This is a genomic window from Nocardioides salsibiostraticola (genome assembly GCF_054783655.1).
Genome location: NZ_BAAGQD010000026.1, coordinates 228,670 through 341,536, shown reverse-complemented (window position 1 = coordinate 341,536; position 112,867 = coordinate 228,670). Strand labels below are relative to the sequence as shown.

108 protein-coding genes and 1 tRNA gene (2 of these 109 running past the window's edge) are annotated in these 112,867 nt (G+C 68.7%); 51 read left to right on the top strand and 58 right to left on the bottom strand.

The features are described from left to right. Together ACYVLV_RS16160 and serS are read right to left on the bottom strand one after the other, a co-directional pair. Positions 1–95, bottom strand: partial view of an HAD family hydrolase gene (locus ACYVLV_RS16160; protein ID WP_460811435.1) — the beginning only. 748 nt of this gene lie to the left of the window's left edge; the window shows 95 of its 843 coding nt (coding positions 1–95); it begins with the start codon at positions 93–95; its stop codon lies off the left edge, out of view. Further along, the gene (gene serS / locus ACYVLV_RS16155) at positions 88–1,371 is read right to left on the bottom strand and encodes a serine--tRNA ligase (RefSeq protein ID WP_460811434.1); all 1,284 of its coding nucleotides are present in this window, start codon (positions 1,369–1,371) and stop codon (positions 88–90) included. Before serS ends, ACYVLV_RS16160 begins: the two co-directional genes overlap by 8 nt. Before the next feature lie 245 nt (positions 1,372–1,616). On the opposite strand from serS, the gene ACYVLV_RS16150 reads away from it, so the two are divergent. After that, positions 1,617–3,191: a bifunctional phosphatase PAP2/diacylglycerol kinase family protein gene (locus ACYVLV_RS16150; RefSeq protein WP_460811433.1), complete on the top strand. Its 1,575-nt coding sequence runs from the start codon at positions 1,617–1,619 to the stop codon at positions 3,189–3,191. A 191-nt stretch (positions 3,192–3,382) separates the two neighbouring features. Further along, positions 3,383–3,904: a hypothetical protein gene (locus tag ACYVLV_RS16145; RefSeq protein ID WP_460811432.1), complete on the top strand. Its 522-nt coding sequence runs from the start codon at positions 3,383–3,385 to the stop codon at positions 3,902–3,904. Between the two features lie 18 nt (positions 3,905–3,922). On the opposite strand, the gene ACYVLV_RS16140 is transcribed toward ACYVLV_RS16145, so the two are convergent. Continuing rightward, positions 3,923–4,321, bottom strand: a complete 399-nt coding sequence (locus tag ACYVLV_RS16140) for a DUF4446 family protein (protein ID WP_460811431.1) — start codon at positions 4,319–4,321, stop codon at positions 3,923–3,925. A gap of 182 nt (positions 4,322–4,503) precedes the next feature. Here ACYVLV_RS16140 and ACYVLV_RS16135 point away from each other — a divergent pair, with 182 nt between their 5' ends. The 5 genes from ACYVLV_RS16135 to ACYVLV_RS16115 all read left to right on the top strand — a co-directional run bounded on the left by ACYVLV_RS16135 (position 4,504) and on the right by ACYVLV_RS16115 (position 8,766). Next, positions 4,504–5,355, top strand: a complete 852-nt coding sequence (locus tag ACYVLV_RS16135) for a prephenate dehydratase (RefSeq protein WP_460811430.1) — start codon at positions 4,504–4,506, stop codon at positions 5,353–5,355. After that, positions 5,355–5,945, top strand: a complete 591-nt coding sequence (locus tag ACYVLV_RS16130; protein ID WP_460811429.1) for a TMEM165/GDT1 family protein — start codon at positions 5,355–5,357, stop codon at positions 5,943–5,945. The genes ACYVLV_RS16135 and ACYVLV_RS16130 overlap by 1 nt, the downstream gene beginning before the upstream one ends. A 34-nt stretch (positions 5,946–5,979) precedes the next feature. Next, a complete protein-coding gene (locus ACYVLV_RS16125; protein WP_460811428.1) occupies positions 5,980–7,221 on the top strand; it encodes an arginine deiminase in 1,242 nt (413 codons plus the stop codon). Positions 7,222–7,366: 145 nt separating this feature from the next. Continuing rightward, a complete protein-coding gene (locus tag ACYVLV_RS16120) occupies positions 7,367–7,732 on the top strand; it encodes a Crp/Fnr family transcriptional regulator (protein ID WP_460811427.1) in 366 nt (121 codons plus the stop codon). Then, complete coding sequence (locus ACYVLV_RS16115) at positions 7,729–8,766, top strand: adenylate/guanylate cyclase domain-containing protein (protein ID WP_460811426.1); 1,038 nt, start codon at positions 7,729–7,731, stop codon at positions 8,764–8,766. Before ACYVLV_RS16120 ends, ACYVLV_RS16115 begins: the two co-directional genes overlap by 4 nt. 160 nt (positions 8,767–8,926) lie before the next feature. On the opposite strand, the gene ACYVLV_RS16110 is transcribed toward ACYVLV_RS16115, so the two are convergent. After that, positions 8,927–9,892 (bottom strand): DUF5926 family protein, encoded by a 966-nt coding sequence (locus ACYVLV_RS16110; protein ID WP_460811425.1) that lies wholly within the window; start codon positions 9,890–9,892, stop codon positions 8,927–8,929. A 38-nt stretch (positions 9,893–9,930) separates the two neighbouring features. Then, entirely contained in the window at positions 9,931–10,710 is a 780-nt protein-coding gene (locus tag ACYVLV_RS16105; protein ID WP_460811424.1) for a glycerophosphodiester phosphodiesterase, read from the bottom strand. Positions 10,711–10,955: 245 nt separating this feature from the next. Between ACYVLV_RS16105 and ACYVLV_RS16100 the strand changes: the two genes are divergently transcribed. Then, entirely contained in the window at positions 10,956–11,930 is a 975-nt protein-coding gene (locus ACYVLV_RS16100; RefSeq protein ID WP_460811423.1) for a superoxide dismutase, read from the top strand. A gap of 75 nt (positions 11,931–12,005) precedes the next feature. Here the strand turns inward: ACYVLV_RS16100 and ACYVLV_RS16095 are convergent, their stop codons facing one another. Together ACYVLV_RS16095 and ACYVLV_RS16090 are read right to left on the bottom strand one after the other, a co-directional pair. Further along, the gene (locus ACYVLV_RS16095; protein WP_460811422.1) at positions 12,006–12,251 is read right to left on the bottom strand and encodes a hypothetical protein; all 246 of its coding nucleotides are present in this window, start codon (positions 12,249–12,251) and stop codon (positions 12,006–12,008) included. 52 nt (positions 12,252–12,303) lie between these two features. Further along, complete coding sequence (locus ACYVLV_RS16090; RefSeq protein WP_460811421.1) at positions 12,304–13,491, bottom strand: ATP-binding protein; 1,188 nt, start codon at positions 13,489–13,491, stop codon at positions 12,304–12,306. A gap of 140 nt (positions 13,492–13,631) precedes the next feature. Here ACYVLV_RS16090 and ACYVLV_RS16085 point away from each other — a divergent pair, with 140 nt between their 5' ends. Both ACYVLV_RS16085 and ACYVLV_RS16080 read left to right on the top strand, forming a co-directional pair. Next, complete coding sequence (locus ACYVLV_RS16085; RefSeq protein WP_460811420.1) at positions 13,632–14,498, top strand: Fpg/Nei family DNA glycosylase; 867 nt, start codon at positions 13,632–13,634, stop codon at positions 14,496–14,498. An 81-nt stretch (positions 14,499–14,579) separates the two neighbouring features. Next, complete coding sequence (locus ACYVLV_RS16080; protein WP_460811419.1) at positions 14,580–15,533, top strand: nuclease-related domain-containing protein; 954 nt, start codon at positions 14,580–14,582, stop codon at positions 15,531–15,533. A gap of 26 nt (positions 15,534–15,559) precedes the next feature. Here ACYVLV_RS16080 and arsB read toward each other — a convergent pair whose 3' ends face one another. From arsB to aat, 4 genes are all read right to left on the bottom strand, one after another. Then, the gene (gene arsB, locus ACYVLV_RS16075; RefSeq protein WP_460811418.1) at positions 15,560–16,666 is read right to left on the bottom strand and encodes an ACR3 family arsenite efflux transporter; all 1,107 of its coding nucleotides are present in this window, start codon (positions 16,664–16,666) and stop codon (positions 15,560–15,562) included. Beyond that, positions 16,663–17,034 carry a metalloregulator ArsR/SmtB family transcription factor gene (locus ACYVLV_RS16070; protein WP_460811417.1) on the bottom strand — a complete coding sequence of 124 codons (372 nt, stop codon included), beginning with the start codon at positions 17,032–17,034 and terminating at the stop codon, positions 16,663–16,665. Before ACYVLV_RS16070 ends, arsB begins: the two co-directional genes overlap by 4 nt. Positions 17,035–17,164: 130 nt before the next feature. Further along, positions 17,165–17,644, bottom strand: coding sequence for a hypothetical protein (locus ACYVLV_RS16065; protein WP_460811416.1), 480 nt, complete (start codon positions 17,642–17,644; stop codon positions 17,165–17,167). A 52-nt stretch (positions 17,645–17,696) separates the two neighbouring features. Further along, positions 17,697–18,419 carry a leucyl/phenylalanyl-tRNA--protein transferase gene (gene aat / locus ACYVLV_RS16060; protein ID WP_460811415.1) on the bottom strand — a complete coding sequence of 241 codons (723 nt, stop codon included), beginning with the start codon at positions 18,417–18,419 and terminating at the stop codon, positions 17,697–17,699. Between the two features lie 62 nt (positions 18,420–18,481). Between aat and ACYVLV_RS16055 the strand changes: the two genes are divergently transcribed. Continuing rightward, on the top strand, positions 18,482–19,153 hold the full coding sequence (locus tag ACYVLV_RS16055) for a hypothetical protein (RefSeq protein ID WP_460811414.1): 672 nt from the start codon (positions 18,482–18,484) through the stop codon (positions 19,151–19,153). Here the strand turns inward: ACYVLV_RS16055 and ACYVLV_RS16050 are convergent. From ACYVLV_RS16050 to ACYVLV_RS16015, 8 genes are all read right to left on the bottom strand, one after another. Further along, positions 19,114–20,343 (bottom strand): hypothetical protein, encoded by a 1,230-nt coding sequence (locus ACYVLV_RS16050; RefSeq protein WP_460811413.1) that lies wholly within the window; start codon positions 20,341–20,343, stop codon positions 19,114–19,116. The two genes, ACYVLV_RS16055 and ACYVLV_RS16050, sit on opposite strands and share 40 nt — an antisense overlap. Next, complete coding sequence (locus tag ACYVLV_RS16045; protein WP_460811412.1) at positions 20,340–21,485, bottom strand: hypothetical protein; 1,146 nt, start codon at positions 21,483–21,485, stop codon at positions 20,340–20,342. The genes ACYVLV_RS16050 and ACYVLV_RS16045 overlap by 4 nt, the downstream gene beginning before the upstream one ends. After that, positions 21,482–22,621, bottom strand: a complete 1,140-nt coding sequence (locus ACYVLV_RS16040; RefSeq protein WP_460811411.1) for a hypothetical protein — start codon at positions 22,619–22,621, stop codon at positions 21,482–21,484. The genes ACYVLV_RS16045 and ACYVLV_RS16040 overlap by 4 nt, the downstream gene beginning before the upstream one ends. A gap of 94 nt (positions 22,622–22,715) precedes the next feature. Beyond that, positions 22,716–24,449: a hypothetical protein gene (locus tag ACYVLV_RS16035; protein WP_460811410.1), complete on the bottom strand. Its 1,734-nt coding sequence runs from the start codon at positions 24,447–24,449 to the stop codon at positions 22,716–22,718. Between the two features lie 134 nt (positions 24,450–24,583). Next, entirely contained in the window at positions 24,584–25,543 is a 960-nt protein-coding gene (locus ACYVLV_RS16030; RefSeq protein WP_460811409.1) for a hydroxymethylglutaryl-CoA lyase, read from the bottom strand. Further along, complete coding sequence (locus ACYVLV_RS16025; protein WP_460811408.1) at positions 25,536–27,467, bottom strand: acetyl/propionyl/methylcrotonyl-CoA carboxylase subunit alpha; 1,932 nt, start codon at positions 27,465–27,467, stop codon at positions 25,536–25,538. Before ACYVLV_RS16025 ends, ACYVLV_RS16030 begins: the two co-directional genes overlap by 8 nt. Before the next feature lie 5 nt (positions 27,468–27,472). Beyond that, on the bottom strand, positions 27,473–29,083 hold the full coding sequence (locus ACYVLV_RS16020; protein WP_460811407.1) for a carboxyl transferase domain-containing protein: 1,611 nt from the start codon (positions 29,081–29,083) through the stop codon (positions 27,473–27,475). Between the two features lie 124 nt (positions 29,084–29,207). Further along, positions 29,208–30,269 carry a flavin monoamine oxidase family protein gene (locus ACYVLV_RS16015; RefSeq protein WP_460811406.1) on the bottom strand — a complete coding sequence of 354 codons (1,062 nt, stop codon included), beginning with the start codon at positions 30,267–30,269 and terminating at the stop codon, positions 29,208–29,210. A gap of 238 nt (positions 30,270–30,507) precedes the next feature. Here ACYVLV_RS16015 and ACYVLV_RS16010 point away from each other — a divergent pair, with 238 nt between their 5' ends. The 5 genes from ACYVLV_RS16010 to ACYVLV_RS15990 all read left to right on the top strand — a co-directional run bounded on the left by ACYVLV_RS16010 (position 30,508) and on the right by ACYVLV_RS15990 (position 34,000). Next, positions 30,508–30,885: a YciI family protein gene (locus ACYVLV_RS16010; RefSeq protein ID WP_460811405.1), complete on the top strand. Its 378-nt coding sequence runs from the start codon at positions 30,508–30,510 to the stop codon at positions 30,883–30,885. Positions 30,886–30,920: 35 nt separating this feature from the next. Continuing rightward, entirely contained in the window at positions 30,921–32,162 is a 1,242-nt protein-coding gene (locus ACYVLV_RS16005; protein WP_460811404.1) for an RNA polymerase sigma factor, read from the top strand. Positions 32,163–32,242: 80 nt separating this feature from the next. Further along, the gene (locus tag ACYVLV_RS16000; RefSeq protein ID WP_460811403.1) at positions 32,243–32,644 is read left to right on the top strand and encodes a YciI family protein; all 402 of its coding nucleotides are present in this window, start codon (positions 32,243–32,245) and stop codon (positions 32,642–32,644) included. Between the two features lie 268 nt (positions 32,645–32,912). Further along, entirely contained in the window at positions 32,913–33,329 is a 417-nt protein-coding gene (locus ACYVLV_RS15995; protein ID WP_460811402.1) for a universal stress protein, read from the top strand. Between the two features lie 131 nt (positions 33,330–33,460). Further along, positions 33,461–34,000, top strand: coding sequence for a GNAT family N-acetyltransferase (locus tag ACYVLV_RS15990; RefSeq protein ID WP_460811401.1), 540 nt, complete (start codon positions 33,461–33,463; stop codon positions 33,998–34,000). A gap of 100 nt (positions 34,001–34,100) precedes the next feature. Here the strand turns inward: ACYVLV_RS15990 and ACYVLV_RS15985 are convergent, their stop codons facing one another. Further along, a complete protein-coding gene (locus tag ACYVLV_RS15985) occupies positions 34,101–35,054 on the bottom strand; it encodes a mycothiol transferase (protein ID WP_460811400.1) in 954 nt (317 codons plus the stop codon). Between the two features lie 92 nt (positions 35,055–35,146). Between ACYVLV_RS15985 and ACYVLV_RS15980 the strand changes: the two genes are divergently transcribed. After that, entirely contained in the window at positions 35,147–36,112 is a 966-nt protein-coding gene (locus tag ACYVLV_RS15980) for a helix-turn-helix transcriptional regulator (protein WP_460811399.1), read from the top strand. A 39-nt stretch (positions 36,113–36,151) separates the two neighbouring features. Here the strand turns inward: ACYVLV_RS15980 and ACYVLV_RS15975 are convergent, their stop codons facing one another. Further along, complete coding sequence (locus tag ACYVLV_RS15975) at positions 36,152–37,837, bottom strand: BCCT family transporter (RefSeq protein WP_460811398.1); 1,686 nt, start codon at positions 37,835–37,837, stop codon at positions 36,152–36,154. A gap of 67 nt (positions 37,838–37,904) precedes the next feature. Between ACYVLV_RS15975 and ACYVLV_RS15970 the strand changes: the two genes are divergently transcribed. Continuing rightward, on the top strand, positions 37,905–38,480 hold the full coding sequence (locus ACYVLV_RS15970; protein WP_460811397.1) for an SACE_7040 family transcriptional regulator: 576 nt from the start codon (positions 37,905–37,907) through the stop codon (positions 38,478–38,480). Positions 38,481–38,616: 136 nt separating this feature from the next. Next, positions 38,617–40,350, top strand: a complete 1,734-nt coding sequence (locus tag ACYVLV_RS15965) for a sensor histidine kinase (protein ID WP_460811396.1) — start codon at positions 38,617–38,619, stop codon at positions 40,348–40,350. A 128-nt stretch (positions 40,351–40,478) separates the two neighbouring features. Here ACYVLV_RS15965 and ACYVLV_RS15960 read toward each other — a convergent pair whose 3' ends face one another. After that, positions 40,479–42,137 carry an alkaline phosphatase D family protein gene (locus tag ACYVLV_RS15960; RefSeq protein WP_460811395.1) on the bottom strand — a complete coding sequence of 553 codons (1,659 nt, stop codon included), beginning with the start codon at positions 42,135–42,137 and terminating at the stop codon, positions 40,479–40,481. 51 nt (positions 42,138–42,188) lie between these two features. Beyond that, positions 42,189–42,950, bottom strand: a complete 762-nt coding sequence (locus ACYVLV_RS15955) for a TetR/AcrR family transcriptional regulator (RefSeq protein ID WP_460811394.1) — start codon at positions 42,948–42,950, stop codon at positions 42,189–42,191. Between the two features lie 152 nt (positions 42,951–43,102). Here ACYVLV_RS15955 and ACYVLV_RS15950 point away from each other — a divergent pair, with 152 nt between their 5' ends. Beyond that, on the top strand, positions 43,103–45,322 hold the full coding sequence (locus ACYVLV_RS15950; RefSeq protein WP_460811393.1) for an MMPL family transporter: 2,220 nt from the start codon (positions 43,103–43,105) through the stop codon (positions 45,320–45,322). A 45-nt stretch (positions 45,323–45,367) separates the two neighbouring features. Here the strand turns inward: ACYVLV_RS15950 and ACYVLV_RS15945 are convergent, their stop codons facing one another. Together ACYVLV_RS15945 and ACYVLV_RS15940 are read right to left on the bottom strand one after the other, a co-directional pair. Beyond that, on the bottom strand, positions 45,368–47,167 hold the full coding sequence (locus ACYVLV_RS15945; protein ID WP_460811392.1) for a tetratricopeptide repeat protein: 1,800 nt from the start codon (positions 47,165–47,167) through the stop codon (positions 45,368–45,370). A 144-nt stretch (positions 47,168–47,311) separates the two neighbouring features. Beyond that, on the bottom strand, positions 47,312–47,551 hold the full coding sequence (locus tag ACYVLV_RS15940; RefSeq protein WP_460811391.1) for a DUF4242 domain-containing protein: 240 nt from the start codon (positions 47,549–47,551) through the stop codon (positions 47,312–47,314). A 135-nt stretch (positions 47,552–47,686) separates the two neighbouring features. Here ACYVLV_RS15940 and ACYVLV_RS15935 point away from each other — a divergent pair, with 135 nt between their 5' ends. Further along, positions 47,687–48,205: a hypothetical protein gene (locus ACYVLV_RS15935; RefSeq protein WP_460811390.1), complete on the top strand. Its 519-nt coding sequence runs from the start codon at positions 47,687–47,689 to the stop codon at positions 48,203–48,205. Positions 48,206–48,220: 15 nt separating this feature from the next. Here the strand turns inward: ACYVLV_RS15935 and ACYVLV_RS15930 are convergent, their stop codons facing one another. The 3 genes from ACYVLV_RS15930 to ACYVLV_RS15920 all read right to left on the bottom strand — a co-directional run bounded on the left by ACYVLV_RS15930 (position 48,221) and on the right by ACYVLV_RS15920 (position 52,503). After that, a complete protein-coding gene (locus ACYVLV_RS15930) occupies positions 48,221–48,919 on the bottom strand; it encodes a DUF5995 family protein (RefSeq protein WP_460811389.1) in 699 nt (232 codons plus the stop codon). A 123-nt stretch (positions 48,920–49,042) separates the two neighbouring features. Further along, entirely contained in the window at positions 49,043–49,732 is a 690-nt protein-coding gene (locus tag ACYVLV_RS15925) for an SWIM zinc finger family protein (protein ID WP_460811388.1), read from the bottom strand. After that, complete coding sequence (locus ACYVLV_RS15920; protein WP_460811387.1) at positions 49,729–52,503, bottom strand: DEAD/DEAH box helicase; 2,775 nt, start codon at positions 52,501–52,503, stop codon at positions 49,729–49,731. Before ACYVLV_RS15920 ends, ACYVLV_RS15925 begins: the two co-directional genes overlap by 4 nt. A gap of 226 nt (positions 52,504–52,729) precedes the next feature. Between ACYVLV_RS15920 and ACYVLV_RS15915 the strand changes: the two genes are divergently transcribed. The 5 genes from ACYVLV_RS15915 to ACYVLV_RS15895 all read left to right on the top strand — a co-directional run bounded on the left by ACYVLV_RS15915 (position 52,730) and on the right by ACYVLV_RS15895 (position 57,147). Further along, positions 52,730–53,044 carry a hypothetical protein gene (locus tag ACYVLV_RS15915; RefSeq protein ID WP_460811386.1) on the top strand — a complete coding sequence of 105 codons (315 nt, stop codon included), beginning with the start codon at positions 52,730–52,732 and terminating at the stop codon, positions 53,042–53,044. Positions 53,045–53,123: 79 nt separating this feature from the next. Then, the gene (locus tag ACYVLV_RS15910; RefSeq protein WP_460811385.1) at positions 53,124–53,999 is read left to right on the top strand and encodes an ABC transporter ATP-binding protein; all 876 of its coding nucleotides are present in this window, start codon (positions 53,124–53,126) and stop codon (positions 53,997–53,999) included. Next, positions 53,996–55,156, top strand: coding sequence for an ABC transporter permease (locus ACYVLV_RS15905; protein WP_460811384.1), 1,161 nt, complete (start codon positions 53,996–53,998; stop codon positions 55,154–55,156). Before ACYVLV_RS15910 ends, ACYVLV_RS15905 begins: the two co-directional genes overlap by 4 nt. Positions 55,157–55,191: 35 nt before the next feature. After that, entirely contained in the window at positions 55,192–56,535 is a 1,344-nt protein-coding gene (locus ACYVLV_RS15900) for an MFS transporter (protein WP_460811383.1), read from the top strand. A 30-nt stretch (positions 56,536–56,565) separates the two neighbouring features. Further along, positions 56,566–57,147: an isochorismatase family protein gene (locus ACYVLV_RS15895; RefSeq protein ID WP_460811382.1), complete on the top strand. Its 582-nt coding sequence runs from the start codon at positions 56,566–56,568 to the stop codon at positions 57,145–57,147. Positions 57,148–57,186: 39 nt separating this feature from the next. Here ACYVLV_RS15895 and ACYVLV_RS15890 read toward each other — a convergent pair whose 3' ends face one another. The 3 genes from ACYVLV_RS15890 to ACYVLV_RS15880 form a co-directional block, all read right to left on the bottom strand. Further along, a complete protein-coding gene (locus ACYVLV_RS15890) occupies positions 57,187–57,369 on the bottom strand; it encodes a hypothetical protein (protein WP_460811381.1) in 183 nt (60 codons plus the stop codon). A 231-nt stretch (positions 57,370–57,600) separates the two neighbouring features. Further along, the gene (locus ACYVLV_RS15885; protein WP_460811380.1) at positions 57,601–58,140 is read right to left on the bottom strand and encodes a DinB family protein; all 540 of its coding nucleotides are present in this window, start codon (positions 58,138–58,140) and stop codon (positions 57,601–57,603) included. Between the two features lie 51 nt (positions 58,141–58,191). Beyond that, positions 58,192–59,781, bottom strand: a complete 1,590-nt coding sequence (locus tag ACYVLV_RS15880; RefSeq protein WP_460811379.1) for a phospholipase D family protein — start codon at positions 59,779–59,781, stop codon at positions 58,192–58,194. An 88-nt stretch (positions 59,782–59,869) separates the two neighbouring features. On the opposite strand from ACYVLV_RS15880, the gene ACYVLV_RS15875 reads away from it, so the two are divergent. The 3 genes from ACYVLV_RS15875 to ACYVLV_RS15865 all read left to right on the top strand — a co-directional run bounded on the left by ACYVLV_RS15875 (position 59,870) and on the right by ACYVLV_RS15865 (position 63,743). Continuing rightward, on the top strand, positions 59,870–60,349 hold the full coding sequence (locus tag ACYVLV_RS15875) for a DUF4112 domain-containing protein (RefSeq protein WP_460811378.1): 480 nt from the start codon (positions 59,870–59,872) through the stop codon (positions 60,347–60,349). A gap of 25 nt (positions 60,350–60,374) precedes the next feature. Continuing rightward, positions 60,375–61,628, top strand: coding sequence for a uracil-xanthine permease family protein (locus ACYVLV_RS15870; RefSeq protein WP_460811377.1), 1,254 nt, complete (start codon positions 60,375–60,377; stop codon positions 61,626–61,628). Positions 61,629–61,733: 105 nt separating this feature from the next. Beyond that, complete coding sequence (locus ACYVLV_RS15865) at positions 61,734–63,743, top strand: sensor histidine kinase (RefSeq protein ID WP_460811376.1); 2,010 nt, start codon at positions 61,734–61,736, stop codon at positions 63,741–63,743. A gap of 17 nt (positions 63,744–63,760) precedes the next feature. Here ACYVLV_RS15865 and ACYVLV_RS15860 read toward each other — a convergent pair whose 3' ends face one another. Next, positions 63,761–65,908 (bottom strand): RecQ family ATP-dependent DNA helicase, encoded by a 2,148-nt coding sequence (locus ACYVLV_RS15860; protein ID WP_460811375.1) that lies wholly within the window; start codon positions 65,906–65,908, stop codon positions 63,761–63,763. Between the two features lie 94 nt (positions 65,909–66,002). Next, positions 66,003–66,224: a hypothetical protein gene (locus ACYVLV_RS15855; protein WP_460811374.1), complete on the bottom strand. Its 222-nt coding sequence runs from the start codon at positions 66,222–66,224 to the stop codon at positions 66,003–66,005. Between the two features lie 132 nt (positions 66,225–66,356). Here ACYVLV_RS15855 and ACYVLV_RS15850 point away from each other — a divergent pair, with 132 nt between their 5' ends. Continuing rightward, a complete protein-coding gene (locus ACYVLV_RS15850) occupies positions 66,357–66,944 on the top strand; it encodes a collagen-like triple helix repeat-containing protein (RefSeq protein WP_460811373.1) in 588 nt (195 codons plus the stop codon). 83 nt (positions 66,945–67,027) lie between these two features. Here the strand turns inward: ACYVLV_RS15850 and ACYVLV_RS15845 are convergent, their stop codons facing one another. Then, positions 67,028–69,013 carry a M13 family metallopeptidase gene (locus tag ACYVLV_RS15845; protein WP_460812234.1) on the bottom strand — a complete coding sequence of 662 codons (1,986 nt, stop codon included), beginning with the start codon at positions 69,011–69,013 and terminating at the stop codon, positions 67,028–67,030. Between the two features lie 88 nt (positions 69,014–69,101). Between ACYVLV_RS15845 and ACYVLV_RS15840 the strand changes: the two genes are divergently transcribed. The 4 genes from ACYVLV_RS15840 (at position 69,102) to ACYVLV_RS15825 (ending at position 70,947) form a co-directional block, all read left to right on the top strand. Continuing rightward, complete coding sequence (locus ACYVLV_RS15840) at positions 69,102–69,725, top strand: hypothetical protein (RefSeq protein WP_460811372.1); 624 nt, start codon at positions 69,102–69,104, stop codon at positions 69,723–69,725. A 72-nt stretch (positions 69,726–69,797) separates the two neighbouring features. Next, positions 69,798–70,082 carry a putative quinol monooxygenase gene (locus ACYVLV_RS15835; RefSeq protein WP_460811371.1) on the top strand — a complete coding sequence of 95 codons (285 nt, stop codon included), beginning with the start codon at positions 69,798–69,800 and terminating at the stop codon, positions 70,080–70,082. A gap of 81 nt (positions 70,083–70,163) precedes the next feature. Then, entirely contained in the window at positions 70,164–70,601 is a 438-nt protein-coding gene (locus ACYVLV_RS15830) for an SRPBCC family protein (RefSeq protein WP_460811370.1), read from the top strand. 64 nt (positions 70,602–70,665) lie between these two features. Continuing rightward, entirely contained in the window at positions 70,666–70,947 is a 282-nt protein-coding gene (locus ACYVLV_RS15825) for a hypothetical protein (protein WP_460811369.1), read from the top strand. Positions 70,948–71,004: 57 nt separating this feature from the next. On the opposite strand, the gene ACYVLV_RS15820 is transcribed toward ACYVLV_RS15825, so the two are convergent. Together ACYVLV_RS15820 and ACYVLV_RS15815 are read right to left on the bottom strand one after the other, a co-directional pair. Further along, entirely contained in the window at positions 71,005–71,808 is an 804-nt protein-coding gene (locus ACYVLV_RS15820) for a 2-phosphosulfolactate phosphatase (protein ID WP_460811368.1), read from the bottom strand. Continuing rightward, positions 71,801–72,787, bottom strand: coding sequence for an NADPH:quinone oxidoreductase family protein (locus tag ACYVLV_RS15815; protein WP_460811367.1), 987 nt, complete (start codon positions 72,785–72,787; stop codon positions 71,801–71,803). The genes ACYVLV_RS15820 and ACYVLV_RS15815 overlap by 8 nt, the downstream gene beginning before the upstream one ends. A 73-nt stretch (positions 72,788–72,860) precedes the next feature. Between ACYVLV_RS15815 and ACYVLV_RS15810 the strand changes: the two genes are divergently transcribed. Further along, complete coding sequence (locus ACYVLV_RS15810) at positions 72,861–73,766, top strand: alpha/beta hydrolase fold domain-containing protein (protein ID WP_460811366.1); 906 nt, start codon at positions 72,861–72,863, stop codon at positions 73,764–73,766. Further along, the gene (locus ACYVLV_RS15805) at positions 73,763–74,752 is read left to right on the top strand and encodes an SHOCT domain-containing protein (RefSeq protein ID WP_460811365.1); all 990 of its coding nucleotides are present in this window, start codon (positions 73,763–73,765) and stop codon (positions 74,750–74,752) included. Before ACYVLV_RS15810 ends, ACYVLV_RS15805 begins: the two co-directional genes overlap by 4 nt. Before the next feature lie 15 nt (positions 74,753–74,767). On the opposite strand, the gene ACYVLV_RS15800 is transcribed toward ACYVLV_RS15805, so the two are convergent. Then, positions 74,768–76,018, bottom strand: a complete 1,251-nt coding sequence (locus tag ACYVLV_RS15800; RefSeq protein ID WP_460811364.1) for a M15 family metallopeptidase — start codon at positions 76,016–76,018, stop codon at positions 74,768–74,770. A 148-nt stretch (positions 76,019–76,166) separates the two neighbouring features. On the opposite strand from ACYVLV_RS15800, the gene ACYVLV_RS15795 reads away from it, so the two are divergent. After that, positions 76,167–77,015, top strand: a complete 849-nt coding sequence (locus ACYVLV_RS15795) for a GTP-binding protein LepA (RefSeq protein ID WP_460811363.1) — start codon at positions 76,167–76,169, stop codon at positions 77,013–77,015. Between the two features lie 10 nt (positions 77,016–77,025). On the opposite strand, the gene ACYVLV_RS15790 is transcribed toward ACYVLV_RS15795, so the two are convergent. The 4 genes from ACYVLV_RS15790 to ACYVLV_RS15775 all read right to left on the bottom strand — a co-directional run bounded on the left by ACYVLV_RS15790 (position 77,026) and on the right by ACYVLV_RS15775 (position 79,965). After that, a complete protein-coding gene (locus ACYVLV_RS15790) occupies positions 77,026–77,637 on the bottom strand; it encodes a TetR family transcriptional regulator (RefSeq protein ID WP_460811362.1) in 612 nt (203 codons plus the stop codon). A 35-nt stretch (positions 77,638–77,672) separates the two neighbouring features. Further along, complete coding sequence (locus ACYVLV_RS15785) at positions 77,673–77,864, bottom strand: ferredoxin (RefSeq protein ID WP_460811361.1); 192 nt, start codon at positions 77,862–77,864, stop codon at positions 77,673–77,675. Continuing rightward, a complete protein-coding gene (locus tag ACYVLV_RS15780; protein ID WP_460811360.1) occupies positions 77,861–79,369 on the bottom strand; it encodes a fatty acid desaturase in 1,509 nt (502 codons plus the stop codon). The genes ACYVLV_RS15785 and ACYVLV_RS15780 overlap by 4 nt, the downstream gene beginning before the upstream one ends. A gap of 113 nt (positions 79,370–79,482) precedes the next feature. Beyond that, positions 79,483–79,965, bottom strand: coding sequence for a hypothetical protein (locus ACYVLV_RS15775; protein WP_460811359.1), 483 nt, complete (start codon positions 79,963–79,965; stop codon positions 79,483–79,485). A gap of 82 nt (positions 79,966–80,047) precedes the next feature. Here ACYVLV_RS15775 and ACYVLV_RS15770 point away from each other — a divergent pair, with 82 nt between their 5' ends. After that, entirely contained in the window at positions 80,048–80,815 is a 768-nt protein-coding gene (locus ACYVLV_RS15770; protein WP_460811358.1) for a hypothetical protein, read from the top strand. On the opposite strand, the gene ACYVLV_RS15765 is transcribed toward ACYVLV_RS15770, so the two are convergent. The 3 genes from ACYVLV_RS15765 to ACYVLV_RS15755 are packed head-to-tail and all read right to left on the bottom strand — an operon-like array spanning position 80,805 to position 83,683. Further along, the gene (locus ACYVLV_RS15765; RefSeq protein ID WP_460811357.1) at positions 80,805–81,359 is read right to left on the bottom strand and encodes a TetR/AcrR family transcriptional regulator; all 555 of its coding nucleotides are present in this window, start codon (positions 81,357–81,359) and stop codon (positions 80,805–80,807) included. The genes ACYVLV_RS15770 and ACYVLV_RS15765 overlap by 11 nt on opposite strands. Further along, positions 81,359–82,285, bottom strand: a complete 927-nt coding sequence (locus tag ACYVLV_RS15760) for an oxidoreductase (protein ID WP_460811356.1) — start codon at positions 82,283–82,285, stop codon at positions 81,359–81,361. Before ACYVLV_RS15760 ends, ACYVLV_RS15765 begins: the two co-directional genes overlap by 1 nt. A gap of 30 nt (positions 82,286–82,315) precedes the next feature. Beyond that, the gene (locus ACYVLV_RS15755) at positions 82,316–83,683 is read right to left on the bottom strand and encodes a malic enzyme-like NAD(P)-binding protein (RefSeq protein WP_460812231.1); all 1,368 of its coding nucleotides are present in this window, start codon (positions 83,681–83,683) and stop codon (positions 82,316–82,318) included. 144 nt (positions 83,684–83,827) lie between these two features. On the opposite strand from ACYVLV_RS15755, the gene ACYVLV_RS15750 reads away from it, so the two are divergent. Together ACYVLV_RS15750 and ACYVLV_RS15745 are read left to right on the top strand one after the other, a co-directional pair. Continuing rightward, positions 83,828–84,520 carry a TetR/AcrR family transcriptional regulator gene (locus ACYVLV_RS15750; protein ID WP_460811355.1) on the top strand — a complete coding sequence of 231 codons (693 nt, stop codon included), beginning with the start codon at positions 83,828–83,830 and terminating at the stop codon, positions 84,518–84,520. Continuing rightward, a complete protein-coding gene (locus ACYVLV_RS15745; RefSeq protein ID WP_460811354.1) occupies positions 84,520–86,877 on the top strand; it encodes an MMPL family transporter in 2,358 nt (785 codons plus the stop codon). Before ACYVLV_RS15750 ends, ACYVLV_RS15745 begins: the two co-directional genes overlap by 1 nt. Positions 86,878–86,886: 9 nt before the next feature. Here the strand turns inward: ACYVLV_RS15745 and ACYVLV_RS15740 are convergent, their stop codons facing one another. The 5 genes from ACYVLV_RS15740 to ACYVLV_RS15720 form a co-directional block, all read right to left on the bottom strand. Further along, on the bottom strand, positions 86,887–87,354 hold the full coding sequence (locus ACYVLV_RS15740) for a hypothetical protein (protein ID WP_460811353.1): 468 nt from the start codon (positions 87,352–87,354) through the stop codon (positions 86,887–86,889). Positions 87,355–87,382: 28 nt separating this feature from the next. Continuing rightward, on the bottom strand, positions 87,383–88,051 hold the full coding sequence (locus ACYVLV_RS15735; protein ID WP_460811352.1) for a hypothetical protein: 669 nt from the start codon (positions 88,049–88,051) through the stop codon (positions 87,383–87,385). Then, a complete protein-coding gene (locus ACYVLV_RS15730) occupies positions 88,048–88,689 on the bottom strand; it encodes a nitroreductase family protein (RefSeq protein ID WP_460811351.1) in 642 nt (213 codons plus the stop codon). The genes ACYVLV_RS15735 and ACYVLV_RS15730 overlap by 4 nt, the downstream gene beginning before the upstream one ends. A 41-nt stretch (positions 88,690–88,730) precedes the next feature. Then, the gene (locus ACYVLV_RS15725; protein WP_460811350.1) at positions 88,731–89,699 is read right to left on the bottom strand and encodes an SDR family NAD(P)-dependent oxidoreductase; all 969 of its coding nucleotides are present in this window, start codon (positions 89,697–89,699) and stop codon (positions 88,731–88,733) included. Between the two features lie 234 nt (positions 89,700–89,933). Next, the gene (locus tag ACYVLV_RS15720; protein ID WP_460811349.1) at positions 89,934–90,335 is read right to left on the bottom strand and encodes a group I truncated hemoglobin; all 402 of its coding nucleotides are present in this window, start codon (positions 90,333–90,335) and stop codon (positions 89,934–89,936) included. Between the two features lie 118 nt (positions 90,336–90,453). Between ACYVLV_RS15720 and ACYVLV_RS15715 the strand changes: the two genes are divergently transcribed. Beyond that, positions 90,454–90,927 carry a MarR family winged helix-turn-helix transcriptional regulator gene (locus ACYVLV_RS15715; RefSeq protein ID WP_460811348.1) on the top strand — a complete coding sequence of 158 codons (474 nt, stop codon included), beginning with the start codon at positions 90,454–90,456 and terminating at the stop codon, positions 90,925–90,927. Positions 90,928–90,943: 16 nt separating this feature from the next. On the opposite strand, the gene ACYVLV_RS15710 is transcribed toward ACYVLV_RS15715, so the two are convergent. Genes ACYVLV_RS15710 through ACYVLV_RS15695 form a run of 4 tightly spaced genes read right to left on the bottom strand, consistent with a single transcriptional unit; the run spans position 90,944 to position 96,873 of the window. Continuing rightward, positions 90,944–92,068 (bottom strand): NAD(P)/FAD-dependent oxidoreductase, encoded by a 1,125-nt coding sequence (locus ACYVLV_RS15710; RefSeq protein ID WP_460811347.1) that lies wholly within the window; start codon positions 92,066–92,068, stop codon positions 90,944–90,946. Further along, the gene (locus ACYVLV_RS15705) at positions 92,065–93,009 is read right to left on the bottom strand and encodes a DUF1295 domain-containing protein (RefSeq protein ID WP_460811346.1); all 945 of its coding nucleotides are present in this window, start codon (positions 93,007–93,009) and stop codon (positions 92,065–92,067) included. The genes ACYVLV_RS15710 and ACYVLV_RS15705 overlap by 4 nt, the downstream gene beginning before the upstream one ends. A 45-nt stretch (positions 93,010–93,054) precedes the next feature. Further along, positions 93,055–95,040 carry a cation:proton antiporter domain-containing protein gene (locus ACYVLV_RS15700; protein ID WP_460811345.1) on the bottom strand — a complete coding sequence of 662 codons (1,986 nt, stop codon included), beginning with the start codon at positions 95,038–95,040 and terminating at the stop codon, positions 93,055–93,057. Between the two features lie 45 nt (positions 95,041–95,085). Further along, positions 95,086–96,873 (bottom strand): sensor histidine kinase, encoded by a 1,788-nt coding sequence (locus ACYVLV_RS15695; RefSeq protein WP_460811344.1) that lies wholly within the window; start codon positions 96,871–96,873, stop codon positions 95,086–95,088. A gap of 194 nt (positions 96,874–97,067) precedes the next feature. Here ACYVLV_RS15695 and ACYVLV_RS15690 point away from each other — a divergent pair, with 194 nt between their 5' ends. Further along, complete coding sequence (locus tag ACYVLV_RS15690) at positions 97,068–98,426, top strand: molybdopterin-dependent oxidoreductase (protein WP_460811343.1); 1,359 nt, start codon at positions 97,068–97,070, stop codon at positions 98,424–98,426. A gap of 248 nt (positions 98,427–98,674) precedes the next feature. Beyond that, on the top strand, positions 98,675–99,277 hold the full coding sequence (locus ACYVLV_RS15685; protein ID WP_460811342.1) for a hypothetical protein: 603 nt from the start codon (positions 98,675–98,677) through the stop codon (positions 99,275–99,277). Positions 99,278–99,746: 469 nt separating this feature from the next. On the opposite strand, the gene ACYVLV_RS15680 is transcribed toward ACYVLV_RS15685, so the two are convergent. Beyond that, entirely contained in the window at positions 99,747–101,051 is a 1,305-nt protein-coding gene (locus ACYVLV_RS15680; RefSeq protein ID WP_460811341.1) for a lipase family protein, read from the bottom strand. 109 nt (positions 101,052–101,160) lie between these two features. Next, positions 101,161–101,243: transfer RNA gene (locus ACYVLV_RS15675), tRNA-Leu, on the bottom strand. A 219-nt stretch (positions 101,244–101,462) separates the two neighbouring features. Between ACYVLV_RS15675 and ACYVLV_RS15670 the strand changes: the two genes are divergently transcribed. From ACYVLV_RS15670 to pknB, 7 genes are read left to right on the top strand one after another with little or no spacing between them, the layout of a single operon-like run. Further along, a complete protein-coding gene (locus ACYVLV_RS15670; protein ID WP_460811340.1) occupies positions 101,463–102,203 on the top strand; it encodes an FhaA domain-containing protein in 741 nt (246 codons plus the stop codon). Continuing rightward, positions 102,196–102,678, top strand: coding sequence for an FHA domain-containing protein FhaB/FipA (locus ACYVLV_RS15665; protein WP_460811339.1), 483 nt, complete (start codon positions 102,196–102,198; stop codon positions 102,676–102,678). Before ACYVLV_RS15670 ends, ACYVLV_RS15665 begins: the two co-directional genes overlap by 8 nt. Next, positions 102,675–104,060 carry a PP2C family protein-serine/threonine phosphatase gene (locus ACYVLV_RS15660; protein ID WP_460811338.1) on the top strand — a complete coding sequence of 462 codons (1,386 nt, stop codon included), beginning with the start codon at positions 102,675–102,677 and terminating at the stop codon, positions 104,058–104,060. Before ACYVLV_RS15665 ends, ACYVLV_RS15660 begins: the two co-directional genes overlap by 4 nt. Continuing rightward, positions 104,057–105,460: an FtsW/RodA/SpoVE family cell cycle protein gene (locus ACYVLV_RS15655; protein ID WP_460811337.1), complete on the top strand. Its 1,404-nt coding sequence runs from the start codon at positions 104,057–104,059 to the stop codon at positions 105,458–105,460. Before ACYVLV_RS15660 ends, ACYVLV_RS15655 begins: the two co-directional genes overlap by 4 nt. Then, positions 105,457–106,929 carry a peptidoglycan D,D-transpeptidase FtsI family protein gene (locus ACYVLV_RS15650; RefSeq protein WP_460811336.1) on the top strand — a complete coding sequence of 491 codons (1,473 nt, stop codon included), beginning with the start codon at positions 105,457–105,459 and terminating at the stop codon, positions 106,927–106,929. Before ACYVLV_RS15655 ends, ACYVLV_RS15650 begins: the two co-directional genes overlap by 4 nt. Beyond that, positions 106,926–108,440, top strand: a complete 1,515-nt coding sequence (locus ACYVLV_RS15645; protein ID WP_460811335.1) for a serine/threonine-protein kinase — start codon at positions 106,926–106,928, stop codon at positions 108,438–108,440. Before ACYVLV_RS15650 ends, ACYVLV_RS15645 begins: the two co-directional genes overlap by 4 nt. Then, positions 108,437–110,260, top strand: a complete 1,824-nt coding sequence (gene pknB, locus ACYVLV_RS15640; RefSeq protein WP_460811334.1) for a Stk1 family PASTA domain-containing Ser/Thr kinase — start codon at positions 108,437–108,439, stop codon at positions 110,258–110,260. The genes ACYVLV_RS15645 and pknB overlap by 4 nt, the downstream gene beginning before the upstream one ends. 18 nt (positions 110,261–110,278) lie before the next feature. On the opposite strand, the gene ACYVLV_RS15635 is transcribed toward pknB, so the two are convergent. Continuing rightward, entirely contained in the window at positions 110,279–110,968 is a 690-nt protein-coding gene (locus ACYVLV_RS15635; protein ID WP_460811333.1) for a DUF881 domain-containing protein, read from the bottom strand. Positions 110,969–111,178: 210 nt separating this feature from the next. On the opposite strand from ACYVLV_RS15635, the gene ACYVLV_RS15630 reads away from it, so the two are divergent. Then, on the top strand, positions 111,179–111,658 hold the full coding sequence (locus tag ACYVLV_RS15630; protein WP_460811332.1) for a cell division protein CrgA: 480 nt from the start codon (positions 111,179–111,181) through the stop codon (positions 111,656–111,658). Positions 111,659–111,791: 133 nt separating this feature from the next. Here the strand turns inward: ACYVLV_RS15630 and ACYVLV_RS15625 are convergent, their stop codons facing one another. Both ACYVLV_RS15625 and ACYVLV_RS15620 read right to left on the bottom strand, forming a co-directional pair. Continuing rightward, positions 111,792–112,610, bottom strand: a complete 819-nt coding sequence (locus tag ACYVLV_RS15625; protein WP_460811331.1) for a rhomboid family intramembrane serine protease — start codon at positions 112,608–112,610, stop codon at positions 111,792–111,794. Between the two features lie 116 nt (positions 112,611–112,726). Next, positions 112,727–112,867, bottom strand: partial view of a peptidylprolyl isomerase gene (locus tag ACYVLV_RS15620; RefSeq protein ID WP_460811330.1) — the end only. The gene runs 363 nt beyond the window's last position; only the last 141 of its 504 coding nucleotides appear in the window; the start codon falls outside the window, past its right edge; its stop codon occupies positions 112,727–112,729.

The window sequence follows — 112,867 nt, the reverse complement described above, 5'->3', positions numbered from 1 at the left end:
TCGTGGGTCATCCCCTCGCCGTCGATCCACTTCAGCAGCGTCCCGTCGATGTCGAGGGCGAGCATCCGGGGCTGCCAGGCATCCCGATCAACCATCGATCGGCTCCAGGACATCCCGACCCAGGTAGGGGCGCAGCGCCTCGGGCACACGCACCGAGCCGTCGGCCTGCTGGTGGGTCTCCAAGATGGCCACGATCGTGCGGGTCATCGCACACAGGGTGCCGTTGAGGGTGGCGATGGCCTTGATGCCGCCCGCGCCGTCCTCGCCCTCGGGGAAACGGCCGCGCGTGTCGAGCCGACGGGTCTGGAAGTCGGTGCAGTTCGAGGTGGAGGTCAGCTCGCGGTACTTGCCCTGGGTGGGGATCCACGCCTCGAGGTCGAACTTGCGGGTGGCCGAGAGTCCGAGGTCGCCGGCCGCGGTGTCGACGACCTGGTAGGCCAGTTCGAGCTTGTCGAGGAACGTCTTCTCGATCTCGAGCAGGCGCTGGTGTTCGGCGGCGGCGTCCTCGACGGTGGTGTAGACGAACATCTCGACCTTGTCGAACCAGTGCACCCGGATGATGCCCTTGGTGTCCTTGCCGTGGGAGCCGGCCTCCTTGCGAAAGCAGGGGCTGAACGCGGCGTACCGCAGCGGCAGTTTCTCCCCGTCCAGGATCTCCTCCGAGTGGTACGCCGCCATCGGGACCTCGGAGGTCCCCACCAGATACATGTCCTGGCCCTCGATGCGGTAGACGTCGTCGGCCGCCTGGCCCAGGAAGCCGGTGCCCTCCATCGCCTTCGGCTTGACCATGGACGGTGCGATGACCTGGGTGAAGCCGTGCTCACGGGCGTGGGCGTTGGCCAGGTTGATGAGCGCGAACTCCAACTCCGCGCCCACCCCGGTGAGGAAGTAGAACCGTGAGCCGGACACCTTGGCGCCGCGCTCGATGTCGATGGCGCCGAGCATCCGGCCGAGCTCGACGTGGTCGCGTGGCTCGAAGTCGAAGGTCACCGGCGTGCCGACGGTCTCCAGGACGGTGAAGTTCTCCTCGCCGCCGGCCGGGGCCTCGGGCGAGGCCAGGTTGGGGATCGACGACAACGCCGCCTGCCACTGCTCCTCGGCCGCGATCTGAGCCGCCTCGGCCTCCTTGACCTGTGCCGACAGGGTCTTGGTCTGCGCGAGGAGGGCCTGCTTCTCCTCGCCCTGGGCCTGGGGGATCAGCTTGCCGAGGGACTTCTGCTCGGCGCGCTTGGTTTCGTACTCGCCGATGGCGGTACGCCGCGCAGCCGCGGCCGCCAGGGCGACATCGACGACCTCGTCGGAGAGTCCTCGCTGGGTCTGGGCGGCCCGGACCCGGTCCGGGTCATCGCGCAGGACACGCGGATCGATCATCGGCGTACTGCTCTGTTCGTCATGCCCTCAGGCTATCGGGGCACCGAACCGTGTCGCACCCGACTTCCCCGGCCGGGTTGGCTGGCCGGGTGGCTGGGATGGTGGCTGGGCTGGTCGATGGGCTGGTCGATGGGTTGGTGAATGGGTACTGACCCAGGGGTGTGTCGAGCGCCGTCATACTGAGGACTACCCGAACCACCCTCACCCCACCCGACATCTGTTCACCTTCCTGGAGGCACGCACCCATGCTGGACCGCCGGCGTTCGACCATCGTGGCCTGCACCGCCGTGCTGTTCCTGGCCTTCGGCCTCCTCACCTTCGCAGTCGTTCAGCAATGGGCCGTGCTGGACCGGATCGACGACCGCGGCAATCCCGTCGAACGGTGGGTCATCGGCTCCGACGGGCTGACCGACTTCCTTCGCGTAATCGAGGTCGCCTTCGACACCATCGGTCTGGCGATTCTCACCGCGATCACCGCCCTTGCCCTGTGGGCCAAGAAGCACCGGCGCGCGGCGTACTTCACCGTGCTGGTGAGCGTGGCGACCTTCCTGTCCTTCACGCTCCTCAAACTGATCGTGGGCCGGGATCGGCCGGCGTGGCAGTTCGAGGACGCCCTGCTGGCCACCAAGTCCTTCCCCTCGGGGCACGCCACCTCCATCACGGCCTTCGGCGGCATCCTGGTTGTCCTGGTCGTCATGCTCGTACGCCGCGCCAACCTGCGGCGTCTGGCCTACGTCGGGATCGTCCTGGTCGTGCTCCTGGTCTGCGCGGACCGCGTCCTGCTCGGGCGGCACTACGTCTCCGACGTCATCGGAGGCGTCCTGCTCGGTTCGGGACTGGTGCTGCTCGGTCTGCTCCTCTTCAGCCCCCTCCCCCGCAGCCACGCCGCCAAGATCGCCCCGCTCGCCGAGGCCGTCCCCTCCCGGCGCCGGCTCGCGGTCATCCTCAACCCGATCAAGGTCGAGGACGTCGACGACTTCAAGACCATCGTGTCGCGGATCGCGGCACGGTCCGGTTGGTCCGAACCGACCTGGCGCCTGACCACCGTGGAGGACTCCGGGACCGGGCAGGCCCACGACGCCGCCGTGGCCGGCGCCGACCTGGTCATCGTGTGCGGAGGCGACGGAACGGTGCGTGAGGTCTGCGCCGAACTGGCTGGCACCGGCATACCCGTCGGGATCATCCCCGCCGGCACCGGCAACCTGCTGGCCCGCAACCTGGACCTGCCGCTCTACATCCGGGCGGCCATCGACGTCGCGCTCACCGGGCAGGACCGGGCCATCGACATGGTCCGCGTCACCGGTGACGGTCTCGAGGACACCCACTTCATGGTGATGGCCGGGATGGGCTTCGACGCCGCACTGATGGAGGGCGTCAACGACAACCTGAAGAAGAAGGTCGGCTGGCTGGCCTACATCGTCGCGGGGCTGAAGTCGCTCATGTTCCCGGCAGTGAAGGTCGAGATCTCCATGGACGGCGGCGAGCCCACCCTTCACCGGGCCCGCACCGTCATGGTCGGCAACGTGGGCTACCTCCAGGCAGGGATGCCGCTGCTGCCCGATGCCGCCATCGACGACGGGGTGCTCGACGTGGTGATCCTGCACCCGCGCCGGTTCCTGTCCTGGATCCCGTTGTCCTTCCGGGTGCTGGCCAAGCGGTCGCGGGTCGACGACACCATCAACCGGATGACCGGCCAGCGGGTGTCGATCAAGGCCGCCAGCGAGGTCCCTCGCCAGTTGGACGGCGACTCGGTCGGAGCGGGCCGCGAGCTGCACGCCGAGTGCATCCACGGCCGCCTGTTGGTGCGCGTTCCCCGCTGACCCCGGTGCTCGCACTGCCCCCGATGGACTAGTCCGTTTCCGCTCGGATCGCCCTGACCGGGCGGTTTCTTCACGCCTTGTTCACAGATGTCTCCTCCGATCGGGCAGTCCTCACCCTCACCGGGGTCAGGAGCCCTGTCCGGGGCGATCCACGCGGGCAGACTTCGGCGTACCCCTACGAGGAGAGCCCCGTGATCATCGCCACCGAAGCCCCGTCCCGAGACCGAGCCGCTGCCCTGCACTTCCCGCAGGGGTCGCGGCTGACCCGCCGTGAGACCTGGGAGCGCGCCAACCGTCGGGGCCTGCTGTTCATCCACGGCTTCATCGGGCTCTTCGCCGGCGCCCTGATCCTCTTCAACGGCTCGGCCAAGAGCTTCGAGGCGGTCGGCGCCTGGACCCGTCCCGTGACCGGCCTGCTGGCCCTGCTCGGCGGTTGTGTGTTGATCGCCGGACTGTCCCGGGCGCGGCGCGCGATGCGCATGGAGATCATCGGCCTGTCCGTGCTCGCGACCTGGGACCTGCTGATGTGCGCGGGCTTCCTGATCGCTGCGGTCAAGCAGAGCAACACGGCCATCGAGTGGCCCTGGGACGCCATCACCGCGCAGACCAACGCGGTGCTCTACCCGATCGTGCTGTACGTCGGCCTGTTCCTGATGATGACCACCCACCTGTGGACGATCCGTCAGGTCAACCGGGTCTCACCGGTGCGGTAGGTCCCGCACGAGCGTGTTTCAGACCCGGGCGGCGGCGATCGCCTCGTCCTCCTCGGGGGACAACTGCTGGTCGCAGGTCCAGGCCGCGATGTTCTTGGCGTAGGCGCGGGCCTCGCTGCGACCGTGGATGGAGGTCAGCACCACCCCGTGACCGCTGTCGTCGAGCAGGGCCAATGACCACGAGAGGTGCCCGCCCATCTCGTCGAAGGCGTCGTACCGCACGACGGCGAGGTGCTTGAGGCCGTCGCGGGCCTCCGCCCGCAGCGCAGCCACCTCCTGGCGCAGGCCGAGCAGGTCCTCGGGGACGCCGTCGAGGCCCCCGTCGTTCGATCGACCGGCCCGCACCCTGGTCGCAAGGGTCATACCGAGAGCGGCCGCCGCCATGAGGAAGGCGAGGACAGCGAGAAGCAGAGCCATGCGGTGAGATTAGTCAGCGTTCGGGTCAACCCGACGACGCAGCGCCGAGCGTCGTAGAACTACGTACATACCGGTCGCGTCACACCCGGTGCCTCGCGTGGCCAGGCGGCTTGACGGCCCCCGATCTCCCGCTATGTACGTAGTTTTACCGAACCGACCAGGTCACTGACTACGCTGCGGCGGTGACCTCCACCAGTTCTTCCCGGGCCATCGCCTACCAGGGTGAGCCCGGCGCCAACTCCCACGCGGTGTGCGTCGAGCACTACCCCGACCGCGAGGCGATGGCCTGCGCCTCCTTCGAGGACGTGTTCGCCGCGGTCGAGAGCGGCGAGGCCGAACTCGCGATGATCCCGATCGACAACTCGATCGCCGGGCGGGTCGCGGACATCCATCACTTCCTGCCCGACTCCTCGTTGCACATCATCGCGGAGCACTTCCTGCGCATCCGCTTCCACCTGATGGCCATCCCCGGTGCCACGCTGGACCAGATCACCACCGCGCACAGCCACGTCCACGCCCTGGGTCAGTGCCGTCGCGTGATCCGCGAGAACGGACTCACCCCGATCATCTCCGGAGATACCGCCGGCGCGGCCCGCGAGGTCGCCGAGGCCCAGGACCCCAGCCAGGGCGCCATCTCCCCTCCCCTGGCGGCAGGCATCTACGGCTTGGAGGTGCTGTTGCGCGACGTCGAGGACGAAGACCACAACACCACCCGGTTCGTCGTCCTCTCCCGCGACCTGATCGAAGCGGCGCCCGGCAACGGGCCGGTGGTCACCAGCTTCATCTTCAACGTCCGCAACCTGCCCGCTGCGCTCTACAAGGCGCTCGGCGGCTTCGCCACCAACGGCGTCAACATGACCAAGCTCGAGAGCTACATGGTCGACGGATCCTTCTCCGGCGCCACCCAGTTCCTGGCTGAGGTCGACGGTCACCCCGAGGATGCGCCCCTCCGGCGTGCCCTGGAGGAGCTGAGCTTCTTCACCACCGACGTGAAGATCCTCGGCGTCTACCCGGCTGACGCTTTCCGCGGCTGATGGATCCACTCGTTGTCGCCCTGGCGTTCGGCACGATCTTCGTCGTCGAACTGCCGGACAAGACTTTCCTGGCCACTCTGGTCCTGGCGACCCGCTACCGGCCGATCCTGGTCTGGATCGGGGTCGCTGCCGCCTTCGCGGTGCAGACCACGGTCGCGGTGGCCCTCGGGCAGCTGGCCACCTTCCTGCCTGGGGACGTCGTACGGTCCGCGTCGCTGGTGATGTTCCTGGCCGGGGCTGTCCTGCTGATCCGGGAAGCGCGGTCCCACGCTGCGGCGGAAGCCGACGAGGACACCGCTCCGACCACCCCTGCCAGTGGTTGGCGGGCCGTGGCGGCGAGTTTCCTGGTCTTGTTCGCCGCCGAATGGGGAGATCTCTCCCAACTGCTGACCCTCTCCCTGGTCGCCCGGTACGACGATGCGCCCAGTGTGTTCGTCGGCGCCCTGGCGGCTCTGCTCGCGGTGAGCGGGCTGGCCGTCGTGGTCGGTCGGAGCCTGCTGCGGGTGATCGCCCTGGACCGGCTGCACTACGGCGGCGCGCTGGTGTGCCTGGGGCTGGCCACGTTCACAGCAATCGAACTGATCCGTTGATTCTCGGCGGCCCAGAAGGAATAAGGTGGCGCGCATGACATCACCACAGGTCCCGTCCACCCCGGTTCATGGGGCCGACAGCGAGGTCGGCCGCCTACGCACGGTGATGCTGCACCGGCCGGGCAACGAGCTGAAGCGGCTCACCCCGCGCAACAACGACCGGCTGCTCTTCGACGGCGTGCCGTGGGTCGCCCGCGCCCAGGAGGAGCACGACGCCTTCGCCGAGACCCTGCGCAACCGCGACGTCGAGGTCCTCTACCTCACCGAACTGCTCACCGAGACCCTCGCTTCGCCGGAGGCGCGCGAGTCCGCGATCCAGACGGCGATGGAGGACCTCGAGCTCGGTCACAGCATGCGGATCTACCTGACCGGTCTGCTCTCCGAGGCCAGTCCCGAGGAGCTGACCAGCTACCTGACCACCGGGATCCGCAACGACGAGGTGCGCGGCGGCTTCGGCCTGGTGACGTCGCTGCTCTCGCCCTACGCGTTCCTGATCGATCCGCTGCCCAATCTGCTGTTCACCCGCGACTCCTCGGTCTGGATCCGGGACCGGGTCGCGATCACCTCCCTGGCCATGCCGGCTCGCAAGCGCGAGAGCCACCTGACCGAGCTGATCTATCACTTCCACCCGCGCTTCAGCGGCTCTCCGCGCGTCCACGGCCACCACTTCGAGCACGTAGAGGGGGGCGACGTACTCCTGCTGGCCCCGGGGGTCATCGCCGTCGGTGTCGGCGAGCGGACCACCCCCGCCGGCGCCGAGCGTCTGGCTCGGCAGGTCTTCAAGGCCGGATTGGCCGAGACCGTGTTGGCGGTCCCGATCACGCAGGAGCGCGCGACCATGCACCTCGACACGGTGTGCACGATGGTCGACGTCGACAAGATCGTGATGTACCCCAACGTCGCTGACAGCCTCACCGCCTACGCCGTCACCCGCGAACCCGACAGCGGACCCGACGCCGATCTCGTCCTGCGGGTCGCCGAGGCGCAGCCGTTCCTGATCGCTGCCGCACAGGCCATGGGCATCGACGCGCTGCATCAGATCGACACCGGCCTGGACCCCGTCACCGCCGAACGCGAGCAGTGGGACGACGGCAACAACACCCTCGCCCTGGCCCCACGGGTCGCGGTGGCCTACGAACGCAACGACGAGACCAACGCCCGCCTCGAGGAGGCCGGCATCGAGGTCGTCCGGATCGAGGGATCCGAACTCGGCTCGGGTCGGGGTGGCCCCCGCTGCATGAGCTGCCCGATCTCACGGGACCCGCTCCACGGCTGACGTTCCTCTCGCCTCCCCGGCCGCGGCTACCAACCGAGTGGCGGACCCCTCGCCTCCGGTGCTGGACAGGCGCTCAGCGCTCGGCAAAGATCAGACCGCTCCCACCGAACCCGCCAGCACTGCGACTGGCAAGGAAAGGCTCGACATGGCTTCGTTCTTCGACATGTTCACCCCGCAGGAGGTCGCGCGCATCAGCGCCGCCGGCAGCCGCGTGAAGTTGCCCTCCGGCTGGTCCCCGATCTGGGAGAAGACCCCTGCCGACAAGGCCTACATCCTGCTCAGCGGCACCGTCTCGGTGCGCCGCAAGGGCGAGGAGGTCGCCCAGCTCGGCGCCGGCGAGATCATGGGCGAGGCCGCCATCGCCGGACACTCCCTGCGTACGGCGTCCATCGTCGCGCTCACCCCGCTCGAGCTGATCCACCTCACCGACGAGGCCGTCCTGCAACTCATCGACGAGATGCCGAACTTCAAGGAAGCCCTTCAGCAGGTGGCCCAGTCACGTCTGGGATGAGTGACGCGGGTCCTGATCCGGACCAGGACCCGACCGACACCGAGACAGATGTGCCGCCCGACCTCTCGGGGTCTTTGGAGGCCGTCGAGGCCTTCCTCCTCGGGGATGCCCCATCCCTGACCCGCGTGGAGGTGTCCGATCGGGCCGGGATCTCCATCGAGATCGCCCAGGAACTGTGGCGGTTGATGGGGTTCCCTCACACCAACGATGACGACGTCGCGTTCACCGAAGCCGATGTGCGCGCCCTCGAACTCTCGCGTGACCTGATGGACCTGGGGATCCTGACCCCCGAACGGCAGTCCGCCCTGGTCCGCACCTGGGGCCGCAGCTTCGCCCGGCTGGCCGAGTGGCAGACCAGTCTGCTGACCTCGGTGGCGTTGGAGAACGACGCCGATCCCGCCGAGACGTTGGCCTACCTCACCCAGGACGTGTTGCCCCGGGTCGACGAGTTGCAGAGTTACGTATGGCGACGCCATCTGGCCGCCGCAAGCAGTCGGATGTTGGCCGTCGGCACCCCGGGAGCACCGGCGACCCGTCAGGCGGTGGTGTTCGTCGACATCGTGGGCTACACCTCCCAGAGCAAGACCCTCTCCGACCAGGCGTTGGTGGCCTGGCTCGAGAACTTCGAGAGCACCACGCTCGAACTCGTGGTCGACCACGGCGGGCGCATCATCAAGAACATCGGCGACGAGGTGCTGTTCGTGTGCGACGACGTGGAGCAGGCGGCGGCGACCGCGTGGGCCATGGTGCAACTCGGTGCCGATGAGGACGAGACGTTCCCAGAGGTGCGTGCCGGCATCGCCTATGGCGACGTGGTGAGTCGGCTCGGCGACGTCTTCGGGCCCACGGTCAACATCGCCGCGCGCCTCACCTCGATCGCCCGACCCGGCACCGTGGTCATCAACGACGGGGCCTACGAGGCGCTCAGCGCGAACCCGTCGGAGGAGCGGTCGTTCCGCAGGATCCGCCGGGTGTCGGTGAAGGGCTACTCCCGGTTGTCGGCGTACGCGATGCGGCTCGGTCCCGAAGCCTGATCCCCCGCCGGCGTGGCCCCGGTCGGTGCTCGAGAAAGGCAGAACCCGGCCGCTGCAAACGGGGGATGAGCAGCGGCCGGGTGAGCCCTGACCCTAGGGCCTGGTCTAGTCCGGGGTCGAATCCTCGCGGGACTCGTGTGGCTAGAGTGACTGGTGGGAATTAGCGGATGGTGACCTGGCGATTCGCCAGCCCGGAGCGGGCCGAGCGCTGCTCGGTGGTCAACGGGGTGCTGTCGGCCAGCGCCTCGACCAGGGCGGCGCGGAAGGCGGCGGCGGGCTCCTCGAGCGCGGCTGCTCCGGTTCCGACCGGCAAATCCCACACGGGAGCCAGCAGGCCCTGGGTGCGGAACATCCCGACCAGGCGAGCCCCCTCGGCGATGACGTCGGCCCCGGAGACGTGCAGGCGGGCCAGGGCGTCGAGCAACTCACCCTCGGGTTCGGGCATCACCCAGCGCAGGTGCTCCTTGGGTCCGACATTGGTCCAGTACGCCGCCTCGACGCTGCTCAGTCGCTCCGTCGGGGTGGCCGATTCGTTGGCCTGCTCCAGGGCACCTTCGAGGGCGGAGGAGTCCGCGACGTCAGCGACCCAGTACTCGAAGCCCTCGTGCACGGTGACGTCGAGCGTGGTGCTCTCGACGAGGTCCTGGAACCGCGGGCCCTCGCCGGGGGACTCGGTGAGTCCGACGATGCCGGGCTCCCCACCCAACTCGGCCAGCGCCTTGACCAGGACCGCACCCAGGTCACGAGAGGGGTCACCGAAGTCGTGCTGGACCTGGAGGCCCAACCAGACCTGCCCGCTGTCGCGGACCATCGCGGGGGCGGCCATCGGCAGCAGGCTGCACAGCTGGATCGTGCGGTCGGTGAGCTTCTCGACTCCTGGCACGTCGTCTTTCAGGACCAGGCTGGCGGTGGCGGCGGGGACCAGCTCGCGCATCGCGACCAGATCGCACTCGCCGGGCATGTTCTCGAAGGGGCGGGCGACGTACACCGTCCCGGCACCGCCCGGAGCTCCGTGGCAGGCTTTGTAACGCTTGCCCGAACCGCAGGGGCACGGCTGCCGGGGACCGACGGCGCCCTCGGCAGTGGGGGTGGTGGGCTGGGACTTGGTACGCGAACGCTTGGCCATGCGGAGAAACCTACTCGGCCCGCGGGGACCCCGAGCCGTCAGGCGTCGAGGAGCTCGCGGATGTAGGCGGGCCGGTCGGTGATGACGGCCTTGACGCCCAGGTCGAGGCAGACCTGCAGATCCTGCTCGGTGTTGACGACCCAGACGTGGATGTCATGGCCGCTGCGTGCGATCCACCTGCCCAGCCGCGGGTGCTCGTGCAGGAGCTCGACGCCGGGGCCGACCAGCCAGTCCTTGCCGATCATCCGACGCAGCATCGGCCAGTGGTGCTGCTTCTCCATGAGTTGGACGAGTTGGATGTCCGGCGCCATCCGTTCGACGCGCTGCAGGGCGGTCCACGAGAAGCTCATCACCCGAACCGGGGACCCGGGTCGGTCCCACCCGAATTCGCGCAGCATCTCGACCAGGCGCTTCTCCACCAGGCCGCCGAACCGGGTGGGGTGTTTGGTCTCGATGGCGACCTCGACGCGACGGTCGTAGTCGGCCACGGTCTCCAACAGTTTGCGCAGGGTCAGCAGCCCGTCGAGGTTTTCGTCACGGTCGGGGGCCTCGTCGTCCAGCTCCGACCAGGGGTTCTTCCACGAGGCGAAGTCGAGCTCGGACAGCTCGGCCAGGTCCATGGTGGAGATGGTGCCGCGAGTGCTCGCCGTACGCCGCAGGTCGCGGTCGTGGACGCAGACCAGGTGCCCGTCGGCGGTCAGGCGTACGTCGCACTCGAGGCCGTCGGCGCCCGCCTCCAGCGCCCGCATGTAGGCGCCCAGCGTGTGCTCAGCGTTCTCGTGGCTGGCTCCACGATGGGCGACGATCTGGGGCCTCATGGACTCCACTATGTCTGGTGGGTGGCGGACTCGCCAGGACCCATGCCGGGAGACGCGCTGCGGTCTAGGCGTCCTTCGGCTCGGGAGTCGCCGCTGAGATAGTCCCTGACGTTTGTGTGACGACACGCCGTGAAAGTTCGCATAAGCGTCAGGGACTACCCCGGCGGTGGGGCGAGTGGGCGGGGTCGGTCACCGGCGCCCGCCTACGGTGAAAGGAACCTTTTGCCTCGGACCAGGAGTCACCCATGAGCCGTTCCACCACCACACCCGCTCTGCGTCGCGCGCTCGCCGCCAGCGTCGCGACCACCGCCGCCCTGGGGATGCTGGGCGGTCTCGCTACCGGTGGCGCCGTGGCCGCGAAGCCGACCAAGACCGACCGGTTCCCCGCCCAGATCGCCCTGCCCGACGGCTTCCAGCCTGAGGGCATCGCCACGGGTCGGGGCAACAACGCCTACGTCGGCTCGCTCGCCGACGGCGACGTCTACCGGGTCGATCTGCGCACCGGACTCGGCGACACGCTGACCGAGGGGGACGGTACGCCGACCGTCGGCCTGGACATCCGCGGTCGACGGTTGTTCGCCGCCGGGGGCGCCGACGGGGACGCGACCGTGATCGACACCCGCACCGGCGAGGTGCTGGCGTCCTATCAACTCAACGACGGCACCACGTTCGTCAACGACGTGATCGTGACCCGCACCGCGGCCTACGTGACCGACTCCACCAACGCTCAGTTCTACGTGCTTCCCTTCGGTCGGAACGGCTCCCTGCCGGCTCCCGAGGACGTCCGTACCGTGGCTCTGGGTGGTGACTGGGAGCAGGTCGACGGGTTCAACGCCAATGGCATCGAGACCACCCCCGACGGGAAGGCGCTGCTGATCGTCAACTCGACCAGCGGCCTGCTCTACCGCGTCAACCCCTCGAACGGTCGCGCCACCGAGGTCGACCTGGGCGGTGCGTCGCTGACCACCGGCGACGGACTGCTTCGTTCGGGCCGCACGCTCTACGTGGTGCGGAACCGGATGAACAAGGTCGAGGTCGTGCGCCTGTCCGCCGAGGGCACCCGCGGGACGGTGCGGAAGTCCATCACCTCGCCGGACTTCGACGTGCCCACCACGGTGGCCAAGAAGGGCGGGCGGCTCTACCTCCCCAACGCCCGCTTCGGCACCCCGCCGACCTCCGAGACGGCGTACGACGTGAACTCGGTCCGGGCTCGCCATTGAGATAGTCCCTGACGTTTGTGCGACGACACGCCGGTGGAGTTCGCACAAGCGTCAGGGACTACCGCGGTGGTGGGGCTAGGCGGTGCGGGCGTTGCTGACGGCGGTGGCGTAGGCCTGGTCCAGGCCGGAGCGCAGCATCTCGATCATGGCGGGCACCTCGTCGACGGTGAGCCGGAACGATCCGGCGCACACGTTGTCGCGCCACAGGGAGAGCACGACCAGACCCTTGTCGGTGTGCCACGAGGCCCGCAGGACACGGTCTCCCCCACGGGCGTCGAGGAAGACGTCTCCTGTTGGTGGTAGCGGTCGAACCGTGGCCATCTCGACATTCTGCGCCCATCCGGCCGGTGACGCCAGTGGGTCGTACGCCGCGTCACCGGGCCCGGAGGAACATCCCGAAGTGGGGGACGGTGAACTCCACGCTGCCGCGCTCGGCGGAGAAGACCAGGCCCTTCTTGATCAGGCCGTCGCGGGCCGGGGACAGCGACTGGGGTTTGCGGCCGATCGACCGGGCGATGTCGGCGGTGGTGATGGGGCCGTCCAACAGGTCGGCGCCCAGGTCCGCCATGGCCGCCATGTAGTCGCGCTCGGCCGGGGTGGCTCGGTCGTACCGCGCGCCGAAGAAGCCGATCGCCAACTCGGCCTCGGCGATCGGGGCGGCCTCGCGGACGTCGTCGACGGTGATCGGGCTGGACACTGCCGCGTCCCAGGTGACCTTGCCGTAGGCCTGGACGAAGTAGGGGTAGCCGTCGGTGAGGCGGTAGAGCTCGTCGAGGGCCTCGTCGGTGAAGTGCGCGTCCTCGGTGGCCGCCGGGAGGGACCAGGCACGATCGGCCATCTCGCGGGGAAGCCGGTCGACGCGGTGGTAGCGGAAGAGGCGTTCGGCGTACGACTTCGATGCCGCGAGGGCTACGGGCAGGTGCGGGAGGCCGGCGCCGACGACCAGGAGGGGTGCGGACTGCTGACTGATCTCGTGGCAGGCCCCGCACAGAGCGGCGAGTTCCTCGGTCGGGATGTCCTGCATCTCGTCGACGAACAGCGCGATCCCGACGCCCAGGTCACCGGCGAGGTGGGCGACGTCGGAGAAGAGCTCGATCAGGTCCAGCTCGAGGTCGCCGGAGTCCGCCCGCCCGCGGACGGCCACCGCGTCGACCGGCGGGGTCCAGCGCATGCCCTTGCGGTCGGCCAGTTGGGTCCGCAGGGCGAAGGACTTGAGTACGCCGCTCACCATCTCGACCCGATCCGGGTCCCGGTGGCGATGGGCCACCTCACGAACCGCGGCGTGGATGGCTTGGGCGACCGGGATCCGGATGCTCTGGTCGGGGCGGGCCTCGATCTTGCCGGTGCCCCAGGCGCGGCGTACCGCCTGACCCCGCAGGGCGTTGAGCAGTACCGTCTTGCCGACCCCGCGCAGCCCGGACAGCACCATGCTGCGCTCGGGGCGGCCTGCGCTGATGCGTTCGAGGGTGACCTCGAACTGCTCGACCTCCCGGTCGCGACCCGCCAGCTCGGGTGGGCGCTGGCCGGCGCCGGGGGCGTAGGGGTTGCGTACGGGATCCATGCCACCACACTATCCGCGTCTCTACCGTTTTCCGTAGAGGCGCCTAGCGGCGGGTAGTCCCTGACGAAGTGGTGGACGAATCAGTGTTTTCACCACCATTTCGTCAGGGACTACCGCGGCGGTTGAACTAGGGTGCACAGGTGCCCGAACTACCCGAGGTGGAGGCGTTGGCCCAGGATCTGCGGGGTCGGCTCGACGGCCGCGCCATCACCAAGATCCACCTGGCAGCCTTCAGCGCGCTCAAGACCTACGACCCGCCGCTGACCGCCCTGGAGGGCACCCTGGTCGACGGGGTGACCCGACACGGGAAGTTCCTCGACATCGAGGCCTCCGGAATCCATCTCGTGTTCCACCTCGCCCGCGCCGGCTGGATCCGGTGGCGCGACGAGGTGCCGGCGTTGCCGCCCAAGCCGAGCAACAAGTCGCCCCTGGCCGTGCGGGTCGTCCTGGACGACGACTCCGGTCTCGACGTGACCGAGGCCGGAACGAAGAAGTCGTTGGCGGCGTACGTCGTCCGCTCACCGGCCGACGTGCCGGGCATCGCGCGCCTCGGGCCCGACCCGTTGGCCGACGACTTCACCCCCGACGTCCTCGCCGCGATTCTTCAGGCCGAGGGCCGCAAGCAACTCAAGGGCGTCCTGCGCCACCAGGGCACCATCGCCGGGATCGGCAACGCCTACTCCGACGAGCTGTTGCACGCCGCGAAGATGTCGCCGTTCAAACCCGCGAACAGCCTCGACGTCCACGAGTTGGAGGTGTTGTACGACGCGGTCCGCGGCACCCTCGGAGCTGCGGTCGATCGATCTCGCGGCCTCGCGGCCAGCCAGCTCAAGGGCGAGAAGAAGTCGAACCTCGCCGTCCACGGTCGCACCGGCGAGGCCTGCCCGGTCTGCGGCGACATCGTGCGTGAGGTGTCCTTCGCCGACTCCTCGCTGCAGTACTGCGCGACCTGTCAGACCGGCGGGAAGCCGCTGGCGGATCGGCGTACGAGCAAGTTCTTGAAGTAGGTGCGCCACCCGGTCGGACGCTCAAGAACTGAATCGTTCGTTTTGCTCCAACGATAGGCCTTCATCGCCGATGATCAGCGCATGGAAAGCAACTCGGTGCAGGTCAAGCGTTGGAAGCGCTATGGCAAGGATCGCCTCTACATGACGTCCGATGGCGAAACGAAGATCGGCTTCTGGGACTTGACCACCGACCAAGCACATCCCGAGTCCCCGCAACACCTGACAGCAATTGTCGCCGCCTACCAGGACTGGAAGGCGGAACAGACCGTCGATAGTTCGCGCCCAAGCGCAACCCGTGCCGCGGAGGCCGCAACGACCGGGCTGCTCGCTGATTCCCCCATCTCTGCAGCTCCGACAAGGCCCGCCCCTTCGGAACTCGTGTCGGTCGGGGCGCAGGAACCAGCACCCCGTCCATGGGTCGACCTCACCACCAACAGACCCGGAGCCGAGGCTCGCCAACAAGCCATCGCTGCCCGCAACGCCGCGCCCGTGAAAAGTCTTCTTGCCCGCGCCATCGGCGTGAACACGGATGAGCGCTCATGGCGCATCGGGGCAGACGGCGAGGAACTCGTTTCTGCTCAACTCGACAAGGCCGCGAAGAAAGATCCACGGTGGCAGTTCATTCATGCGATCCCGGTCGGCAATCGCGGCTCCGACATCGACCACCTCGTCATCGGCCCTGGCGGGATTTTCTCTGTGAACACCAAACATCACCCGAAAGCCAAGATCTGGGTCGGCGGGAACACATTCATGGTCGACGGACACAAGCAGCCCTACATTCGCAACAGTCGCTATGAAGCCACCCGGGCCGCGAAACTGCTCTCAGATGCCTGTGGCTTTTCCGTGCATGTCGAGGGACTCATCGTCACCGTCAACGCGAGCGACGTCGTCATTAGGAACGCCCCCACCGGCGTCAGCGTCACTTGGCGCAGGGACCTTGCCAAGTGGCTTCTCCGTCACGGCGACATCCTCGACGCTGACACGGTGCGAGCGATCTACGACGCCGCTCGACGCTCCACTACATGGCAGCCCTGAGCTGAAAGCCCCACACGCGCCTTCGCTCAGACCTGCGCGGAGGCGGGGTAGAACTTCCGGCGCGCCCACAGTGAGACGTAGACGAGTCCGACCAGGACGGGCACCTCGATCAGGGGTCCCACGACACCCGCGAGGGCCTGGCCCGAGGTGACCCCGAAGACCCCGATGGCGACGGCGATCGCGAGCTCGAAGTTGTTGCCAGCGGCGGTGAACGCGAGCGTGGTGGTGCGCTCGTAGGTCATCTTCATCGCCATCCCGAGAGCGAACGATCCGGTCCACATCAGCGCGAAGTAGGCCAGCAACGGGAGGGCAATGCGGGCGACGTCGAACGGCTTGCTGGTGATCGTGTCGCCCTGGAGGGCAAAGAGGATGACGATGGTGAACAACAGCCCGTAGAGCGCGGTGGGTCCGATGCGGGGCAGGAAGGTGGTCTCGTACCACTCGCGGCCCTTCGCCTTCTCCCCCAACGTCCGGGTCAGGAACCCGGCCAACAGCGGGATGCCGAGGAAGATCAGGACCGACTTGGCGATCCCCCACGTGGAGACGCTGAGCCCCAGCCCGTTGGTGCCGTCGCCGAGGCCGAGCCAGCCGGGCAGCAGCTCGAGGTAGAAGTAGCCGAGTCCGGCGAACGCGATGATCTGGAAGACCGAGTTGATGGCGACCAGGATCGCGGCGGCTTCGCGGTCACCGCAGGCCAAGTCGTTCCAGATCAGGACCATCGCGATGCAGCGGGCGAGGCCGACGATGATCAGGCCCGTGCGGTACTCCGGGAGGTCGGGCAGCATCAGCCAGGCCAGCGCGAACATCAGCGCGGGGCCGAGCACCCAGTTGAGGAAGATGCTCGCGGCGAGCAGGCGCTTGTCGGCGGTGACGTGACCGAGTTCGTCGTACCGGACCTTGGCCAGTACGGGATACATCATCACCAGCAGCCCGATGGCGATCGGCAGCGAGACCGACCCGACCTCGACGCGGGCCAGGGCATCACCGAGGCCCGGGACGCCGCGTCCCAACAGGATTCCGAAGACCATGGCGGCGATGATCCAGACCGGGAGGAACCGGTCGAGGGTAGAGAGCCGTTGGAGGACGGCGGCATCCTCGGGGGCGGTGGCGGTTTCGCCGACGACGTCACTCATGCGGGCACTCCAATGGCTGCGGGGTCGGGGGTGAAGAGGGTGAGCATGGCTTGCATCGCTTCGGGGCGGGCTTGGTAGTAGACCCACACCCCGCGCTTCTCGCGATTCAGCAGTCCGGCCTCGTGCAGGACCCTCAGGTGGTGGCTGATCGTCGGCTGGGAGAGGTCGAAGGCGGACAACAGGTCACACACGCACGCCTCACCGCCCTCGTGGGAGAGCACCAACGACAACAGGCGCAGACGCACCGGGTCGGCGACGGCCTTGAGCATCGGCGCGATCAGTACGGCGTGCTCGGCGGACATCGGCTCGCGAGCCAGCGGCGTACAGCAGGCCAACGGGTCATCGGGGTCACACCCGGATATAGACATGTGTCGATATTGACCGGTTGCGGCCCCGAACGCAAACTCGACATCGACGCCTGTCGATATCCGACCCCATTTGGCGAACCTCGTGGCCCCATCTCGCGAACCTCGCGGCCCCATTTGGCGAACCTCGTGGTTACTCGGGAGCGGGGACCTCCAGGCCCGAGTCGCCGAGGGGGCCGCCGCAGGTCTCGGTGGCGTAGGTGCTGAACGCCGTCCCCAGGTCGTTCTCCTCGTCGGAGTAATCGTCGCCGAGCGACTCGAAGTCCTCCTGCGAGGCGTCCTCGTCGAGGTCCTCGATGGACTGCATCGACAACTCGAACCCCTTGCGGGCGTCCTCGGGGATGTCTTCGGGGGTACCGGTCTCGAGCATCGCCTCGGACCAGGTCTTCAGCCCGGTCACGATCGTCTTTGCCTGCTCCTTGTCGTCGGCTTCGGCGTCCACGTCGGCCAGGATCTCGTTGATCAGGCTGTTGTAGGTCTCGCAGAAGTCATCCTCGACGGCGTCCTCGGGCGCGCCGGACGCGCCCCCGCCACCGCAGGCACCCAGGACGATGGACAGCGAGGCGACGACGACCCCGCCACGGATCGTGCGGCGGACGCGCGGCTTCAACATGCGGACTCCTCAGGAGCATCGGTCGGGATACGGCATCCCGATCAGGTCACATTCAGTCAGATGAGTCCGGTGGCCGCAACGGTGGACCCCACCGTGGACCCTTCGCGGCGATCAGGTGCGGAAGCGTGCGCAAGTACGTCGCCCGCGGCCACTCGACCACTCCGAGGCTCGCGAGGTGCGGGGTCGCCCACTGCACGTCGATCAGCCGGGGCTCCCGATGCGTTCTCTGGCCGTCACTCATGAGGTCCACCAGGCCCATCAGAGCGACTTTCGAGGCGTCCCTCGCACGGTGGAACATGGATTCGCCGGCGAACAGCCCGCCCACCGCGACGCCGTACAGACCGCCCTGGAGTTCCCCCTCGCGCCAGACCTCCACCGAGTGCGCCCAGCCCAGCTCGTGCAGACGCGTGTACGCCGCGGTGATGGCCGGGTCGATCCACCCTCCGGTCCGCCGCGGGTCGGCACAGGCCCCGATGACCTGGGCGAAGTCGCTGTCGACCCGGATCTCGAAGTCGCGGGCCGACCTGCGCAACGATCGCGAGACCACCAGCGCATCGAGCGGCAACACCCCGCGTTCCACCGGGCTGAACCACCCCATCGGGTCGCGGGGACCCCCGCTGGGCATGGGGAACAGGCCGCGACGGTACGCCGCCAACAGGGTCCCCGGCTCCAGGTCGGCGCCCATCGCCACCAGATCGTCCTCGGTGTCCCACTCCGTGCGGTCGCCGAAGATCCACCGGGTCGGCGGCGGCTCGATCGGAGGATCAACGGTCACCCACAAACCTTCCCATCTACGGCCGACAGGGCAAGCCCCCGTAAGATCGGAGCATGGGTGTGATGAGCAAGGTGAGCCGTCAGTTCGCTCCACGGGTGACCCAACTCGCCCCCGGACTGACCACGTCCTTCGTCCGCGAGGCCCTGCACCGCGCCATCGCCGGGGTGGGCCCGTTGCCGCCCGCTGCCGCTGCCGCCGACAAGCAGTTGGCCGAGCAGAAGGGGGACGTCGACAAGGCCATCCAGGAGGTGATCGACAACCATGTCCGCTACGCCGGCGCCCAGGGTTTCATCACCAACATCGGTGGGTTGATGACCGCCGCGCTGACCATCCCCACCAACGTCACCGGCCTGGCTCTGGTGCAGGCCCGGATGGTGGCGGGGATCGCGCACCTGCGTGGCTACGACCTGGACGATCCGCGGGTCCGCAACGCCATCCTGGTCAGCATGCTCGGTGAGGACGGCGTGGATCGGCTGGTCAAGAAGCGCAAGCTCCCGGCGCCGCCGATGGCGTTGGCCACCGCCCCGCTGCACGACCCCGACCTGGACGCGATCATCTCCGCCGAGGTGGCCTCGGACCTGATCTCCAAGGTGGCCGGACGACGGATCGCCATCACGATCGGGCGACGTGTCCCGGTCGTGGGCGGCATGGTCGGCATGGGCGTCGACGGCTTCATCACCTATCGGGTCGGCCGCTACGTCGACCGCGAGTTCCTGCCCCGCAAGGCTCGGTAGACCCGCAGCGCACCGCGTCCGGTGCGCCCGTCCTGCAGGCGGTTCACGATCTTCTCGCGCAGACGGTACGTCGGGCGCAGGTAGGACCGCTCCAGCGCCGTCCGGGTCTCGTGCAACTCGTGGGCCAGGTGCGCCTCGACCTCACGCATCCGGGCGTTCTCCAGCAGCAGGGCGCGGATGGCGTCCACCGCGGCGTCGGCGACCTCACGCTGCTTGGGCCGGTCGGGGTCGTCCCACTTCGTGAGGGCATCGGCGTCGGGTTCCGTGGCGCCACCGATCAGATCGTCCACGTCGCCGATGACGTGATAGCCGCGCTGGCTGATCTCGGTGACGTAGGACGTCTCGACCTCACGCACCCACGGGCGTACGGCGGGTGGCAGCGCCAGACGAGGAGTGTCGGTGCGCTGCGAGAGGGTCTGGTGAGCGAGCAACTCCCGGACCAGGGGCCGGTAGTGCTCAGGCGGGAGGGCGCGATTGGCGGAGCGGTTGATGCGGCGTACGAGCGCAGTCTCGGGCACGCCGAGGGACGGATTGGCCCGGTCGGCCTCGAGGTCGAGGTCGATCCCCTCGAGCCCGAAGGCCTCCACGAAGCGCTTCCACAACAGGTCGGGGGCACCGCCGGGCGGCGGCACGGTGACGAGGTGGATCCGTTCCGGCGGCAGGTCGTGACCCCACCGGTTGGCGATGTCGGGGATCTCCTGGACCCCCCAGAACCAGGATCCGACCCGGCTGGTCCGGGCCGGGTTCATGATCCGTTTGAGGAAGCGGGCGTAACTCACGCCGCTGCGGTGCTTGACGTTCTCCTGCCACTCGGCCGGGATCTGTCGCACGAGGTCGCGCACCGAGAGGATGACGTGGACCTCGGTCTCGGGGTGCCCCAGCGACTCCAGGGCCCGGGCGACCTGGGAGCGCGAGGCGGTGGCCAGGATCTCGTGGCTGATGATCGCGGTCCCGTCGTGTGCGCGGACCTGTTCGGCCAACCGGTCCCAGGCGCCGACAGCCTCGCTCTGCAGGCCTCCCCAGGGCATCTTCATCAGGTCGAGGGCGGCCAGGAAGTGGGCGTCGAACCGCTCGGCGGGGTAGAGGATGCCGTGCTCGGCCAACTTCTTCTGGCTGCGGAACAGCACCTCCTGGAGGAAGGACGTTCCGGTCTTCGGGGTGCCGACGTGCAACAGGACCTTGGCGCTCACCCGGTTACTCTCCCATCGACCCCAACGGGTCCGAGCAGCAAGCCGAGCAAGAGGTCCAGGACGCCCGCGTCGGAGGGTCCCGTGACGCCGTCCACGGACTCGGCGCAGAGACCCACGGGGTCCCCGTGCACGCGGTAGCCGGCGCCCTTCACCGCCTCGATCATTCGCTCCCCCTGTGCCTGGGCCCAGGGTCGCGCCGCCTTGGGCAGCCGCAGGGCGGGTCCAGATGTTGCCGCCAGGCGGGGCAGCAACGTTCGGATCAGAAGGTCAGCCCGTTGTTGCGGCAGCACCAGCAGGTCCAGGGTGGCGCCGACCCGGCGCGCCGTCTCGGCCGCGTCGGCACTGGGCCGGATCACGGGCGGGACCGTGGGTGACGGGAGGCCGCGACGGCGCAGGAGTCGCGGGAGGAGTTCGGCGTCGAAGAGGAGTTCCGGTGCCTCGTGGCGGGCGGCGATCCGGACCAGGTCGGCGCGCGGGGGCAGGTGGTCGGAGCTCACGAACGGGTCGAGCCAGGCTCGCCACGGGGGTGCACCCTCCCCGAAGCAGCGCGAGACCCAGGCGTTCGCGACGAGATCCTCGACCCCGGTCGCGAGGACGTACGCCGACGCGTCCCGGCCGCCCGGCACGCGTCCCTGCCGGCGTAGGTCCGCACGAATCAGGGGCGCGGCCCACGGGTCACCGACCAGGCGGTACGCCGGAGCGAGGCGTCGCGTCAGCCCCACCAGCCGACTCTGCTCCAGGGGTGGGGTGCCGGCCTCGACCAGGTCCTCGGCCACCAGCCCTGCGGCGACCCGGATGAGTTCGTCAGGTGCGAGGTCGGTCGGATCGACCGGTCGGGGGCCGAAGCTGGACTCCTGCGCTGCGCCGGCCAGCTCGAGATCGGGGGCACCGCGGCCGGGTGCGCTCGCCTCGAGGACGCGGTCGATCAGGGGTCCGGGCACGTGGCCGACCGGTTGGGCCGCCAGGTTGAGTCGGCGCAGCAGTTCGAGCTGTTGGGCCCCGGGGACGGCGCGCTGGCCCGCCCCTCCCTGATCAGGGGGCGTGTGAGGTTCCCAGCCGTCCCAGTCCACCCAGGGCGTCGTACCCCCGCCGCGCAGGTGCTGGACCCACCCGTGGGCGCGCGCTGATCCGCCGGCCGTCATGACTCGCGGCGCATCTTGGCCTGGGTCCTGACCTTGGCCAGGAACTCCTTGTCGGGGTCCGGTCGCCGGGCCGCCTCCCGGGTCATCGCCGCCAGGGCATCCAGAGCAACCTGCGCCTGCTTCTTCGGCGAGACCTTGTCGGGGTTGACCCAGCGGATCCCCTCCTCGGGCCGGACCGGGCGCAGCTCCTCGACGTCACCGACGATGTCGACCCCCCTGGTCGACAGGTAGTCGATCCATTCCTGGGCGACCCCTTCGACCCAGTCGAACAGCGCAGGTGGCAGCCGGACCGCGGGTGACATCGGGCGCTGGCTCATCTCGGTGTTGGCGAGGTGTTCGCGGATCAGTTGGTCGTAGTCGTTCTGACGTCGATCGGCCTTGTCGATGCGCCGGTTGAGCTTGCGCAGCACCTCGGTCTCCACCACGCCGAGCGACTGGTTCACCCGTACGGCGTCGGTCGGCGCCCAGGCCGGGTCGATCCCGATCGTGTTGCAGAACCGGAGCCACAGCAGGTCGCGGTCCGCACCGGCGGGTGGCACGGTGATCACGTGCACGCGTTCGGGGGGCAGCCCCTCGGTCCACGCCTCGACCACGGCGGGCAGGTCGAAGGCGCGGAAGAACCACGGGTGCCCGCTGCGCTGGACGCGTCCGAGGAACCGGCGGAACGGCCAACGGCGACCCTGCTTGACGCTCTCCTGCCAGGCGGCGGGGAGCTGGCGACCGAGGTCGCGGGCGGTGTAAACGATGTGGAGTTCGGTGCCGGGATCGGCCATCAGGTCGTTCTTCGCCCGGGCGATCGCCGCCGGCGCCGCGGGGGCCAGGATCTCGTGGCTGATCACGACGGTCCCGCTCTTCCGGTTGACCCGCTTGACCATGGCCGGCCAGGAACCCTCGGCGTGTCCCGGCGGACCGCCCCAGTCCTCGCCGACCAGGTCGAGTGCAGCCCGGAAGTGGAACAGGGCCTGGGTCGAGAGGGCCGTGCGGCCCGGGAAGTGCACGTCGTGGCGGGCCAGGGAACGGGTGTTGCGGGAGAGCCGGTCCTGGAGGTACGTCGTACCGGTCTTGGGGGCACCGATGTGGAGGAACACCCGTCGCTTCGGGGCCCTGCCCTGCGAGGTGGGGCTCTGAGCGTTCACGGGCCAGATTGTGCCAGTCCCCCACCGAGTCGGCGCTAATTGATCGGCAGAACGGCCCCAGTCGGCGCTACTTCAACAATTCGCGCCGACTCGACTACCAGGTGTAACGGTTGAGCGTGGCCACACCGAAGGGGCCGGTGTACTTCAACTCGAGGCGACCACTCCGATCACGCAACTCGTTCCAGTGGTTGGCTCTGCGCAGGTAGATGTCGTCGCCATCGGTTCTGCCGCTTCCGGGGTGGATCCGGATGACGGCACCCGGAGCGATCGACGTACGGCCCTTGTAGATGGAGCCGAGGCCGAACCCGCCGTCCACCTTGAGGTCGAGGTCCCGGATCGGCGCCCACAGCGGGCCCGGGTTCTTGATCTGGACGAACTGCTCGCTCGTGCCACCGAACCGCTTCACCCGGTTGAGCCACAACCGGTAGAAGCCGCGATTCTCGACCTGGCTCGTCACGAGGGTCTCGTTCTGGCTGCGCACCACCGTGCGGTAGTCCCACCGGCCAGGAGACTGACGGACGGAGAACCGGTAGTCGACCGAAGTCTGCGGCGTGATCTGCGGGGAGGCCGAGGCGAGCGTCGTCCATCCCGAACGGTTCTTGCGCTGGAACAGCACCCGGGAGCCTGACGGCGCGTAGGAGAGTTGGCCGCTGACGACCAACGGCTCCTTCGCGGGGCGCTTCTTCTGGCTGGCGATGCCGGCGGAGAAGGTGATCTTCGGCTCGGGCGTGCTCTGCTCGAAGGTGTAGTCGTAGGCGTAGATGAACGGCCACTCCTCGTTCCTGCTGTTGCCCCCGGCGACGGTCAGCACCACGCGACCATCGACATCGGCGACGAGATCATCGCTGCCCTGGTACACACCCATGAGGGAGTCCATCTCGAGGACCGTCCCGTCGGAGGCCAGCAGGCACAGGTAGTCCTCGTCCGCCGTGCCGAACTCGTTCCGGGCCACCACGACCACGCGGTCCGGGTTCGCCGCCAGCACCTCGAGTTTGGTCGGCCTCGGCTCCTCGGGGTTGGTGCAGGTCTGCTCCCACAGCAGCGAGCCGCCGACGCCATCGGTGGCCCGGAGCACCTGACTGCGCGTGCTGTCGTTCATCTCGCGGACCGAGTAGACCCGGTCACCGGCCACGAAGTCCTGATCGATGCTGGTGTCGTACGCCGCGCTGCCGACTACCGCGAGCGTCGTCGCGTTCAGCGTGTAGGCGGTGTCCTTGCCGATCGCGAGCAGTTGTCCGGAGGGGAGCAGGTCGACCTGACGCAGGCAGGGGCCGTTGGTCGAAGGGCTACCCATTCCGGCCTGCTGGGCCTGGAGCGCCCCGGAGGCGAGTGCGCGGCGTTGGGCACGGAAGGTCGACACGCACCCGTTCCGTTGGGTCGTGGCGTCCCAGGTGGTGCCGTCGCCGACGTGGACGATCTGGTCGCCGATCACCACGACATCGGTGAAGTCGGGGCTGGCCACCTGCCACACCACGGCGCCGTCGGGGTTCAACCGCGTCATTTCGCCGTCACCCGCCAGCAGCAGGCCCCACGTCCCGGCCGCCCGCAGGTCACCGAACTCCGTGGCGTCCTTGGACCACACCTCCGAGCCGTCGGCGCGGAGCTTCTTGAGGTCGTTCTGGTCTCCGTCGTCGCCGTCGTCGACCCGGACGTAGGTCAGGTCGCCGACGATCAACGCCTCGATGTCCCCGCGTGGGTCGAAGGCACCCCACGAGGAGTCCTGGTACTGCTTGGCCCAACGTTGCGTCGTGTCGGCGTGAGCCGGTGCAGCGACGGTGAGGCTGGTGGCGGCGAGCGTGACGAACAGTGCGCCTGACAGGGCGCGCATCGAACGGAGCATGTGATCCCCCCAGATCAAAAGATGCGGCAACCTAACACGGGCTTCAACCGCGAGTCGGCGCTAATTGATCGGCAGAACGGCCCCAGTCGACGCTACTTCAACAATTCGCGCCGACTCGACGATCAGACCGGACCCGCACCCAACGCGCGTACGACGGCCGACGGGCTGGGGCGACCGAGGTGACCGGCCATCCAGACGCTCGTCTCGACCAGGTTGGGCAGGTCGACGCCGTGCTCGATACCCAAGCCGGTCAGCATCCAGACCAGGTCCTCGGTGGCCAGGTTGCCGGTGGCGGACTTGGCGTAGGGGCAACCGCCGAGACCACCCGCGCTGGCGTCGTACGTCGTGACGCCGGCTCGGAGTCCGGCCTGCACGTTGGACAGCGCTTGGCCGTAGGTGTCGTGGAAGTGCAGGGCCAACTGGTCGGCGTGCATCCCGGCGGACACGAAGCCCTCGATCAGGGAGGTCACGTGGCCGGCGGTGCCGACGCCGATGGTGTCGCCGAGGCTGAGTTGGGAGGCGCCGAGGTCGAAGAGTCGACGTCCGACGTCGACGACCTGGTCGATCGGCACCGCACCCTCCCAGGGGTCGCCGAAGCACATGGAGACGTAGGCGCGGACGTCGAGTCCGGCCTCGCGGGCGCGGGTGACGGTCGGCTCGAACATCGAGAACTGCTCGTCCAGCGACCGGTTGAGATTCTTGCTCGCGAAGGTCTCGGTGGCGGAGCCGAAGATGGCAATGTGCTTCAGGCCGAGCTCGAGGGCCCGGTCCAGGCCGCGTTCGTTGGGCACCAGCACCGGAAGGCCTCGGGCGGTCTCCCCGAGGGTCTCGGTCAGCCCAGTCATCAGTTCGGCGGCGTCGGCCAACTGGGGCACCCACTTGGGGTGGACGAAGCTGGTCGCCTCCACGATCGGCAGGCCGGCGGCCAGGAGCCGCAGGACGAACTCCGCCTTGATCTCCGTGGGGATCAGGGCCTTCTCGTTCTGGAGGCCGTCGCGGGCGCCGACCTCGTAGATCGTGACGGCGCTCGGCATCCCCGACTCGGTGACGATCATCGGCAGTGGGTTCGAGGCCTCAACCATCGTTCTCATCCTCCTCGTGTTCGTCGACACGCACGATGACGTGGCCCATCGCGACCTGGTCACCGACCGCGGCCCCGATCATGGTGACGCGCCCGGCGTGCGGGGCGATCAGCGCCAACTCCATCTTCATGGCCTCCACGGCGCCGAGTCGTTGGCCGGCGTCCACGTGGTCACCCTCGGCGACGACGAGGTCGATCACGGTGCCGGGCATCGGGGAGACGATGTCAGCGTCCCCGGCCGCGGCGCTCGTACGCCGAGTGGCGTCGGGTCGGTCGAAACGCCAGGGGTGGCTCTCGACGACGACCCAGGCTCCGGCCCGGTCGGCCTCGATGAGAGTGCTCGGAGCGGCGGTCGCCGTCGACGCGGTGTCGACCTCGGGGACGAAGGTGGCGCCGTGGCTGTCGGCCATCGTGACGGTCAGGGCGTGCGGGGTGCCGCCACTGCGCCAACCGTCGATCGCGCCGAAGGGGCCCGGCTGGTGGGTCAGGTAACGATCGGCCCACGCCTGGGCGGCGATCGCGGGCGCGTCCTCGGGCATGTCCGGTCCGGCGAGGATCGACTCGGCGTCGGCCCCGTCCAACCAGGACGAGTGCACGTCGCCGACGGCGAAGGCATCGCTGGCGACCAGCCGTCGCAGGAACCCGGTGTTGGTGGTGACACCGAGGACGGCGGTCTCGTCGAGGGCCTCGACCATCCGGCTCAGCGCCTGGCTGCGGTCGCCGCCGGTGGTGATGACCTTCGCCAGCATCGGGTCGTACGACGTCCCCACGGTGCTGCCCTGCTCGATGCCCCATTCGTTGCGGGCCAACCCGGAGCGGAGCAGTTCCCGCACGCGGCCGGTCTGCGGGACGAACCCGGCGTACGGGTCCTCGGCGTAGACGCGCACCTCGACGGCGTGGCCGGTGCACACGATGGCCTCTTGGGGCATCGGCACCTCCTGGCCGGCGGCGACCGCGAACTGCCAGGCCACCAGGTCGACCCCGGTGACCTGTTCGGTGACGCAGTGCTCGACCTGGAGGCGGGTGTTCATCTCGAGGAAGTAGGCGTTCTCGGCGGTGTCGGCGTCCACGGCGGGCTCGACGAGGAACTCGACCGTGCCGGCGCCGGTGTACCCGACCTCCTGACACAGCGCGACCGAGGAGTTCTGGAGTCGTTCACGCACCTCGTCGCTGACCCACGGCGCGGGCGCCTCTTCGACGACCTTCTGGTGGCGGCGTTGGGCCGAGCAGTCGCGGGTGAAGAGGTGGACCACGTTGCCGTGCTCGTCGCCGACGACCTGGACCTCGACGTGGTAGCCGCGCTCGACGTACTTCTCGATGAGCAGGGTGTCGTCGCCGAATGCGGAGGCGGCCTCGCGACGGGCCGTGGCGACGGCCTCTTTCAGATCGGCCGGGTCGCGGACGACGTGCATCCCCTTGCCGCCACCGCCGGCGGCGGCCTTGACCAGGACGGGGTAGGCGTCGGCGGGGACGTCCTCCTCCTCGTAGCGGGGGGTGACCGGTACGCCGGCCCGCTCGGCGATCTCGCGGGCCCGGTCCTTGCGGCCCATCACCTCGATGACCTCAGGGGTGGGTCCGATGAAGACGAGTCCGGCGTCGCGTACGGCGGTGGCGAAGCGGGCGTTCTCGGAGAGGAACCCGTAGCCGGGGTGGATGGCCTGGGCGCCGGACTCTTCAGCAGCGGCGAGGATCTTGCCGATGTCGAGGTAGGACTCGGCCGCCGGGGTCGGGCCGATGTGGACGGCCTGGTCGGCCTCGCGGACGAAGGGGGCACTCTCATCGGCGTCGGAGTAGACCGCGACGCTGCGCAGACCGGCCTCCTTGCAGGCGCGGATGATGCGGGAGGCGATCTCGCCGCGGTTGGCGATCAGGACACTGTCGAACGACGTGCTCGTGGGGCTGTTCGTGGGATTGTTCGTAGACATCGTCATCACATCCGGAAGACGCCGAAGTGCGGCGTGGTGGTCGAGGGGTCGGGGGCATCGGCTGCGCCCTGGGCGGCGACCGCGAGGCCCATGCCCAGCACGCGTCGGGTGTCCACGGGATCGATGATCCCGTCGTCCCAGAGGCGGGCGGTGGAGTAGTACGGCGAACCCTGCAGTTCGTACTGGGCGCGGATCGGGTCCTTGAAGGCCTCTTCCTCCTCGCTGGTCCACTCCCCTCCGCGGCCCTCGATGCCGTCGCGGCGGACGGTGGCCAGCACCGAGGCGGCCTGCTCGCCGCCCATCACCGAGATCCGGGCGTTGGGCCACATCCACAGGAAGCGCGGGTCGTAGGCACGACCGCACATGCCGTAGTTGCCGGCGCCGTAGGAGCCACCGATGACGACGGTGAACTTCGGGACGGAGGCTGAGGCGACGGCGGTGACGAGCTTGGCGCCGTCCTTGGCGATCCCGCCGGATTCGTACTCCCGACCGACCATGAATCCGGAGATGTTCTGCAGGAAGACCAGGGGGATGCCTCGCTGCTGGGCCAGCTCGATGAAGTGGGCGCCCTTGAGCGCGGACTCGCTGAACAGGATCCCGTTGTTGGCCAGGATCGCCACCGGGTGGCCCCAGATGTGAGCGAACCCGCACACCAGGGTCTCGCCGTACAACGGCTTGAACTCGTGCATCCGGGAACCGTCGACCACGCGCTTGATGACCTCGCGGACGTCGTACGGCGTGCGGGAGTCGGTGGGGACGACGTCGTACAGGCCGACCGGGTCCTCGAGCGGTTCCTCGATCTCGGTGGGCCCCGCGGCCGCCGGGCCCAAGGTCCCGACGATCGAGCGCACCAGGTCGAGCGCGTGCTCGTCGTCCTCGGCGAGGTGGTCGACTACGCCGGAGGTGCGTGCGTGCACGTCCCCGCCGCCGAGGTCCTCGGCGCTGACGACCTCACCGGTCGCGGCCTTCACCAACGGGGGTCCGCCGAGGAAGATCGTGCCCTGTTCCTTGACGATCACCGTCTCGTCCGACATCGCGGGGACGTAGGCGCCGCCGGCGGTGCAGGAGCCCATCACGCTGGCGATCTGGGCGATGCCGCGGGCGGACATGTTGGCCTGGTTGAAGAAGATCCGGCCGAAGTGTTCGCGGTCGGGGAAGACGTCGTCCTGCATCGGCAGGAACGCGCCGCCGGAGTCGACGAGGTAGATGCACGGCAGGCGGTTCTCGGCGGCGATGGTCTGCGCGCGCAGGTGCTTCTTGACCGTCATCGGGTAGTACGTGCCGCCCTTGACCGTTGCGTCGTTGGCCACGATCACGCACTCGCGGCCGCTGACCCGCCCGATGCCGGTGACGACGCCGGCCGCAGGGACCGTGTCGGGCTGGTCGGGGTCGCCGTACATCCCGGTTGCGGCGAGCGCGCTGAACTCCAGGAACGGGCTGCCCGGGTCGACCAGGCGGTCGATCCGGTCCCGGGCGAGGAGTTTGCCCCGGTCGGTGTGCTTGGTCCGGGCGGACTCGCTGCCGCCGAGTCGGACGTGGGCGAGTCGATCGCGCAGTTCGGCGACGAGGGACCGCATGGTGGGGCCGGACGGGGTGGGGCCAGTGGAAGTGGACACCCTGAGAGGTTAGCGATCATTAACCTCGGCGTCTACGGTGAGTCGGCGCAAGTTGACTCCCGGGGACCGCCGAGTCGGCGCTTGTTGTTCAATATGCGCCGACTCACGCGTTCTGGAGCGTCAATTAGCGCCGACTCGCGGTGAGGATCGCGTCGGCTGCGCGCTCCCCCGCGACGATCGCGCCCTCGATGTGGCCGGGGTTGACCCGAGAGGTCTCGGTGGCGGCCCAGTGCAGGCGTCCGTCGAGAGCGGGTGCGGCGTACGCCGGGTGGCCGTAGTTCTGACCCCCGCCCGGCGCGGCGCCGCTGGGGGTGGTGAACGACTCGGCGCTCCAGTCCGCGACGGTGACGCGGGTGGGCGCGGGTGATTGGGGACCGAAGAGCTCGCGGATCTGCTGACGGATGGCGTCCTCCGTGGGGACCGGGGCGCCTGGGGTGAGCGGGGCGAAACCGAAGAGCGCCGCTGGTACGCCGCCCGGTCCCGACAGGTCGTGTATCTCCCGCATCGGACCGTGATGACTGATCGCCGCACCGGCCAGACCCTCCTCACGCCAGAAGGTGCGGTCGAACTCGACGACCACCTTGGCGATCGAGCCCATCCACACCGGGGTGGCGGCGAGCAGTCCGGCCAGCGCGGGGTCGAGGCCGGGGATCGCGACGGTCGAGGCGGTCAGCGCTGGGGGCAGCGCGAGGACGACGTGCTTCCCGGTGACCGTGTGACCGACCGCCGAGACCTCGAGTCCGTCGTCGACCGAACGCACCATCGCGACCGGGGTCTCGCGGCGGATCGTGCCACTGGGCAGGTCGGCGGCCAGCGCTTCGGCCAGCCCCTGGGCGCCGGCGGAGAACCGGAAACTCGCGACGTCGATGGGGTTTCCCGACAGACGCTGGGCACCGTCGGGCTGGTGGTAGAGCGCGTCCCCGGCGAGGTACTGGTCGTGGACGCCCAACCCGAACTCCTCGACGTACGCCGCCACCCGGGTCTCCCCGGGCCAGAACCAGGAGGCCCCGAGGTCGACCCGGCCCCCGTTCGCGCCCGCCGCGTCGAGCGACAGCAGTCGGCCGCCCACGCGGTCGCGCGCCTCGAGGACCACGGTGTGGAGTCCGGCGGCGATCAGACGCCGGGCCGCGACGAGTCCGCTGACGCCGGCTCCGACGACCACGGCGTCGTACGTCTCGTCGCTCATATCCCCCAGCCTAGATTCCCCACGAAGTGCGCCAGATGGGGACGCGAGGTTCGGCAAATGGGGACGCGAGGTTCGCGAGATGGGGCACGAGATCCCCATCTGGCGGATCTCGACGCCCCATTTGGCGAACTTCGTGAGAAAACGGGACCACAAGAGTTCGGGGGAGGATGTCGAGAACCGTGGGGTGACTCCGACTCCACGACAAGACCGAGAACAACTCGACCCTGGAGGAGATCCCATGAAGTACGTCGTCCTGATCCACGCCAACCCCCAGCCCTGGAACCACCCCACCGGCGACACGACCGCTGCCCTGCAGGCGCTGGAACCCGCCGAGCGGGAGCGCCTCGATCGAGAGTTCGAGGAGCTGCTCGGGGAGCTGTCGGCCTCCGGCGAGCTGATCGGTGGCACCGCGTTGGGCGATCCCAACCGCGCGAAGATCTACCGCTGGCAGGACGGGGCGGTGGCGACCGACGGGCCGTACTCGGAGATCAAGGAACACCTCGCGGGCTTCTTCGACCTCGATGTGTCCAGCCGCGAGCGGGCCGAGGAGATCGCCGCCCAGTTCGCCTCCCCGGGGGACACGATCGAACTGCGCCCCCAGCACGGCGCCGAGTAGTCCCGACCAGCGCGTGATTGTGGCAGCCTGAACCGGTGGGCCCGAACGACGGACTGGTGCGCGAGCTGGCGCCGCGCGCTCTCGCGATCGTCGCCCGCGGCGCGGTGGACTTCGGCGCGGCCGAGGACGCCGTGCAGGAGGCGCTGCTCGCCGCCCACCGGCAGTGGCCGAGCGCAGGCCTCCCCGACCAGCCACTGGGGTGGTTGGTCACCGTGGCCCGGCGGCGTCTTGTCGACGCGGCCCGGTCGGAGTCCTCGCGGCGCGAGCGTGAGGCGGCGTACGCCGAGGATCGGACCCGCGAGGACCCCGAGGCCGCCGCCGGCGAAGCCACCGGTCACACCGACGACACCCTGGCCCTGCTGTTCCTCTGCGCCCACCCGGCGCTGACGCCCGCCTCGGCGATCGCGCTCACGTTGCGCGCCGTGGGCGGGCTGACCACCGGTGAGATCGCGGCCGCGTTCTTGGTGCCGGAGACCACGATGGCTCAACGGATCACCCGCGCCAAGCAGCGCATCCGCGACGACGGGTTGCGGATGACCATGCCCGGACCCGACGACCTGGCTCTGCGGCTGGGACAGGTGCAGAGCGTGCTCTATCTGATCTTCAACGAGGGGTACGTCGCCAGCTCCGGCGACTCGTTGCAACGCCCGGACCTCGCGGCGGAGGCGATCCGGATCGCCCGGATGCTCCGGGCCCATCTGCCCTCCGCACCCGAGGTGGCCGGGCTGCTCGCGCTGATGCTGCTCACCGACTCGCGGCGTACCGCCCGCCAAGGTCCCCGCGGCGAGCTGATCCCGCTGCGTGACCAGGACCGGACCACCTGGGATGCCGACCAGATCCGTGAGGGCATCGCTCTGGTGACCCGGGCGCTGACCGCCGGACCGGCCGGTCCGTACGCCGTCCAGGCGGCCATCGGCGCCGTCCACGCCGAGGCGACCACCGTCGAGGAGACCGACTGGCCTCAGATCGTGGCGTTGTACGACGTCCTCCACCGCCTCCAACCCGACCCCATGGTCGCGCTCAACCGGGTGGTCGCAGTTGCCATGGTCGAGGGTCCCGAAGAGGGGTTGCGGCAGGTGGACGCGTTGGCGGTCGATGCGTCGCGGTTGTCGGGCCACCGGGTCGCGGCGGTGCGCGGCCACCTGCTCGAGCTTTCCGGGGCGCGCGACGAAGCCATCGGCGAGTACGAAGCGGCCGCCCGGGCGACGGCCAGCCGACCCGAGCGCGACTACCTGACCACCCAGGCGGCCCGGCTACGAGAAAGTCGAAATCTCTGAGGGCAGGTACGTCGTGGCCGTCCCGCCCGCGCCGACTCCCCTGCAAGAAGCACATCCGCTGCACGACGAAGGAGAATCCGATGAAGTTCCTACTGTTGATGAACTACGAAGGTGGCGCCGGCTGCGACGTACCCCTGCCCGAGTGGCCGCAGGAGGACATCGCGCGCCACATCGCCTTCCAGGGGGCCACGGGCGAGATGCTCGCCGAACGCGGGGAGCTGGTCTCCGCCGAGGGCCTGGCCGGTCCGGACGCGGTGCGGACCGTCACCTCCGACGGGCGCTCGGCGCCGGTCGTGACCGATGGCCCGTACGCCGAGGTCAAGGAGGTACTGGCCGGCTACTGGATGGTCGACGTCGACTCGGCCGAGCGGGCGGTGGAGATCGCGGCCCACATCTCGGCCGCTCCCGGGCTGGGCGGCGTTCCGATCCAGCAGCCCATCCAGGTCCGTCAGGTGATGAGCGCCGAGTCGGCCCAGGGCTGACTCACGAAGTCCGTCAAATGGCCCCACGAAGTTCGCCAGATGGGGCTCCGAAGTTCGTCAGATGGGCCTTCGAGATCCCGTCGGCCGACCTCGGAGCCCCATTCGGCGAACTTCGCGTCCCCATTTCGCGAACTTCGCGTCCCCATTCGGCGAACTTCGCGTCCCCATTTCGCGAACTTCGTGGTTGACGTGATCGAGCGAGCGGGGGAGGGTCGAGCAAGAGCACGGGACCCGGCCCACTCATCGACCCGAGGAGCAATCACTCACCATGGATACCGCACCTGTCGTCGTCGGCATCGACGCTTCCGAGACCGCACGCGTCGCCCTGGCGTGGGCCGATGAGTACGCCCGCAAGTTCAACCTGCCGCTCGAGGTCGTCATCGCCTGGGACAAGGGGTCTTACTACGGCTACCCCGCCGTCCCCCGAGACATCGGCGCCGAGAAGCGCGCACAGACGGCACTCACCGACACCATCCGCGAGGTGCTCGGCGAGGACGCCGACGTGACGCCTCGGCTCATGCAGGGCAAACCTGCGCCGGTCCTGCTGAAGGCAGCCAAGTCGGCATCCCTGCTCGTCGTCGGCACGCGCGGCCACGGCGCCTTCGCCGGCATGCTCCTCGGTTCGGTCAGCCAGCACTGCGTCCAGCACGCCCCCTGCCCGGTGGTCGTCATCCCGCCCAAGTGACCGCGAAGTCCGTCATGCGGCCCTCCGAGGGTCGTCGAATGGCCCCTGTCGTTGCTATCTGCTCGATCTCGAGGGGCCATTCGGCGTACGTCGTGAGAAGGCCGGCCACCAGACCTGTGGGATGCTGAGGTATGCCTGACATTGAGATTCGCTTACTCGGCGTGAACGAATGGCAGCTGTACCGCACGGTTCGTTTGGCCGCGCTCGAGGACGCCCCAGATGCCTTCGTGGCCCGCTTCGAGGACGAGGCGTCGTACGACGACGACTACTGGAGCGAACGGATGACCCGCGCGCACCGGGTGATCGCGGAACGCAAGGGCGAGCCCGTCGGCGTGGTCAGCCTGGGCCTCCACAACGACGACCCCGAGACTGGTGAGGTCTTCGGTCTCTGGACCTCCCCCGGGGCACGCGGTGAGCGGATCGCCCGCGGCCTGGTGGAGACCGCGGCTCAGAAGGCCGCCACCGACGGGCACCGGTTCCTCTACTTCTGGGCCGGGTCCGACAACCCGTCTGCGGTGGGTTTCGCGAGCAGCTACGGCTTCCGGCCTACCGCTGAGCGCCGCCCCGTGCGGGTCGCGGAAGGGTCCACGGAGCAGGAAGCCGACGAGGTCGCCTTCGTACTCCCGCTGACCCCGGACCCGACCGTCACGACGAACCCCTACTTGAAGTAGCCGTTCTCGCGTCCCCATTTGGCGAACCTCGCGTCCCCATCTGGCGAACCTCGCGTCCCCATCTGGCGAACCTCGCGTCCCCATCTGGCGAACTTCGTGGTCACACGGGGCGCTGCATGACGCCGAGGACGTTGCCGAACGGGTCGATCACGCTCGCTCCGAGGTAGCCCTCGCCGAAGTCGCGGGGAGGCCACTGGCTCGTGGCGCCCATACCCAGCAGCCGCTCGTACGCCGCCCCCGTGTCCTCGACCTGCCAATAGGTGATCACCGACCCGGTGCCGTCGGCGCGGTGCTCGGGGGCGAAGGCGGCGTCCAGCAGACCGAGCTCGCGGTCGTGGGGGCCGACCCGCCACTCGACGTACGGACCCTGGTCGAAGTAGGGCTCGGCGCCGAGCAGGTCGGCGTACCAGGCGCGGGCCGCGGTGGGGTCGGACGCGAAGTAGACGACCGTGCTGACCCCGGTGGTGAAGGCCGGCTCCGAGGGGGTCCAGGGCTGCAGGAAGCCGAGGTCGCCCATGCCCTCGTTGGCGGCGATGAGGGGATACATCGTGGCGCCGTCGAGGGTCTCGCGGATGATGTCGCCGTGCCCGGCGTGACGGGCCAGCTCCTGGAGCAGGTGGCCCCAGACCCAGCGCACCGACCAGTGGTCGAAGTCCTTCGGGAACCACGGCGCGTCCGGCACCGGGACCGGGGTCTCGAGGTCCGCCGACGCGACGGCGGCGAGCAGGCGATGGCAAACGTCGTCGTACTCCTTCAGCGCGGTGGCCAGGGAGTCACCGGCGACGAACCCGCGCTCGAACTCGGCGATGCGTGCCTCGATCTCGCCGGCCGGGGTGTGGTCGGGGGCGTGCAACACCCCGTCGGTCCAGTTGGCGGCGACAACGGTGACGTGGCGGATCAGGCTGCCGATGCTGAAGGCGCTGGCACTGGGTGCCAGCGCCGCTTGGGCATCGGTGAGCCCAAAGGCCAGGGCACGGAAGGCGTCGAGTTGCATGGACAGATAGGCGGACAGGTTCTCGCGCTCGGTGGCGGCAGGTGGGGCCAGGAAGGGCATCGCATTCTCCTCATCAGGGGTTCGGTGGTCACCACCCACTCTGGACCCGAACTAGGACAGATCCTGTCCGCTGGGTGTGGCAGATTGTCTGCATGACCGAATCAACGGGTCCCACCGAACGAATCCTGGCGCTCCTCGCCCTGCTCCAGCAGCGACAGACCTGGAGCGGGAGCGAGCTTGCCGATCGCCTCGGTACGACGACCCGCACGATCCGGCGCGACGTCGACCGGCTGCGCGAGCTGGGCTACCCGGTCAACGCCACCCAGGGGGTCGCTGGTGGCTACCGGCTCGGAGCGGGCCGAGCCCTGCCGCCGCTCCTGCTCGACGACGCTGAGGCCGTCGCCGTCGCGGTGTCCCTCCGGCTGGCCGCCGGCGGCACCGTCGCGGGCGCGAGCGAGGCGGCGCTGCGGGCCCTGACCAAACTCGACCAGGTCCTGCCCGCCCCGTTGCGCAAGCGCGTCCACGGCATCCACGACTCGATCTCGATGCTGCCCGGCGGGCCGTCGGCCGGGGAGACCGTCGATGCCGACGCCCTGGTCGAGATCGCCGGCGCCTGCCGGGACCAGGTCCGCCTGGAGTTCGCGTACGCCGACCGCTCGGGTGCCGACACCCAGCGGCGGGTCGAGCCCTACGGTCTGGTGGCGACCGGACGGCGGTGGTACCTGATGGCCTTCGACCTGGACCGCGAGGACTGGCGCACCTTCCGGCTCGACCGGTTGCGCGGCGTACGGGTGAACACGTGGCGGTTCACCCCGCGCGAGCACGAGGACCCGGTGACCTATGTGCATCGGTCGGTAACCTCGGCGCCGTACCCCCACCAGATCCTGGTGCGCTTCCACGCCTCGGCCGACGCGGTCAGGGCGAACTATCCCGTCGCCGCGGTCAGCGTGGAGGCCGAGACCGAGGAGACCTGTCTGCTGCGCACCGGCGGTGACGACCTGGCGATGGTGGCGGTCTACCTCGGCCTGGCCGGGCAGGACTTCGACGTCCTGGAGCCACCCGAGCTCGTCGAGCACTGCGCGGCCATCGGTCGGAGATACCAACGAGCGGCACGCTGAATCATCAGCGTGCCGCTCGTGGGTCTGGATCAGCGAGGGTCAGTCCTCGTCAGCCTTGGCCTCGGCCTTGGCTTCCGCCTTCTCCTCGGCCTTCTCCTCGGCCTCCGCCTCAGCGGAGGCGCGGGGGCCGGCGCTGCGCTGGTTGTAGGCGCGCATGCCTGCCAACGGTGGCGGCTCGATGATCCCGTGCGTCTCGATCTTCTCCTCGCGCAACGCCTTCATCAGGCCGACGGCCATGAGGATCAGCACGATGCAGAACGGAAGACCGGCCGCGATCGAGGCGGCCTGCAGCGCACTGACCGCATCAGACCCGGAGGCGGCACTGGCGATGAGGAGTACGGCGGCCACCGCACCCTCCGTGACGGCCCAGAACAGTCGCTGCTGCCACTTCGGGTTCGGGTCACCACCGTTGGTGAGGATGTCGATGACCAGCGACCCGGAGTCCGAGGAGGTCGCGAAGAACAGCACGACCACGACGATCACGAGCACCGAGGCGATGGTGGCGACGAAGCCGGCGACCGGCAACTGGTCGAAGAGCACGAACAAGCTGCTCTCGGGGACGTTCCCGGCCTCGTTCAGGGCGTTGTCCGGGTCGTCGAGCAGGATCTGCAGGGCGGAGTCACCGAAGACGGTCATCCACACCATCGAGGCACCGACCGGGGCCAGCAGAGCACCGGCGATGAAGGACCGGATGGTGCGCCCGTAGGAGATCCGGGCCAGGAACATGCCGACGAAGGGGGCCCAGGAGATCCACCAACCCCAGTAGAAGAGGGTCCAACCGTTCTGCCAGGTCTGCGCCTGCTCACCACCGTTGGGGAAGGTCTGCAGTCCGAGGTTGGGCAGGGTCTGGACGTAGGTGCCGACGTTGGCGGCCAGGACGTTGATCAGGTCGCCGGTGGGCCCGAAGACGAACACAAAGACCAACAGCGCGAAGGCCAGCCACAGGTTGGCCAGCGAGAGGTTCCGGATGCCCTTGTCGATCCCGAGCATCACCGACACGACCGCCACCGAGGTGATGGCCGCGATGATCAGGACCTGCGTGGTGGTGCTGTTGGGGATGCCGAAGAGTTCGTTGAGTCCGGCGCCCACCTGCCGGCCACCGATACCGAGCGAGGTGGCCAGACCGAACAGGGTGCCGAAGACGGCCAGGATGTCGACGATCGCGCCCTGCCAACCGTAGATCTTGTCGCCCAGTAGGGAGTAGAACGCCGAGGCGGGACGCAGCGGCAGACCGCGGCGGAAGGAGAAGTAGCCCAGCGCGACCGCCAGAACGATGTAGATCGCCCAGGGGTGCAGGCCCCAGTGGTAGAAGGTGTAATTCATCGCATTGGACGCGGCCTCGGGCGTTCCGCCGACCCCAGTTGGGGGGTTCATGAAGTGGTAGACCGGCTCGCTCACGGCGTAGAACACCAGCCCGATCCCCATGCCCGCGGTGAAGAGCATCGCGAACCAGGAGAGGTTGGAGTACTCCGGCTCGGAGTCGTTGGGCCCCAACTTGATGGAGCCGTAGCGGCTCGCCATCAGGTAGATCACGAAGATCACGAAGGCCGAGGCACCGAAGATGTAGAGCCACTCGAAGTTCGAGGTGATGAAGTTCAGAACTTTCTCGGCGACACGCCCCATGTTTCCCGGAGCGACCACGCCCCACGTGAGGAAGGCGACGACGCTGACGACTGCTCCGATGAAGACAGGTGGATTGGTGTGCTCTTCCAAATAGCGTCGCATGTATCTACACCTATCAAACCTGACAGTGGCGCGTCCAGAAGACGTTAACGACCGCTAACCTGTTCTGGTGCCCAGCAGTCCCCCGCTCGCTCCGACGAACCGCCGTGACCAGATCCTGGCCACGGCGGCCGAATTGTTCGCGGCCAGAGGCTTTCACGGGGTCTCGGTGGCCGACCTCGGCGCCGCCTGCGGCATCTCCGGACCCGCGCTCTACAAGCACTTCGCCTCCAAGGACGCCGTCCTGGCTGAGATGCTTGTCTCCATCAGCGAGCGCCTCCTGGCCGTCGGTCGCGAGCGCGTCGCCGCCGCGGAGAGTCCGGCTGGCGCCCTGCGGGGTCTGATCGACTGGCACGTCGACTTCGCTTTGAATCAACGCGCACTGATCGTCGTACAGGACCGTGACTGGCAGTCCCTGCCCCCCGCCGCTCGCGAGCAGGTCCGCGAACTCCAACGCGTGTACGTCGACCTCTGGGCCCAGCAGCTCCAGCGCCTCGACCCCTCGTTCAGTCCCGACCAGGCTCGGGCTCGGGCGCACGCGACGTTCGGGCTGATCAACTCCACCCCACACAGTGGGCTGCTGCCCGACCCCTCGATGCATGGGTTGCTGGCTGAGATGGCTGAGCGGGCGTTGGGGTTGAGTTAGACCGGCCTGAGCATCCCCAGAGCAGCGTGAATGGTCGTACAGTCCAAGTGATTCAGATGTGCTCTCGTTCGGTGTCGAGCTGGGGCCGCGGCAATAGCGGCTGAGGAAACTCGTCACACAACTTGTGAGGATCGCTATGCACGGCATGGGGGCCGACCAGACCACCGCGTTTTCGCAGGGCGGCGACGTCGAGTCGCGCGTGGAGAAACGCAGTAGGTACGCGACGATCGCCCTGGTGGGGGTTCTGTTCCTGGTGAGCGCCTTCGCCGTCTGGTCCTCGCAGAACACCAGCGCGGCGGCCAGCCGGGCGGCGGTGGGCGTCGGGCTCTACGACGACTATGCGGCGGCAGCCACCGCCGTGGGCGCGGAGGAGTCCCTGGAGCGGAAGTACCGCCTGGAGCCCGGGGCTGACGTGGAGGCCCTCTTCGATCAGGCCGTGGCGGACTTCTTGGACGCCCTCGCCCGGGTACGACGAGACGGGAACGACGACGACCGAGCCTTCGTCGAGGACATCCTGACCAAGCACGAGAGTTACCTGCTGGCCATCGACCGGTTGTTTCGGGCGACCGACAGAGGCGACACCGCCGACGCGTTGAAGATCGACAACGAGCAGGTGGACCCGGCCTTCGGAGTCATCGAGACCGCCGTACTCCGCGCGGCGGACCGCAAACACCAACAATCGCTGAGCCAGCTCGCTGCTTTGCAGAAGCTGGAGGGCACGACGCGCAACCTCACCCCGGTGGTCTTCATCCTCGGGCTGTTCCTCGCGGCAGCGCTCGCAGCGGTGACCCGCGGACATCGACGGTTGCTGCAGCGGCTATCGGATCACCACGAGGGGATCCTGGACTCGGTCGGCGAGGGCGTGATCGGCGTCGACGCCTCGGGACGGGTGACCTTCGCCAACCCCGCGGCCAGCAAGATGCTCGGTGCCGAGGGTGACGGCCTCCTCAGCGCCGACAGTTGCGACATCACGTGCACTGATACCCACGACTCGGGACACCGATGCGTGCTCGACCTCGTCCACGAAGCTGGCAGCACGGTGACGAGACCCAATGCACAGTTCGCGCGGGTCGATGGCAGCTCGTTTCCGGTCGAGGTCACAGCCGCACCGCAGCAGGGTCCGGGCTCCGCGTCGGGCGTGGTCCTGGTCTTTCGCGACACCACCGAGCGCTTGGCGATGGCGCGCATGCAGAGCGGGTTCATCTCGGCGGTGAGCCACGAGTTGCGTACGCCGCTCACCTCGATCCGTGGAGCCCTCGAGTTGCTCAACGACGGGGACACCGGCGAGCTGCCGCCCCCCGCTAGCAAGATGGTGGGCACCGCGTTGCGCGGCAGCGAGCGCCTGACCCGGCTGGTCAGCGACATCATCGACATCGAGCGCATCCAGCTCGGCTCGTTCCCCCTGCACCTCGACGACCTCGACGTCCGACCCCTGATAAACATGGCGGTCGCGGACCTCGAGATCCTGGCCGCTAAGTCGAGCGTCGAACTCGTGGTCACCCGGACCACCGGCCGGGCCCGATGCGACGCGGATCGCATCGTGCAGACCCTCGTGAATCTGATCGGCAACGCGGTCAAGTTCTCCCCGCCCGGAACGACCGTGGAGATCTGCGCGGAGACGCGAGGCGAGTTCGTCCAGTTCGCGGTTGCTGACAAAGGCTGTGGGATCCCCGAGAGCCATCTCGATTCGATCTTCGAGCGCTTCCACCAGGTCGATGACTCCAGCGTCGGAGAGCGCGCCGGGACGGGGCTCGGCCTCGCCATCACCAGGTCGATCGTCGAGCAGCACGGTGGCCGGATCTGGGTCGACAGCCTGCCCGACCGGGGTTCGACGTTCCGGTTCACCATTCCGTGCAGTGGGGAGAACTGACTCTGCCCGACCCGGTTCAGGACATGTGCAAAACAAGTGCTCCGCGGCCCCAGAAGTTGACATCGGCGTGGTTCAGGACTGGCTCGCCGGCTACGGCCTCTAGGCCGCACAGCAGGCCCGCTTCTCGCCTAGCCGACCTGGCTGGAGCCCCGCCGCACCCGCGCCGTGTGCGCCCGGCGTACGGCGGTGCTCCGCGACTGCGCGTCGTCGGCGAGCCACCAATCGGCCCTGACCCGCCGGGCATTGATGTCGACGATCAGGTAGCCGCAGCGTGAGTTCTCGCTGAACTTGACCCACGGGTTGAAGACGCGCTCGTTGCTTCCGACGACCGCGTTGAAGGCCGCGTTGGCGCCGGGGAGGAACTGCGCCGCGATGGTGGCGATACTCGGCGAGCTGATCCCCGGTGTGATCAACTCGACGGCGACCGACTCGCCCGTGACGCCGTACATGCCCGGGTCGTGCGGGATCTCGCACGCATAGCTCTGGTGCACGTCTCCGGTGAGGATGACAACGTCCTTGATCTTGCTAATGGTGGAGACCAAGCGTCGGCGCTCGGCCGGGTAGCCGTTCCAGTCATCGACGTAGTACGCCGCAGGCTCGTGCGCGAGGGCCGGCGAGATCGGCTCGAGCACGGCCGTGACGGCAGCCGGGTAGGCCGGGCCGAGCACTGTCGGGAAGAACGGCACCTGGTTGCCAATGACCTTCCAGGTCGCCTTGCTCCGCTCCAGCCCCTTACTCAGCCAGTCCGCTTGGCGCTCGCCGAGCATCGTCCGGTCAGGATCGTTGCGCGTCGGGTCGACGGAGCCGGCGCTGAACGCCGCGCTGTCCGGCTGCTGGTCGCGGAACCGTCGCTCGTCGAGCATCCAGAGCTCGACGTGTCGCCCGTACCGAATGCGCCGGTGGATGCGGAACCGGGACTGGCCGGCGACCCGGCGTACCGGCAGCCATTCCAGCCACGCGCGGCGCCCACCTCGGGACCGGGACTTCCACGAGTGCTCGCCGGGGTCGTGGTTCTCGGCGCCACGTTTCCAGGTGTCGTTCGCAATCTCATGGTCATCCCAGACGGCGATCACCGGATGGCGGGCGTGCATGGCCTGCAGGTCGGGATCGAGTCGGTAGCAGCCGTGTCGGACCCGGTAGTCGGTGATGGTGGTGCACTCGCGGGGCGGGTCGGCGTGCCGCGGCGCTACCGGGCTGGGCAGTCCCTCGCCCAGCGGCCCGTCGGGGCCGTACTCGTAGAGATAGTCGCCCAGGTGGAGCACAGCGTCGACGTTCTGGTTGGCCAGGTGGCGATAGGCGCCGAAGAAGCCCCAGTCGTAGTTCGCACACGACACCACACCGAGCCGCACGGCGGTGTCTGCGTTGACGGCGGGCGCCGTACGAGTGCGTCCGATCGGCGAGCGCGCACCCCGGGCACGGAAGCGGTACCAGTACGTCGTGGCCGGCCGCAGCCCGGTGACGTCTACGTGCACGGTGTGGTCGTGGCGGGAGGTGGCGCGCGACCTACCGCGGGCAACGACATTCCGGAAGACCTTGTCGGTGGCGATCTCCCATCGCACATCGACCGCAGGCCCCCGCCCGGAGCCGGGCTGGGCCTGAGCGTTCGGCGTGACCCTCGTCCAGATCACGACCGCCTGAGGCAGCGGGTCACCGGAGGCGACCCCGTGCACAAACGGTGCCTTGGCGGCGTACGCCGTGTCCCAGCCGACCAAACCGGCTGCCGCGCCAGTGGCTGCAGCGCCGGCGGCGCGGATCAGGAGGTTGCGGCGATCGATCGAAGGACTCATGTGTCCTCAACGAGCAGGACTGCTCCCGAGTTATGTGGTCGCGGTCGCTCCTCAGCGCGCCAACCGGGCGCGGATGATGCGCTCCAGGCGTGGCATCTCCTCGACAAGGCCAACGGTCGGCGCGAAGCGTCGGACCACGTCGATGAACATCTCGCCGGACTCGATCACGCGCGGATCCATGTGACCCATCACCTCCAGGGCCACGACGCCGTACAGCTGGGTCCAGGCCTGCATGAAGACCCACACCAACCCGCGCTCCTCGCGACTGAGGTGCTCGACCTTGGCGGGGATCAACGGCTCCTCGAGCGCCTCGCGAACCGCCGCGGGGAGGTCGTCGATGTCGGGGATCGCGAAACCGCGTTGGGTCCAGACGTCGTGGATCAGGTCGGTGAGCAGGTGGCCCGAGCTGGCCAACGTGATCAGTTCGCGGCGCACACACGCCGCCTCCGCCGTCGGGTTGGCGAACACGATCGCGAACTCATTGGGGTTGCCCAGAGCCCACTGTCGGAACTCCGTGGTCGCTGCGACGAGACGGCCGGGCGCGTCATCAGTCGCCATCGCCGCGGCTGCCGCGGCGAACGTCTCCGTAGCGGCCTTGTCGATCTCGAAGGCCACCAGGTCGACCAGCTCCTGATGGTTGGCGACGTACCGGTAGAGCGCCGGCGCTGTCATCCCCATGTTGGCCGCAACCGCGCGCAAGGACAGCTCGGGTGACTCTGCGAGGAGCTCGCGGGAGGCCGCGACGATGTCGACGTAGGTCGACTCACGCTGGCGCTCGCGGCGGGTGAGCGTGGGATCGATCAGGTGCGGCACGGGGATCCTTCATCGATCGGGTGGGTGGTCGCGGGGCTGGGATGTGACGCAACGCCAGTTGACGTCGGGAGTTTACACCGTTTACGGTTAACACCGTTCACCCATCTGAACACCCATCACTCATTCTCTCGGATGGACCGCAGGAGCCCCCCATGATCGAACGTTGGGCCAACGTTGTCGCCCACAGGGCGCGTCGGGTACTGATCATCGGCATCCTCGTCACGATCGGCGCCGCCACCTACGGTTTCGGGGTTTTCGGCTCCCTGAGCCAGGGCGGCTTCGACGATCCCGACACCGAGTCGGCGCGCGAGTTGCGCCTCGAGCAGGAGACGTTCGGCAACCAGAGCGTGGACGTGGCGGCGATCTTCGCCGCACCGGATGGGAGCAAACTCCGCGCTTCAGATCCCGCGTTCGAAGGCGCCGTACGCGACGTCGTCAGTCAGCTACCGGTCGACGCGGTGACCTCGGTGGTGGTCCCCTTCGACCTCCCGCCCGAGGCTGCCTCGCCTCTGATCAGCCGTGACGGGACCGCCGTTCAGGTGCTGGTGTCGTTGGCCGGGGACTCCCAGGACGACTTCCTCGTCAACTACGACGAGATCTCGCCGGTCCTCGAATCCGTCGGGGGCGGTCTGAGCGTCGAACTGGCCGGCAGTTACGCGGTCTACAACGACGTCAACGACATCACCTCCAAGGACCTGAAACGGGCCGAGCTGATCAGCCTGCCGATCGTGCTCCTGCTGGCCCTGCTGATCTTCGGCAGCCTGGTGGCCGCCTCCATGCCTGCGGTCGTGGGGGTCCTGGCGCTGATCGGCTCTCTGGCGGTCCTTCGCCTCCTCACCGTTTTCGTCGAGGTGTCGGTCTTCTCGGTCAACGTCGTCTCGCTCATCGGTATCGGCCTGGCGATCGACTACGCCCTGTTCATCATCAGCCGTTTCCGTGAAGAGCTGGCGCTGCTCCCGGACACTGCGGACGCACCTCAGGTGGCGATCCGCCGCACGCTCTCCACGGCGGGGCGCACCGTGCTCTTCTCGGGCCTGACCGTCGCTGCGGCGATGAGCAGCCTGCTGATCTTCCCGCAAAACTTCCTACGTTCCATGGGGTACGGCGGTATGGCGGCTGTCCTCATCGCGATGCTGGCCGCCCTCACGATGCTCCCAGCGGCGCTGGTGCTGCTGGGTCGACGGGTGGACGCTGGACGGCTGCCGTGGCGTCGCGGCAAAGAGGTTCGCTCCGATGCCGGTGAGGCTCGCTGGGGCCGCCTCGCGCACGCCGTGATGCGTCGTCCGCTGCTGGTGATGGTGGCAACGATCGTGGTGCTGGTCGCTGTAGCGTCCCCGTTCCTCGGAGCGAAGTGGGGCAGCGTCGACTACCGGGTCCTCCCCTCCGAGGCTCCGGCCCACCAAGCCTTCGAGACTCTCAACTCCGACTTCGGCGACGAGCAGTCGACGGCCAGCCTCCTGCTGTCCGGCACGGCCAGCGGCGATGTGGAGCGCTACCGCGCCGACGTACTCGCTCTCGATGGCGTCGTGGACGTGGCCGACATCGCGGCCCGAGGGACCACCGAGGGTCCCGTGACCCTGCTGCGCGCCACCTGGGTCGGCAACAGCCAGAGCGAGTTCTCCCAGGACTTGGTGGAGTCGATCCGCGACGTCACCCCGGCCTCGGGTGAGGTGCTCGTCGGCGGGATCAGCGCCGACACCGTCGACCTGATCGATTCGGTCGCGTCCCACCTGCCCTGGATGGCGCTCATCGTCGTGGTGATCATGATGGTGCTGCTCTTCATGGCGTTCGGCTCAGTCATCCTGCCGATCAAGGCAATCGTGATGAATCTCTTCTCGATCGGCGCCGCGTTCGGGGTCATCACCTGGATCTTCAGCGACGGCCATCTCTCGGGGTTGCTGGGATTCGAGTCGCAAGGCTTCCTCGACGCCACCAACCCGATCCTGATGCTTGCCGTGCTCTTCGGGCTCTCGATGGACTACGAGGTCTTCCTGCTCTCCCGGGTCCGCGAGCAGTGGGACCGCACCGGCGACAACACGATCGCCGTCGCGACCGGAGTCCAGAAGACGGGGCGGATCATCACCAGCGCGGCGCTGCTTCTCGGCGTGGTGATTGGCGCCTTCGGCACCAGCGGCATCATCTTCATGAAGATGCTCGGCATCGGGATGCTTGTCGCACTGCTGATCGACGCCACCATCGTGCGGGCGCTGCTGGTGCCGGCCACGATGAAGTTGCTCGGGCGCTGGAACTGGTGGGCTCCGGCACCGATGGCTCGCTGGTGGGACCAGCACGGCTTCCGCGAGGGGCCCGAGGCGGGTCACGTGGAGGACTCGGCGGCGACGCCGGAGGGTGCACTAGCGGGTAGCCGATAGTTCCCCGCCATCGCCGTCCCCGAGATCGCCTGAGTTCTGCGGCACTCAAAGCAGCGCTACTAGTTCCGCGTTGTCGATCTCGGCCGCAAGGAGCGCGGCTGCCGACCGATCACCAACGCCTCCCAGTGCTGCCGAATGCAACATCGAGCGCACGGTCATCTCCCTCATGCCGGTGCGTGAGGCGAGTTCGCGCATCGTGTCGATCCGGAGCCGTGTCTCCGGATGTTCGTGCTTGAGACCAAGCACGCACAGCGCATCGAGGATGTGTACGTCGAGCCAGACGTAGGGGTCGGCGTACCTGTTGCAGCGGACCCGGGCATCGCGGAGGGTGGAGAACGCTCGATCGGTGTCCCCGGTCGCTTCGGCCACCAGGGCCAACCCCCGAGCGGTCATCCCCTCCCAGCACGGGTCGCCGAGCTGGCACGCCCGGGCGAAGGCCTGCTCGAGCGTCGCCGTTGCGGCCTCCACGTCGCCGCGCGCGAGTTGGAGCTCCCCTTGGAGGGCCTGGGGCCACGGCAGGAACGAGAGCCAGTGCTGCCGCTCAGCCAGATCCACGGCGCCGGCGAGGTGCTCGGCGGCTTCGTCCAGGCGACCGCAGGTCAGGTCTACACGGCCCCTCATCGAGAGTGCGAAGGCCTCGTGGTGCGGATCAGAGGCTTCACGGGAAAGCACGACCGCCTCGTCCAGCAGGAAGATCGCCTCCGGGTAGTTGCCACAGTCGCTTCGCACTGAGCCCAGGTAGGTCGCGGCCTTCGCCCTGACCGCCGTCGACGTCGCGGCCATGCCTAGGACGCCGGTGAGCCAGAACTCGGCTCGGTCGTAGCGGCCGCGTAGGAAATCCACGTAGCCCAGTTCGGCCTGGGCCTGCGCCGCGGTCACCTCATCCCCGTCCTCGAGAGCCAGGCGAGCTGCCTCGTGCAGGTGGGCCAATCCCTCCTCGTCCAACCCCCCGAGGGAATGGATGAGGGCCGAGGCGAGCAACAGTCGCGATTGCACGCGAAGCCGCTGTGCGCCACTTGCATCCGCAAGACGTACGGCGCTGTGGAGCGAGGCGATCCCCGTCTCGCTGGCGCCGGCAGCGATCGCTGCGGAACCGGCCTCGATGACGGCCTCGATAGAACTGCCGGTGGCGGCATCCTCGCGTACGGCGGGGCGTTCACGCATCGCCGCCGCAACGGCGGCACCTGGGCTGACCCCGAGCTCGGAGTCGAGTAGACCGGCGAATGCGGCGTACTGCTGTTCGGCGGCTTCGTCGTCACCGACCAATCGGTAGAGCCGGATGAGCAGAGCCTGATGGTTCTCGTCGAGTGGGGACATCGCCGCCGCGCGTACGGCGAACCCGCGGGCCCGTTCAAGCGCCCCTTCAGCCATCAGGCCGACTGCCGCCTCGTGCAGGATCGCTTCGGACGTCGCCGCGAGCCGTCGACGTTCGGAGAGCAACCACGATTCGAACGCCGCAGCGCCCCGCACCGTCAGACCATCGAGCAGATCGTCCCCCAGTCCGGGCATCTCGGCGGCTTGGACCCAGGAGCCTTGGGTAAGCGTGACGACGTCGACCTCGACGTCCTCGGAAAGTTGCAGTACCACCGGGTCGCCGTCGATGGTCCCGCCGTCACCGAGGCAGCGTCGGATCTCGGCCAGGCTCCAACGCAGCGCCCGCAGTGGGTCATCGGCATCGGCGAACAACAATTCCGCCAAGTGGCTCCTGGTCGGGGACCCCTCACCGAGCAGCAGGAGCGCCAACAGCGCCCAACTCTTGCGGCTGCGCAGACGGTAGGAGTCCGAGCCGGGCCTCTCGATGCTCGGTCGACCCAGGAGACGAACCGCGAGGCCGGGGGCGCTCATGTGTCTGCGCCGGTCCCGTGGCTTGGCGCCAGCCCCGGCGCCGCCGGGTCTTTGGTGAAGGCGTCCACTTGGTGGCTCATCCAGTCACCATGCCACAGAATCAGCGCCGTAACCCGTGCCGATCTAGGCGTACGCCCGACGCGCTCAGGAGTGCTCGCTGACGCTGTAGATCTCGTCGGCGACCAGGCCGTGGGCCTCTCGGTGGACGGTGTTCGCCGCCTCCGCGTTCGGCGCCTCGACGAGGCAGAAAATCTTGCCCGCTTCCTCGTCCACCCAGTAGCGCAGGTAGTTCACCCCGTGCGCCGCCTGCGTCTTCAGGTCGGCTTGGTGGGCGCCCGCGACGTCCTTCGCAGAGACGCCGCCCTCGATGTTGTGTGTGTCCATGAAAAGTGCCATGACATTTCCCGTCTCTTCGCGGCTGGCGCTTGTTCGCCGGCCGGTCATCTCAGGGGACCGTGGGGGCGTTTGATCCGCCGTTTGATTCGTGCTCGCTCCTCAGGGACGTTCTACCCTGGTGGCATGTCTGACGCGTGGGAACTCTCCGATGCCGAGATCGACTCAATGCTGGAGGAGTTGGAGGCGGTTGATGCCGCTGCCGCCGCGTATCTCATCGAGCGAGTGCCGAGGCTCAACGACGACCTCACTGAGCACGACGGCCAGTGGGTGGCGGAACTCGCGCAGACCATGTCCCCATCCGAGCTTCCCGAGGACGACGACATCGAGGCGGTCTCGGCGACGCTGGCGCTCCAACACGTCGACTGGCTCGGACTCGCCCTCGGGGTCGTACGACGCGGACCAGGTGGTGACCTCGATCCTCAAGTCGTGCAGGACGACATCGAACAGCTCGACGAAATCGACGGAGAGATCGAGGACCCCGAGGGCCACCTCGCGGTGCTCGAGATGGCTCTACTCCACCTGACGCCACTCTGGCAGGACCTCGGCGTGCTCGACGCCAACCAACGGCTGACTGAACGAGGTATCTGGGGGTTACCCCGAGCCCTGCACCGCATCTGGAGCAATACGGACGAGCAAGGCTGAGCCAACCGGATCGAACTAGAGCAAGATCCCCCGGTTGGCCAACTCCACCGTCCGCCCCAGCCCGGCCCGGAAGATCTTGTCGAGCCGGGGGTTGTCGGCCAGGTTCCACAACATCTCGGCGCTCTCCCAGGCCGCCACCCGTGCCAGGTGGAGGCCGAACATCTCCAGGGCGTCGTCGACGCGACCGCCCAGTTGGTCGAGCCGGGCGAGGTTGCCGGTCATGAACCAGCCTCGGATGGTTTCGGCGGCCTCGGCGAGAATCTCGTTGGTCCCGATGTAGTCGGTGTACTCCGGGGTGTCCTCCTGCGGGATGACCAGCAGTTCCCGGCAGGTGGTGACCACCGCGAGGGGGAGGTCGTGGGAGATGTGGGCGTTCATCCCCGCGAAGGCGAACTGGATGGGCATCGTGTCGGGCTTGATCCGGGCCTTGAACAGCGGCGCCCAGGCCCGGGGGATCTCGGTGTCCTCCAGGGAGGCGGCGTACGCCTCGAAGTAGAGGTTGGCGAAGTGCACGTCCAGGCGTCCCAGGAACTCACCAGCCAGGAACAGGCGGGTGTCGACCGCTTCGTCGACCAGCTTGGTCACCTGGTGGTACATCCGGTTGAAGGTGGCGATGCCGTCTTCGGCGGGCAGCGCCCGGTCGATCGCGTCCATGCGCTCGAGAACGTCGTCGATCGTCTCCGCGCCGGCCCATTCAGCCGCAGTCAGGGTCATGGGCACTCCCTACGGGCTCGTGGCGGATCGACAGGCAACAGTAAACGCCCCGAGCACGCCTGACTTCGAAACTACTCGCGGGCTTCGGGAGCGTCAACGAACGACCAACCAAGGGCCGGCCCCTCAGAACAGGTGCTCGACCCCGGCGTCCGGGTCGTCCATCGTGTCCAGGATGCGTTGGGCGCGCATGGCTGCGTCGATGGCGACCTCGACGGTGGGGTCCTCGTCGGTGACCTCGGCGGCGTCGACGGTTCGGCTGTGCAGCCGGGCCAGCAGGTCATGGCGCGATAGCCCGCGCAGGTGCAGGAGTACGAACGGATCGGTCTCGACCAGCCACGTCACTTGATAGAGAAGGGCCAGCGCATGGGCGCACGGATCGACCCAGCCGTCACAGGTGCAGGTGGCCCCCCACTCACCACCGAAGGGCAGCAACTCGACCCCGGACTCCTCGGCGTGCTCGACCAGGAGGTGCGGGAGGTCCCCCGCCATCAGGCTGGCGATCCGGCCCGACTCGGCGGCCACCACCTCGACCAGCGCCTCGCTCGACGCGTCGTCCAGCACCGGGAGCGTCACCTCGACGGTGCGCCACTCCCCCTTGTCGAGGACCGCGGCCACCAGGTGTCCCGACGCCACGGTGATCTGGCCGAGGTTCCCCGACCGGGACAGGACGCGCGCGCGCTTCAGATCGCGGACGTCGTACGCCGCCTCCTCGGCTCCGCGCACCCAGGCCTTGCCCCACCACGTGGTTGCCCGGGCCGCTCCCCGCCGGGCCGCATGCCCGGGGTGGACGATCGCCCCGTCCAGTCCGCTCACCCCTCCCGCCGCAGGGTGACCAGGTCGCGCAGCTCCTCGTTGCTCAACTCGGTCAACGCCGCCTCACCGCGACCAAGGACCGCGTCGGCCAACGCCCGTTTGCGGGTGAGGAGTTCGGCGATCTTCTCCTCGACGGTGCCGCGGGTGATCAGGCGGTGCACCTGGACCGGCCTGGTCTGGCCGATCCGGTAGGCCCGGTCGGTGGCCTGCTCCTCCACCGCTGGGTTCCACCAGCGGTCCAGGTGGATGACGTGGTCGGCGCGGGTGAGGTTCAACCCCGTGCCGCCGGCCTTCAGCGACAGCAGGAAGACCGGGCTCTCTCCTGCCTGGAAACGGGCCACCATCTTCTCCCGCTCCCGCACCGGCACACTCCCGTGCAGGAACTGGTGGGGCAGCCCGGCCGCGCTCAGATGCTGCTCGAGGAGCCGCCCCATGGCGACGTACTGGGTGAAGATCAACGCGGCGCCATCCTCGACCAGGATCGTCCCCAGCAACTCGTCGAGCAGGTCCAACTTCTCCGAACGTCCGCTGAGGCGGACGGCGCCGGATTGCTTGAGGAAGTGCGCAGGGTGGTTGCAGATCTGCTTCAGCCCCGTCAACAGAGCGAGGACCAACCCTCGTCGAGCCTCCGGTTCGGCGCGTTCGATCCGGTCGAGGGTGTCGCGCACGAACGCCTCGTAGAGGACGACCTGCTCCCGGGTCAGTTGCAGGGAGTGGTCGGTCTCGGTCTTCTCCGGCAGCTCCGGTGCGATGCCGGGGTCGGACTTGCGGCGGCGCAGGAGGAACGGCCCGATGAGGTCGGCGAACTGCCGGGCCTTGGTCGGCTCCAGACCGGACTCGATCGGGGCGGCCCACACCTTGCGGAACGCGTTGCGGCTGCCCAGGAGCCCGGGGGTGCACCAGTCCAGGACGGCCCACAGCTCGGTCAGGTTGTTCTCGACCGGGGTGCCGGTCAGCGCAACCCGCCCCCGGCTGGGGATCTTGCGCAAGAAACGAGCCGTCGAGGATGCCGGGTTCTTGATGTGTTGGGCCTCGTCGGCGACGACCAGATCCCAGTCGACCGCGGCCAGGGTCTCGTGGTCGACACGCATCGTGCCATAGGTGGTGAGCACGAAACCGGCGGCCGTCTCGTCAGCCAGGCCCGACAGCGAACGGGAGGTCCCGTGGAACCGGCGGACCGGCGTACCGGGGGCGAAGCGGCGGATCTCGGTCTCCCAGTTGCCCAGCAGGCTGGCCGGGCAGACCACCAGCGTTGGGCCAGTCGCACCGAGCGAGACCCGGTGCAGGTGCAGGGCGATCAGGGTAATCGTCTTGCCGAGGCCCATGTCGTCGGCCAGGCAGGCGCCGAGGCCGAGGCGGGTGAGGTCGGCGAGCCAGGTCAGCCCGTGGCGTTGGTACTCGCGCAGGGTCGCCTCCAGCGCCACCGGCGTCTCGATCGGATCCCGGGTGGGGGCCTCGAGCAGTTGCTCGCGGAGCTTCAACAGGCTGGCCCCGACCACGACGCCGGTCTCGACACCCGACTCCCCGGAGGTCTCCAGTCGTGCCGACCCCGTCAGCGCTGCGGCCACGGCCTGGGCGGGTTTCACGTTGCGGATCAGGCGTTTGCGGGCCTTGCGCGCGACCGCGGGGTCGACCACGGTCCAGTTGCCGCGCAGCTTCAGGATCGGAGTGGCCGCGTTGGCCAACTCGTCCATCTCCTCGGGGGTCAGGTCGTCGCCGTGTACGGCGAGCTGCCAGTTGAACGCGAAGAGCGAGTCCCCGCCCAACAGCGGATCCTGGAGCGGCTCCTCGTGGCTGCTGGTCGCTGCGCCCTTGCGGTCGAGCACGGCCGTGCTCGTCAGGTCGCGTCCCAACGATCGGGGCCACAGCACGTCCACTCCGCGGTCCCGCAGCGCCGCGACGCCGGTGTCGAGCAGGCTCGAGATCTCCTCGGCGTCGAGGGTGATCTCATCGGGGACCGGGCTCTCCAGGAGGCGGTCCAGCACCGGCCACGCCTCAGCCGCTCCCCGCAGAGCGATGGTCGCGTGGGTCCGGGCGCGGGATCCGAAGCCGTGACCCGAGCCCGCCCGGGAGTCCCCGGCGGACTCGGTCCACAGCAGGGCACCGTCGCAGACGTGCAGCGGATCGGCCTCGTCGTGGACCTGGAGGACGACCCGGATCGCGCCGGCGATGAGTTCCTCCTCGTCGGCCTCGATCCGCAGCGAGATCCGCACGAGTTGGGGGAGGTCGGCGTCCTTGGGAGCGGGGTTCGCCAACCGGGCCAGTCGGGACTGGAGTCGGTCGGAGAAGCCTGGCTCCTGAGCACTCCGTCGCGTGGGGGCGCCGGTCGAACGCGACGCCGGGCTCAGCGTCGAGGTGTCCGGACTCGTGCGCGGCATCGCGTCGGCCACGGCGTCCAGCATCTGCCGGACGATCACCTCGGCATCCTCGGCCGCGACATCGCCGTACGCCCGGCCCGCGGCGAGCAGGCTGACCCGCTCGGTGTCGGAGGCGTCCAGGGGGCTGACCCGCCACGAGGAGGTGCGCGCGGTGCTGCGGTTGGGTTCGATCTTCCCGGCGGCCACGAACTTCATCGCCAGCAGCACCGACCCGGCGAGCAGGCCCACGCTCGGGTGGAGGTCGTCGCGGGCGTGGGACTTGGTCAGGATCGGGAGGGCGGCCCGGATCGGCAACGCGACCGTACGCCGGTCGTCACTGAACTCCACGACGCTCTCGCGAGGCGGATCGGCCGGCCGCAGGAGGGCCGGACCGGTGACGGGGACAAAACTCAAGGGCGGGCACCTGCTCCGGTTCGGGGTGGACGGTGAACCTAACGCCCGGCGCCGACACCGAGTTCCGGCCGCGCCCCGGCACCGACGCTACCGCGGACGGGGGCGACGGGACGATGTCATGGGGTGCCGCGGGTGCCTACGTCCCGCATACTGAGCAGGCAGCACCCCTCGGCTTCTCCCCAACCACCTGAGACCCCCCGGGATCCATCACAGAGCGGGCACGCACATGACGTCACTCCGGATTTCCCCAGGTTCTCGGCTTCTCCTGGCGGGGCCAAGCGTCGCGGTCGGTGCGGCTGCCGGCACGCTCGTGCAGTTGGTCTTCTACGCACTGGACGCCGGCAGCGGATACTTCGCTTGGGGGGCCGCGCACATCGGTTTCCTTGCGGTTGCCCTGGCTGGGTACGCGGCGTCCTTCGCCGTGAGCTCGGTGCCCGCCATGCGTCTGAGAAGTCTTGCCCTCGGATTCGTCCTCGGGCTCCCCGTTGCCTTCCTCGTCGTGATGACGAAAGCGATCCTCACCGGCACGTTCGTGTTGTGACCGGGCTAGCGCTCGGCCGACGATCTGCGCTGGGAAAGGGCCTCCTTGACCCCACGATGTCGCCGATTATCGTGACGACATGTTGAGTGCGACAGGACTGACTCGGAAGTTCGGGGACACGGTGGTCGTCGACGACGTGACCTTCGAAGTGCGGCCCGGACGACTGACCGGATTCGTGGGGGCCAACGGCGCCGGGAAGACCACCACGATGCGGATGCTGATGGGGGTGCTCGCGCCCAGTGGTGGCGAGGTGCAGTGGAACGGCGTACCGATCACCACCGACCAGCGCCGCGACTTCGGCTACATGCCCGAGGAGCGTGGCCTCTACCCACGGATGACGCTGGTCGACCAACTCGTCTTCCTCGCCCGGCTGCACGGCCTGGACAAGACGGCGAGCCGGGAGCGTGCCCGGCACCTGCTGGACCACTTCGGACTCGACGACCGCCGCGATGACCTGCTCGATGAACTCAGCCTCGGCAACCAGCAACGCATCCAGATCGCAGCCGCGCTCATCCACCAACCGACAGCGCTGGTCCTCGACGAACCCTTCAGCGGCCTGGACCCCCTGGCCGTCGACTCGATGGTGGACCTGCTGCAGAACGAGGTCGGATCCGACGTCCCGGTGCTCTTCTCCAGCCACCAACTCGAACTCGTCGAGCGGCTTTGCGACGACCTGATCATCCTCAACCGCGGGCGCGTGGTCGTCGCTGGCGCCACCGACGAACTACGGCACACCGGTCCGGTCCGCTACCGCGTGGTCGTCGAGGACCCCTCCGTCCTCGACACCCTTCCGGGGGCCCACGTCGACCGTCGCGACGAGGAAGCGGCGTACCTCACCATCACCAGCGGTGACCCGGCCGACCTGCTCGCCCACCTCGCCGCTCACACCCGCGTCAGCGACTTCCACCGCCACGTCGAGCCGCTCGCCCACGTCTTCCGGGAGGCCACCCGATGAGCACCCAGACCAGCGCCTGGCGGATCGTCGCCGAACGCGAGATCCGCGCGAAGTTCCGCGAGAAGGCCTTCATCTGGGGCTTCGTGGCCCTGGTGCTCGTTTCGTGGGCCGGCCTGGTGGCGCTCGACTACTTCGGGGATCGCGACACGACGTACGACGTGGGCGTCGTCGGGGCACCCCTGGACGTGACGGACGGACTGGAGACGGCCCTCGGCGAGGGCACCCAGGTCACCGGCGTGGAGTACGCCGACCGCGCGGCCGTCGACACCGCCATCACCAACGGCGACATCAACGCAGCACTGGTGCTCGAGGACGGTGCCTGGACGTTGATCGCCGACAACGACGTCGACCCGTCCCTCGAGGCCGCCGTCCGCTCGACGATCGCGGCCGAGGCCGTGGCCCGCAACGCGGCCGCCCAGGACGTCGACCTCGAGGCCCTCAACCAGGGTGCCGCCGTGACGGTCGACCTGCTCGACCCCGACTCCGAGGACGTCGTCCAACGCAAGCTCGTCGCGTTCGGGCTGTCGCTGATCTTCTACCTGGTGGCCATCCTCTTCGGCATGCAGATCGCGCAGAGCGTGGTGACCGAGAAGGAGAGCCGCGTCGTGGAGATCCTGGCCGCCGCGATCCCGACCCGAGCCCTCCTCTGGGGCAAGATCGCTGGCAACACCCTCCTCGCGCTGGGCCAGGTGGTGGTCCTGGTCGGCGGCGGCCTGGCGATCTTCGCGCTCCTGGGCAACGACACCCTGCTCACCGGCGTAGGCCCGGCGATGCTGTGGTTCGTCGCCTTCTTCGCGCTCGGCTTCATCGCCCTGGCCGCGCTCTGGTCCGCGGCCGGCGCCCTTGCCTCGCGGGTGCAGGACATCGCGTCGACCACCATGCCCCTCCAGGCGGTGCTGCTCGGGGGCTACATGCTCAGCGCGTTCGCCGAGGGCACGGTGCTCGAGATCGCCTCGCAGGTGCCGGTGCTCTCCGCGATCGTGATGCCCGGTCGACTCGCGTACGACGACGTCCAACTCTGGGCGATCCTGCTCTCCCTGGCCCTCAACGTGGTCGCGGCCGTGCTGCTCGTCCGTCTCGGGGCCCGCATCTACGACCGGAACCTGATGCAGACCGGCCGCAAGATCGGATTCAAGGAAGCCCTGCGCCGCCCCTAGATCGGCTCACGGTGGCCTCGGCATAGGTTTCTGGGGTGCGAAACGGTGAGAAGGTCTACTCCGCTCTGGTGAATCGCGACCCCGAGATCGAGCGAGAGTTACCGGACAAGGTGCGGGCCGACGTACCCCGCAACGGCCTGCGTCTGGTTGGTGCTCACGCCCTGCAGTCCTCGGGCGACCAGGCCATCAACGCCTCGACCGTGCTGCCGTGGCTCTTCAGCGCCCTGGGAGTGCCGCCTGCGCTCGCGGGGGTGCTCGTGCCGATCCGGGAGTCGGGCTCCATGCTTCCTCAGGCGTTCCTGACCCCGCTGGTCGTGCGGGTACGCCACCGCAAGTGGGTCTTCGTCACCGGCGCGCTGGTCCAGGCGAGCGCGGTGGCGGGCATGGCGTTGACCGCCGCCGTGGGAAGCGGGCTGACGGCCGGCCTGGTGATCGTGGCCGCCCTGACCCTGTTCTCGCTGGGCCGCTGCCTGACGTCGATCTCGTCGAAGGACGTGCAGGGCCGGACGGTGCCGAAGGGCCAGCGCGGGCAGATCAACGGGTTGGCGACGATCGCGGCCGGGACGGTCGCGCTCACGCTCGGACTCGGGATCCGGCTGTTCGGCGGGGCGGACCTGCGACCCGGTCAGATCGCCTGGCTGCTGGCCGGCGGAGCCGTGTGCTGGGTCGGGGTGGCCGCGGTGTACGCCGGCATCCGCGAGCCGGTCGACCCCGAGGCACCGTCGGAGCCGGTCGACGACGGTCAGTCCAACGCGGACGACAACGGGAACTGGCTCACCGAGAGTTGGGGGCTCCTGCGCGAGGACCGCGACTTCCGGCTGTTCGTGTCCGTGCGCTCACTCCTTCTCGTCTCTGCACTCAGCCCACCCTTCGTGGTGACTCTGGCGGTGAGCTCGGGCACGGAGGGGTTGGCCGGCCTCGGCAGCTTCATCATCGCCTCGGGTGTGGCGGCGCTTATCGGTGGCGGGATCTTCGGTCGGTGGGCCGACCGGTCGAGCGGGAACCTGATGAGTGTCGGGGCCGCAGCGGCCTCTGCGGTGATCGTGGCTCTCGTGGTGGCGGTGACCATGCCCGGGTTCTCCCAGGAATCGGTATGGGCCGACCTGGTCTTCGTGGCGGCGTACTTCCTCCTCACGCTGCTGCACACCGGGGTCCGGGTGGGACGCAAGACCTACATCGTCGACATGGCTGAAGGGGACCGCCGCACGAAGTACGTCGCGGTCTCCAATTCGGCCATGGGCGTCATACTCCTGCTGGTCGGAGCCATCAGCTCGTTGTTGGCGATCGCCGCCGTGGAGTTGGCGTTGCTGTTCCTCGCGGCCATGGGGCTGGTCGGGGTGTTCGCGGCCCGCAAACTGCCCAACGTCTCCCACCAGTAGCCGTCGCTTTCCTGAGGCAGACTGGCGGGCGTGGACGTACCTCTGGCTGACCTCCCGGACCTCGACCGGTTCGCGCTGCTCGTCATCGACGTACAGCGCGGCTTCGACGAACCCGACTACTGGGGTCCCCGCAACAACCCCGAGTGCGAGGACAACATCGAAGCACTCCTCGCCGTATGGCGCGATCGCCGCCGGCCGGTGGTGTTCGTGCGACACGACTCGTCCGGGGCGACCTCGCCGTTGCGTCCGGGACAACCGGGCAACGACTTCAAGGCGATCGTGAGCGGGCACCCGGACCTGCTGGTGTCCAAGGGCGTCAACTCCAGTTTCCACGGGGAGCCGGACCTGGACGCATGGCTGCGCGATCGTCAGCTCGACGGCTTCGTCGTCTGCGGGATCACCACCAACCACTGCTGCGAGACGACCGCCCGAGTGGGAGGCAACCTGGGCCACCAGGTGCTCTTCGCCCTCGATGCCACGCACACGCACGACCGGGTCGCACCCGACGGGAGCGTGGTCACCGCGGCTGAACTCAGCCGGGTCACCGCGACCAATCTGCACGGTGAGTTCGCCACCGTCGTCAGCACGTCGCAGTTGCTGACGAGTGTGTAGCTGCCCGGCGAGGACCGCGATTGGTTCTTTCCGCTGGTCCTAGGAATCCTTCTTGCCGCGGATGAGGAACCGCAACGTCATCAGACCGATACCGACGATCAGGACGAAGTGGGAGAACAACTCGAACTGGGATTCGGAGAGCAGCGCGAAGGCGGTACACAGCGCCGCGAACAACACCAGCGCGAGTGCCGCCAGTCTCCACCCGTTGAGTGACTCGATCACCAGATCCCCGCCCTTCCCGACATAGGGATAGTCCTACACGAGCCTAGGTGAGGGCCCCGGGCGCCGCCATCGTTTCGTCACCTGGGGGCCTGGGAGCACCGCCGCACCTGCCGCCACTCCCGTTCTTGACAAGACCGCGTGATCAGGGGAGATAAATCCGCACATGCTGCGGATTTGTCTCCCCTGATCAAGCATCGCGCCGAGCTCTGGCGGGCGCAATGCAACCGTTGCCTACTGGCCCGTCCGCCCATCGATGCACTCCCGCAGCAGATCGGCGTGACCGACGTGGCGGGCGTACTCCTCCACGAGGTGGACCACGATGTCGCGCACCTCCACCTGCTGACCGTGGACGTCGAGGACGTTGTCGAGATCCAGGTCGGCGTAGACGGCACGGGAGTGGTCGACCTCTTCGCGCCACGTGTCCCAGGCCTCGGCGATGACCCCGCTATCGGCCACGGCCTGGTTGAAGTCCAGGTCGGGGTCGGCCTCCGTTCGGTACAGCCGCGGCAACTCGCTGTGACCTTCGAAGACCCGGCGCGTCCAGGAGTGCTCGACCCGAGCGAGATGGCGAACGAGCCCGAGAAGCGACATCGTCGACGGTGGGACGGACCGAGTGGCCAACTGCTCGTCGCTGAGCCCCTCGCACTTGAGCTCGAAGGTCATTCGGTACCGGTCGAGGTACTCAGCCAGGACCGCCTTCTCACCCTTACCGGGCACCAGCGTCGCCCGCGGGTCGCTACCTGGCTCGGCCCACATGCCGTTGAAGTTCATGGGGTCAATCAAGCACAGCACTTGGCTGCGGGGAATGGTCCGTCGACACGATCAGTGACGGTCCTTGCTCCGCTTGCTGCGGGGACGACCGTCCGGATCGTGTAGCCACCGATAGGGCAGGGCGTACGCCGACCGCGCCACCGCGCCGAGCTCGGGCGGCTGGAGCCGCCGCAGACGGCCGGCCGGACGCGGACCCGCCTGTCCGCCCTCGTGCCAGGCATCGAGCCGGGCCGCGCTGGCGGCGTACGTGTGAAACATGTCGACCGGGTCGACACAGTCGTCCATCGAACCCGGGGTCTCGGGGTCCCGGTCCAGATGCTCGGCGGCGAGGGTGAGGCGCAGCGTGCGGGCGTACTCACCCGCGGTGTCGATCACCACCGCCGACAACTCCGAGTCGTGGGTCCACGAGCGCCGGTTGAAGTTGTCCGACCCGATGGTGGCCCAGACGTCGTCCATGATGCAGGTCTTGGCGTGCACGTAGACCGGCGTCCCCTCGTGGTTCTCCAGGCTGTAGAGCGCCACCCGATCCGGAGCCACCTGAGCCATTTCGAGCATGGCGCGGCGTCGCCCCAGCAGTTGGGGCACGCGAGCCAACGCGCCGTCCTTGTCGGTGTGCCGCGGGACGACCGCCATCACGTGCAGATTCGCGTGCTCGCGCAGCATCTCGGTGAAGGCCTCGCCGATGTGGTGCCCCCAGAGGTACTGGTCCTCGATGTAGACCAATCGGCGCGCCCGCCCGAGCGCCTTGGTGTAGCCCCGGGCGACGCTGCGCTCGCCACCCCGCGCGAAGGGGTAGTCGCGGTTGAACCGCAGATCGGGATAGGTCCTCAGCAGTTGTACGACGTGGGTCCCGCCCTCGACCGGAGGCGGCGGTGGCGCCTGGTCGGGCAGCGGGTCAGGGCTCACGTCCAGACCGCTCCACCGATCCTTGTAGTAGTAGATCGGGTTACGGCTCAGCCGCGTCGGGTCGAGCCACCGCTCCCGGAAAACGGTCTCGACGTCGTGGACGGCCGGGCCCGAGATCGCCGCCTGGATGTCGTGCCAGGGCGGGCGGGCGCCGTACTCCGGGGCCATGTCGACGGCTTGAGGATCCCCGAGGTGCCGCGCGTCGTCGCGGCGCGAGTGACACAGGTCGATGCCGCCGACGTAGGCCACGTCCCGGCTCGGGTCGTCGCGGAACCGGATGACCACCAGCTTCTGGTGGTGCGATCCACCCAGCCGGACCCGCATGTCGAGGAGCGCCTCGGCGCCGCGGGCCTGCAACCTCTTGCCCAGCAACCGGTTCGACTCGTGGCTAAAGCCGAACGCCTCCGAGTGGGACCGCCACACCAACCCGCGTACGTCGACCCCGCGCTCGTCGGCATCCCCCAGGACCTCGACCACCTGGCTCGCGGGGTCGTCGGTGAGCTGCTGATCGGCCTCGCCCTGCCAGTCGGTGAAGTAGACGAGGTCACCGGCCTTCGTCTCCTGGAGCCGCTCGAAGAGCTCCCCGAAGTAGGCGACCCCGTCCACCAACGGGCGCACCAGGTTCCCCTGCGACCACGCATCCGAACCCGGGTGGTGATCGTCGAGACTGGTGAACGGATTGCCGCGCTCCCCCATCCGCAGGAGCCAGTCCGTGGGCCGAGAGTCACCGAGCATGAGGCCACTGTGTCCCATTGCCCGCACCGACGGAAGAGGCACCGTCAGGGGTGGGGTGCGGCGGCTCCGAATCGGTCAGAATGGCGGGGTGGACGAGCCGACGACCAGCACAGGAACAGCCTCGACGAACCGCAGTCAGTGGGTCGCCCGGCTCATGGACGACGCCGTCACCGTGCCGGGCACGAAGATCGGGCTGGGCCTGGACTCGGTCATCGGTCTGGTGCCGGGAGTGGGCGATGTCGCGGGATCGGCCATCTCCGGGGTGATCCTCTACGACGCCGTCCAGCACCGGGTCCCGGTCTCGACGCTGGGTCGGATGGGGTGGAACCTGATCCTCGACGCGGCCCTCGGGCTGGTCCCCGTCGCTGGCGACCTGGCCGACGTCGCCCACCGGGCCAACCGGAAGAACTTTCAGCTGCTCGAGAAGGCGACCGCCGCACACCCGGCCACCAAGCCCCCGACCGCCGGCTACCTGGTCGCGGCCTTCGGTCTCGTCGTACTCCCGTTGATCCTCAGCCTCGCCCTCGGGCTGTTCGTTCTCGTCGTCTTGCTGCGCGCGATCTTCTGACCCGACCCACCACTAGAGTCCCGCCATGGCACTCTCCTGGAAGCTGCACGGCAACGGCAAGACCATCGCCAACGACGAGATCGTCGCCCCCGACGAACGGCTGTCCTGGCCGCTGACCATCGGCTTCGGGGCTCAACACGTCGTCGCCATGTTCGGCGCCACGTTCCTCGTCCCGCTGCTGACCGGCTTCCCGCCCTCAGCGACGTTGTTCTTCTCCGGTGTGGGCACGTTGCTGTTCCTGATCCTGACCAGGAACCGGCTGCCCAGCTACCTCGGCTCGTCGTTCGCCTTCATCGCACCGATCGGAGCGGCGACAGCCGCGCAGGGCATGGGCGCTGCCCTGTTCGGGATCCTGGCGACCGGTCTGCTGCTCGCCCTGGTCGGTGCCATCGTCATGGTGACCGGCACCGGCTGGATCGACGCGCTGATGCCGCCGGTCGTGACGGGCGCCATCGTCGCGCTGATCGGGCTCAACCTCTCGGGCGCGGCCACATCCAACTTCGAGGCGGCGCCCTGGACCGCGCTGGTGACCCTGATGGCCCTACTACTGATCGCGGTCGCGTTCCGCGGTCTGGCCGCGCGGTTGGCGATCGTCCTCGGCGTCGTGATCGGCTACGCGTTCGCCGCGGCGGCCGGCGTCATCGATTTCGACCCGGTGCGCAACGCCGCCTGGGTCGGTTGGCCCGACTTCGCCTCCCCCACGGTGACCTGGTCGGTGCTGCCTGCGTTCCTGCCGGTCGTGCTGGTGTTGGTCGCCGAGAACGTCGGGCACGTGCGCAGCGTGGCGCACCTGACCGAGGACGAGTCCCTCAACGAGCAGACCGGACGAGCACTCCTCGCCGACGGACTGGCGACCACCCTGGCCGGAGCGGGCGGAGGATCGGGTACGACGACGTACGGCGAGAACATCGGCGTCATGGCGGCTACCCGGGTCTACTCCACCGCGGCGTACTGGGTGGCGGGGGTCGTCGCGATCCTGCTCGGCCTGTCACCCAAGATCGGCGCGATCATCAACACCATCCCGGCCGGGGTCCTCGGCGGCGTGACGGTCGCGCTCTACGGCCTGATCGGCATCATCGGCGTGAAGATCTGGGTCGACAACCACGTGGACTTCTCCCGCCCGGTCAATCAGTTCACCGCCGCGGTCGCCCTCGTGATCGGCATCGGCAACCTGTCCCTGGCCACCGGCGACATCCAGATCACCGGGATCGCGTTGGGCACCATCGCCGCCGTGGTCGTCTACCACGGGATGAGCACGGTGGAACGCCTGCGCAGCTGAGTGATTCGCGGTCAACGGAGGGAGATACCCACCCGAAACCATCGTTCTCGTATCTCCTCCGCCCACCCGTGGAAGTATGCCGCCGGAGGGACTGAGGAGGTCACCGTGCCGCACCGGCACCGGGGTGTTGGCTACGGCCTAGCCACCCTGGCTCTGATCGGTGGCGCCTCCAACCTCCTGGCGGCACCGAATCCCGACCACATCTTCGCCAGCTGGACCCTCGTCCCGGCGATCGCCGCCGTGGCGATCCTGTGGCACAACCGCGTCCTCTGGTCGGTGCTCGCCGGACTCGCGGCGGGTTCGTCGTACGCGCTGGTCGACCGGCCCCCGGCGGTGGCGCTCGTCGGTGGGGTGGGTTCGGGTCTGCTCGTCTGGATCGGGGCCGGACTGGTCCGCGGCCGCGACGGACTGGTCCTGCACGACGAGCAGGATCTACAGCGCCTGTTGCGAGCGGCGCTCCTTCTGGGTCTGGGATCGGGTGCTCTCGGTCTGGCGATGGAGATCACCTGGGGACGCGACCTCTTCGGTCTGATGCCGCTGGCCTTCGCTGGGACAGCCTCCGCGTCCGTCCTCGCGCTGATGCCGCTGGTCTCGGGCCTTCCCGGTCACGCAGCCCCGGCCGGACGGCGCGAACGCCGGGCCCAGTGGCTGGTCATCGGGGTGCTGAACCTGGTGATCGTGATGCCCGCAGGTCCTCAACAACTCTCCTTGCTTCTCCTGTTGCCCACGCTCGGGTGGGGGGCCTCCCGCCTCACGCCGCGACAGGCACTGGTTCAGCTCTACGGCAGCCTCCTGGTGCTCGCCACCGCAACGTTCCTCGAGACCGGCGCACTGTTGGAACTCTCCACCGTCTACGGCCTCGACGAGAACATCTCAGGGCTCGTCCTGGTGGCCTTCGCGGTGGTCGCCTCGCTCGTGTCGATCACCATCGTGCTGCGCACCCACGAAGGAATCCAGCGCGCCGAGGAGACCGCCGCGCAACGCGACCTGGTGCAGCAGGTCCTGGACGCCACCACCGGAGTCGCCATCATCGGCTCCGACGACGCCGAGGTCATCACCCATTTCAACGTGGGCGCCGAGCAGCTCCTCGGCTGGTCCGCGGACGACATGCTGGGCCGACCTCGCTCCGTGTTGCACCCACCGAACGGGGAGGCAGCGCCGGCCGACGACCAGGGCGGCGTCCAGATGGACTTCCTGTGTGCCGACGGTCGAGTGCGTACCCACCTGTTGTCGTGGTCCCCGCTCCGTGACTCCGCCGGTCGGCCGCGCGGTCGGCTGTCCACCTCCGAGGACATCACCGACGTCGTCGCCACGACCCGGGCGCTGGCCGACACTCTGGATCGTCAGCGGGTCCTGGACGAGGCCAAGGACGCCTTCGTCGCCACGATCAGTCATGAGCTGCGTACGCCGCTGACCAGCATCGTGGGCAACATCGAGATGGTGCAGGACGGGGCGTACGGCGAGGTCGCGCCGCCCCTCTCGGTCGCGGTGGACCGCGTGTCGCGCAACAGTCTGCGGCTGCTGGCCCTGGTCGAGGACCTGCTGCTGCTCTCGCAGATCGAGAAACGCGACGCCGGCGGAGGCGGGCCCGTAGACGTCGCCGAACTCGTGGCCGACGTCTGCGACCGGGCGGGCTCGGCCCATCCCGGCGCGACCATCGTGCGTGACCGACCGTCGGACCCGGTTCTGGTCACCGGGCGCGCGCGTGAACTGAACCGGGCTCTCGAGCACCTGATCGACAACGCCATCAAGTTCAGCCCCGACCACCCAGGTGCCCGAGTCCGGCTCATCACCACGCTGGACGAGGTCACCCTCGAGGTGACGGACGAGGGCATCGGGATCCCAGAGCACGAGTTGTCGACGCTGTTCCAGCGTTTCGCTCGGGGACAGACGGCCTCGGAGCGTGAGATCCAGGGGACCGGCCTGGGCCTGGCCATCGTCGCGGACGTCGCCCACCACCACCGGGGGTCGGTGACCGTCGCCTCGACCGAGGGCGTCGGCAGCACATTCGTCCTGGTGCTGCCGCGACGCGAAGCCACCTCACCCGCGGAACCGGCGTGGGGCGCCAACGAATCGGTCGTCGCAGCGAGCGCGAGTCCGAACGGCCGCCGATAGCTCAACTCTGGGCTAGTTCAACTCTGGGCAGCGAGCACCAGCGGCAGCACCTCGGCCGCGCCGGCCTCGGCCAACGCCACCGCGGCCAGCGTCAGGGTCCATCCGGTGGCCGTCAGGTCGTCGACCAGCAACACCCGCTGACCCTCGAGCGCACCCGGGTCGGCCTCCACCCGGCAGCGGCGGCGTACGGCGGCGACGCGTTGGGCGGAGTTCATCGAACCCGCACCAGGCGGGACGTCGGGGTCGACCACCGCCCAGCGGCCGACCACTGGCACCTTCAGGAACCGGGACAGACCCTCCGCCAGATCGGCGGCGAGCCGGGGACGGGTCACCGACTCCGCGACCACGATCACGTCCACCGCGGGGCGCCAGTCCTGGAGGACCTCGATCACCGCACGGACCAGGTTGTCGGGCACCGTCTGCTCGCGCTGATCGGGGGCGTCGGCGCGGAACAGGTCGCGCAGGGCGTTGCCGTAGCCGAGGTCGGTCAGCCGGGCGACCGCCCGGCCCGGCTGGGGCGGCGAGGCGATCTTGCCCTTCAGCGGCAGCCCCATCGCGGCGAGCCCGGTGGGCCACATCTTGCGCGGGTCGACGGTGACCCCCGGGCGCGCCAAACGCGAGGTGGCCTCCTCGATCGCGGCTGCGGACACGTCCGTGGACAGGGTCAGACCCCCACAGTTGTCACAACGTCCGCAGTCCTCGGCGTCGGGATCGTCGAGCTGCTCACGCAGGTAACGCATCCGGCACTCGTCGGTGTCCAGGTAGGCCAACATCGCCTGCTGTTCACTGGCGCGCGCCTCGGCGACGCGGGCGTAGCGCTCGGCGTCGTACTCCCAGGAACGACCGGTCGACTCCCACCCGCCCTTGACCCGGCGCACCGCGCCGTCGACGTCGAGCACCTTCAACAGGGTCTCCAGGCGGGTCCGGCTCAGCTCCACATGGGTCTCCAGGGCCGGGGTGCTCATCGGCTTGCCCTCCTGGGCCAGCACCTCCAGGGTCTGGCGCACGACCTCCTCACGCGGGAAGGCCAGCGAGGCGAAGTAGGCCCAGATGTCTCGGTCCTCCAGCGCGGGCAGCAACACCACCGAGGCGGTGTCGTCGGCGTTGGCCAGACCACGGCCGGCACGACCCACCTGTTGGTAGTAGGAGACCGGCGAGGACGGAGCGCCGAGGTTGACCACGAACCCGAGCGTCGCGTCGAAGCCCATGCCCAAGGCACTCGTCGCGATCAGCGCCTTCACCCGACCGGCCGCGAGGTCCTGCTCGAGGGCGTTGCGTTCGGTCGGGTCGGTCTGGCCGGAGTACGCCGCCACGTCGTGCCCGCGCGAACGCAGATAGTCGGCGACCTCCTGGGTGGCCGAGACGGTCAGGCAGTAGACGATGCCGGACCCGGGCTGCTCGGCCAGGTGGTCGGCCAGCCAGGCCAGCCGCTGTTGGGCTGTCTTGAGCCGCACCACACCGAGCTTCAGCGACTCCCGGTCCAGGGAGCCGCGCAGCACCAACACCTCACCGCGTTGTCGCTGGGCATCGCCGCTCAGTTGTCCGCCCAACTGTTCGGCAACGTCGGTGGTGACCCGCGAGTTGGCGGTGGCGGTGGTGGCCAGGACCGGGATCCCGTCGGGCAACTCGTCCAGCAGGGTCTTGATCCGGCGGTAGTCGGGACGGAAGTCGTGCCCCCAGTCGGAGATGCAGTGGGCCTCGTCGACCACCAGCAGCCCGCAGGTGGCGGCCAACCGCGGCAGCACCTCGTCGCGGAAACCCGGGTTGTTCAGCCGTTCCGGACTCACCAGGAGTACGTCGACCTCCCCGGCCGCGATGGCCGCGTGGCCCTCCTCCCACTGCTCGAGGTTGGTGGAGTTGATCGTGACGGCGCGGATGCCGGCCCGCTCGGCCGCGGCGATCTGGTTGCGCATCAGTGCCAGCAGCGGGGAGACGATGACCGTCGGCCCGGCCCCGGCCTCCCGCAGCAGAAGCGTGGCGACGAAGTAGACCGCCGACTTCCCCCAGCCGGTGCGTTGCACGACCAGGGCGCGCTGCTTGTCGACCGCGAGCGCCTCGATGGCCCGCCACTGGTCGTCGCGCAGTCGCGCATCCTCGCGGCCCACCAGGGCCTGCAGGTGGCGCTCGGCGGCGTCGCGGGTGGTGGAGTCGACATCAACAGGCATGAGCGTGTGTCTACCAGGGTCTGCCGACATCGACGGTTCGTCATCCACAGGCATCCGCCGCGAAGGCAGACGGTGACCGAGCGATCGGCGATCGTCATGAGAAACAGTTTGTCGGTCCGAAAGGCTCCGCGCCTGAGTCGTCGTACCCAGATCTGGTGACGTCGGATTCGACCAACCCCACGGTGACCGCACTGATCCCCCGGAAGGTCGCACCGAACTCCGCGTCCAAGGCAGCCGCGGAAGGGACCATGACGGGCAGCAGCATCAGCGTGGTGAGGGTCAGCGATCGGAACCGCGACACGCGAATGATGGCCATCTCCACGACCCTGTCGGGGGGCCGGACGCGGCGCCTGAGCCCTCGTACCTAGATCAGCACTCTCGTCTGGGGGCTGGATACCTAGTTCAGAAATCCGATCCGTAGATCTCAGGGCCCGCTTATTCTTCGATCATGACCCCCACTCCCCCCACCGCCACCACGCCGGCGCGCAGTCGACGAGTCACCCCGACCCTGATCATCGCCGCGACCTGCCTGGTCCTCGGTTCCACCGGCGGCGCCGTCGCCGGAACCGTCATCACCGGCAAGCAGATCAAGAACAACACCGTGACCAGCGTCGACATCAAGGACAAGTCGCTACGCACCAAGGACCTGGCCAACGGGACGATCAAGCGCCTCAAGGGCGCCCCGGGTGCCGACGGTCGCCAGGGATCACCCGGCGGCCAGGGCGAGCAGGGGCCCATCGGCCGCCAGGGCGACCAGGGGGAACCCGGACCTCAGGGTCCCGCCGGTTTCTCTCAACTCACCTACGTCTCAGCCACGTCGGCCTCGGTCGCGAACGGCCAGGTCACCTCGGTGACCGCCACCTGCGAGACGGGCAAGACTGCCATCTCGGCGGGCGCCGAGTGGGTGGGCAACGACGCCAGTCCGGTCGAGGTCATCGCCGATCCCGCGAACCCGGACCGGTGGACGGCGCGCGGCACCAACAACGGCGCTGCCACCACACTGCGGATCCGGGTCCTCTGCGCCTATACCGGCTGAGGCCGACCGCCGAGTCGGCGCAACTTGACGCCTCAGGGAGCCCGAGTCGGCGCTAATTCAACAACAAGCGCCGACTCGCGGGTTCACCAGATCCGCACGCGCTCCTCGGGAGCCAGCCACAGCCCGTCACCGGGCGCGGTCGCGAAGACCTCGTGGAACTCGTCGAGGTTCCGCACGATGTTGGCGCGGAACTCCGGCGGGGAGTGCGGGTCGATGGTGAGGTACTGCTGCTCCTGCTCGCGGCGACGCTTGGTGCGCCAGACGTAGCTCCAGTTCAGGAACAGCGCCTGGCGTTCCTCCACACTGGCCGAGCCGTCCTGGCTGATCACGAACGCCTTGTGCCCGATGGTGAGCCCACCGAGGTCGCCGATGTTCTCCCCGACGGTCAGCGAGCCGTTGACCTTCTCCCCGGGCAGAGCGCGCGGCTCGAACTGGTCGTACTGCTCGATCAGGGCCTTCGACTTCACCTCGAAGGCGGCCTTGTCGTCGGCGGTCCACCAGTCGTTGAGGTTCCCGGCGCCGTCGTACTGAGCCCCCTGGTCGTCGAAACCGTGCCCGATCTCGTGGCCGATCACCGACCCGATCCCGCCGTAGTTCTCAGCCGGGTCCGCGTCGGCGGAGAAGAACGGCTTCTGCAGGATTCCGGCGGGGAAGCAGATCTCGTTGGTGCCCGGGTTGTAGTAGGCGTTCACGGTCTGCGGGAGCATGAACCACTCGTCGCGGTCCACCGGCGCACCGATCTTGCGCAGCTGCCGGTCGGTCTCGAACGCGGAGGACGAGGCGACGTTGCCGAGCAGATCGTCGGCGGTGATGTGCAGGTCGGAGTAGTCCCGGAAGGACTCGGGGTAGGCGATCTTGGGCCGGAAGGTGTCGAGCTTCTCGTAGGCCCGCTGCTTGGTCTCCTCGGTCATCCAGTCCAACGTGGAGATCGATTCGCGGTAGGCCGCCAGCAGGTTGGCCACCAGGTCGTCCATCAGGGCCTTGGAGCTCGGCGGGAAGTGGCGGGCGACGTACTCCTGGCCGACGGCCTCGCCCAGAGCACCCTCGACCAGGGAGACCCCGCGCTTCCAACGTGCCCGCAGCTCGGGTGTGCCGTTCAGGGTGCGGCCGTAGAAGTCGAAGTTGGCCTCCACGAACTCATCGGTGAGGTACGGCGCCCCCGAGCGCAGGACGTGCAGCAGCAGCCAGTCCTTCCACTGCTCGATCGGGACCTCGGTCAGCACGGTCGAGAGGTGCTCGAAGTAGGAGGGCTGACGGCAGCAGACCTCGGAGAGCACCGTGTTCGGGTCGATGTCGCTGGCGCTCAGGTTGGTGACGTAGGCGTCCCAGTCGAAGGCCCCGCACAGTTCCTTGAGGTCGGCGTGGGTCAGCAGGTTGTAGGTCTTCTGAACGTCGCGGCACTCGGCGCGCTCCCAGTGGCCGGCGGCCAGGCGGGTGTCGATGTCCAGGACGGTCGCCGCAGCGCCCTCCGGGTCCGGGTGATCACCGAGGCGCAGCAGGTTCGTGATGTAGGCGAGGTACTTCTCGCGGATCTCGGCGAACTTCTCCTCCCGGTAATAGGACTCGTCTGGAAGACCGAGGCCGCCCTGGGCGAGGTGGAAGAGGTAGCGCTCGGAGTCACGGTCGTCGTTGTTGATGTAGGAGCCGAACAGGCCGTAGCCGCCGATCCGCTCGAACTCGCCGAGGAACGCCGCGAGGTCGCGGACGTCGCGCAGGGCGCCGACGGCATCGATGAGCGGACGCAGGGGGCGCACGCCGTGGGCGTTGACCGCCTCCTCGTCCATGAAGGAGGCAAAGAGGTCCCCGATCTTGCGGCTGTCTCCGCCATCGCCGGGCCCATCGCCCGGGCCGTCGTCGGACGCATCGGACTCGGCGCGCTGCTGGGCCAGGGATTCGATGATGTCGCGCACCTGTCCCTCGGCCACGTCGGCGAGCTGCACGAACGGTCCCCAACTCGAGCGATCCGAGGGGATCTCGGTCTCCTCGAGCCAGCGTCCGTTGACGTGACCGAACAGGTCGTCCTGGGGGCGGATATCGGGGTTCATGCCCTTGCGGGCGTCATCAAGCATGCTCACGCCCGAAGGGTAACGCCGCCCGGTGACACTCCACCGCATCGCTCGCCAGCGAGAACCCCGCCCGAGGACTATCGTGGGCGCGGTGAAGGCACCTGCACGAATCAGACGGGCCACGCTGGCGGCGTGCCTCACCGGCTTCCTAGCTCTGACCGCCTGCACCGCACCCATCGAACCCGAGCGGATCAGCGGACCCCTGGCTGAGGATCCGCTCACCGCCGTGACCCCCGGACCCCTGCTTCTGGACCTACCCAGCAAGTCCCGGGTGGCCTCCTTCGGCGGGGTCGTCCTGTGTTCGACCCGACCGGGGGCCGACATCCAACTGGACCGGGTCCGTTACGACTTCTCGGTCGCCCCCGTCCTGGCCACCGCCTGGATGCGGGCCGTGCCGACCGTCGATGACCGCACCGAGGGCCGCGACTTCGACTGGCGCCCCCTGACGGTCACCCAGGGCTTCCCGCCCGAGACGTTCAAGCAGGGCCCCTACCTGGGTGAGTTCACCAAGGACCTCGAGGACTACGACATCGTGCAGTTGTGCGCCGGGGTCGCGAACCTCGCCGCCCCGCGCCAAGAACTCGTCACGGCCGTCAAGGCCGAGGCGGAGGGTGTCGCCCTGGAGCGGATGATGGTCGACTACCACGTCGGGACGACCGACTACACCCTGACGATCCCGGTCGATGCCAAGGTGTGCGGCACCGAGGTCTGCTGACCGGCAGCCCTCACCGACACCCCCGCCGGCGTCCTGAAGCTCGACGTATTGCCTGGCTCCTATGATCGGGCCATGAGTTCACTACAGGTCGTGGCCACCCTTCCCACCAACGGCGACCCCGCAGCCGCCCAGGCACTCTCGACGCTCGCCGCCGCCTCCCGCGAGGAGGAGGGCTGCCTGAGGTACGACATCTTCGCCTCCGCTTCCGCTTCCGGCGTCTTCGTCACCATCGAGGAATGGCGCAGCCAGGAGGACCTGGACGCCCACATGACCACCCCCCACATCGGCCAGGCCTTCGAGGTCGTCGGACCGATGCTCACCGGCGAGGTCACCATCCACCCGCTCCAGGACATCTGAGCGCACCCGCACCCCTTTTTCGACCGACCTTCACCCCTCGGGGCGTTGTTCGGCTCTCTCGGCGTGCCTACGGTGGATCGCATGACCACCGTGACCCGAACCTTCAGCGTTCAGCCTGCGCCGCAGACCGTCATCGACTACCTCAAGGACTTCACGAACGCCGAGGAGTGGGACCCGGGCACCGAGTCCTGCACCCGCAACGACTCCGGTGAGATCAAGGTCGGCTCGACGTTCCACAACGTCTCCAAGATCGCCGGAGTCAGCACCGAGCTGACCTACACGTTGGAGACGCTGACCGCCGACACCATCGTGTTGGTCGGGAAGAACGAGACCGCCACCTCGACCGACACCATCACTGTCCGCCCCGACGGGTCGGGTAGTGAGGTCACCTACGAGGCCGTCATCGAGATGAAGGGCGCGGCCAAGTTGGCCGCTCCCGTGGTGAAGTTGGTGTTCGAGAAGATCGGGTCCGACACCGAGGACGACATGACCCAGGCGCTCAACCGCCTCACCTCCTGATCGACCCCCCCCAACCGCAAACGCAACCCAGCCACCCCACCCTCAACTACAAGGAGTAACGACTATGTCGAAACTGTCCCTTCTGGCCGCCGGTTCCATCGGATTCCTGCTGGGCTCCCGAGCCGGCCACGCGCCGTACGAGAAGGCCGCCGAGACCGCCAAGCGTGTCCGCTCCAACCCCAAGGTCGACCAGGGCGTCGAGCAGGCCAAGGCCGCCGCCGCCGAGAAGGCCTCCGAGGCCGCGTCCACCGCCAAGGCCAAGGTCACCGACCTGACGTCCGGCGGCTCGAACCCCGACCTCCCCGCCGGCTACGGCGACGACGCCGCCCCTCAGGGCGCGATCTGATCTACCCGGCCTGATTCACACAGCCTGATTCATCCTGCGGACGGGGAACGCCAGTCGCTATTCAGCGACGAAGGCGTCCCCGTCCAGCACGGGTACGACGGTGCTCGCGTCGGTGCGCGACGCGACTCGCATGTCGTCCTCGAAGCCCTTCTCGATCAGCTCCTGACCGGACGCGGTGGCGCTGAGCCCCTCGGCCATCCGGTGCTCCATGGCGTGGAACCACTCGCCGGCCAATGTCGCCTCGCCGCTCACCCCGGGCACCCCGAGCTCGGCCAGGGCAGCGGCCACCGCGCCCGCTCCCCAGATGTCCTCAGCGGCCGGGCGTAGCGAGCCGTCGGTCCACTGCTCGCCCGCCGCGATGATGGCCACGATGCCGTCCTTGCCCAGCCGCGGTTGTATCCATCGTGCGACCGCATGCCGGTTCCGCAGGCAGGCCCCCACCACGGTGATGCCCTCCTCGGCCAGTCCGAAGCTGATGGCCGATCCGTTCGGGGAGGGCAGCACCACCCGTGCGACCGGAGCCGCGCTGGCCATGTGGGCCGGCGACAGGCTCACCGGCGGACGGGGCTGTCGTTGCGCCACCTCCCGGGCCTCAGCGCGACCCAGGGCCAGCACTGCGTCGTGCTCGGCGGCGTACTCCCGCGCACCCTCGCTGCCCCAGCGGTAGGGCAGCACGGTCATCCCGCGTTCGGCGGCGACGGTCAGGGTGGTGGTGAAGGACAGGACATCGACCACCACGGCGTACGACGCGCCGGTCATGATGGCGGACGCACCCACCGGGCCCGACGCCAATCGGACCCGTGACTCGAGTTGGGCGTGGGCCGGGTGCTCGGCCAGGCCACCGCCGGGGGCCTCACTCACGGAATCGGACCACACCCTTGCCGAGCGTGCGGCGCTCATCCATGTCGACCAGCGCCTGACCGAAGTCCTCGAGTTCGTAGACCTTGCCGACCGGGGGCTTGATCACGCCGGACTCCATCATCGGCATGAGTTCGGCCCACTGGTCCTGCATGTAGCCGGGGCGCAGCATCGCGTAGGCACCCCAGCCGACACCGCGGACGTCGACGTTGTTGAGCAACAGCCGGTTGACCTTGACCTCGGGTATGCCCTGACCGGACGCGAAGCCGACTACGAGCAGCCGGCCCTGAGGGGCCAGGGACCGCAGCGAGTCCATGAAGAGGTCTCCACCGACGACGTCCATGACCAGGTCGGCGCCCCTGCCGTCGGTCAGGGCGAGGACGGCATCCTTGAACGCGCCCTTCTCGTCGGCCAGGTCGCTGAGCACGATCACCTCGTCGGCCCCGGCCGCGCGGGCCACGTCGCCCTTCTCGGCGGTGCTGACCACAGCGATGCTGCGGGCGTCGTACCCCTTGGCGACCTGGATGGTCGCGGTCCCCACGCCACCGGCGGCACCGAGCACCAACACGGTCTCGCCGGGCTTGATGTCGCCGCGTTCGGCAAGGGCGAACTGCGCGGTCAGATAGTTCATCGGCAGGGCGGCGCCCTCGTCGAAGGTGATGGTGTCGGGCAACGCGAAGACGAACATGCCGGGGACGGCGACGCGGTCGGCCGCGCCTCCCCAGCCGAGGACCCCGGCCACCCGTTGGCCGACCTCGAAGCCGGGTCCGCTGACCACAGTGCCGGCCAGGTCGACGCCGAGGGTGAACGGGGGCTCGGGCTTCATCTGGTACTCGCCGCGGCTCAGCAGCAGGTCGGGGAAGGAGGTTCCGACACTGTGGACCTCGATGACGACGTCCTCGGGGCCGGCTTCCGGCTCGTCGATGTCGTCGATCCGCAGATCGTCGGGACCGGTCAGGGTGTGGACTCGCACAGCTCGCATGCCCTCACGGTAGTGGCTGCCCCTGTGCGGATCACGCAGCCATCCGCGCGCCGTACGGCGTCGAACACCGTCGGTGAGACTCTCCGATCGGCTCCAGGCCACGATCATGCACGCCACCGCGCGCTGGACGGTGAACTACGGCGCCGATCTGCGCTTCGCCGGGACCGACCTCCCGCGCCCGACCACGCTGTCCGTCCCGACCCGACACGGGAAGGTCCCGGTGCACGTCTATCGCGATCCGGCCTGGGGGCAGCAGGACGCCGGGCAGTCCTCCACCAACTCCCGCGGGGTCTACGTCCACTTCCACGGCGGCGCCTGGTTGATGCGCTACCCACAGATGGACGACTTCTGGTGCCGGTACGTCGTGGCGACGGCCGGCGTCACGGTCGTCAACGTCGACTTCCGCACCGGCCCCTACGTCACCTATCCGGTCGCCCAGGAGCAGTGCCACGACGTCACCGCCTGGTTGGCCGCCCACGGCGCGGACCTGGATCTGGACGGGGACCGGATCGGGGTCGGCGGATTCTCCTCGGGAGGTGGCCTCGCGGCGTCGGTGTGCCTCCAGGCGCGGGACTCCGGTGCCTTCCGGCCCCGACTGCAGGTGCTCGGCGTACCGGCCCTGGATCTGGCCAGCGATCTGCCTCCGGGTCCCGGGATGATCTCGCCGGAGCTGAGGGGGCTCGTACGACGGGTCTACTTCCCCGACGTGGAGCGACGCTCCGAGCCCTACGCCTCTCCCGTGCTGGCCGATGACCTCACGGACCTGCCGCCGGCCGTCATCCTCACCGCCGAGCGCGACACCCTGCGACCCGACGGTGAGCGCTACGCGCAGCGCCTCCGGGAGGCGGGCGTGCCGGTGGTCTACGACATGACCCCGAACGCCGAGCACTACTGGCTGACCTCGGATCTGCTGCGCGCCAAAGACACCATGGCCATGATGGCCCACGAGATCGCTACATCACTCACACTGGACCCATGAGGCTCGGGGCGAAGATCTCGACCCGCAAGGCGGGGAAGCTACTCGCGCAGGTCGCGCAGGTGCTTCTCCCGGGCGAGCGGGTCACGTTCGTCTGCCAATGCTCGAGCGCGCGGCCCTCCTGCCGCTTCCTCCTGGTCACCTCCCACCGGGTGATCGGTTGGTCCGGAGAGCCCGCGATCGAGTTCCGGTACGTCGACCCGGTGACGGTCCGGGTCGATCACGAGGAGGTCATCCTCGCCGCCGCCTCCATTTCCCACCGGTTCGGCTCGGTGGTCGCGGGCGATCGGGTGCTCCTCGCCGAGGCCGTTGCGGCCGCTCAGCAGGCACTCGGCACCCATCACGGCGCGGAGGTGCAGGCTGCGTTCGACGCTGCCGCACCGACGCCGGAGCAGGCGTCCGCCGCCCAACTCGAACGCGCTCGGACCGGCCTTTGGCCCGACACCCTCATCGTGGGGGGCGGGTTGAGTCGCACGGCCAGCCGGGCCGTCCTGCGCTTGTGTCGCCCCGCCGAAGAACCGTGGCTCATCCTGATCGGAGGCAACCAGGCGGGCCTGATGATCGCTTGGGAGGACCGCATCGCGCTGCTGCGTTCCGAACAGTGGGCCGACCTCGCCGCGCAACCGTTCGATCCCGGCGCCGACCCCGCGGCCGACCCCAACCCCCTGGCCGAGACCTACCGCCTGTGGGAACTGGCCAAGATCCAGTACGACCCGGGCCTTCTCGTCGGCACCCTGATCTTCCGCACCACCACCGGCGATGCGCGTCGGCACCCGAGCATGAGCCTGACCGCGATCGAACACCGGATGGTCCTGCCCTACCTCATCGAGCTCGGCCGGCGCATCGCCAAGGCAAAGAAGCCGGTGGACACCTCCCCGCCCCCCCGCCTCGACGTCGCGGCCGAGTTGCGTTCCCTGGAAAGCCTCAGGGACGCCGGGCTGATCTCAGCCAAGGAGTACGCGCGCGCCAAGGCCCGGCTCGGGGGGTGAAGTCGACCGGCTCGGTCAGCCAGGCTTGACGATCCGGTTCAGCTCGAAGTGCATGGGGTCGGTGTAGTTCCAGTCACCGCCCCAACTGAACCCCCACTTCTTGAAGATCTGGACGACCCCGCGGTCGATCTCCCCGACCGTGCCGCGCAGGTTGCCGGGGACGTTGACGTCGAAGGCAAGTCCGAAGGAATGGTTGCTGAGGCGGTTGGAGTTGGCGATGAAACGCGCGTTGTAGCAGCCGGCGTACTCGCCGGGGTTGATCTTGTCGGCCAGGCCGCGCTCGACGATCTCGCGGAACGCCGCCTGCAGCTGAGGGAAGATCGCCCTGTTACAGGTCATCGAGCCCAACACGGGCACCTGGACGGTTCCGATGCGGGAGCTGACCCAGCCCGGATCGGGCACCACACGACCCCCGGAGACGGTGTAGCGGTAGGTCCCCACCGCATCACCGAAGGACCCGACCAGGAGTGCGGTCTGGACGGCGCTGGGGTCGAGGCCCTCCCGGGCGACGACGTCGAGGTTCTGCACCGAGAAGCCGTCCCCGACCAGCGTGCGCAGCGGCTTGCTGACCGTGGCCGGGGAGGTGATCCGGGTGGAGATGGCCAACGCGTTGTTCATCGTCATGCCGAGTTCCTCGCCCCAAGCGGTGTTCACCACCGCGTCGACCTGGAGCATCTGGGGGGCGTAGGCGCCCACGTGCACGGGCTCGGCGTTCTCGCCGCGACTCAGGGTGAGGTAGCCGTTGTCGTCGATCGGCACGACCTTGCGCATCTCCGGGAGGATCGCGACCTCGCCGCCCGCGACGCGGTCCCACTGCTCCTGCAGCTCGGCGCTGGCGGGAGGGGTGAACCGGCGGTAGGTGGCGGGGTTGATCGCCGCGAGGTTGTAGATCTCGTTCTCCAGGGAGACCTGCGCTATCGAGAGCTGTTCGACCGCCTCGACGCCCTTGATGGCCTGCACCTTCTCGACCATGTCCTCGCTGATCGTGTCCTGGCTGACGATGAGGATGTCGGCGGTCTCGATCCTGCCCTTCAGGGGGCCCGGAGGATCCTGCGCCTTCTCCGGATCCGCGATCGGGGCGGTGGTCGACCCGGCCGTGCTCGGGGCCGGGGCTGACGAGTCGTCCGGAGACGCGCTCTCTCCCGCCGCGGTGGTGGACTCGACGGCGGACTCGGCCTTCGCCGGGTCCTCCACGGAGTCACCGCACGAGGCGAGGACGAACAGCAGCGCGACGGCGAAGGCTGTGTTCGTACGCCAGTTCCTCATGACCCTCCGACCGATGCGAACCCCCCGTGGGTTGTGGCTCTCAGCCTAGAGGGGACCTGGTGGTGACGAGCGCCTCAGTGGCATCGACCAACCCGGATCCCTGGTCTAGACGAATCCCAGGGCGATGGCAAACATTACGATCGACCCCGTGACGACGGAGCTGCGCTTGGCGACCCATGTCGACAAGTTGGGGCACGAGCACCCCCCGATCGAGTTGTCCTCGGTCGACTTCACGGTGCAGGATCCGATCACTTTCGAGGCCCGGTTCGGGCACGTCCTGGACTACATGGCACGGGTGGAGCTCGAGGTCGACCGCAACGTCCTGGAGATCGCCACGATGCTCCCGAACCCGCCCGAGATCGACGTGCGTTTCTACCGCGACGTGTGGCAGCCGCAGGAGATCCAGCACGGGCTGATCCTCGACCGGCTCCAGGTCGAGCTCGGTCGCGCACCAGCGGAGCCGGACCGGGACTCCATGGGCACCAAGCTCAAGGTGCTGGGCGCCCTGTCGCATCTCGACGCCTTCCAGGACGTGTGTCGGATGCTCTATTACGTCACCGGGATGGCGACCGAACGCTCCGCCGTACTGGCCTACAACCTCCTGCACGAGGGGGTCATCGAGATGGACGAGACCGCCATCGCCGAGACCGTCATCAACCCCATCAAGCGGCAGGAGCCGGGCCACTACGCCTTCTACCGACTCTCCGCCCGGGCCCTGTGGAGCGAGTTGTCGACCTGGCAGAGGTGGTTCGTACGCCGGATGCGCCAGTTGTCCTTCGCCCCGGTAGGAGCCAACAACGACGATCAGAAGGCGGACTTCGGGGACCTGATGGTCACGCTCGGGATCGACGAGGACCTCGAGTCCTTCGCCCTGCAGGTCTCCCGCGTCGAGCACGACCTGCTGTGGGCCCACCGCCGCGGAATGCCGGTGCCGGACTACATCACCGCGGCCCTGCGGGGGGCCGTGGAGCTCGCCGAGGTCCGCCGCTCGGCTTGAGTTCGGTTCGTCAGGTCCGGCCCAGCACGCGGCCGACGATCCAGGCGATGTCGTCGGCGGTCCGTCCCGGGGTGTCGGTCGGTTGCATCACGTGGCTGAGCACCAGCCGCACGACGGCGTCGATGGCCGCGTCCAGGCGTAGCCCTTCGAGGCGGACGTCGTAGGGCACCATCCGGTCCGCGATCACCTGCTTCGCCACGGTCAGCAGGGACGCCGAGTGGGTGGTGAGCAGGGGCAGCAACTCCGTGTCGGCCCCGTGGGTCGCCGACACGACGGCCTTGAGCAGGGCGTTGTCGTGAGCGTGCTCGAGCACGCTGGCGGCGGCGGCTCGGATCGCCTTCACGAGGTCGTCGTCGTGGGCGTCGAAGGCGAGTTGGACCAACGCCATGAAGCGTTGGAGTTCACGCTGGATCATCGCTTCGGCCAGACCCGGTTTGGTGCCGACCTCGTTGTAGACGGTCTGTCGGCTCACCCCGACCTCGTCGGCCAACTTGCCCATGGTGACCTTGGACCAGCCGATCCGCGCGGTGAGGTCGACCGCCGCGTCGACCACCCGATCGTGGGTCGAAGACGGCGGGCGCCCCCCCATCGGCAAGGTCGGCGAAGTCGTCGGTTCACTCACACGGGTCAGCGTAGTCACGCAATCCTCATGATCTGCTAATCGTGCAGCGTGAGCGCGAGCACCGGGCAGGCCTGGACGGCTGCGTTGACGTGCGATCGCTGGGACTCATCGGGGTGCTCGTCGAGGATCGTCATCACGTCGTCGTCGTCGAGTTCGAAGAAGTCGTCGGCCATCGCCTCGCACATCCCGAGACCCTGGCAGGTGTCGCGGTCGACCTCGATCCTCATCGCGCGTCCGCCGAACGGAGCGGGGTGAAGTCCATGGCCTCACGCACGCCGCAGTCGGGGCAGCACCAGTCGCGGGGGATGTCGGACCACGCGGTCCCGGCGGCGAAGCCCTCGAGCTCGTTACCGGCCTCGACCTCGTAGGTGTAGGAGCAGCCGGGGCAACGGGCTGCCATCACGTCGTCGAGGTTGCCCGTCTGAACCGTCTGAGCTGTCTGGTCCGACTGCTCTGCGCCCGGGGTGGCACCTGGGGTGGCCGCCGGAGCGGGGGCGGCCTCGGCGGGAGCGGCGGACGCGGCGACGCCGTACTTCGCGATCATCTTCTCGCGCTTGCGGGGCATGATGTTGGCTCGGGTCAGGTCGCCCTCGAAGTGCGCGGCCACGCGGGGGTCCATCACCCGGCTCCACAGCGGCGGGAAGAGGGCCAGGACGATCATGCCGGCGTACCCGGTCGGGAGCACCGGGGACTCCTCGAAGTCGCGCAGGGTCTGGTAGCGACGGGTCGGGTTGGCGTGGTGGTCGCTGTGGCGCTGCAGGTGGTAGAGCAGCACGTTGGTGGCCACGTTGTTGGAGTTCCAGGAGTGCGAGGGGTCCACGCGCTCGTAGCGTTCCTTGCCGGGTTTGCCGACCTTCTGGCGCAGCATGCCGTAGTGCTCCATGTAGTTGACGACCTCGAGGAGCAGGAAGCCGGAGGCCTGGATGATCAGGAACGGGATGATGCCCAGACCGAGCCAGATGATCACGCCGCCCCACAGGACCGCCGACATCAGCCAGGCGTTGAGGACGTCGTTGCCGAGGCGGAACGGGTGCTGTCCCTTGCGGGCGTAGCGCTTCTTCTCGATGCTCCACGCACTCGTGAGGGAGCCCAGGACCGTGCGGGGCAGGAACTGGTAGAGGTTTTCACCCATCCGCGAGGAGGCGGGGTCCTCGGGGGTGGCGACGCGGACGTGGTGACCGCGGTTGTGCTCGATGTAGAAGTGCCCGTAGAAGGTCTGGGCCAGTGCGATCTTGGACAACCAACGCTCGTTGGCCTCGCGCTTGTGACCCAACTCGTGGGCGGTGTTGATGCCGATGCCGCCCATCACGCCGATGGTGATGGCCAGGCCGACCTTCGCGAAGAGGCTGAGGTCGTCCTGGAACCCGAAGGGGTCCCCCCGGGCGATGAGGTACATCGCGCCGAGGAAGGCGGCGAACTGGAGAGGGAGGAAGGCGTAGGTCACCCACCGGTAGTACTTGTCCTCCTCCAACGCCTCGATGGCGTCGTCCGGCGGGTTGGACCGGTCCAGTCCGGTGACCAGGTCGATGGCCGGTACGACCATCAGCACGATCACCGGGCCGATCCAGAAGAAGGCGCTCAAACCGGTCGCGGCCCAGGCACCGTAGGCGATGAAGCCCAGGGAGGGCACCACGAGACCGATCAGCCACAGGTAGCGCTTGTTGTCCTTCCAGCTCTCGGTCGAGCTGGCCGACACCGTGCTGTGCGGGATCTGATGAGTGGGGGTGTCCATCGGTCGTACCTCCTGGTCCAACGATCAACGTCGATCGGTTTACAGGACTGTAACCTTTGTAAACCACGTTGACAAGAGGTTCGCTTCTGTCAATTTTTCCCCCGCGAGTCGCGTCAGCGAGCCATCCTCCGCGGCGTCTTGCGCGGCTGGTCCACGGGCGGCTTGATCGTGGCCTGGCCGGCGGCCTCGGCGAGCTCCGCAATCTGGGCGGCGAGACCGGGCGCCCCCATGATGCGGATGCGAGCCAGGTGGCGACCGGTCCGCAAACCGATCTGCCGGGACATCCGTCCGCCGCTCAACTCCACCGCTCGGACGTCGCGCAGGTTGATGTCCATCATGGCCATCCCCCGACCGCCGCGGCTCGGGATGAAGTTGAGGTGGAGTTTCGTCAGGGTGAGTCGTCCAGGCACCCACACGGTGCCCCACACCGACTGGAAGCGATCGAGGGTGACGTCCGAGTCGGTCGCGCCGTTGCTGCCAGTTTGGTCGGCGCTGTCGGGGCTGTAGGGGCTGCCGGGGCCCTCGGGGTCGGCGTCCCCGTCGATGCTTTCGACCGACATTTGGCCGGTCTTCGACGCGATCACCCCGTATGACATGTGCACATTGTGCGCGTGGGGAGCGTCTGTCCACAAGGACGGTGCGGCAGACTGGCCGCCGTAGCCGTCGAAGGGGAGACGCGTGACCGACCCTCAGCAACCAACCGATGACCAGGATCTGATCGATTCCAGCACCGCCACACCCGCGCGGTCGGGATCGTCGGCGTACGCCACCCTGGGGTCCTTCGGTCGCTGGTTGGTACGCCGGCGAACGCCTCTGGTGGTGATCCCGATGATCGCGGCCCTGATCATCGTGAGCAGCATCGGGGCCCGACTCTTGCTCGAGGCCATCCCTGATCCCGTCGCGGCTCCTCCGTCGGCGATCTGCTGGGACACGCAGGAGGTCCCCACCGCGGAGGAGTGCACCCTGCCCACCGGCGAGGCCGGGCTTCGGTGGGTCTTCCCGTCCTTCGACCCCGAGGAGGGTGAGTGCCGCAACCTGCTGAAGGGCGTGAAGAACCCCACCCGGCCCACGGCCTGGCAGTGCGACATCGTCACCAAGAACGGAGTCCTGGTCCAGGTCAACTACCTCGAGCTGGCCGACGCCAAGAGCGGTCGCATCTACTACCAGAAGCAGTTCAAGGGCGCGGAACGCACAAGCGTCGAGGACCGACAGGACCAGATCTTCCGCTACGAGTGGCGTCAACCCACCGACCTCGGGTTCCAACTGGCCGCCGTCTACAAGGACTTCCCCTTCGCGGTGGTGGTGAACAGTGAGAACGCCGCCTTCCGCGACAAGATCTTCAAGTCACAGGTGAAGTTCCGCCAACCCAAGGGCGTGGCGGTGCGGCGGTATCCCTCAGGACTCGATCCCGACGACCCCGCCCCCTCCAGTCTGGTCAGCGACTGATCGCCGCCCAGCAGGCCCGCGCGGTCCGCTCGGCCTGGGCGTCCGAGAGCCCGATTCCGCTCGCCGCCAGGCGCACGGCCGGGGCCACGCCGAGTTCGTAGAGGACCGGATCGGGCAGGTCGACGAAGTGGGCGCGCAGTCCGAGACGGTCGAGTTCGATGCTGAGAGGATCAGCGGCTCCCGCCGTGACGAGGTCGTGGGCGTCGCAGGCGTACGGCGAGACATCGACCTGCAGCAGGAAACGAGCCCGCACCGGGGCGGCTGCGAGGTGATCCCACGCGCCGAGCCACAGGCCGACGAACTGCTCCTCGGGATCCAGCGCACCGCGATGTGCGGCGACGGCCGCCGCGACGAGGTCGTGCTTCGCCTCCACGTACGCCGCCAGCACGAGGTCGTCCTTGGAGCCGTAGTGGACGTACGCCGTCCCGGTGGCCACGCCCGCCGCGCGCGCTACCGCGGACATGGAGGCGCCGTGGAACCCGCGTTCGGCCACGACCTCACGCAGCGCCTGCCGCACCCGCCCAGCGGTCCCGGTCGCGACCATCAGGAGCGGAGGGGCCCGACCGTGAGCCCGGTCTCCCGCTCGGAGACCTCCCACAGGGTGGCGATGGCGGCCGCGCTCCCGGGCCGCAGCAAGGGCTTGCGGATCGGTGCCCCGGAGGTCACGAACATCGGTCCGTAGACAGCGCCGGGAGTCGCGCGTGGGTCCGTGGCGGCCCGCAACTGACTCAGCGCCCCCCGAGCCGTGGTCATGCCACCGGTTCTGGTCAACACGTGGGCGATCTTGCCGAAGACGTCGTCGGGGTTCTCCGCCACCGTGGTGCTCTGCAGGTCCGAATGGGTCAGCCCCGGGTGGGCGGTCAGGCTGACCGCGTCCGCTCCGAGGCGGTCGAAGACCTGTTGCAGCCCGCTCGCGAAGTGTCGGTTGGCCAACTTGGCCTGGCCGTAGGCCTTCCACGGTCCGTAGGCACCGTTGCGCAGGTGGGGGTTCTCGGGGTCGACGGGGTGTCCCACGTGCATGGCGGTGGAGCAGACGGTCACCACGCGCGCGCCCGGGGTCGCGACGATAGCGGGCAGCAACGCCGAGGTCAGCGCCCAGTGCCCGAGGTGGTTGACGCCGAACTGCATCTCGAACCCGTCGCTCGTCTGCCGTTCCGGCATCGCCATCAGCCCGGCGTTGTTGACCAGCAGATCGATGCGATCGTGCGCGGCCAGGATCACCTCGGCGGCGGTGGCCACCGAATCCAGGGACCCCAGGTCCAGCGGGACGATCTCGAGGGACGCGTCGGGGATCTCGCCGAGGATTTCGTCCCTGGCCGCGACCGCCTTGTCCTGGTTGCGGGCCGCCATCACCACATGCGCACCCCGGGCGGCGAGCGCTCGGGTCGTCTCCAGGCCCAGACCCCCGTTGGCTCCGGTCACCACGGCCGTGCGGCCGCTCTGGTCGGGAATGTCGGTCAGGTTCCACATGGCGAACTCCTAGAATGAATGATTGTTCATTCAGTCTGGCACGTCGTGTTGCTTACCGGCAACTGCTGCGGCCACCGCCTGGGTCACGTCGGCGTTGAAGACGCTGGGGATGATGAACGAGGCGTTCACCTCGTCGTCGCGCACCACACCCGCGATCGCCTTGGCGGCCCGCAGCAGCATGTCGACGGTGATCTCCGAGGCCCGGGCGTCGAGCAGTCCGCGGAAGACCCCGGGGAAGGCGAGCACGTTGTTGATCTGGTTCGGGTAGTCCGAGCGTCCGCTGGCCACCACGGCGGCGTACTTCCCGGCCAGTCCGGGGTCGATCTCCGGGACGGGGTTGGCCAACGCGAACACAACGGGACGCGGGGCCATCGTGCGGATCCATTCGGCGTCCAGGACACCGGGACCGCTGACGCCGACGAAGACGTCGGCTCCCTCGAGGGCCGCGGTCAGATCGCCGGTGATGTGACGCGGGTTCGTACGCCGCGCCAGATCGGCCTTCGCCTCGGAGAGCCCAGCCAGGGACTCCTCGTCGGCGGACAGGCACCCCTCGCGGTCCCAGACCACGATGTCGGTCACTCCGGCCGCAAGCAAGAGGGTGACGATCGCGCTTCCCGCCGCACCGGCGCCGGCCACCACCACGCGCACCTGGCGTAGGTCCTTCTCCACCACGCGCATGGCGTTCATCAGGGCGGCCAACACCACGATCGCCGTACCGTGCTGGTCGTCGTGGAAGACCGGGATGTCCAGACTCTCGCGCAGCCGCCGCTCGATCTCGAAGCACCGGGGGGCCGCGATGTCCTCGAGGTTGATGCCACCGAATCCGGGGGCGATCATCTCCACGGCGCGGACGATCTCGTCGGTGTCCTGGGAGGCCAGGCAGATCGGCCAGGCGTCGATGTCCGCGAAGCGCTTGAACAACGCGGCCTTGCCCTCCATCACCGGGAGGGCCGCCCCCGGCCCGATGTTGCCCAGACCCAGCACCGCGCTGCCGTCGGTCACCACGGCGACGCTGTTGCCCTTCACGGTCAGCCGCGAGATGTCCTCGGGGTGCTCGGCCAGCGCCATGCTGACCCGACCGACCCCTGGGGTGTAGGCCATGGACATGTCGTCGCGGTTGCGCAACGGCACCTTGCTGTGGACCTCGATCTTGCCGCCGATGTGCAGCAGGAAGGTGCGGTCACTGACCTTGTGCACCTCCACGGCGTCGATCTCGTCGACCGCGACCCGCAACTCCTCCGCGTGCTCGGCGTCGCCGGCCGAACAGGTGACGTCCAGGACCAGGCGGGTGCTGCTCGACTCGGCCACGTCGATGGCGGTGACGATCCCACCGACGCGGGCGATCGCGGTCGCGACCTCACCGACGACCCCGTGATCGGGATCGGTGTGCAGGCGCATGGTGATGGAGTAGGACGAGACGGTGGCCGCATGGCGGGCGGGAGTGGGCACACCCCCAGCCTGCTGCCACAAAGGACCTGAGGCAAGCACGTGACCCCCATCACAATTGTGCACTCTTTGGTGGAAAGTGCAAGAATGCACTCTGTGACCATCAGTGCAACCGGTGTGCGGGCCCAGCGCCGCATCGACACTCTGCGCTCCATCGAGCAGCAGGCACTGCTGCTGACCCGCGAGCACGGCCTCGACGGCTGGACCATGGACGAGTTGGCCGAGGCCGTCGGCGTCTCGCGGCGCACCCTGTTCAACCACGTGCCCGGAAAGCTCGACGCGGTCCTCGGCGGACATCCCGAGGCCTCGCCTGAACGCGTCGAGCAGTTCGTGGCGGGTGGACCCACCGGCGACCTCTTCGGCGATCTGGGAGACCTGGCCAAGAGCGTCCTGGACGACCGCGACTTCGACCGCGACACCATCGCGCTGCGCCGCGAGATCCTGATGGCCAACCCGCGGCTCGCGGTGACCATCCACGAGCGCTTCGAGGAGATCACCCGGGAACTGGTCGAGCGCATCGTCGAGCGCGAGGGCACCCGGATCGATCACAACAAGGCGCGACTCCTCGTGCGACTGATCGTCGCGCTGGTCGACACCTGCCTGCTCAGCGTCCTGGAGGACTCCACCGACAACGCAGACAGCGCAGACGGCAAACCGGAACCTGCGCGCCTGGGCGAACTGTTCGACCTGAACCTCGCCAACGCCCGCGAACTCCTGGCGGGCACCCCCATCACCGGCACCAACACCACATCACCCCTACCCCAGACCACCACCCCACAGGAGCCCTGATGGCCACCTTCCTCTACCGCATCGGCAAGAACGCCTATCGACACTGGCCGCGCTTCATGGCCGGCTGGCTCGTCGCCCTGATCGTCGTCGGCACCGTCGCCGCGCTGTTCTCCAAGCCGGCCAACGACTCCTTCTCCATCCCGGGGATCCCCTCGGAGCAGGCGGCGGACCTCCAGGCGGAGCTCTTCCCGGCCTCCGAGGACGCCTTCGACCAGGCCACCGTCAACGTGGTCGTCGGAGCACCCGAGGGCAGCACGCTGCGTGATTCCAAGTACGCCGCCGCCGTGGACGACCTGATCGCCGACCTGAACGGCGTCACTCAGGTCCCGGCCGAGCCGGCCCTGGTCAGCCCGGTGGAAGCCGCTGACGCCCAGAAGCAGCTGTTCCTGGACGGCGCCGCGCAGGGCGGCGGTTCGCAGGAGAAGGCCGAGGCCAACGCTGCTGCGGTCTCGCCGCTCTCCCAGGACGGTCGCTTCGGTCTGATCACCTTCGCCTTCGACGCGGACACGATCGTCGACGTGGAGCCCGCGGCGCGCGAAGGTGTCCAGGACGCCATGAAGGCCGCCCAGGAGGACGGCCTGGTGGCTGAGGCCAACGGGCAGGGCATGACCGCGCAGGACCCGCCCGGTGGCACCGCCGAGCTGCTCGGCATCGCTGTCGCTCTGATGGTCCTCGTGCTCACCTTCGGCTCGATGGTCGCCGCCGGACTACCGATCCTCAGCGCCGTGCTCGGCCTGGCTCTCGGCCTGACCGGGATTACCGCCATGACGGCCCTGATCGACGTCAGCTCCAGCGCGCCGATCCTGGCCACGATGATCGGACTCGCGGTCGGGATCGACTACACCCTGTTCATCCTGGCCCGCTACCGCACCGAGTTGGAGAAGACCGACGACCGGGCCGAAGCCATCGGTCGTGCCGTCGGAACCGCTGGTTCGGCGGTTGTCTTCGCTGGCCTGACCGTCATCATCGCACTGTCGGCGCTCCTGGTCGTCAACATCCCGTTCCTGAGCGCCATGGGTCTGGCCGCCGCCGCCACGGTCTTCATCGCCGTCCTGGTCGCCCTCACCCTGCTCCCCGCCATCCTCGGCCTGCTGAAGTCCAAGGCCTTCGGTGGGAACGTGCGCCGCCGGGTCCCGGCCCGCGAGGAATCCGGACTGGTCCTGAACAACGGCGTCCGCTGGGCGCGGACGCTGGCCAAGCGGCCCGTCGCCTTCGTGGTCGTCGTCATCCTCGGCCTCGGTGCCCTCGCGTTGCCGCTGCAGAGTCTTCAGCTGGCCTTCCCGACCGACAGCACCGCGCCGAGTGACACCACTCAGCGCAAGGCCTCCGACCTGATCTCCGAGGCCTTCGGCCCCGGTCGCGAGGGTCCGTTGCTGGTCGTCGTCGACGCCGGCGACGTACCGGCCGACGACCGTGGCGCTGCGTTCGCTGCCGTCGCCGACTGGGCCGGCTCCAAGGACGGCGTGGCCAACGCTCAGGTCGCCGTGACCAACATCGATCCCACCCAGGAGCCCGGTCCGGACAACACGGCCACCGGCGCCCTGATCCAGGTGACTCCCTCGTCCGGTCCTGCCGACCAGGCCACCGAGGACCTCCTGGTGGACCTGCGGGAGACCCAGAGCGACATCGAGGCCGAGACCGACACCACCACCGGTGTCACCGGCCTGACCGCCATCACCACCGATGTGTCGGACCGGCTGTCCGACGCCCTGCCGGTATACCTCGCGATCGTGATCGGCCTGGCCTTCATCCTGCTGATGTTGGTCTTCCGGTCGATCCTCGTGCCGCTGACCGCCACCCTCGGCTTCCTGCTCTCCATGCTCGCCACCCTGGGTGCGACCGTGGCGGTGTTCCAGGAGGGAGCCTTCGGTCTGGTCGAGGGTCAACCCATCGTGTCGTTCATGCCGATCTTCCTGATCGGTGTCGTCTTCGGGTTGGCCATGGACTATCAGGTCTTCCTGGTGACCCGGATCCGCGAGGCGCACGTGCACGGCATGTCGACCCACGACGCGGTGGTCGATGGGTTCCGCAACTCCGCGCGGGTCGTCACCGCGGCCGCCACGATCATGATCGCGGTGTTCGCTGCCTTCATGCTCGAGGACGACGTGCTGATCAAGTCGATCGGCTTCGCTCTGGCCATCGCCATCGTGTTCGACGCCTTCATCGTGCGGCTGGTCCTGATCCCGTCGCTGCTCTACATCCTGGGCGAGAAGGCCTGGTGGCTTCCGGCCTGGCTGGACAAGATCCTGCCCAACGTCGACGTGGAGGGCGACAAGCTCAACCAGGTCCTCGCCGCGGAGGCGGAGGACGCCGCCGCGGCGGAGCGCGATCTGGTCTCGAACAGCACCGCCGGTTGAGCCCTGGCGTCAGTCGACGCCGAGGTGCTTGAGGAGGTTCTTCGAGAACCGGTCACCCATGGTCGCCATGACGCCCTTCATGGTGCTGCGGACGGCCGGTCCGGAGAACTTCGGGGCGCGGATGTCGGCGCAGATCTCGAGGCTGGTCTTCAGCAGGGTTCCTCCGTCGGCCTCGGAGAGGTCGTACCACCCGTGGACCCCGGCCTTCTCCTGCCCACCGTTCGGGGGCTCGTGGACGAACTCGATGCGCTCGAGGTTCTTCAGGGTCATCCGCTCGGTGAAGACCGGCGCGAACCCCAGGCCTGCCACCTCGAGCCCGGACATCGACCAGATCCAGTAGTCGCCGTCGGCCTTGATGGAGCGCACGAAGGGGGTCATCTTGGCCACCAGATCGGGATCGATCAGTGCATCCCAGATCTTCTGGCGTTCGGCGGGGACAACGGCCTCCGCGGTGGTGCTGGCTGAGAAAGCAGTCATGCGCGCAAGCCTAGTTTGTGCCGCCTAGTCAGCGGGTGGCTGGCACCATGCGTCCGGTCACCTGGGCGGGCTGTTGGTACCCCACCGGATTGGCGAAACCGGCCATCGTGATGTGCACCTTGCGATCCCCCAGATCCAGGACCACCGCGTCGTCGGTGATGGCGAAGATCTCGCCGCTGACCAGGTAGGTGTCACTCCCCACCCGCTCCACCGAGGCGCCCGGCTTGCACCGCGAGATGTCCTCGACCGCGACAAGGTGGAGGTCCGCCTCACCCGACCCGAACGAACGGGTGCGCCAGAGCAGCACCCACAGGCTGAGCAGCACCAGGTTCGCCAGCAGGCTGATCACCCAACCCGCCCGGCTCGTCTGCTGACCCTGGACCTTGTAAGCCCCCGGGTCATCGCCCAGCACCCGAACCGCGATCTCCTCGGACTCGATGGCCTGGGCGTACGTCGCCTGGTCCACCGACGCCGCCCGGAGGGTCTGCGCGGGGTCGAACTCCGCGTCGTACTGGAACTCGACGAAGTAGCGGGGGTCGTTCTCGGGGGAGATCACGAAGTCGTCGGTGACGACGGCCGTCACGTCCACCCCACTGTGGTCGATGCGCCAGGCCGTCCAGGTGCCGTGCACGATCGGGAGGTTGATCAGGACCGTCATGAACAACAGGACGAGCACCGCGCCGCGGCGGTTCTTCATGCCGGGGGCCGACCCCACGCTCCGTCCCACCGGTCCAGGTGGGCCACGTCGGTGAGCGGCCGACGTTCACGAGGACGCTGCTCTCGGTCCCGGTCGCGTTCGTCCACGTCGTGCGGGTCCCCCCGCATTCCGAGCGCGATCCCGGCGGGGATCGCGAAGTGGTCGGGGACGCCGAGGTCCCGCGCGGTGGCTTCGCGGTCGAAGCCGGCGAACTGGTGGGCGAACAGATCCATCGCGTGGGCCTGCAGGGTCAGGTGGGCGGCCGACTGTCCGAGGTCGTAGTAGGAGTACGCCGGGTTCACCGGCTTCGGGGGCCGCTCCCCCTCACCCGGGGGCTCGAGCGCTGGGTCGACCGCGATCTGGGTGGCCGCGAGGATCACCACGGACGCCCGGGGCACCCACCCGGCGTTGCCGCGGGACAGGTGGGAGACCAGGGTCTGGTGACCGGCAGAACCGCGGCGCAGGACCAGGAAGCTCCACGGTTGGGAGTTTCCCGAGCTCGGGGCCCACTGGGCGGCGTGGAGCAGCAGCTCGACCTGGTCGTCGTCGAGCTCGTGACGGTCGTCGAAGATGCTCGGGCTCCACCGCGAGCGCAGTGGTTCGGTCAGGTCGGTCGTTTCCGGGGTGGGAGCATGCACGCGCCCAGTATGCGGGCCGGGCCATCACCACCAGGGGAGTCTCAGGTCGGCCATTCCGTGCCGGTCAGGGCGGTGATCTGACGCAACAGGTCCGGGGTCTTGGGGCCGTCCTTGTCACGCTGCCACCCGACGGTGGTCGGCCGCAATGCGCGGTCGTGCCAGAAGTGGTGGCTGCCGTCGGAGTGCGGACGGGTGGCGACGAGCCACACGGCCGTGTCCGCGCCGTCCTCGGAGTCGCGCAGCACCCGGCCGAGCACCTTGTTGAAGGTCGGCAGGCTGTCGGCCACCCCGGGGGTCCCGACCCAGCCCGGGTGCATGGACTCGACCCGGGTCCCGGTGCCGCGCAGGCGCTTGGACCAGGCTTCGGCCAGCACGACCTGCATCCGCTTGGTGCGGGCATAACCCTGGACGCCGTCGTACTCACCCTGGGCGAACTGGATGTCCTCGGTGGGCAACTTGGCGCCGTACATCCCGCCGGAGGACATGAACACGACCGTGGACTCCTCGGCGTTCTCCAGGATGGGGAGGAGCCGGTCGACCATCAGGTGGGGTCCCAGGACGTGGGCGGCCAGGGCCATCTCGTTGCCCTGCTTGGACTCCTGGCGTTCCTTGGTCATCACCCCGGCGTTGTGGACCAGGCCGTGGAGCATCGGGACGCGGCCGAGGAAGTCGGTGCACCAGGCGTTCACGGCGTCCAGGTCGCTGATGTCGCACAGTTCCTCGACCACCTCGACGTGCGGGTGGGCGTTGCGCAGGCGCTCGGCGACGTTGCGGGTCTTGACCTCGTTGCGGCCCAGGACGTGGACCGTGGCTCCCAGCGCGGCGAAGGACTCCACCATGGCCTCGCCGATCCCGGAGGTGGCGCCGGTGACCAGGACCCGCTTGCCGCGCAGGCTGCCGGCCCCGGGGTCGGCCGCCCACCACTTGCGGCGCAGGGCGGAGCCGATCTTGGAGTAGCCGAGGAGGATCGAGCGATCGAGTGCGGCGTCGAGGATGCTGGTGGCTGACATGCGTCAAACCTACGCACTCGGTGGCCGGCACCGAAGGCCCCTAGGGGTGATCTCGACCCCAACGCCGGACGCGTCGCCCCTGCCCTCCCCCCACGGTCGAGCAGGGGCGACTCCGGTGGCCCCGCGTAGGGGCACGCCCGGTGATTTATATGGTACGTGCGAAGTCGGGGAAGTTAAATGAGCAACCGTCCGGTCGGTGGAAACTCACCCTTCGGGGCGTAGCGACTGCTTCGCTCAGGCCGGGACGGGCACGTCGGCGGTGACCACCTCGGAGCGGTAGCTCTCGATGATCGCCATGAACTCGTCGTGCTCAGCCTTCGGGACCGCCAGAAACGCCAGCGTGGCGGCGATCTCCGTCGCCACGGCGTCGAACTGGTCGGTGGTGATCGCGAGCGTCTCGTGGGCCTTGACCATGTCCATACCCGGGTAGCACTGGGGACCGCCGGCCGCCTGGATGGACCAGGCGGTGACCAGGAACTTGTAGCCGGGTCCGTTGTCCGGATCGCCGTGGTGTTCATGCACGGCCTCGTTGGCGTTCACCGCGAAGTTGGCGAAGAGCCGGTCGACCAGGATGTTGACGGCTCCGGCGATGCCGTAGGTGCCGCCGAGGCGGTGGTAGAGGGATTCGTCGGTCATGTGAACCTGCCTTCAGAGCGGTGTGGTGTGGGTCACACCACTGTCAGAGGTTCACCGCATCAAGTCAATAGGGCACGATTAAATCGTGCACAAATCGTTTGGCCACTAGTCTGCGTCCATGACCGCCACCGTCGAAGCGTCGGACCCGACCCTGGACCAGCAACTCTGCTTCGCCCTCTACAGCGCCTCCCGCGCCATGACCGGGGCCTACCGGACAGGTCTTGCGGGGCTCGGCCTTACCTATCCGCAGTACGTCGTCCTGCTGGTGTTGTGGGAGGTCGACGCGGTCTCCATGGGCGAACTCTCGCGGCGGCTCCATCTCGACAGCGCCACGCTGTCCCCGTTGCTCAAGCGCCTCGAGCAGCGGGGCCTGATCACGCGACACCGCAGCCCCACCGACGAGCGCACCGTGGAACTTGCGTGCACCCCTCAGGGCCACGCGCTCGAGGCGAGCGTCCGGGCGGTGCAGCGGGAGGCCCAGAGCGCCACCGGTCTGACCTCGACCGAACTGGCGGACCTACGCGACGACTTGCACCGGGTCGCTGGCCGGCTCCGGGAACACGAACCGAGCGACCTTCCAGGCTCACTGTGATTCACCGGCCCCCGGCTCAGTCGCCCCGCACGCCCCGGTAGATCCCGCGCCGCACGATCCACGGCTGCAGGACCCGGTCGATGGACCAGGCGGGGAAGCGCAGCAGGCGTCCTGAGCCGGAGAAGACCTCGAGCCCGTTGGGTTGCACCCCGAGGACGGAGCCCCAGCGGCGTTTCGGTGGTCGGTAGCGCTGCAACCGTTTGCCCGTCAGGTGGGCTCGGATGTTGCTCGCCAGGAGGGTGTCGGCCCGGTTCCGGGCCGAGGAACGCAGCGGATCGGTCGCGGCGACGTCCCCGAGCGCGAAGACCCCTGCTTGGCCGGGGACGCTCAGGTCGGGGTCGACGCGGACGAACCCGGCGTCGTCGAGGACCTCGGGCGGCAGCCATGAGGTGTTCGGCTGGACCCGTCCGATTGCCCAGACGACGGCGTCGGCGTGGACCGGGTCCTGCCCGGTGCTCCAGGTGACCGGGTCGGAGGTGATGCGGTTGCACGTGAAACCTTCCGGTACGACGGCCCGGTGGTTCGGGTGCAGGACGACCCCCCGGTCGATCAGACGCCGCCGGACCGCGGCCCAGGTCCGGCCGTGGTGCTGGGGCAGCGCGCGGTCACTGGGGAAGTAGAGCTCGACGTGCTTCAACGGCCACTCCAGGGCCAGGTTGGCGGCGGTACTCACCGCGGCGGCCCCTCCCCCGAGGACGGCGATCGAATCGGCCCGGGCCAGTTGGCGGTGGGCGTCGTCGAGTTCCGCGGCGATCTCGGCGGTGGTCTGCAGGTGTGGGCGTCGCCAGAATCCGTTGGTGACTCCCGTGGAGACGACCAGGACGTCGTACGGCTCGTGGGTGGTGGTGCCCTCGGCGCCCTGGACCGACACCGTCCGGGCCGCCAGGTCCACGCCGGTCAGCATCCCGTGCACGGTGCGGACACCGTCGAGCCGTCGGTAGCGCTCGAAGCCGATCCAGTAGTCACGAGCCCAGATCTGGGGGCGGGCCAACCGCGCCCCCAACTCCTGGCCGCTGACCAGGCCGGGTTTGGAGGAGATGCCCACGACGTCGCAGTGCCGGGCCAGGCGGATGGCGGTCAGGAGGCCGCTGTCGCCGAGCCCCGCGACCACCACACGTGGTCGAGGACCGGATCGGGTCACTCCCGGGTGGCCTTGCTGGACCTGCTGCCCGACTTGGGAGCCTTCCGGCGGCCGGTCGAGCGGGGCGGACGTGGCACGAGCATCGGGACGCGGTCGATCACGTCCTGATAGCTCGGTCGCCGCTCCAGACTGCGCTTCTCCATCATCGGGATACTGACCCCGACGAACATGGCGACCATCGCGGCGACGCCGGCGAAGAGCCACCAGAAGTCACCCGGTGAGGCAGCCAGTCCGAAGAGGGCGACCGAGAGCCAGAAGCTGATCTCCCCGAAGTAGTTCGGGTGCCGCGACCAGGCCCACAGCCCGGTGTCCATGACCTGTCCGGGGGTCCGGTTGCGCACGAAGGCGTGCATCTGGGTGTCGGCGCCGAACTCGAGAGCGACGGCGCCCACGCCGACCAGGACGGCGATCACGTCGATGATGCCGACGCCGCGGTCGGTGACGGTCAGCGCGACGTACGCCGGCACCGTGGCCAGGAAGACCTGGAGCGTGGGGAAGAGGTGGATGCCGAAGAAGTCGACGAGGACCTCGGCCTTGCCGGCCTCCTCGCGCAACATCGGGTAGCGCCAGTCCTCGTGGTGCAGGCCGGGGAAGGTGTGGACCCAGTTGCCGGTCAGCCGCACCGCCCACAAGGTGATGACGCCGAGGACCAGCCAGGCGCGCAGGTCATCGATCCCCAGGGAGGACTCGCTCCACCAGTAGAGGGCGAGCAGCGGAGGGATGACGCTCCAGTAGGCGTCGTAGAAGCTGCTGTTGCCGTAGTACCGGCTGAAGCCGAAGATCACCAGGGTCGCGAGGAGGTCCGCAATCAGGGCGTCGAGCCACAGGTAGGCGGTGTCCGGGCCGAGATAGAGCCACGCGACTCCGACGATGAGGACGGCGACGTACGCCGCGACCACGCGCAGGAGCGAGGCGCTGCGGCTGAAGGTGGGTTCGTTCATGGGGTGAGGCTAATGACGCGAACCGGGCCGCACAGGCGAATCGGACTACTCGAAGGTGACGTCGTCCTCGAAGCAGTAGGCCCAGTCCTCGCCGGGTTCGGCGCTGCCCATCACCGGGTGTCCCGAGTCCTTGTAGTGACCCCGGGCGTGACGACCGGCCGAGGAGTCGCAGCACCCGACGTGGCCACAGCCGAGGCAGACCCGCAGGTGTACCCATTCTGATCCGTCGCGTAGGCACTCCAGGCAGGCCTGGGTCTTCGGCAGCACGGGGACCGACGCCTCGGGGTGGGTGCAACCGGAGTCCTCGGGGACGGGTCGGTGAATCAGGTGGGAGGTGTCGGCCCAGGTGCGGTTGCGGGAGCCGGGAGCCGGGGGCGGGTGCCGCGGCAGTTCCAACTGGTCGAGCACGGTGATGAACAGGTGGTAGCGGCTGGCGGCCTGGGGGTCGATGAGGTGATCGACCCCGGCGGTGGCGTAGGCCTCCAGCCCCTCGTGGGTCTGGGCCCGCGCCACGATCGGCGCCTTGGTCAGGTCCCGCACGATGGTGGCGATCTCGGCGGTGCGCTCCGGTTCGTCCTCGGCGATGATGACCAGCCGGGCGTCGGAGACGGCGACCATCTCCATGATCGAGGACCGGGTCGGGTCACCGGTGACCACCGAGAGGCCGGCGGCCTCCGCGGCGCGGACCCCGGTCGGGTTGAGGGTGGTCATCACCACGGGGATGTCGCGGCTGTCCAGCTCGCGGGCCAACTCGATGGAGTCCGAGCCCCACCCGAGGATCACCACGTGATCGGTCCATTCCCCGTCGATGCGCTCCACCTCCTCGGCCTGGGCGTCGCCGGGTCCGGCGAGGACGAGGCGATTCCCGAGCGCGGCCAGCATCGGGGTCGCGACCATGAGCAGGACGGTGACGGCCACGACCGCCTGGAACCCGTCATCCTCGAGCCCGCCCGGGCTCAGGCCCGCGTCGTCACCCGCGTTGAGCAGGACGAAGGAGAACTCACCGATCTGGCCGAGCAGCAGAGCAGCGGCCAGGGCCTGGCGCCACCCCACTCCCGTGGGTAGGAGCGCCAGGGTGGTGGTCGCCGCCTTCAGCACGAGTACGCCGACCGCGAGGCCGAGCACCAGCGGCAGGTTGCTGAAGACGAAGCCGAGATCGAGGAACATGCCGACCGAGACGAAGAAGACGGCCGAGAAGATGATCTTCAGGGGCAGGACCTCGGACAGCGCCTGGGTGCTCTGCCGGCTCTCGCTGACGACCAGACCGGCCAGGAACGCACCGAGGGAGACGCTGACCCCGACCAGCGCGGTCAGGTAGGCGGTGCCGAGGCAGATCGCGATGATGCTCAGCAGGAAGACCTCGGGCGAGCAGAGGCCGGCGACCCGTTCGAGCACCTTCGGCATCAGGCGTCGGGCCACGATCAGGACCAGGGCGATGACTGCGAGCGCGGTGCCGAGTGCCCGCAGGATGGGTGAGGCCCCGCCGTCGGCGTCGGCGGCCAGCAGGGGGACGACCACGACCATGGCCACCACGGCAAGGTCCTGAAGGATCAGCACCGAGAGGGCCAGGCGGCCCTGCACGCTGTTGGTCTGGCCGCTGTCGGCGAGAATCGTCAGCACGATCGCTGTGCTGGACAGCGCCACGACGAAGCCGGTGAAAAGGCCGATGCGCCAGTTCTCCCCCAGGATCGCGACCAGCCCGACCGTCGCGGCCGCGGCGAGGGTCACCTGGGCCCCACCGCCCAACACGATCCAGCGCCAGACCTTGGCCAACCGCTCGAGGGAGAACTCGATCCCGATGGTGAACAACAGCAGGATGATGCCGATGTCGGCGACCGCTCGGACCGACTCGGTGTTCGCGACCAGTCCGAGCTGCGCGGGCCCGATGATCACGCCCGCCAGCAGGAACCCGACGATCGGGACGACACGACACTTGACGCTGAGGTAGCCGACCAGGGCGGCCGCGACCACGAGGGCTGCTGCTGGAGCGAGGTACGCCGGGACCTCGGTCCCGGCCATGACGGTGATCATTGGGTGCCCCTTCCCAGGCGTGCGAACTCTAGTGGGTCGCCGGAATCAGCCCTTCGCGCGCGGTAGGTAGACCCGGAACTCGCTCCCGACCCCCAGTTGGGAGCTCAGCTCGATGCGACCGCCGTGGCGATCAACGATCCGCTGCACGATCGCGAGGCCGAGGCCCGTGCCTCGCACCTGGATCGTCTTCGGATTGTTGGAGCGAAAGAACTCCCGGAAGAGTTTCTTCTGATCCGCCTGCGAGATGCCGTAACCGTCATCGGCTACGACCAGCACCGCTTCCTTCCCGATGTTCTCCATACTCACCCGCACGGTGCTGCCCGAAGGGCTGTACTTGACGGCGTTGCTGACCAGGTTGACGACGACACGGTCCAGCTCCGAGGCGACGCCCAACAAGATGACGGGTTCGGAGGCGCTGGCGACAACGACCTCGATGCCTTGTTGACGCGCCGTCGTGGAGTGCAGGGCCAGGACGTCGGCGACGATCTCGCCGAGGTCGACTCGCTCGCGGGACATCGATGCGTTGGGGTCCGTGACCCGTGACAGCAGCAGGAGGTCCTCGACGATGGCGCCCAAGCGTTGGGCACCGCGGTCGGTGGCGGCGGCCGCGCGCGCGAGCATGGGATCCAGATCAGCGTCGCTGATGAGCTCTTGCAGGATCTCGAGGTTCCCGACGATCGAGGTCAGCGGAGTACGGAGTTCGTGAGAGACGGTGCTGATGAGTTGGCTCTTGTAGGTGTCCATCGCCTGGAGCCGGCGTACCTGCGCCAGCTCGCCCTCGTAGTTGTGCGCATTGAGCAGGGCGCGACCCAGGTCGTGGCCCACGTCGAGCGCTTCTTCGGTCTCGACCGTCGTCCAGCCGGAGCCGTCGCGACGGTGCAGAACCACCATGCCCAAACAATCCTCACCTGCCCCCAACGGAATGACCAGCAGCGAACCGGTTTCGTCACGAGCGAGGAACTCTTCGGCGGCCTGCAGGATCTCGGGCTCGTAGGCTTCCGGGGCGTGTATCCCTTGACCGGCGCGGGCCACGATCACGCTCTGGTCTCGCCATGCCTGTTGGGCGACGGCACGGGCCAGGTCCGGGGTCCGTTCGTGAAGTCCGGGCGGCTTGTCGATCTCGAGCGAGTCCAGCAACGGCTGCAGGGAAGCCGGGACGGTCAACAGTTGCCACCACAGTTCGTCCGCTGCGAAGCCTTCGAGAAGCGCGGCTTTCGACTTCTCGAGCACCTCCGCGAGCGATAGGGCACCACTGGCGGCCCGCACGACCCGCCGCGCGGCGCCGCTCACGGCGATCCGCTCCGCGAGCTTCTCCCGGTCCAAGGTCGTCAAGATCGCGCGACGGGCATGGATGCTGTAGTTCTCGAGCTGGCGACGCTGTTCACTGTTGGGGATCCGGCCGTCGAGCGGGGCGTCGATCGCCAGTGCGGCTCGAAGGTTCCCTTCGCGGTCGCAGATCGGCAGGACAAGGCTGTTGAGGGGGTGCCAGTCCTCAGGATCATCACTGACGGGGAGGTCAGGGACGATGGCGTGCGCGATCGCCGCCGGATCGAGATTCTCGTGGGACAGGAAGCGGAGTGGCCCCCAGTGCTCGGAGGCCTCCAGTGCCTCGCGAAGGAAACGGCTCGGCGCACGCGAGCCGAGCACCCCACTGGGCTGCTCCTCGCCTGCTACGGCGACGCATTCGCTCATGTCACCATCCATGATCAGCATGGTCGCGATGCCGAAGCCGGCGAAGGTGGCCACGCCCTCGGCCACCAGTTGCAGGGCATCTCCCGACGAAGCGATGCGCCAGGTGCGGGCAACTGGCCCGAGCTCTGTCGTTTCCGTCATGGTCGTATGGTGCCTCGGGCGTGGGTCGTACTGCACGTCCATCTCGGGAACTGGCGCGGACTGCCGAATGGGTCCCACCGGGCCGCAGCCGGGTTCCTCGATGGGTGTGACGTGTCGACGTGAGAACTGTTGGCGCCGCCGGGCGATCCACGAGATAGGCCCCCGTTGGCGCTCCTCGGGTCTAGGCTCGCGCGGTGCTCAGATTTCGTGTCGACACCGCCGGCGGTGTGCTCCTGCTTCTGGGCCTCACCGAGCGGGGGGCGGCGATCTCGGGTCGGAGCCTCGTAGATGCGATCGGACGGGTCGTGGTCGACCGCGTGCCTTTGCCTGTGGTCGAGGAGACGGTTCGTTTTCTGGGAACGACCGACAAACCCTTCTTGCGCGCGAACCTCGTGGGCGGCGTCGCACTGGCCGCAGGTCTGGCGGCTCCGAGCAGTCCGAGCAGGGGGCAGTCCCGTGGACCGATGCTCGGCGTCGTCGCTGGCGCGATCGGGCTCGCCGCCTATGTCTCGAGCCGACGGCACCTCGCGGCTCTCGAGTCGGACCAGGATCGCAACAGGACCCAGATCCGCGTCGCCGACCCACTGCCGGAGCTGATCGACGGCGGCGAAGGATGGCAGGGCGCGGAGCCCTTGTTCACCGACATCGATCGCTTCTACCAAACTGACGTGAACCTCCGCTCACCGCTGATCGACCCTGCGACCTGGCGCCTGCAGGTGGTCGGTTTAGACGGGACGCGTGCCCAGGTCACGCTGGACGACCTTCTGGAACTGCCGCTGCGCGAGCGCGACGCCCTGTTGATCTGCATCCACAACCGGCTCGGTTGGGACCGTCTCGGTCACCAGCGCTGGACCGGTGTCGACCTACCGGCACTCTTCGAGGCCCTGGGTGTGGAACTCCCCGCCGACCTGTCCGGCACCGACCTGGTGATGGAGGCAGTCGACGGATACAAGCAGGTCCTCCCTCTCGCTAGGGCCCTGGAAGCCTCGTCGTGGCTCGTGGTGGGGATGGGCGGACAGACCCTCCCCGCAGGCCATGGATTCCCGGCACGAATCATGACTCCGGGACTGGCCGGGCAGTACAACGGCACCAAATGGTTGCACCGCCTGACGCTCGCCCCCGCCGGACAAGAAGTCGCCACCTGGGTTGCTCGTGGCTGGCCGCGCGACGACGTCAAACTGCCCCCCATGGCGCGCATCGACCACCCCGGAGCGATCGCGATGCCTCCCCGACTCCCCCAGGGCGCCATCGACGTCGGTGGTTCGCTCACGGTGTTCGGCACTGCCTGGGCGCCCGCGAACGACGGCGTCGCCGACGTCCAGGTGAGGATCGACGACGGTCCCTGGATCTCTGCCGAACTGGCCGACGACCTGGGACCCACCTCCTGGCGACGTTGGCGCGCAAAGGTGAACGTGAGGCCGGGAACGCACGTTGTCTCGGCGCGCTGCGTCGCGGCCGACGGGACCATCCAGAAAGAGCAACTCACGCCGCCGTTCCCCGACGGGGCGACCGGCCACCACTCACTCAGGCTGCGGGTGAAGAACAACCCGTAGACCGCAACGACCGCGAGCGTGCTCACCGGCTGGACTGCGGTGGTGTTGTGGGTCAGTCGGATCGCGAACACGTCGACAACTCCGTCGGTGGCATGTTCACCCGGACCGCCGCCGACCTCAGCGGAACCAGGGTCACCGATCACTGAGGCGTCGAGGAGCTGGGTCTGGCGTCCGCGCGCCGAGAGGAGTAGGCAGGGAAGTACCGGCGGTGCCGGTCGGGCGCCGCTCACTTCAGAGAGAAGCGGGCCATGTACGCACGTTCCATCACACTCAACGGAATGCCCAGCGCGGTCGACGCGGGCATCATGTTCGTCAAGAACGAGGCCGCACCGATGCTCGACACCATCGAGGGCTGTCGCGGCCTCTCGTTGCTGGTCGACCGCGAGACCGGTCAGTGCATCGCCACGACCTCGTGGGAGAACGAGGAGTTGATGCGCGCAAGCGACGAGCAAGTTCGCCCGCTCCGTGACCGCGGACAGGAGATTCTCGGCGGCTCCATGCAGGTGGACGAGTGGGAGATCGCCGTCATGCATCGCACCCATCACGGTGAGTGCTGCCGAGTCAGCTGGGTCCAAGGTGACCTCGACGCCATGACCGAGACATTCCGGCTAGGGATCCTTCCTGCACTCGAACAGACCCCTGGATTCTGCAGCGCCAGCCTGCTCGTGAACCGGTCCGCCGGTCTTTGCTGCGCGACCACGGCCTGGGAGACCCGGGCCGCGATGGACGCAAGCAGCATGTCGGCCGACGACATGCGCAGCCGGGCGGCGAGCGAGGCAGGCGGCGAGATCATGGATGTCCACGCCTTCGACCTCGCCTACGCCCATCTGCACGTCCCCGAGATGGCTTGAGCATCTTCGGCAATCGTCCTCCCGGGTATGCGCCCCGTCCTGTTCGGACATGGCCGCGGCTTCGGGCGTATGGCGCGGAGCCCGTCGGACTCAAGCCCCTGGGCGGCCTACTTGGGCGACCGTGGCCCATCCCCCGCGATGGACGCAGCCGGATCGGACCCCCGTCCCGGAAACATCACCGGACGGGTGTTGCGGGACACGAAGCATCCCGCTCACCACCTGTCGAGCACCATCCGCAGCGCAACCTCAAGCGGCGCCTGGACTGGCGACCGCACCTTGCTCCCACGCTCCAGCCTCGGCCTGGGTGGCCCAGCCGCGTACTGACCGTTCAAACGTGCAATGGAGGCTTCGATCGCCCTCATGAGCGGCTCCTGCGTCCGCTTGAGCGCCTATTGCACGTTTGACGGGTCACCCCGGCTGAAGCTGCTCGGGTCAGGATCGGCTTGTGGGACAACCAGTCGCGGCGCCGTCAGCCGGCGCGACCGGTGACCGTCTTCGCTGCACCGATGAACATGCGGACGAAGCCCGGCAACGACCGTGGTGAGAACGCGATCGAACTGACGGTGCGCGTGCCGGTCGTGACCGGCGCCGAGTCGTCCCGGAAACGCTTCTCGAGCCAGGTCAACATCGCCGGCAGACCGATGATCATCAGTGAGATGTGCTCGCTGAGCCGATCGCGCACATAGCTCACCTCGACGCCTGCCTCGACGTACCGGGCGACCTGCCCGTCGACGTCGGCGACGTCGATGATCTGGTCGTGGACCGATTGCACCACCAGGACGGGGCACTGAGGAGCGGCGAGGCCGAGGCGGAGGTCGTTGAACACCTCGATCACCTCAGGCTCGGCGAGGACGTCGGCCAGGGGCGGGTCGACGAAGTCGTCGAAGTCGTCGAACGCGTAGCGCACCACGGCCTCGACGGTCGTCATCTCCTGGAGCTGGTCGAGGCGCCTGATGCCATCGGCGTGCGTGTGTCGGCGCACGATCTTGCCGAGACCTGGGTAAGCGTGACGCAGACCAGACACGACGAGGGCCGGAAGGCCCGCGTTGAGCCCGCCATTGAGTTTGATGAAGGCCTCACCGGGGTCGCCGACCGGTGAACCCAGGACGGCGCCAACGATCGGGATCTCAGGTGCGTAACGCGGTGCCATCTCCGCCGCCCAGGCCGAGGCCATGCCGCCTCCGGAGTAGCCGATCAGCCCGACGGGCGTGTTCCGGGTCATCCCGGTGGGCGGGTACGCCGTCGCGGCGCGGATCCCGTCGAGCACCCGGTAGCCCGGCTCTCGCGGCGCGGCGAAGTGTCCGTGTCGCCCCTCGTGATCGCTGAGGCTGACGACGTACCCCTTGTCGAGCAGGCCGGCGATGATCGTCAGCTCGAACTGCGGCAGCGCACCCCATGCCCGGGCCCCCGGACGCAGGGCATAGGAAGGGAAGCAGCGGTCGGACACGGCGTCGATCGCACACTGGTAGGCGACGAGCCGCTGGGGGTGCTTCGGGTCATGCCCGCGTGGCACGAGGACCGTCGTCACCGCGACCTCGGCCTGTCCGTGCAGGTCGGTGCTGCGGTAGGCGAGCTGCCACGCGGTCAGCCCGCGCTGCGTGACGAGACCCAGGAACGCGATGTTCACCTGCCGACTGCGCACGATGGTGCCTGGCGCCAGAGCCCTGACGTCGGCCGGCGCGTCGTAAAAGGGATCCTCGGCCGGCCGCAGCGGCCGGCGGACGGTGCGCTCATCGGTGTGCGGGACCGTCCAGTCGAACGCGTGCTCGCTCATGGGCTCATGGTCTCACTTAGCTACCGGTCAGTAGCAACTGAGCCCGGCGGTCGAGCCGGGAAGCACAAAACCCGACCCAGATCACCCGGGCCGGGTTTCGAATCATCTGTGCGCGAGGGGGGATTTGAACCCCCACGCCCTTTCGGACACTGGCACCTGAAGCCAGCGCGTCTGCCGTTCCGCCACTCGCGCAAAGTAACTGGTGAAGGCTATCCCAGGGCCGCTCGCAGGACCAAAACCGCCCCCGGCGGGACCCGCGCGAGGCCGCGCTCAGCGCAGACGTGGGGCACCATGGGTCGCGCAGTTCCCCACTCGACCCACTCTCCCCGATACGATCGACGGCAGGTCGATGCCGAGTCGTCCCGCTGTCCTGTGCTCCCACCCCCGGCCCCCGCGAAGGAGGCGTGCCCCATGAGTGGCCTTCAGAAGTTCGAGCAACGCCTCGAATCGATGATCTCCGGAGTCTTCGCGCGCGCCTTCCGCAGCGCCGTACAACCCGTCGAGATCGCCGCCGCCCTCCAGCGCGAGTGCGACAACAACGCTCAGATCCTCAGCCGCGACCGACGCATGGTGCCCAACGTCTTCCATGTCGAACTGTCCGGCACCGACCTGGACCGGCTCTCGCCGTACGACTCCGCGATGGCCTCCGACCTCGCCGACCAGTTGAAGAAGCACGCCGACCAGCAGGGCTACGTCTTCACCGGTCCGATCAAGATCAACTTCGAATCCGCCGAGGACCTCACCACCGGCCGGTTCCGGATCCGCAGCCAGGCCCAGGCCCAGGTGACCGGCAACAGCACCCACACCCAGGTCAGCCGCGCCCGCGCCCTCCTCGAGGTCAACGGCACCGAACACCCCCTGCAACCGCCCAGCCTCGTCGTCGGTCGCGGCACCGACGCCGACCTGCGCATCAACGACCCAGGTGTGAGCCGCCGCCACATCGAGTTCATCGTCACCTCCGGCCGCGCCGAGGACGACCCCCAGATCGAGGTACATGACATGGGCTCCACCAACGGCATGCTCGTGGAGGGCCGCAAGGTCCCCCGCGCCACGATGCGCGACGGGATGTCGGTCAAGATCGGCGCCACCACCCTGACCGTGCGCATCGTCCAGGACGACCAAGCCAACGGACAGGTGGGCTTCGGTGTCTGAGCTGACCCTCTTCCTGATCAAGATCGCCTACCTGGCCATCTTGTGGATCTTCGTGCTCGCCGCCATCTCGGTGATCCGCTCGGACATGTTCGGCGCCCGGGTGCCCGAGGGTTCGCGCAACGCGCCCCCCGCCCGCCCCGGCAAGCCCAACACCTCCAGCAAGCCGCCCCGCAAGCGTCGCGGCGCCCCCACCCAGGTCGTTGTCACCGCCGGCACCAACGACGGTGCCACCGCCTCCCTGGAGAATGCCCCGATCCTCATCGGACGCGGCACCGACGCCGCCATCCGGCTCGACGACGACTACGTCTCCACCCGCCACGCCCGCATCGCGGCCTCCGGTGACCAGTGGTTCGTCGAGGACCTCGGCTCCACCAACGGCACCTACATCGGCACCGTGCGCATCACGCAGCCGACCACGCTCACGCTCGGCACCCAGGTGCGGATCGGCAAGACCATCCTGGAGTTGCGCAAGTGACCTCCACCGACCCTGAGCAGGCCCCCGCCGAACAGAACCCTGCCGAGACGACTGCCGAGACGCCGCCCGTCCAGGCGCCGCGCGAGCCGCTGCGTCTGCACTACTCGGGGATCTCCGACGTCGGCCGGGTCCGCAAGGACAACCAGGACTCCGGGTACGCCGGACCCTGGCTGTTGGCCGTCTGTGACGGCGTGGGCGGCGCCGCCCGCGGTGACATCGCCTCCGGCACCGCTGTCTCCGAACTCCGCAAGCTCGACCAGGACCCCCACGACCTCGGCGACCCACTCGACCGGGTCACCAACTCCCTGCACGACGCCCACGTCGCCATCGGTCGCCTCGTCGACGAGGACCCCGCCCTCAACGGCACCAGCACCACCGCCACCGTGCTGCTCTTCGACGGCTCACGTGTCGGGGTCGGCCACGTCGGCGACTCACGCGCCTACCTCTACCGCGACGGTGAGATCTCCCAGCTCACCACCGACCACACCTTCGTCCAGAGCCTCATCGACGAGGGCCGGATCACCGAGGCCGAGGCCCGGGTCCACCCGCACCGCAACATCATCCTCAAGGCCCTCGACGGCTTCCACGAGGCCGAACCCGACCTCTTCGTCCTCGAGGTCGTCCCCGGCGACCGCCTGTTCCTCTGCAGTGACGGTGCCTGCGGAGTACTCGAGGACAGCCGCCTGGCCGACATCCTGCGCTCCGGGTCCCCCGACTACGCCGCCGTCGAACTCGTCCGCGCCAGCCTCGAGGCCGGCAGCTCCGACAACGTGACCTGTGTGGTCGCCGACGTCATCACCGCCGAACAGGCCGCGGCCGACCAGTCCTACGCCGCCCTGGAGCCCCTCCTGGTCGGTGCCGCCGCCGAACTGCGCCGCCGCAGCAGCCGCTCCACCGGCGTCGGATCCATGTTCCGCGGACACCGCTCGGGTGACACCGGTGAGATGGAGCCCATCGACGCCGAGATCCTCGGCGACGTCCCCTACGCCATCGCCAGCGACCCGATCGACCCCGAAGAGGTCCGCTACGCACCGCGGCCCCCTCAGCGCTACGCCTGGCTGAGCCGCCTGCTCGTCCTGATCATCGTCGCCGGCGCAGTGTGGGCCGGCGTCGCGGCGGCGTACTCCTGGTCCCAACGGCAGTTCTACGTCGGCGAGCAGGACGGCGTCGTGGTGATCTTCCGCGGCCTCAACGCCGACCTCCCCGGCCTGGCCCTGTCCGAGCCCTACGAGCTGACCGACGTCACCACCGACCGCCTCAGCGACTTCGATGCCCGCAAGGTGCGCGACGGCATCGACGTCAACGATCTGACCGGCGCCCGCTCGGCCGTCCAGAACCTGGCCGACGAGATGGCTCCCGTCGCCACGCAGGAGACCGGATGAGCCAGCGCGGCCTCACCACCCCCGGCCAGGGCTCCCTGCTGATGGGCTTCGTGCACCGCCGACGCCGCGGTGCCGAACTCTTCCTGCTCATCCTCGCGCTGGCCGTCGGCGTCGGTGCGTACGCCGCTGTCGGGCTCGGCGTCGAGGGCTCGGTCCCCACCAACATCATCGGGTACGGCGGCTGGTTGGCCGCCCTGACGGTCATCGCCCACGTGGCCATCCGCCTCGTCGCGCCGTACGCCGACCCCGTGCTGCTGCCCATGGTCGCGGCCCTCAACGGGCTGGGTCTGGCCGTGATCTACCGCCTCGACCTGGAGGACGGCACCTCCTTCGCCCAACGCCAACTGACCTGGATGACGGTCGGGGTGCTGCTGTTCGTCATCACCCTGGTGGTGCTCCGCGACCACCGGACCCTGACCCGCTTCACCTACACCGCCGGCCTCGGCGCGATCCTGCTGCTGCTGTTGCCGATGGTCCCCGGCGTCGGCAAGACCATCAACGGCGCCCGGATCTGGATCAACGTCGGACCCCTGAGCTTCCAGCCCGGCGAGGTCGCCAAGGTGCTGCTGGTCATCGCCTTCGCCGGCTACCTCGTCCAACACCGCGACGCCCTCGCGCTGGCCGGTCGTCGGCTGTTGGTGGTCGACCTGCCGCGCGGTCGCGACCTCGGCCCGATCGCCGCGATGTGGCTGGTCAGCCTGGGCATCCTGATCTTCCAGAAGGACCTCGGCTCCAGCCTGCTGTTCTTCGGCCTGTTCCTGATCATGCTCTACGTCGCCACCGAACGACCCGGCTGGCTGGTGGTCGGCGCGACCATGTTCTTCGCCGGCGCCCTGGCCGCCTACTCCCAGTTCGGGCACGTCCAGAACCGCGTCAACATCTGGCTCGACCCCTTCAAGTACGTCGACCAGACCCCCGGGTCCGGCCAGATCGTCGAGGGCATGTTCGGCATGGCCTGGGGCGGCCTGATCGGTCGCGGCTTCGGCGGCGGCGACCCCGGCCGGATCCCCTTCGCCGAGTCCGACTTCATCATCGGCTCCATCGGTGAGGAGCTCGGTCTGACCGGAGTCATCGCGGTCATCCTCATCTACGGCCTCATCGTCGAACGCGCCCTGCGCGCCGCGCTCATCTCCCGCGACGGCTTCGGGAAACTGCTGGCCACCGGCCTCGGGGGCGTGTTCGCCCTCCAGGTGTTCGTCGTGATCGGCGGGGTCACCCGCCTGATCCCCCTGACCGGTCTGACCACGCCGTTCCTGTCCTACGGCGGCTCCTCGCTGGTCGCCAACTGGGTGATCATCGCCCTGCTCCTACGGGTCTCTGACCAGGCCCGCCGACCCATCCCGGACCTGTCCGAGTCCGAGAGTCCGGCCGACGAGTCGACCCAGGTGATCAAGCTATGAACAAACCCATCCGGACCATCTCCCTGTTCTGCCTCCTGCTGTTCGTGGCGCTGATGCTCAACGCCACCTACCTGCAGTTCGGCCAGGCCTCCGAGCTCGACAACAACCCGCGCAACCGTCGGGTCATCGAGGCGGCGTACTCGGTCGAACGCGGCGCGATCCTCGTCGGGCGCACCCCGATCGCCGACAGCGTCGAGGTCGACGACCAGTACGAGTTCCAGCGCACCTACGACCAGCCCTTCAAGTACGCCCCCATCACGGGCTTCTTCTCCTTCTTCAGCCAGACCGGGATCGAGCGGGCGCAGAACGAGGTGCTCTCCGGGGAGGACGACCGCCTGTTCGTCACCAAGCTGGTCGACCTGCTGAGCAACAAGGCGCAGAAGGGCGGCAGCGTCCAACTGACCCTCGACCCGGACGCCCAGGACGCGGCGTACGACGGCCTGCTGAACACCATCGGCCCCGAGGGTGAGGGCTCCGTGGTGGCGCTGGATCCCCGCACCGGGAAGATCCTGGCGATGGTCTCGCTGCCGAGCTACGACCCGAACCTGCTGGCCTCCCACGACTTCTCCGCGGTCAACTCCGACTTCGAACGCCTCAACAGCGCCGACGGGGAGCCGCTGCTCAACCGGGCCATCCAGAAGACCCTGCCTCCCGGGTCCACCTTCAAGCTCGTCACCGCCGCAGCCGCGATCGAGAGCGGACAGTACGACGCGGACTCCCAGGTGCCGGGTGGGGCGACGTACCAACTCCCGCAGACCACCGGCGACACCGGCCTGGTCGACAACGAGGGCCGCTCGGCCTGCAACCCCGAGATGATCAGCTTCTCCACCGCCATGGAGAACTCCTGCAACACCACCTTCGCCCGCCTCGCGGTCGACCTGGGGTCGGAGAAGATGCTGGCCGCGGCCGAGGCGTTCGGCTTCAACGCCGACTACCTCGAGGACCTCGGCCCGCAGGCCAAGTCGGTGTTCCCCGAGGGGTCGAACGCCCCGGAGACCGGTCAGACCGGCATCGGCCAGTTCGAGGTCCGGGCCACCCCGCTGCAGATGGCCATGGTCGCCGCCGGCATCGCCAACGAGGGCGTCGTCAAGCGCCCCTACATCGTCGACGAGGTCCAGTCGGCCTCCTTCGAACCCCTCGACAAGACCTCCGATGAGGACTTCCGCCCCGCCATCTCCTCGGCGACCGCGAGCGACCTCACCAAACTGCTCGTCGCGACCGTCGAGCAGGGCACCGCCTCAGCCGCCGCCATCCCCGGCGTCTCGGTGGCCGGCAAAACCGGCACCGCACAGAGCGGGGGCGACGGCCCGCCGTACGCCTGGTTCGTCTCCTTCGCCCCCGCCGAGGACCCCGAGGTTGCGGTAGCCGTCATGATCGAGTCGGCGCCCAACGTCCCCCGCGAGAGCATCGCCGGTGGCGCCCTGGGCGGTCCGATCGCCAAAGCCGTCATGGAAGCTGTGATTCGATGAACGACTCAGGAAGCGACAACTCCCCGACCCTCGATGCCGCAGGCCGCTACCGCCTCGAGTCCCGCATCGCCACCGGAGGCATGGGCGAGGTCTGGCGCGCCACCGACACCGTGCTGGGACGCGTGGTGGCGGTCAAGCTCCTCAAGGCCGAGTACGCCGACGACCCGAAGTTCCGGGCCCGCTTCGAGACCGAGGCCCGTCACGCCGCGGCGTTGCACCACCCCAACGTGGCCAGCATCTACGACTTCGGTGAGGCCCCCCCGAAGGATGGTTCGTACGCGCCGCGGACCTACCTCGTCATGGAACTCGTCGACGGACAGCCCCTCTCCGCCCTGCTCGCCCAGGGCGCCCAGGAGGGTCGCGAGCTCGACCCGACCGCGGTCAGCGACCTCCTCGGACAGGCCGGCGACGCGCTGGGCGCCGCCCACCGCGCCGGGATCGTGCACCGCGACGTCAAACCCGCCAACCTGATGGTCACCCCCGACGGGGTCATCAAGATCACCGACTTCGGGATCGCCCGCGCCGCCGACGGAGTGGGGATCACCCAGACCGGTGCGGTGATGGGGACCCCGCAGTACCTCTCCCCCGAGCAGGCCCGCGGGGAGACCGCCAGCCCCGCCTCGGACGTCTACTCCCTCGGCGTCGTGGCCTTCGAGTGCCTGGCCGGACGTCGGCCCTTCGACGCCGACAGCCCGGTCGCGACCGCCCTGGCCCACCTCCAGCAGCCCGTGCCCGACCTGCCTGACGACGTACCCTCCGATCTGGCGGCTGTGGTCTACAGAGCGCTGTCGAAGAACCCGGCCGACCGGTACCCCGACGGCGCCGCCTTCGCCGCCGCGCTGCGCGACCCCGCGACCGCCGTACTGTCCGCACCGGCGGCTGCAGCAGCCGCTGCAGCAGCCGTCCCTGCCGCCGACGCCACCCAGGTCATGTCGCCGACCCTGTCCACCCCGATCGCCCCGCCGGAGGCCGCACCAGCAGCGGCCTCGGCGGCCAGCACCGACCGGACCAGTCCCTGGATCCCGGTCGTGATCGTTCTGCTGGTGATCGCCCTGATCATCATCGGGATCATCGCGCTGACCGGTGGGGACGACACGACCGACGCACCCACGTCGCCCACGTCCAGCGCCACCCAGCCGACCGAGGATCCCACCACCGACGAGCCGACCACCGAGCCCGAACCCGAGCCGGAAACGGTGACGGTGGACGCCGGGAACTACATCGGTCGCCCCATCGACGAGGTGGCCTCCGACCTCGAGGGCATGGGCCTGAGCGTCACCCGGAACGAGCTGGACAACCCCGGTGACGAGACCGCGGGCCTGGTCGACGACGTGAACCCGACCGGTGAACTCGCCGCCGGCTCCACGGTGACCGTCAGCTTCTGGGGCGAGCAGCCCGAGCCCACCGAGGAACCGACCCCGGAACCGACGCCGACCCCCACCGAGACGCCCACGGCAGCACCCACCGGTGACCCGACCACCACACCCCCCACCGATCAAGGAACTCCATGAGTGAGCAGCAACCGACCACGGTCGGCGGCCGCTACGAGCTGGGAGATGTGCTCGGTCGTGGCGGCATGGCCGAGGTCCGTCAAGGCACCGACTCGCGCCTGGGACGCATCGTGGCGGTCAAGCGACTGCGCACCGATCTGGCCAGCGACGCCACCTTCCAGGCCCGCTTCCGTCGCGAGGCCCAGTCCTCCGCGTCGCTGAACCACCCCTCCATCGTCGCGGTCTACGACACCGGCGAGGAGCCCACCGACGTCATGGGCGAGGACGGTCAGCCGATCGCCCAGCCCTACATCGTCATGGAGTTCGTCGCCGGTCGTACCCTGCGCGACATCCTGCGCGAGGGCCGCAAGATCCTGCCCGAGCGCGCCCTGGAGATCAGCTCAGGTGTGCTCTCGGCCCTCGACTACAGCCACCGTGCCGGGATCATCCACCGCGACATCAAGCCCGGCAACGTGATGTTGACCCCGTCGGGTGATGTGAAGGTGATGGACTTCGGGATCGCTCGAGCCATCAGCGACTCGGCCTCCACGATGACCCAGACCGCGGCCGTCGTCGGCACCGCGCAGTACCTCTCCCCCGAGCAGGCCCGCGGCGAGACTGTTGACTCCCGCTCGGACGTCTACTCCGCCGGCTGCCTGCTCTACGAACTTCTCACCGGCCGACCCCCCTTCATCGGCGACAGCCCGGTCGCGGTGGCCTACCAGCACGTCCGCGAACCGGTCACGCCTCCCTCGGACCACGACACCGAGTTGACCCCGGCCATCGACGCGATCGTGTTGAAGGCCCTGGCCAAGCGGCTCGAGGACCGCTACCAGTCGGCCGCCGACATGCGTGCCGACATCGAGCGCTACCTCGAGGGGCACCCGGTCGCCGCACCCGTGCCCGCCGCGGTCTCCGACTCGCCCGCCACCATGGTCGGTGTCCCCCTCCCTCCACCGCCGCCGGTGACTGGGGAGACCTTCCTGCCCGCCGACGTACCGAAGGCCGAGGATGACCGGACCGCCGGCCGCGGGTTTCTCTACTTCCTCATCGCCGCGCTCGTTGCCGCCCTGATCGTCGCGGGGTACTACCTGTTCACCTCCGACCTGTTCGAATCGCCTCCCGAGGAGGTGCAGGTCCCCCGCCTGGTCGGGATGACCGAGCCCGAGGCCCGCAACGCCATCGGTGACGCCGGCCTGGCGGTCGGCAACCGGAGCAACCGAACCGATGACGAGGTCCCCTCCGGGGAGATCCTCGAACAGACCCCGAACCAGGACCAGTACGTCGCCCCGGGGACCTCGGTGGACTACGTGATCTCCGACGGCAAGCCCGAGGTCGCCGTACCCGCCGTGGTGGGTCAGGACCGAGCGGCAGCGGCCGACGTCCTGCGCAACCAGAACCTGCGGGTCAAACGCGAGGAGGCCGAGTCCGACCTCCCCCGCGGCACGGTCATCCGCACCGACCCCGCTGTGGGGCAGATGGTGGCCGAGGACACCCTCGTGACGATCTTCTGGTCCGACGGGCCCGAAGAGGTCCCCAGTGTGGTGGGCCTGAAGCAGGGCGAGGCCCAGAGCCGCATCCAGGACGCGGGTTTCAAGGTCTCCATCGTGGGCACGGCCAACACCACCGAGCCCAAGGGCACCGTGGTGCGCCAGAGCCCGGACTCCGGCGAGACTCCTCCCCAGGGCTCGACGATCACCCTGTTGGTCTCGACCTTCGTCGAGCCGGAGCCCGAACCCGAACCGACTCCCACACCGACTCCCACGCCAACGCCGACCCCCACGCCAACGCCGATCCCGACGCCCGAAGCACTACCCGAGTCGGCGCCCGACCCGCTCTAGGCCCGTCGTAGCGGTGGATCAGCCGAGCGGTTCGGCGTAGCTCAGGTCGAGCAGCCCGTCGTACGCCGGCGCGTCGACGCGCTCGGCGGCGGCGAAGTCCCAGCCGATCGCGATGTCAGGGGTGGCGGCGTCCTGTCGGTAGCCGGACACGTCCGGGTCCGCCTCGAGGGACTGAGCGAGGGCGCTGGGGTCCCCGACGGCTTGGATGACGTAGGGCTGGGGGTAGGTCCGGCCCTGGAGGAGCACCGCGTTGCCCTCGCAGTTGATACCGGTCGTGGAGATCACCCGCTGACCCTGGATGGTGATCGCCGTGGCGCCGCCGGCCCACATGGCGTTGACCACCGACTGCAGGTCCTGCTGGTGGACGACCAGGAGGTTGGGCTTCTGATCGCTGCTGGACTGGATGTCCTCGGGCGCATCGGACATCGTCACCATGACCCCCGGACCGGTGCGAGGCACCAACCCGGCCGGGTCGCGGAAACGGTCGGCCCGGGTGCGGGCCTGGCGCACACCCCGGTCGGCCACCGAGTCGGAGAGCGTCGCGATGTCCTCGTTCAGGGTGCTGACCTTGGCGCGCAGTGCGTCGTACTCGTCCGTCTCGGCCTGGACCAGGCTGGCCAGGTCGGTATAGCGACCCGGACGCAGGTCGGTGCCCTCGCTGTTCTGAGCGCTGATGACGAACAGCGACCCGCACAGCAGGATGACCATCGGGGTTCCGACCCGCCAGGGCTTGTCCTTGCGGACATGCTTGTGGGGATCAGGCGATGGACCAGACGATTGATCAGGGGAGTCCCTTGACGAGTCCTCCACACCTGTATCGCTCATGCCGTCTAAGGTATCTCCCGAGACCTAGGCGGCTCAACAACTGCAGCACCGTGGGAGACACGGGCTCAACCCCGACCCTCACGAGGAGTACGCATGGCAAAGCTCAACAAATTCAGCAAGGCGAAGGACAAGCACGACTTCAAGGACCCCGACCGCGTCACCGGGGCCAACCTGGGGCCACGCTTCATCGTCGCCCTCACCCTGATGATCGCCGGCATCGCCTGGATGGCCTATTACTACATCGGCGTGCGCCCCGCGGACTTCACCGCCGACGCGGGCAAGCCCGCGTTCATGGCGGATCTTGAGGACTGGAACTACCTGATCGGGTTCGGACTGCTCTTCGTCGGCATGATCGTGGCCGCCCACCCCTCGACGCCCTTGGGCCGAGGCCGAGGCGTCACCGTCGGCATGATGGGCTGCTTCTTGCTCGGTCTGGCCTGGATCTGCACGTTCTACATCTTCGTCCAGGACCTGTCCGCCATCCCGGTCTTCAACGACCTCGGTCAGAAGAACCTGTTCGTCGGGATCGGCCTCATGGGAGTCGGCTTCACCTACGCCACGCGGTGGGAGTGAGAGTTATCCACAGGTTCATCCCCAGCTGGGGATGAACTTCCACCGGTGTAATTCACCCCGCCAGACCCCTCGTCACTCCGGTGGCGAGGGGTCTCGCCCCTGCTGAAATACGGTCGAGCGCTGCGTACCGAGGTCACAGCGTCAGCGAGCGCACCACCGCAGCCAGGATCGCGATGATCGCGACCCCGGTCAGGCCGGCGATCTGGAACCTGGTCCGCTTCGGCGGCTTGGGGGCGTAGACCAGCACGGCCGCGACGGCCGCTCCCCCCAGGAATCCGCCGAGGTGGCCCTGCCAGGAGATGTTGGGGATGACCAGGGTGAACACCGCGTTCAGCGCCAGCAGCATCACGAGCGACTGGACGTTGCCGCCGACCTTGAAGGCCACGACGAGCAGGGCACCGAGCAGGCCGAAGACCGCTCCGGAAGCTCCCAGCGTGGCGGTGTACTCGCCGGAGAGCCAGTAGACCAGGGCCGAGGCGGTCAGGGCGGACAGCACGTAGAGGGCGAGAAAGCGCGTGCGTCCCAGCAGAGCCTCAAGCTGGGGTCCGAAGAAGTAGAGCATCAGCATGTTGAAGCCGATGTGGGTCAGATCGACGTGCACGAAGGCGTTGGTGATCAGCTGCCAGTAGGCGCCGTCCACCACACCGGGCAGCCAGGTCCCCTGATCGACCGCGCAGGAGGCCTGGGACTGCTCGAAGACCACGCCGTTGCGGCCAGGGAAGATGCAGGCGCCGTTGGGGCGCAGGGCCAACAGGTCGACGAGTCGACTGCTGTTGCCTCCGGTCGCCAGGATGGACACCCAGACGAGCACGTTGGTGAGGATCAAGCCGATCGAGGTGATCGAGGCGTTCGTGGGACGCAGGCCGCCGTATGCCGTGCGTCCGCTGCGCGTCGTCTTGGCGCCCTCGCTCACGCAGGTGGGGCACTGGAAGCCGACCGACGCGTCACGCATGCAGTCCGGGCAGATTCTCCGGTCGCACCGTTGGCACCGGATGTGCGACTCCCGGGCGGGGTGCCGGTAACAGACCGGCGCCCCCGCCTCAGGAGTCGGCGAGGCAGAGTGCTCGCTCAGGAGATCTCGACGCTCTCGATCACGACCGGGTCGACGGGCTTGTCGCCGGCACCGGTGGCGGTCTTGCCGATGGCGTCGACGACGTCGCGCCCGGCCTGGTCGGCCACCTCACCGAAGATGGTGTGCTTGGTGTTCAG

Bases quoted from the DNA above. Each gene is read 5' to 3' on its own strand.
- ACYVLV_RS15635 (WP_460811333.1), bottom strand. From the start codon at position 110,968: ATGGTCATCCTGCTGTGCGGGTCGCTGTTCGTCATCAGCGCTCAGAAC.
- ACYVLV_RS15845 (WP_460812234.1), bottom strand. From the start codon at position 69,013: ATGCTTGATGACGCCCGCAAGGGCATGAACCCCGATATCCGCCCCCAG.
- ACYVLV_RS15885 (WP_460811380.1), bottom strand. From the start codon at position 58,140: ATGAACTTCAACGGCATGTGGGCCGAGCCAGGTAGCGACCCGCGGGCG.
- ACYVLV_RS15800 (WP_460811364.1), bottom strand. From the start codon at position 76,018: ATGAGGAACTGGCGTACGAACACAGCCTTCGCCGTCGCGCTGCTGTTC.
- ACYVLV_RS16065 (WP_460811416.1), bottom strand. From the start codon at position 17,644: ATGTTGAAGCCGCGCGTCCGCCGCACGATCCGTGGCGGGGTCGTCGTC.
- ACYVLV_RS15705 (WP_460811346.1), bottom strand. From the start codon at position 93,009: ATGAACGAACCCACCTTCAGCCGCAGCGCCTCGCTCCTGCGCGTGGTC.
- ACYVLV_RS16110 (WP_460811425.1), bottom strand. From the start codon at position 9,892: ATGGCCAAGCGTTCGCGTACCAAGTCCCAGCCCACCACCCCCACTGCC.
- ACYVLV_RS15695 (WP_460811344.1), bottom strand. From the start codon at position 96,873: ATGACGGAAACGACAGAGCTCGGGCCAGTTGCCCGCACCTGGCGCATC.
- ACYVLV_RS16090 (WP_460811421.1), bottom strand. From the start codon at position 13,491: ATGGATCCCGTACGCAACCCCTACGCCCCCGGCGCCGGCCAGCGCCCA.
- ACYVLV_RS15755 (WP_460812231.1), bottom strand. From the start codon at position 83,683: ATGCGCCTGCACACCGATCCCGATCACGGGGTCGTCGGTGAGGTCGCG.
- ACYVLV_RS16025 (WP_460811408.1), bottom strand. From the start codon at position 27,467: ATGTCTACGAACAATCCCACGAACAGCCCCACGAGCACGTCGTTCGAC.
- ACYVLV_RS15645 (WP_460811335.1), top strand. From the start codon at position 106,926: ATGAACGACTCAGGAAGCGACAACTCCCCGACCCTCGATGCCGCAGGC.
- ACYVLV_RS16070 (WP_460811417.1), bottom strand. From the start codon at position 17,034: ATGTCTATATCCGGGTGTGACCCCGATGACCCGTTGGCCTGCTGTACG.
- ACYVLV_RS15815 (WP_460811367.1), bottom strand. From the start codon at position 72,787: ATGCGAGCTGTGCGAGTCCACACCCTGACCGGTCCCGACGATCTGCGG.
- ACYVLV_RS16095 (WP_460811422.1), bottom strand. From the start codon at position 12,251: ATGGCCACGGTTCGACCGCTACCACCAACAGGAGACGTCTTCCTCGAC.
- ACYVLV_RS15740 (WP_460811353.1), bottom strand. From the start codon at position 87,354: ATGACTGCTTTCTCAGCCAGCACCACCGCGGAGGCCGTTGTCCCCGCC.
- ACYVLV_RS15855 (WP_460811374.1), bottom strand. From the start codon at position 66,224: ATGGCCATCATTCGCGTGTCGCGGTTCCGATCGCTGACCCTCACCACG.
- ACYVLV_RS15860 (WP_460811375.1), bottom strand. From the start codon at position 65,908: ATGCCTGTTGATGTCGACTCCACCACCCGCGACGCCGCCGAGCGCCAC.
- ACYVLV_RS15680 (WP_460811341.1), bottom strand. From the start codon at position 101,051: ATGAGCGAGCACGCGTTCGACTGGACGGTCCCGCACACCGATGAGCGC.
- ACYVLV_RS15880 (WP_460811379.1), bottom strand. From the start codon at position 59,781: ATGCTCGGTGACTCTCGGCCCACGGACTGGCTCCTGCGGATGGGGGAG.
- ACYVLV_RS16010 (WP_460811405.1), top strand. From the start codon at position 30,508: ATGAAGTACGTCGTCCTGATCCACGCCAACCCCCAGCCCTGGAACCAC.
- ACYVLV_RS16000 (WP_460811403.1), top strand. From the start codon at position 32,243: ATGAAGTTCCTACTGTTGATGAACTACGAAGGTGGCGCCGGCTGCGAC.
- ACYVLV_RS15850 (WP_460811373.1), top strand. From the start codon at position 66,357: ATGACCCCCACTCCCCCCACCGCCACCACGCCGGCGCGCAGTCGACGA.
- ACYVLV_RS15830 (WP_460811370.1), top strand. From the start codon at position 70,164: ATGACCACCGTGACCCGAACCTTCAGCGTTCAGCCTGCGCCGCAGACC.
- ACYVLV_RS16035 (WP_460811410.1), bottom strand. From the start codon at position 24,449: ATGCGCGCCCTGTCAGGCGCACTGTTCGTCACGCTCGCCGCCACCAGC.
- ACYVLV_RS16125 (WP_460811428.1), top strand. From the start codon at position 5,980: ATGACATCACCACAGGTCCCGTCCACCCCGGTTCATGGGGCCGACAGC.
- ACYVLV_RS16115 (WP_460811426.1), top strand. From the start codon at position 7,729: ATGAGTGACGCGGGTCCTGATCCGGACCAGGACCCGACCGACACCGAG.
- ACYVLV_RS15685 (WP_460811342.1), top strand. From the start codon at position 98,675: ATGTACGCACGTTCCATCACACTCAACGGAATGCCCAGCGCGGTCGAC.
- ACYVLV_RS16105 (WP_460811424.1), bottom strand. From the start codon at position 10,710: ATGAGGCCCCAGATCGTCGCCCATCGTGGAGCCAGCCACGAGAACGCT.
- ACYVLV_RS15720 (WP_460811349.1), bottom strand. From the start codon at position 90,335: ATGACCGACGAATCCCTCTACCACCGCCTCGGCGGCACCTACGGCATC.
- ACYVLV_RS16080 (WP_460811419.1), top strand. From the start codon at position 14,580: ATGGAAAGCAACTCGGTGCAGGTCAAGCGTTGGAAGCGCTATGGCAAG.
- serS (WP_460811434.1), bottom strand. From the start codon at position 1,371: ATGATCGATCCGCGTGTCCTGCGCGATGACCCGGACCGGGTCCGGGCC.
- ACYVLV_RS15765 (WP_460811357.1), bottom strand. From the start codon at position 81,359: ATGGTCGCGACCGGGACCGCTGGGCGGGTGCGGCAGGCGCTGCGTGAG.
- ACYVLV_RS16030 (WP_460811409.1), bottom strand. From the start codon at position 25,543: ATGGTTGAGGCCTCGAACCCACTGCCGATGATCGTCACCGAGTCGGGG.
- ACYVLV_RS15775 (WP_460811359.1), bottom strand. From the start codon at position 79,965: ATGTCATACGGGGTGATCGCGTCGAAGACCGGCCAAATGTCGGTCGAA.
- ACYVLV_RS15625 (WP_460811331.1), bottom strand. From the start codon at position 112,610: ATGCGTGACGCGTCGGTCGGCTTCCAGTGCCCCACCTGCGTGAGCGAG.
- ACYVLV_RS16120 (WP_460811427.1), top strand. From the start codon at position 7,367: ATGGCTTCGTTCTTCGACATGTTCACCCCGCAGGAGGTCGCGCGCATC.
- ACYVLV_RS15650 (WP_460811336.1), top strand. From the start codon at position 105,457: ATGAACAAACCCATCCGGACCATCTCCCTGTTCTGCCTCCTGCTGTTC.
- ACYVLV_RS15715 (WP_460811348.1), top strand. From the start codon at position 90,454: ATGACCGCCACCGTCGAAGCGTCGGACCCGACCCTGGACCAGCAACTC.
- ACYVLV_RS15700 (WP_460811345.1), bottom strand. From the start codon at position 95,040: ATGATCACCGTCATGGCCGGGACCGAGGTCCCGGCGTACCTCGCTCCA.
- ACYVLV_RS15990 (WP_460811401.1), top strand. From the start codon at position 33,461: ATGCCTGACATTGAGATTCGCTTACTCGGCGTGAACGAATGGCAGCTG.
- ACYVLV_RS15780 (WP_460811360.1), bottom strand. From the start codon at position 79,369: ATGGACACCCCCACTCATCAGATCCCGCACAGCACGGTGTCGGCCAGC.
- ACYVLV_RS15760 (WP_460811356.1), bottom strand. From the start codon at position 82,285: ATGTGGAACCTGACCGACATTCCCGACCAGAGCGGCCGCACGGCCGTG.
- pknB (WP_460811334.1), top strand. From the start codon at position 108,437: ATGAGTGAGCAGCAACCGACCACGGTCGGCGGCCGCTACGAGCTGGGA.
- ACYVLV_RS15905 (WP_460811384.1), top strand. From the start codon at position 53,996: ATGAGCACCCAGACCAGCGCCTGGCGGATCGTCGCCGAACGCGAGATC.
- ACYVLV_RS15950 (WP_460811393.1), top strand. From the start codon at position 43,103: ATGATCGAACGTTGGGCCAACGTTGTCGCCCACAGGGCGCGTCGGGTA.
- ACYVLV_RS15935 (WP_460811390.1), top strand. From the start codon at position 47,687: ATGTCTGACGCGTGGGAACTCTCCGATGCCGAGATCGACTCAATGCTG.
- ACYVLV_RS15940 (WP_460811391.1), bottom strand. From the start codon at position 47,551: ATGGACACACACAACATCGAGGGCGGCGTCTCTGCGAAGGACGTCGCG.
- ACYVLV_RS15725 (WP_460811350.1), bottom strand. From the start codon at position 89,699: ATGTCAGCCACCAGCATCCTCGACGCCGCACTCGATCGCTCGATCCTC.
- ACYVLV_RS15985 (WP_460811400.1), bottom strand. From the start codon at position 35,054: ATGCCCTTCCTGGCCCCACCTGCCGCCACCGAGCGCGAGAACCTGTCC.
- ACYVLV_RS16100 (WP_460811423.1), top strand. From the start codon at position 10,956: ATGAGCCGTTCCACCACCACACCCGCTCTGCGTCGCGCGCTCGCCGCC.
- ACYVLV_RS15805 (WP_460811365.1), top strand. From the start codon at position 73,763: ATGAGGCTCGGGGCGAAGATCTCGACCCGCAAGGCGGGGAAGCTACTC.
- ACYVLV_RS15995 (WP_460811402.1), top strand. From the start codon at position 32,913: ATGGATACCGCACCTGTCGTCGTCGGCATCGACGCTTCCGAGACCGCA.
- ACYVLV_RS15670 (WP_460811340.1), top strand. From the start codon at position 101,463: ATGAGTGGCCTTCAGAAGTTCGAGCAACGCCTCGAATCGATGATCTCC.
- ACYVLV_RS15735 (WP_460811352.1), bottom strand. From the start codon at position 88,051: ATGAAGAACCGCCGCGGCGCGGTGCTCGTCCTGTTGTTCATGACGGTC.
- ACYVLV_RS15870 (WP_460811377.1), top strand. From the start codon at position 60,375: ATGGCACTCTCCTGGAAGCTGCACGGCAACGGCAAGACCATCGCCAAC.
- ACYVLV_RS15835 (WP_460811371.1), top strand. From the start codon at position 69,798: ATGAGTTCACTACAGGTCGTGGCCACCCTTCCCACCAACGGCGACCCC.
- ACYVLV_RS15745 (WP_460811354.1), top strand. From the start codon at position 84,520: ATGGCCACCTTCCTCTACCGCATCGGCAAGAACGCCTATCGACACTGG.
- ACYVLV_RS16015 (WP_460811406.1), bottom strand. From the start codon at position 30,269: ATGAGCGACGAGACGTACGACGCCGTGGTCGTCGGAGCCGGCGTCAGC.
- arsB (WP_460811418.1), bottom strand. From the start codon at position 16,666: ATGAGTGACGTCGTCGGCGAAACCGCCACCGCCCCCGAGGATGCCGCC.
- ACYVLV_RS16130 (WP_460811429.1), top strand. From the start codon at position 5,355: ATGGATCCACTCGTTGTCGCCCTGGCGTTCGGCACGATCTTCGTCGTC.
- ACYVLV_RS16055 (WP_460811414.1), top strand. From the start codon at position 18,482: ATGAGCAAGGTGAGCCGTCAGTTCGCTCCACGGGTGACCCAACTCGCC.
- ACYVLV_RS15980 (WP_460811399.1), top strand. From the start codon at position 35,147: ATGACCGAATCAACGGGTCCCACCGAACGAATCCTGGCGCTCCTCGCC.
- ACYVLV_RS16150 (WP_460811433.1), top strand. From the start codon at position 1,617: ATGCTGGACCGCCGGCGTTCGACCATCGTGGCCTGCACCGCCGTGCTG.
- ACYVLV_RS15910 (WP_460811385.1), top strand. From the start codon at position 53,124: ATGTTGAGTGCGACAGGACTGACTCGGAAGTTCGGGGACACGGTGGTC.
- ACYVLV_RS15785 (WP_460811361.1), bottom strand. From the start codon at position 77,864: ATGAGGATCGAGGTCGACCGCGACACCTGCCAGGGTCTCGGGATGTGC.
- ACYVLV_RS15965 (WP_460811396.1), top strand. From the start codon at position 38,617: ATGCACGGCATGGGGGCCGACCAGACCACCGCGTTTTCGCAGGGCGGC.
- ACYVLV_RS15960 (WP_460811395.1), bottom strand. From the start codon at position 42,137: ATGAGTCCTTCGATCGATCGCCGCAACCTCCTGATCCGCGCCGCCGGC.
- ACYVLV_RS15655 (WP_460811337.1), top strand. From the start codon at position 104,057: ATGAGCCAGCGCGGCCTCACCACCCCCGGCCAGGGCTCCCTGCTGATG.
- ACYVLV_RS15945 (WP_460811392.1), bottom strand. From the start codon at position 47,167: ATGAGCGCCCCCGGCCTCGCGGTTCGTCTCCTGGGTCGACCGAGCATC.
- ACYVLV_RS15630 (WP_460811332.1), top strand. From the start codon at position 111,179: ATGGCAAAGCTCAACAAATTCAGCAAGGCGAAGGACAAGCACGACTTC.
- ACYVLV_RS16140 (WP_460811431.1), bottom strand. From the start codon at position 4,321: ATGGCTCTGCTTCTCGCTGTCCTCGCCTTCCTCATGGCGGCGGCCGCT.
- ACYVLV_RS16045 (WP_460811412.1), bottom strand. From the start codon at position 21,485: ATGACGGCCGGCGGATCAGCGCGCGCCCACGGGTGGGTCCAGCACCTG.
- ACYVLV_RS15975 (WP_460811398.1), bottom strand. From the start codon at position 37,837: ATGCGACGCTATTTGGAAGAGCACACCAATCCACCTGTCTTCATCGGA.
- ACYVLV_RS15930 (WP_460811389.1), bottom strand. From the start codon at position 48,919: ATGACCCTGACTGCGGCTGAATGGGCCGGCGCGGAGACGATCGACGAC.
- ACYVLV_RS15825 (WP_460811369.1), top strand. From the start codon at position 70,666: ATGTCGAAACTGTCCCTTCTGGCCGCCGGTTCCATCGGATTCCTGCTG.
- ACYVLV_RS15915 (WP_460811386.1), top strand. From the start codon at position 52,730: ATGACGTCACTCCGGATTTCCCCAGGTTCTCGGCTTCTCCTGGCGGGG.